At 41.2% G+C, this 115,343-nt stretch carries 119 protein-coding genes and 1 pseudogene (2 of these 120 running past the window's edge); 92 read left to right on the plus strand and 28 right to left on the minus strand.

What is annotated here, in order from left to right; translation table 11 throughout:
* The 3 genes from J1G47_RS04915 to J1G47_RS04925 all read right to left on the minus strand — a co-directional run.
* Positions 1–830, minus strand: partial view of a DUF3413 domain-containing protein gene (locus tag J1G47_RS04915; RefSeq protein ID WP_075592207.1) — the 5' end (the start) only. The gene continues 907 nt to the left of window position 1, outside the view; 830 of the gene's 1,737 nt are visible here — the first part of the coding sequence; it begins with the start codon at positions 828–830; the stop codon falls past the left edge of the window.
* A gap of 1 nt (position 831) precedes the next feature.
* Positions 832–1,056 (minus strand): YejL family protein, encoded by a 225-nt coding sequence (locus tag J1G47_RS04920; protein ID WP_075592206.1) that lies wholly within the window; start codon positions 1,054–1,056, stop codon positions 832–834.
* Positions 1,057–1,259: 203 nt separating this feature from the next.
* Complete coding sequence (locus J1G47_RS04925; RefSeq protein WP_021110592.1) at positions 1,260–1,961, minus strand: 3-deoxy-D-manno-octulosonic acid kinase; 702 nt, start codon at positions 1,959–1,961, stop codon at positions 1,260–1,262.
* A gap of 114 nt (positions 1,962–2,075) precedes the next feature.
* Here J1G47_RS04925 and folE point away from each other — a divergent pair, with 114 nt between their 5' ends.
* From folE to cydC, 13 genes are all read left to right on the plus strand, one after another.
* Positions 2,076–2,732 carry a GTP cyclohydrolase I FolE gene (folE, locus tag J1G47_RS04930; protein ID WP_010785766.1) on the plus strand — a complete coding sequence of 219 codons (657 nt, stop codon included), beginning with the start codon at positions 2,076–2,078 and terminating at the stop codon, positions 2,730–2,732.
* Between the two features lie 147 nt (positions 2,733–2,879).
* The gene (gene thiI / locus J1G47_RS04935; protein ID WP_016528056.1) at positions 2,880–4,331 is read left to right on the plus strand and encodes a tRNA uracil 4-sulfurtransferase ThiI; all 1,452 of its coding nucleotides are present in this window, start codon (positions 2,880–2,882) and stop codon (positions 4,329–4,331) included.
* Positions 4,332–4,353: 22 nt separating this feature from the next.
* Positions 4,354–5,715, plus strand: a complete 1,362-nt coding sequence (gene glmU, locus J1G47_RS04940; protein ID WP_075592204.1) for a bifunctional UDP-N-acetylglucosamine diphosphorylase/glucosamine-1-phosphate N-acetyltransferase GlmU — start codon at positions 4,354–4,356, stop codon at positions 5,713–5,715.
* A gap of 291 nt (positions 5,716–6,006) precedes the next feature.
* Positions 6,007–6,972, plus strand: a complete 966-nt coding sequence (locus J1G47_RS04945; protein WP_005710857.1) for a MucB/RseB C-terminal domain-containing protein — start codon at positions 6,007–6,009, stop codon at positions 6,970–6,972.
* Positions 6,969–7,397 carry a SoxR reducing system RseC family protein gene (locus tag J1G47_RS04950; protein WP_112062988.1) on the plus strand — a complete coding sequence of 143 codons (429 nt, stop codon included), beginning with the start codon at positions 6,969–6,971 and terminating at the stop codon, positions 7,395–7,397. Before J1G47_RS04945 ends, J1G47_RS04950 begins: the two co-directional genes overlap by 4 nt.
* Before the next feature lie 10 nt (positions 7,398–7,407).
* Positions 7,408–9,108: a long-chain-fatty-acid--CoA ligase FadD gene (gene fadD / locus J1G47_RS04955; protein WP_010785762.1), complete on the plus strand. Its 1,701-nt coding sequence runs from the start codon at positions 7,408–7,410 to the stop codon at positions 9,106–9,108.
* Between the two features lie 72 nt (positions 9,109–9,180).
* A complete protein-coding gene (gene envC / locus J1G47_RS04960; RefSeq protein ID WP_010785761.1) occupies positions 9,181–10,371 on the plus strand; it encodes a murein hydrolase activator EnvC in 1,191 nt (396 codons plus the stop codon).
* Between the two features lies 1 nt (position 10,372).
* On the plus strand, positions 10,373–11,218 hold the full coding sequence (locus J1G47_RS04965; protein ID WP_010785760.1) for a divergent polysaccharide deacetylase family protein: 846 nt from the start codon (positions 10,373–10,375) through the stop codon (positions 11,216–11,218).
* 29 nt (positions 11,219–11,247) lie between these two features.
* A complete protein-coding gene (tamA, locus tag J1G47_RS04970; protein WP_207326808.1) occupies positions 11,248–12,981 on the plus strand; it encodes an autotransporter assembly complex protein TamA in 1,734 nt (577 codons plus the stop codon).
* Between the two features lie 12 nt (positions 12,982–12,993).
* The gene (tamB, locus tag J1G47_RS04975) at positions 12,994–16,899 is read left to right on the plus strand and encodes an autotransporter assembly complex protein TamB (protein WP_207326809.1); all 3,906 of its coding nucleotides are present in this window, start codon (positions 12,994–12,996) and stop codon (positions 16,897–16,899) included.
* Positions 16,900–17,136: 237 nt separating this feature from the next.
* A complete protein-coding gene (locus tag J1G47_RS04980) occupies positions 17,137–17,673 on the plus strand; it encodes a type III toxin-antitoxin system ToxN/AbiQ family toxin (RefSeq protein WP_012621620.1) in 537 nt (178 codons plus the stop codon).
* A gap of 44 nt (positions 17,674–17,717) precedes the next feature.
* On the plus strand, positions 17,718–19,448 hold the full coding sequence (gene cydD, locus J1G47_RS04985) for a heme ABC transporter permease/ATP-binding protein CydD (RefSeq protein WP_207326810.1): 1,731 nt from the start codon (positions 17,718–17,720) through the stop codon (positions 19,446–19,448).
* 14 nt (positions 19,449–19,462) lie between these two features.
* Positions 19,463–21,127 carry a heme ABC transporter ATP-binding protein/permease CydC gene (gene cydC, locus J1G47_RS04990; RefSeq protein ID WP_207326811.1) on the plus strand — a complete coding sequence of 555 codons (1,665 nt, stop codon included), beginning with the start codon at positions 19,463–19,465 and terminating at the stop codon, positions 21,125–21,127.
* Between the two features lie 122 nt (positions 21,128–21,249).
* On the opposite strand, the gene mutT is transcribed toward cydC, so the two are convergent.
* The 3 genes from mutT to secM all read right to left on the minus strand — a co-directional run bounded on the left by mutT (position 21,250) and on the right by secM (position 24,827).
* Positions 21,250–21,666: an 8-oxo-dGTP diphosphatase MutT gene (gene mutT, locus J1G47_RS04995; RefSeq protein WP_005710841.1), complete on the minus strand. Its 417-nt coding sequence runs from the start codon at positions 21,664–21,666 to the stop codon at positions 21,250–21,252.
* 68 nt (positions 21,667–21,734) lie between these two features.
* Positions 21,735–24,419, minus strand: a complete 2,685-nt coding sequence (gene secA / locus J1G47_RS05000; protein ID WP_207326812.1) for a preprotein translocase subunit SecA — start codon at positions 24,417–24,419, stop codon at positions 21,735–21,737.
* Positions 24,420–24,506: 87 nt separating this feature from the next.
* Positions 24,507–24,827 (minus strand): secA translation cis-regulator SecM, encoded by a 321-nt coding sequence (gene secM, locus J1G47_RS05005; RefSeq protein WP_010785753.1) that lies wholly within the window; start codon positions 24,825–24,827, stop codon positions 24,507–24,509.
* Positions 24,828–24,932: 105 nt separating this feature from the next.
* Between secM and J1G47_RS05010 the strand changes: the two genes are divergently transcribed.
* Both J1G47_RS05010 and J1G47_RS05015 read left to right on the plus strand, forming a co-directional pair.
* Positions 24,933–25,241: a DciA family protein gene (locus tag J1G47_RS05010; RefSeq protein ID WP_005710833.1), complete on the plus strand. Its 309-nt coding sequence runs from the start codon at positions 24,933–24,935 to the stop codon at positions 25,239–25,241.
* A gap of 17 nt (positions 25,242–25,258) precedes the next feature.
* A complete protein-coding gene (locus tag J1G47_RS05015; protein WP_075592196.1) occupies positions 25,259–25,624 on the plus strand; it encodes a copper resistance protein NlpE in 366 nt (121 codons plus the stop codon).
* Positions 25,625–25,715: 91 nt separating this feature from the next.
* Here the strand turns inward: J1G47_RS05015 and folK are convergent, their stop codons facing one another.
* The 7 genes from folK to malE form a co-directional block, all read right to left on the minus strand.
* The gene (gene folK / locus J1G47_RS05020) at positions 25,716–26,192 is read right to left on the minus strand and encodes a 2-amino-4-hydroxy-6-hydroxymethyldihydropteridine diphosphokinase (protein ID WP_207326813.1); all 477 of its coding nucleotides are present in this window, start codon (positions 26,190–26,192) and stop codon (positions 25,716–25,718) included.
* Entirely contained in the window at positions 26,192–27,625 is a 1,434-nt protein-coding gene (pcnB, locus tag J1G47_RS05025; RefSeq protein ID WP_207326814.1) for a polynucleotide adenylyltransferase PcnB, read from the minus strand. Before pcnB ends, folK begins: the two co-directional genes overlap by 1 nt.
* Before the next feature lie 190 nt (positions 27,626–27,815).
* Entirely contained in the window at positions 27,816–28,262 is a 447-nt protein-coding gene (dksA, locus tag J1G47_RS05030; RefSeq protein WP_005710826.1) for an RNA polymerase-binding protein DksA, read from the minus strand.
* A gap of 219 nt (positions 28,263–28,481) precedes the next feature.
* Positions 28,482–30,503 (minus strand): 4-alpha-glucanotransferase, encoded by a 2,022-nt coding sequence (gene malQ / locus J1G47_RS05035; protein WP_160414866.1) that lies wholly within the window; start codon positions 30,501–30,503, stop codon positions 28,482–28,484.
* A 109-nt stretch (positions 30,504–30,612) separates the two neighbouring features.
* A complete protein-coding gene (gene malG, locus J1G47_RS05040) occupies positions 30,613–31,503 on the minus strand; it encodes a maltose ABC transporter permease MalG (protein WP_005710821.1) in 891 nt (296 codons plus the stop codon).
* A 10-nt stretch (positions 31,504–31,513) separates the two neighbouring features.
* A complete protein-coding gene (gene malF, locus J1G47_RS05045) occupies positions 31,514–33,070 on the minus strand; it encodes a maltose ABC transporter permease MalF (RefSeq protein WP_075592194.1) in 1,557 nt (518 codons plus the stop codon).
* Positions 33,071–33,318: 248 nt separating this feature from the next.
* Entirely contained in the window at positions 33,319–34,503 is a 1,185-nt protein-coding gene (gene malE, locus J1G47_RS05050; RefSeq protein WP_016528043.1) for a maltose/maltodextrin ABC transporter substrate-binding protein MalE, read from the minus strand.
* A gap of 330 nt (positions 34,504–34,833) precedes the next feature.
* Between malE and malK the strand changes: the two genes are divergently transcribed.
* Positions 34,834–35,973, plus strand: coding sequence for a maltose/maltodextrin ABC transporter ATP-binding protein MalK (gene malK, locus J1G47_RS05055; protein ID WP_207326815.1), 1,140 nt, complete (start codon positions 34,834–34,836; stop codon positions 35,971–35,973).
* Positions 35,974–36,167: 194 nt separating this feature from the next.
* Positions 36,168–37,328 (plus strand): radical SAM family heme chaperone HemW, encoded by a 1,161-nt coding sequence (gene hemW / locus J1G47_RS05060; protein WP_207326847.1) that lies wholly within the window; start codon positions 36,168–36,170, stop codon positions 37,326–37,328.
* 40 nt (positions 37,329–37,368) lie between these two features.
* Here the strand turns inward: hemW and J1G47_RS05065 are convergent, their stop codons facing one another.
* Positions 37,369–37,938, minus strand: a complete 570-nt coding sequence (locus J1G47_RS05065) for a DUF1439 domain-containing protein (RefSeq protein ID WP_010785743.1) — start codon at positions 37,936–37,938, stop codon at positions 37,369–37,371.
* A gap of 100 nt (positions 37,939–38,038) precedes the next feature.
* Between J1G47_RS05065 and J1G47_RS12030 the strand changes: the two genes are divergently transcribed.
* The 4 genes from J1G47_RS12030 to mtgA all read left to right on the plus strand — a co-directional run bounded on the left by J1G47_RS12030 (position 38,039) and on the right by mtgA (position 39,997).
* Positions 38,039–38,170: a hypothetical protein gene (locus J1G47_RS12030; RefSeq protein ID WP_005710808.1), complete on the plus strand. Its 132-nt coding sequence runs from the start codon at positions 38,039–38,041 to the stop codon at positions 38,168–38,170.
* A gap of 61 nt (positions 38,171–38,231) precedes the next feature.
* The gene (gene lolA / locus J1G47_RS05070) at positions 38,232–38,861 is read left to right on the plus strand and encodes an outer membrane lipoprotein chaperone LolA (protein WP_010785742.1); all 630 of its coding nucleotides are present in this window, start codon (positions 38,232–38,234) and stop codon (positions 38,859–38,861) included.
* A gap of 70 nt (positions 38,862–38,931) precedes the next feature.
* Complete coding sequence (gene trpR / locus J1G47_RS05075) at positions 38,932–39,243, plus strand: trp operon repressor (RefSeq protein ID WP_005710804.1); 312 nt, start codon at positions 38,932–38,934, stop codon at positions 39,241–39,243.
* Complete coding sequence (mtgA, locus tag J1G47_RS05080) at positions 39,227–39,997, plus strand: monofunctional biosynthetic peptidoglycan transglycosylase (RefSeq protein WP_010785741.1); 771 nt, start codon at positions 39,227–39,229, stop codon at positions 39,995–39,997. The genes trpR and mtgA overlap by 17 nt, the downstream gene beginning before the upstream one ends.
* A gap of 22 nt (positions 39,998–40,019) precedes the next feature.
* Here mtgA and J1G47_RS05085 read toward each other — a convergent pair whose 3' ends face one another.
* From J1G47_RS05085 to J1G47_RS05095, 3 genes are all read right to left on the minus strand, one after another.
* The gene (locus J1G47_RS05085; protein ID WP_207326816.1) at positions 40,020–40,757 is read right to left on the minus strand and encodes an ABC transporter permease; all 738 of its coding nucleotides are present in this window, start codon (positions 40,755–40,757) and stop codon (positions 40,020–40,022) included.
* 2 nt (positions 40,758–40,759) lie between these two features.
* Positions 40,760–41,185 carry a hypothetical protein gene (locus tag J1G47_RS05090; RefSeq protein ID WP_234924176.1) on the minus strand — a complete coding sequence of 142 codons (426 nt, stop codon included), beginning with the start codon at positions 41,183–41,185 and terminating at the stop codon, positions 40,760–40,762.
* Between the two features lie 257 nt (positions 41,186–41,442).
* Entirely contained in the window at positions 41,443–42,162 is a 720-nt protein-coding gene (locus J1G47_RS05095; RefSeq protein ID WP_159179841.1) for an XRE family transcriptional regulator, read from the minus strand.
* Between the two features lie 184 nt (positions 42,163–42,346).
* Between J1G47_RS05095 and J1G47_RS05100 the strand changes: the two genes are divergently transcribed.
* The 47 genes from J1G47_RS05100 to J1G47_RS05330 all read left to right on the plus strand — a co-directional run bounded on the left by J1G47_RS05100 (position 42,347) and on the right by J1G47_RS05330 (position 76,689).
* Entirely contained in the window at positions 42,347–42,616 is a 270-nt protein-coding gene (locus J1G47_RS05100) for a helix-turn-helix domain-containing protein (protein WP_005822937.1), read from the plus strand.
* Between the two features lie 9 nt (positions 42,617–42,625).
* Entirely contained in the window at positions 42,626–44,602 is a 1,977-nt protein-coding gene (locus J1G47_RS05105; RefSeq protein WP_207326817.1) for a Mu transposase C-terminal domain-containing protein, read from the plus strand.
* Positions 44,603–44,611: 9 nt separating this feature from the next.
* The gene (locus J1G47_RS05110; RefSeq protein WP_207326818.1) at positions 44,612–45,034 is read left to right on the plus strand and encodes a hypothetical protein; all 423 of its coding nucleotides are present in this window, start codon (positions 44,612–44,614) and stop codon (positions 45,032–45,034) included.
* 83 nt (positions 45,035–45,117) lie between these two features.
* Positions 45,118–45,999, plus strand: coding sequence for an AAA family ATPase (locus tag J1G47_RS05115; RefSeq protein WP_016057750.1), 882 nt, complete (start codon positions 45,118–45,120; stop codon positions 45,997–45,999).
* A 7-nt stretch (positions 46,000–46,006) separates the two neighbouring features.
* A complete protein-coding gene (locus tag J1G47_RS05120; protein WP_005711959.1) occupies positions 46,007–46,198 on the plus strand; it encodes a hypothetical protein in 192 nt (63 codons plus the stop codon).
* Between the two features lies 1 nt (position 46,199).
* The gene (locus J1G47_RS05125) at positions 46,200–46,493 is read left to right on the plus strand and encodes a hypothetical protein (RefSeq protein ID WP_160429187.1); all 294 of its coding nucleotides are present in this window, start codon (positions 46,200–46,202) and stop codon (positions 46,491–46,493) included.
* An 11-nt stretch (positions 46,494–46,504) separates the two neighbouring features.
* The gene (locus J1G47_RS05130; protein WP_160434766.1) at positions 46,505–47,026 is read left to right on the plus strand and encodes a host-nuclease inhibitor Gam family protein; all 522 of its coding nucleotides are present in this window, start codon (positions 46,505–46,507) and stop codon (positions 47,024–47,026) included.
* 103 nt (positions 47,027–47,129) lie between these two features.
* Positions 47,130–47,315, plus strand: a complete 186-nt coding sequence (locus tag J1G47_RS05135) for a hypothetical protein (RefSeq protein WP_207326678.1) — start codon at positions 47,130–47,132, stop codon at positions 47,313–47,315.
* Between the two features lies 1 nt (position 47,316).
* Positions 47,317–48,273: a hypothetical protein gene (locus J1G47_RS05140; protein WP_207326677.1), complete on the plus strand. Its 957-nt coding sequence runs from the start codon at positions 47,317–47,319 to the stop codon at positions 48,271–48,273.
* A gap of 14 nt (positions 48,274–48,287) precedes the next feature.
* Positions 48,288–48,584 (plus strand): hypothetical protein, encoded by a 297-nt coding sequence (locus tag J1G47_RS05145; RefSeq protein WP_207326676.1) that lies wholly within the window; start codon positions 48,288–48,290, stop codon positions 48,582–48,584.
* Entirely contained in the window at positions 48,581–48,958 is a 378-nt protein-coding gene (locus tag J1G47_RS05150) for a hypothetical protein (RefSeq protein ID WP_005711951.1), read from the plus strand. The genes J1G47_RS05145 and J1G47_RS05150 overlap by 4 nt, the downstream gene beginning before the upstream one ends.
* Before the next feature lie 167 nt (positions 48,959–49,125).
* Positions 49,126–49,689, plus strand: coding sequence for a hypothetical protein (locus J1G47_RS05155; protein WP_207326675.1), 564 nt, complete (start codon positions 49,126–49,128; stop codon positions 49,687–49,689).
* Complete coding sequence (locus J1G47_RS05160) at positions 49,670–50,092, plus strand: gp16 family protein (RefSeq protein ID WP_035520353.1); 423 nt, start codon at positions 49,670–49,672, stop codon at positions 50,090–50,092. The genes J1G47_RS05155 and J1G47_RS05160 overlap by 20 nt, the downstream gene beginning before the upstream one ends.
* Before the next feature lie 91 nt (positions 50,093–50,183).
* Entirely contained in the window at positions 50,184–50,723 is a 540-nt protein-coding gene (locus J1G47_RS05165; protein WP_234924177.1) for a hypothetical protein, read from the plus strand.
* 167 nt (positions 50,724–50,890) lie between these two features.
* Positions 50,891–51,316 (plus strand): Mor transcription activator family protein, encoded by a 426-nt coding sequence (locus J1G47_RS05170; RefSeq protein ID WP_016528486.1) that lies wholly within the window; start codon positions 50,891–50,893, stop codon positions 51,314–51,316.
* Positions 51,317–51,394: 78 nt separating this feature from the next.
* Positions 51,395–51,937, plus strand: a complete 543-nt coding sequence (locus tag J1G47_RS05175; protein WP_207326819.1) for an N-acetylmuramoyl-L-alanine amidase — start codon at positions 51,395–51,397, stop codon at positions 51,935–51,937.
* Positions 51,938–51,992: 55 nt separating this feature from the next.
* On the plus strand, positions 51,993–52,223 hold the full coding sequence (locus J1G47_RS05180) for a DUF2644 domain-containing protein (RefSeq protein WP_005711941.1): 231 nt from the start codon (positions 51,993–51,995) through the stop codon (positions 52,221–52,223).
* On the plus strand, positions 52,220–52,573 hold the full coding sequence (locus tag J1G47_RS12100) for a DUF2681 domain-containing protein (RefSeq protein WP_042905515.1): 354 nt from the start codon (positions 52,220–52,222) through the stop codon (positions 52,571–52,573). Before J1G47_RS05180 ends, J1G47_RS12100 begins: the two co-directional genes overlap by 4 nt.
* A gap of 11 nt (positions 52,574–52,584) precedes the next feature.
* Positions 52,585–52,743 (plus strand): hypothetical protein, encoded by a 159-nt coding sequence (locus tag J1G47_RS05190; protein ID WP_016528482.1) that lies wholly within the window; start codon positions 52,585–52,587, stop codon positions 52,741–52,743.
* Positions 52,736–52,996, plus strand: coding sequence for a hypothetical protein (locus J1G47_RS05195; RefSeq protein ID WP_005711935.1), 261 nt, complete (start codon positions 52,736–52,738; stop codon positions 52,994–52,996). Before J1G47_RS05190 ends, J1G47_RS05195 begins: the two co-directional genes overlap by 8 nt.
* Positions 52,993–53,247 (plus strand): hypothetical protein, encoded by a 255-nt coding sequence (locus J1G47_RS05200; protein ID WP_160420074.1) that lies wholly within the window; start codon positions 52,993–52,995, stop codon positions 53,245–53,247. The genes J1G47_RS05195 and J1G47_RS05200 overlap by 4 nt, the downstream gene beginning before the upstream one ends.
* On the plus strand, positions 53,248–53,757 hold the full coding sequence (locus J1G47_RS05205) for a DUF1804 family protein (protein WP_021115430.1): 510 nt from the start codon (positions 53,248–53,250) through the stop codon (positions 53,755–53,757). It abuts the gene before it with no gap.
* Positions 53,758–53,857: 100 nt separating this feature from the next.
* Positions 53,858–55,474, plus strand: a complete 1,617-nt coding sequence (gene terL, locus J1G47_RS05210; protein WP_207326840.1) for a phage terminase large subunit — start codon at positions 53,858–53,860, stop codon at positions 55,472–55,474.
* An 86-nt stretch (positions 55,475–55,560) separates the two neighbouring features.
* The gene (locus tag J1G47_RS05215; RefSeq protein ID WP_207326674.1) at positions 55,561–57,177 is read left to right on the plus strand and encodes a DUF935 domain-containing protein; all 1,617 of its coding nucleotides are present in this window, start codon (positions 55,561–55,563) and stop codon (positions 57,175–57,177) included.
* Positions 57,167–58,483 (plus strand): phage minor head protein, encoded by a 1,317-nt coding sequence (locus J1G47_RS05220; protein ID WP_207326673.1) that lies wholly within the window; start codon positions 57,167–57,169, stop codon positions 58,481–58,483. The genes J1G47_RS05215 and J1G47_RS05220 overlap by 11 nt, the downstream gene beginning before the upstream one ends.
* A 110-nt stretch (positions 58,484–58,593) precedes the next feature.
* Positions 58,594–59,058, plus strand: a complete 465-nt coding sequence (locus tag J1G47_RS05225) for a phage virion morphogenesis protein (protein ID WP_207326672.1) — start codon at positions 58,594–58,596, stop codon at positions 59,056–59,058.
* A gap of 239 nt (positions 59,059–59,297) precedes the next feature.
* Positions 59,298–60,374 (plus strand): phage protease, encoded by a 1,077-nt coding sequence (locus J1G47_RS05230; RefSeq protein WP_207326671.1) that lies wholly within the window; start codon positions 59,298–59,300, stop codon positions 60,372–60,374.
* Complete coding sequence (locus tag J1G47_RS05235) at positions 60,374–61,297, plus strand: Mu-like prophage major head subunit gpT family protein (protein WP_016057771.1); 924 nt, start codon at positions 60,374–60,376, stop codon at positions 61,295–61,297. Before J1G47_RS05230 ends, J1G47_RS05235 begins: the two co-directional genes overlap by 1 nt.
* 55 nt (positions 61,298–61,352) lie before the next feature.
* Positions 61,353–61,706 (plus strand): transcriptional regulator, encoded by a 354-nt coding sequence (locus J1G47_RS05240; RefSeq protein ID WP_207326670.1) that lies wholly within the window; start codon positions 61,353–61,355, stop codon positions 61,704–61,706.
* A 2-nt stretch (positions 61,707–61,708) separates the two neighbouring features.
* Positions 61,709–62,185, plus strand: a complete 477-nt coding sequence (locus J1G47_RS05245; protein WP_016057773.1) for a gp436 family protein — start codon at positions 61,709–61,711, stop codon at positions 62,183–62,185.
* On the plus strand, positions 62,182–62,829 hold the full coding sequence (locus J1G47_RS05250; protein ID WP_207326669.1) for a DUF1834 family protein: 648 nt from the start codon (positions 62,182–62,184) through the stop codon (positions 62,827–62,829). The genes J1G47_RS05245 and J1G47_RS05250 overlap by 4 nt, the downstream gene beginning before the upstream one ends.
* The gene (locus J1G47_RS05255; RefSeq protein ID WP_005711909.1) at positions 62,819–62,998 is read left to right on the plus strand and encodes a DUF2635 domain-containing protein; all 180 of its coding nucleotides are present in this window, start codon (positions 62,819–62,821) and stop codon (positions 62,996–62,998) included. Before J1G47_RS05250 ends, J1G47_RS05255 begins: the two co-directional genes overlap by 11 nt.
* 15 nt (positions 62,999–63,013) lie before the next feature.
* Positions 63,014–64,423 (plus strand): phage tail sheath subtilisin-like domain-containing protein, encoded by a 1,410-nt coding sequence (locus J1G47_RS05260; RefSeq protein ID WP_005711907.1) that lies wholly within the window; start codon positions 63,014–63,016, stop codon positions 64,421–64,423.
* Between the two features lie 9 nt (positions 64,424–64,432).
* Positions 64,433–64,807: a phage tail protein gene (locus J1G47_RS05265; protein ID WP_005711906.1), complete on the plus strand. Its 375-nt coding sequence runs from the start codon at positions 64,433–64,435 to the stop codon at positions 64,805–64,807.
* Positions 64,807–65,163: a hypothetical protein gene (locus J1G47_RS05270; protein ID WP_005711904.1), complete on the plus strand. Its 357-nt coding sequence runs from the start codon at positions 64,807–64,809 to the stop codon at positions 65,161–65,163. Before J1G47_RS05265 ends, J1G47_RS05270 begins: the two co-directional genes overlap by 1 nt.
* Positions 65,164–65,192: 29 nt before the next feature.
* Positions 65,193–65,387, plus strand: coding sequence for a hypothetical protein (locus J1G47_RS05275; RefSeq protein ID WP_020997281.1), 195 nt, complete (start codon positions 65,193–65,195; stop codon positions 65,385–65,387).
* A gap of 45 nt (positions 65,388–65,432) precedes the next feature.
* Positions 65,433–67,796 carry a phage tail tape measure protein gene (locus J1G47_RS05280; RefSeq protein ID WP_207326668.1) on the plus strand — a complete coding sequence of 788 codons (2,364 nt, stop codon included), beginning with the start codon at positions 65,433–65,435 and terminating at the stop codon, positions 67,794–67,796.
* Positions 67,797–69,152, plus strand: a complete 1,356-nt coding sequence (locus J1G47_RS05285; RefSeq protein WP_207326667.1) for a DNA circularization protein — start codon at positions 67,797–67,799, stop codon at positions 69,150–69,152. It begins immediately after the preceding gene.
* A 4-nt stretch (positions 69,153–69,156) separates the two neighbouring features.
* Positions 69,157–70,281: a phage baseplate assembly protein gene (locus tag J1G47_RS05290; RefSeq protein ID WP_207326666.1), complete on the plus strand. Its 1,125-nt coding sequence runs from the start codon at positions 69,157–69,159 to the stop codon at positions 70,279–70,281.
* Positions 70,278–70,928 carry a phage baseplate assembly protein V gene (locus J1G47_RS05295; protein WP_207326665.1) on the plus strand — a complete coding sequence of 217 codons (651 nt, stop codon included), beginning with the start codon at positions 70,278–70,280 and terminating at the stop codon, positions 70,926–70,928. Before J1G47_RS05290 ends, J1G47_RS05295 begins: the two co-directional genes overlap by 4 nt.
* Positions 70,929–71,032: 104 nt before the next feature.
* Positions 71,033–71,383: a phage GP46 family protein gene (locus J1G47_RS05300; RefSeq protein WP_021110304.1), complete on the plus strand. Its 351-nt coding sequence runs from the start codon at positions 71,033–71,035 to the stop codon at positions 71,381–71,383.
* Positions 71,384–71,394: 11 nt separating this feature from the next.
* Entirely contained in the window at positions 71,395–72,456 is a 1,062-nt protein-coding gene (locus tag J1G47_RS05305) for a baseplate J/gp47 family protein (protein ID WP_071610854.1), read from the plus strand.
* Positions 72,453–73,031, plus strand: a complete 579-nt coding sequence (locus J1G47_RS05310) for a YmfQ family protein (protein WP_021115449.1) — start codon at positions 72,453–72,455, stop codon at positions 73,029–73,031. The genes J1G47_RS05305 and J1G47_RS05310 overlap by 4 nt, the downstream gene beginning before the upstream one ends.
* A 12-nt stretch (positions 73,032–73,043) precedes the next feature.
* Positions 73,044–74,777, plus strand: a complete 1,734-nt coding sequence (locus J1G47_RS05315; RefSeq protein WP_207326664.1) for a tail fiber protein — start codon at positions 73,044–73,046, stop codon at positions 74,775–74,777.
* 9 nt (positions 74,778–74,786) lie between these two features.
* Positions 74,787–75,353: a DUF4376 domain-containing protein gene (locus J1G47_RS05320; RefSeq protein ID WP_159179831.1), complete on the plus strand. Its 567-nt coding sequence runs from the start codon at positions 74,787–74,789 to the stop codon at positions 75,351–75,353.
* Positions 75,346–75,825, plus strand: a complete 480-nt coding sequence (locus tag J1G47_RS05325; RefSeq protein ID WP_075621077.1) for an enoyl-CoA hydratase — start codon at positions 75,346–75,348, stop codon at positions 75,823–75,825. Before J1G47_RS05320 ends, J1G47_RS05325 begins: the two co-directional genes overlap by 8 nt.
* A gap of 36 nt (positions 75,826–75,861) precedes the next feature.
* Positions 75,862–76,689 carry a hypothetical protein gene (locus J1G47_RS05330; RefSeq protein ID WP_159179830.1) on the plus strand — a complete coding sequence of 276 codons (828 nt, stop codon included), beginning with the start codon at positions 75,862–75,864 and terminating at the stop codon, positions 76,687–76,689.
* Positions 76,690–76,729: 40 nt separating this feature from the next.
* On the opposite strand, the gene J1G47_RS05335 is transcribed toward J1G47_RS05330, so the two are convergent.
* The 3 genes from J1G47_RS05335 to J1G47_RS05345 form a co-directional block, all read right to left on the minus strand.
* Positions 76,730–76,990 carry a hypothetical protein gene (locus J1G47_RS05335; protein WP_075621066.1) on the minus strand — a complete coding sequence of 87 codons (261 nt, stop codon included), beginning with the start codon at positions 76,988–76,990 and terminating at the stop codon, positions 76,730–76,732.
* Between the two features lie 207 nt (positions 76,991–77,197).
* Positions 77,198–77,950, minus strand: coding sequence for an ABC transporter substrate-binding protein (locus tag J1G47_RS05340; protein ID WP_234924178.1), 753 nt, complete (start codon positions 77,948–77,950; stop codon positions 77,198–77,200).
* Between the two features lie 8 nt (positions 77,951–77,958).
* On the minus strand, positions 77,959–78,735 hold the full coding sequence (locus J1G47_RS05345) for an ABC transporter ATP-binding protein (protein ID WP_005710800.1): 777 nt from the start codon (positions 78,733–78,735) through the stop codon (positions 77,959–77,961).
* A gap of 199 nt (positions 78,736–78,934) precedes the next feature.
* Here J1G47_RS05345 and J1G47_RS05350 point away from each other — a divergent pair, with 199 nt between their 5' ends.
* The 8 genes from J1G47_RS05350 (at position 78,935) to mukB (ending at position 89,895) form a co-directional block, all read left to right on the plus strand.
* Entirely contained in the window at positions 78,935–80,002 is a 1,068-nt protein-coding gene (locus J1G47_RS05350) for an acyl-CoA dehydrogenase family protein (protein ID WP_207326820.1), read from the plus strand.
* Positions 80,003–80,048: 46 nt separating this feature from the next.
* Positions 80,049–80,591 (plus strand): carboxymuconolactone decarboxylase family protein, encoded by a 543-nt coding sequence (locus J1G47_RS05355; RefSeq protein ID WP_207326821.1) that lies wholly within the window; start codon positions 80,049–80,051, stop codon positions 80,589–80,591.
* Positions 80,591–81,496, plus strand: coding sequence for an ATP-grasp domain-containing protein (locus tag J1G47_RS05360; RefSeq protein WP_207326822.1), 906 nt, complete (start codon positions 80,591–80,593; stop codon positions 81,494–81,496). The genes J1G47_RS05355 and J1G47_RS05360 overlap by 1 nt, the downstream gene beginning before the upstream one ends.
* 125 nt (positions 81,497–81,621) lie before the next feature.
* Complete coding sequence (gene mukF, locus J1G47_RS05365; protein WP_005710787.1) at positions 81,622–82,953, plus strand: chromosome partition protein MukF; 1,332 nt, start codon at positions 81,622–81,624, stop codon at positions 82,951–82,953.
* A gap of 46 nt (positions 82,954–82,999) precedes the next feature.
* Entirely contained in the window at positions 83,000–83,710 is a 711-nt protein-coding gene (gene mukE / locus J1G47_RS05370; protein WP_207326823.1) for a chromosome partition protein MukE, read from the plus strand.
* A complete protein-coding gene (locus J1G47_RS05375) occupies positions 83,697–84,782 on the plus strand; it encodes a DNA cytosine methyltransferase (RefSeq protein WP_010785734.1) in 1,086 nt (361 codons plus the stop codon). The genes mukE and J1G47_RS05375 overlap by 14 nt, the downstream gene beginning before the upstream one ends.
* Before the next feature lie 7 nt (positions 84,783–84,789).
* Positions 84,790–85,389 carry a hypothetical protein gene (locus J1G47_RS05380; RefSeq protein WP_005710784.1) on the plus strand — a complete coding sequence of 200 codons (600 nt, stop codon included), beginning with the start codon at positions 84,790–84,792 and terminating at the stop codon, positions 85,387–85,389.
* 15 nt (positions 85,390–85,404) lie between these two features.
* Positions 85,405–89,895 carry a chromosome partition protein MukB gene (mukB, locus tag J1G47_RS05385; protein WP_207326824.1) on the plus strand — a complete coding sequence of 1,497 codons (4,491 nt, stop codon included), beginning with the start codon at positions 85,405–85,407 and terminating at the stop codon, positions 89,893–89,895.
* Between the two features lie 58 nt (positions 89,896–89,953).
* On the opposite strand, the gene J1G47_RS05390 is transcribed toward mukB, so the two are convergent.
* Both J1G47_RS05390 and J1G47_RS05395 read right to left on the minus strand, forming a co-directional pair.
* The gene (locus J1G47_RS05390; RefSeq protein WP_207326825.1) at positions 89,954–91,228 is read right to left on the minus strand and encodes a multifunctional CCA addition/repair protein; all 1,275 of its coding nucleotides are present in this window, start codon (positions 91,226–91,228) and stop codon (positions 89,954–89,956) included.
* 45 nt (positions 91,229–91,273) lie between these two features.
* On the minus strand, positions 91,274–91,942 hold the full coding sequence (locus tag J1G47_RS05395; protein WP_160404810.1) for an NAD(P)H-dependent oxidoreductase: 669 nt from the start codon (positions 91,940–91,942) through the stop codon (positions 91,274–91,276).
* 77 nt (positions 91,943–92,019) lie between these two features.
* Here J1G47_RS05395 and J1G47_RS05400 point away from each other — a divergent pair, with 77 nt between their 5' ends.
* Together J1G47_RS05400 and J1G47_RS12035 are read left to right on the plus strand one after the other, a co-directional pair.
* Complete coding sequence (locus J1G47_RS05400) at positions 92,020–92,313, plus strand: YfcZ/YiiS family protein (protein ID WP_160412978.1); 294 nt, start codon at positions 92,020–92,022, stop codon at positions 92,311–92,313.
* A 25-nt stretch (positions 92,314–92,338) separates the two neighbouring features.
* On the plus strand, positions 92,339–92,464 hold the full coding sequence (locus tag J1G47_RS12035) for a cupin domain-containing protein (RefSeq protein ID WP_021110628.1): 126 nt from the start codon (positions 92,339–92,341) through the stop codon (positions 92,462–92,464).
* 67 nt (positions 92,465–92,531) lie between these two features.
* Here J1G47_RS12035 and J1G47_RS05410 read toward each other — a convergent pair.
* The 5 genes and pseudogenes from J1G47_RS05410 to glnS all read right to left on the minus strand — a co-directional run.
* Positions 92,532–93,424: pseudogene (locus J1G47_RS05410) on the minus strand (aspartate kinase); the annotation flags it as partial.
* A 201-nt stretch (positions 93,425–93,625) separates the two neighbouring features.
* On the minus strand, positions 93,626–94,156 hold the full coding sequence (locus J1G47_RS05415) for an RICIN domain-containing protein (RefSeq protein ID WP_020996958.1): 531 nt from the start codon (positions 94,154–94,156) through the stop codon (positions 93,626–93,628).
* 10 nt (positions 94,157–94,166) lie between these two features.
* Positions 94,167–95,000, minus strand: coding sequence for a cytolethal distending toxin subunit B family protein (locus J1G47_RS05420; RefSeq protein WP_160415865.1), 834 nt, complete (start codon positions 94,998–95,000; stop codon positions 94,167–94,169).
* Positions 95,001–95,008: 8 nt separating this feature from the next.
* Entirely contained in the window at positions 95,009–95,689 is a 681-nt protein-coding gene (locus J1G47_RS05425) for a cytolethal distending toxin subunit A/C (protein ID WP_012621645.1), read from the minus strand.
* Positions 95,690–95,804: 115 nt separating this feature from the next.
* The gene (gene glnS, locus J1G47_RS05430; protein WP_207326826.1) at positions 95,805–97,493 is read right to left on the minus strand and encodes a glutamine--tRNA ligase; all 1,689 of its coding nucleotides are present in this window, start codon (positions 97,491–97,493) and stop codon (positions 95,805–95,807) included.
* A gap of 182 nt (positions 97,494–97,675) precedes the next feature.
* Here glnS and glpX point away from each other — a divergent pair, with 182 nt between their 5' ends.
* The 10 genes from glpX (at position 97,676) to tsf (ending at position 108,499) form a co-directional block, all read left to right on the plus strand.
* The gene (glpX, locus tag J1G47_RS05435) at positions 97,676–98,674 is read left to right on the plus strand and encodes a class II fructose-bisphosphatase (RefSeq protein WP_021109444.1); all 999 of its coding nucleotides are present in this window, start codon (positions 97,676–97,678) and stop codon (positions 98,672–98,674) included.
* Between the two features lie 49 nt (positions 98,675–98,723).
* The gene (gene recJ / locus J1G47_RS05440; protein WP_207326827.1) at positions 98,724–100,454 is read left to right on the plus strand and encodes a single-stranded-DNA-specific exonuclease RecJ; all 1,731 of its coding nucleotides are present in this window, start codon (positions 98,724–98,726) and stop codon (positions 100,452–100,454) included.
* 128 nt (positions 100,455–100,582) lie between these two features.
* A complete protein-coding gene (locus tag J1G47_RS05445) occupies positions 100,583–101,428 on the plus strand; it encodes an OmpA family protein (RefSeq protein WP_010786858.1) in 846 nt (281 codons plus the stop codon).
* An 89-nt stretch (positions 101,429–101,517) separates the two neighbouring features.
* A complete protein-coding gene (locus tag J1G47_RS05450) occupies positions 101,518–102,336 on the plus strand; it encodes a pyridoxal phosphatase (RefSeq protein WP_010786857.1) in 819 nt (272 codons plus the stop codon).
* Positions 102,337–102,348: 12 nt separating this feature from the next.
* Positions 102,349–102,867: a GNAT family N-acetyltransferase gene (locus J1G47_RS05455; protein WP_005712269.1), complete on the plus strand. Its 519-nt coding sequence runs from the start codon at positions 102,349–102,351 to the stop codon at positions 102,865–102,867.
* A gap of 111 nt (positions 102,868–102,978) precedes the next feature.
* Positions 102,979–103,866, plus strand: coding sequence for a 4-hydroxy-tetrahydrodipicolinate synthase (gene dapA, locus J1G47_RS05460; RefSeq protein ID WP_207326828.1), 888 nt, complete (start codon positions 102,979–102,981; stop codon positions 103,864–103,866).
* A 167-nt stretch (positions 103,867–104,033) separates the two neighbouring features.
* Positions 104,034–105,536 (plus strand): lysine--tRNA ligase, encoded by a 1,503-nt coding sequence (gene lysS, locus J1G47_RS05465; RefSeq protein WP_075605688.1) that lies wholly within the window; start codon positions 104,034–104,036, stop codon positions 105,534–105,536.
* Between the two features lie 207 nt (positions 105,537–105,743).
* Positions 105,744–106,517: a peroxide stress protein YaaA gene (yaaA, locus tag J1G47_RS05470; protein WP_075592582.1), complete on the plus strand. Its 774-nt coding sequence runs from the start codon at positions 105,744–105,746 to the stop codon at positions 106,515–106,517.
* Positions 106,518–106,828: 311 nt separating this feature from the next.
* Positions 106,829–107,554: a 30S ribosomal protein S2 gene (gene rpsB, locus J1G47_RS05475; protein WP_012621651.1), complete on the plus strand. Its 726-nt coding sequence runs from the start codon at positions 106,829–106,831 to the stop codon at positions 107,552–107,554.
* A 93-nt stretch (positions 107,555–107,647) separates the two neighbouring features.
* Complete coding sequence (gene tsf / locus J1G47_RS05480) at positions 107,648–108,499, plus strand: translation elongation factor Ts (RefSeq protein ID WP_012621652.1); 852 nt, start codon at positions 107,648–107,650, stop codon at positions 108,497–108,499.
* 56 nt (positions 108,500–108,555) lie between these two features.
* On the opposite strand, the gene fdhD is transcribed toward tsf, so the two are convergent.
* Positions 108,556–109,290, minus strand: coding sequence for a formate dehydrogenase accessory sulfurtransferase FdhD (fdhD, locus tag J1G47_RS05485; protein WP_404856622.1), 735 nt, complete (start codon positions 109,288–109,290; stop codon positions 108,556–108,558).
* 298 nt (positions 109,291–109,588) lie between these two features.
* Between fdhD and fdnG the strand changes: the two genes are divergently transcribed.
* The 4 genes from fdnG to J1G47_RS05510 form a co-directional block, all read left to right on the plus strand.
* Complete coding sequence (gene fdnG / locus J1G47_RS05495) at positions 109,589–112,657, plus strand: formate dehydrogenase-N subunit alpha (protein WP_157833050.1); 3,069 nt, start codon at positions 109,589–109,591, stop codon at positions 112,655–112,657.
* 1 nt (position 112,658) lies between these two features.
* Positions 112,659–113,585: a formate dehydrogenase subunit beta gene (gene fdxH / locus J1G47_RS05500; RefSeq protein WP_207326829.1), complete on the plus strand. Its 927-nt coding sequence runs from the start codon at positions 112,659–112,661 to the stop codon at positions 113,583–113,585.
* Positions 113,578–114,246, plus strand: coding sequence for a formate dehydrogenase subunit gamma (locus J1G47_RS05505; protein ID WP_021116784.1), 669 nt, complete (start codon positions 113,578–113,580; stop codon positions 114,244–114,246). Before fdxH ends, J1G47_RS05505 begins: the two co-directional genes overlap by 8 nt.
* Before the next feature lie 232 nt (positions 114,247–114,478).
* Positions 114,479–115,343, plus strand: partial view of an EfeM/EfeO family lipoprotein gene (locus J1G47_RS05510; protein ID WP_234924179.1) — the 5' portion only. It continues 74 nt past the right edge of the window; 865 of the gene's 939 nt are visible here — the first part of the coding sequence; the start codon lies at positions 114,479–114,481; the stop codon falls past the right edge of the window.

Here is a 115,343-nt window from a genome sequence, read left to right on the forward strand (position 1 = left end):
CCAGAGAGATTAATGAAAAGTACATTAGGCTTATGCTGTGGTTCAACAAATTGCAAGGCTTTGCGCGGGTAGTTGAGATAAAAGGTGTCTAACCGACCGCTTTCTTCGATCTGCTGTTCTAATACTGCACGGTCGATAAGTCCGTGTTTTTCAAGGAAACTGCGTGCAGTCATTGGGTAGGAAAGCGGATAGTTTGCTTTTTGGGCGGTAATCGGGCGATATAGGGTCATATCCGCCCACGCATAGAGTAAATGGGTAGCTGTGAAGCAAGCTAGAAACAGCATTGCAACATATTTTCCCCACTTCTGGCGGTTGAAACTACGGAGCTTATTCCAACACCAACGAGAGTAAAGCATTTCTGCTAATAAAATGAGTGGCATTGGCACAAAAAGCAATTGCCATTGGCGTGTCAGTTCGCCGTCGTCGTTAGGATTGACTAACAGATCCCAAACAAGCGGTGACAAATGGAGGTAAAAACGCTTAAAGACTTCGGTATCAACTAATAGGATCGTCATTCCGATAGTCGCAAATATCACTGAAATACTACGGAAAGCACGGTTATTTTTAATCAGAAAGCTCAGAGGAAAGAGCAACAGCAGATATAGTGCAAAGACGACAAAGCTAAAATGCCCAAATAAGCTAATAAAAAAATAGAGCTTGCCGAAAAGGGTGTTTGGCCAGTCGGCATTAAAGGCATAGCGAGAGGAAATTAGCAACGTCACAACGATATTAAATAACGCAAACCAGTGACCCCAACTAATGCGTTGTGAGATCTCTTCTCGATATTGCCGAGAATTTTCAGGAAGAAGGTAGCGAAGTTGATTTAACATATTATTTTGCCGATTTTAATGAGTTTTTTAAGGCAGAGCTAAATGCCTCAGCAAGCACTTCACGTTGCTGTGGGCTTTGCACGTTGGTGACTAAAATGTTCGTTACCATATTCCCCAAAACCATTAACGAGAGATCGACTGTGGCTTTGTGTTTTTCAAGGGTTACAATAAGATCGTTTAATAGTGCTTCAATTTGTTTATCTTGATATTTTGATTTGGTTGTCATTGGAGTTACATCTTAAAAAATAAAATTGGTGGGAATAGTAGCATAAAAGTGATTTACAAGCGGTGAGTTTTACGCAATTTTTCAATATTATTTTGGTTTTTAAGTATGGAAAACGTCTAGCGTTTGCAAGGGGAAGTCTTATTTGGGAGAACTATGTTGACGTCCCTGTCCTTTTGGGTATGGGGGACGTCAAAGTGAGCGTTTTAGTTGTTCATATAGCTCTGGTATAGGATTTCCCAGTCTTGTGGGTAAAAATGGATAGATAATCTTCCTTTCTCTTTATTAAAAGATCGCAATAGCCGATCCAAATTGCCTTGCTTCCATTCATTCCCTTGCTGGATTTGGCATTTATCAAAATCAATCAGCCAAAATATTCCTTGATTGTCGATCAAAATATTATGAATGTTGAGATCTGAGTGATGAACTTGATGATCGTGTAGCAGGCGAATCAGTTGCCCAATCTGCTGATATTGTGCTGGTGTTAAGCTCTTTGTTTGTAGATATTGGCTCAGATCTTGGGTATCTGCAATTTTTTCTAACAAAATATCCGCTTGATAGAAACAACATTGACGCTTCACTCTAATTGCAATCGGCCGAGGCACTGGAATTTGCCATTTAGAGAGCTGAGCGAGCAAACGAAATTCTTGCATTGCTCGTGTTTTTTCATGGCTTTGAAAAAGATAGCGATCTTTAACGAGCTTACCAAATAAGCCACCACGATAATAATGACGAAGCACACTATTTACACCGAGTTCTTTTTCGGTGTTGAGAAACCAAGTTGTACCACGCCCTTTTGATGAACCTAACAAGCGGTTGGATTGACTGAAATCTTTGCAATCTAGTAATTGCTGCACAAAAGATTGTTTTTCATCGGCGACAAGTTGAGTATTAAAATGGTAATACATATTTTATTATTCTCTTTTTGATGTAATTGCGATTCTACACGATTTTTGTGGATTGCGTTGTATTTTTAAGGCAATTTGGTAGAATCTTTCGTTTAAATTTTTAGAGGATCATCAATGAGCAACATCTCTCCAGAAGCCCAAAGTGTGCGTGATGCACTTCTTGCAAAAGGGATTGAAACCCCAACGGTTTGCCATCAGAAAGATAAAGATTCTCGTCGTAATGAAATCCAGCAACATATGCGTGCTGTCCTTGAATTATTAGGTTTGGATTTACGCGACGACAGTTTAGAAGAAACGCCGCATCGTTTAGCGAAAATGTATGTGGACGAAATCTTTAGCGGTTTAGATTATGAAACCTTTCCAAAAATCACCAAAATCAAAAACCAGATGAAAGTGAGCGAGATGGTTTTAGTGGATGATATTACCTTAACCAGCACCTGTGAACACCACTTTGTGACAATTGATGGTAAAGTGGCCGTGGCGTATTACCCAAAAGATTGGGTTATTGGATTATCAAAAATTAACCGTGTTGTGCAGTTTTTTGCACAACGTCCACAGGTTCAAGAACGTTTTACCGAACAGATTTTAACGGCATTTCAAACCATTTTAGAAACAAAAGATGTGGCGGTTTATGTGAAAGCAACCCATTTCTGTGTGAAATGTCGTGGAGTAAAAGATACACATAGCCAAACAATGACGTCTGCATTCGGCGGTGTGTTCTTGCAAGACAGAGATACTCGCAAAGAGTTCTTATCGTTAATTAACAAATAAGTGTTTGGTATAGTGCTTAATTATGTCTATGGAATATAACATTACTTTCCTCGATCATCTTATGTGATGTGTGATTAGGTAGAGGTAGTAATGCTGAAATAATTAATAGGCAAGTATTATTTAAAGTAGGTACAAATATTGTAAGTTATGAAATTTATTATCAAACTTTTCCCTGAAATTATGATTAAAAGCGATTCCGTGCGTAAACGCTTTATCAAAATTTTAACCTCCAATATCCGTAATGTGTTACTGCGTGAAACAGAAAATGTGGCAGTAATTCGCAACTGGGATTTTATTGAAGTGCGAGCAAAAGTCGCTGAAGAAGCTCCTCTCGTATTGGATTTACTCAAACGCACCCCGGGTATTCATCATATTCTTGAAGTAGAAGAAATGCCGTTTACCACAATGCATGACATTTTTGAGCATACCCTTGCGAAAGTAAAAGGGGAATTAGAGGGTAAAACCTTCTGCGTGCGTGTTCGCCGTAAAGGTAAGCACGATTTCCGCTCGCTTGATGTGGAACGTTATGTGGGCGGCGGCTTAAATCAGCATATCGAATCGGCAAGTGTGAAATTGACTAATCCTGATGTAACGGTGCGTATTGATATTGACCAGGATAAGATGTTGCTCATCAAGGCTCGTCACGAAGGTTTAGGCGGTTATCCGATTGGTACGCAGGAAGATGTGCTATCGCTGATTTCTGGCGGTTTTGACTCAGGCGTATCAAGTTATATGCTAATTCGCCGTGGTTCTCGTGTGCATTATTGCTTCTTCAATCTTGGCGGTGCGGCACACGAAATCGGTGTGAAACAGATGGCGTACCATATTTGGAGCCGTTACAGCTCGTCCCATAAAGTCCGTTTTGTGGCGATCAACTTTGAAAATGTGGTCGGTGAAATTTTAGAAAAAGTCGATAACGGACAGATGGGCGTGGTACTAAAACGTATGATGGTGCGTGCTGCCAGCAAAATTGCTGAACGTTTTGATATTCAAGCAATTGTCACGGGCGAAGCATTAGGGCAAGTATCAAGCCAAACCTTGACGAACTTACGCTTAATCGACAAGACTTCCGATACTTTAGTGTTACGTCCGTTGATTACCCACGATAAAGAGCAAATTATCGCAATGGCAAAAGAGATTGGCACAGATGATATTGCCAAATCTATGCCAGAATTTTGTGGCGTGATTTCAAAAAATCCAACAGTAAAAGCGATTGAAAGTAAAATTATCGAAGAAGAAGGGAATTTCAACTTTGACGTTCTCGAACAAGCGGTACAAAACGCCCATTATTTAGATATTCGTGAGATCGCTCAACAGACCGAAAAAGAAGTAGTGTCCGTTGAAACTACTTCTGAATTAGGCGAAAACGATGTGATCTTAGATATTCGTAGCCCTGAAGAAGTGGATGAAAAACCGTTCAGCCTTGAAGGGGTTGAAGTCAAAGAGCTACCGTTCTATAAACTCTCTAATCATTTCGGCAACTTAGATCAATCGAAAACCTATCTGCTCTATTGCCAGCGTGGTGTGATGAGCAAATTGCAAGCTCTTTATTTGAAAGAGAATGGTTTTAGTAATGTAAAAGTTTTCAGTATCCTCTAGTTATTTTAATTAAGGAGTTAATATGACTCAACTAAGCGTTGTGATTTTAGCAGCGGGTAAAGGCACTCGTATGTATTCAGATTTACCAAAAGTCTTGCACCCGATTGCAGGAAAACCGATGGTAAAACACGTGATTGATACAGCAAAACAGCTGTCGGCAAAACAAATTCACTTAATTTATGGTCACGGCGGTGATTTATTACAACAACGCTTATCTGCAGAGCCAGTAAATTGGGTTTTACAAGCGGAGCAATTAGGCACAGGACACGCAATGCAACAGGCTGCTCCATTTTTTGCCGATGATGAAAACATTTTAATGCTTTATGGCGATGCCCCTTTGATTACTGCGACAACTTTAGAGAAATTGATTGCAGCTAAACCTGAAAATGGGATTGCGTTATTAACAGTGGTATTGGATAACCCAACGGGCTACGGTCGTATTATCCGTGAAAATGGTTCCGTAGTTGCGATTGTGGAACAAAAAGATGCTAACCCTGAGCAATTAAAGATCCAAGAGATTAATACAGGGGTAATGGTTGCAAGTGGCGCTAGTTTCAAAAAATGGTTATCGCAATTAGATAATAACAATGCTCAAGGCGAGTATTACATTACTGATGTGATTGCAATGGCAAATCGTGATGGTTACAAAGTTGAAGCTGTTCAAGCAACAAATTTAATGGAAGTTGAAGGGGCAAATAACCGCTTGCAACTTGCTGCTCTGGAGCGTTATTACCAAAAAATACAAGCGGAAAAATTGTTATTGGCTGGTGTGACGATCATTGATCCTGCTCGTTTTGATTTGCGAGGTACGGTAACGCACGGTAAAGATGTGGTTATTGATGTGAATGTGATTTTAGAAGGTGCTATCCAGTTAGGCAATAACGTTAAAATTGGGGCTGGCAGTGTGCTGAAAAATGTTGTGCTAGGTGATAATGTTGAGATTAAGCCTTATTCTGTCTTAGAAGATAGTGTGATCGGCGAAAGCGCTGATGTTGGCCCATTCGCACGTTTGCGTCCAGGTACAGAGCTGGCAGCAAAAGCTCACGTTGGTAACTTTGTGGAAATCAAAAAATCTACCATTGGCGAAGGTTCAAAAGTGGGGCATTTAACCTATATTGGCGACAGTGAAATTGGTGCAAATGTGAATATTGGCGCTGGCACTATTACTTGTAACTATGATGGAGCTAATAAATTTAAAACTATCATTGGTGATAATGTGTTTGTCGGATCTGATACTCAGTTAGTTGCCCCTGTGACTGTCGCAAGCGGTGCAACCATTGGGGCTGGTTCAACCATTACTAAAGATGTGGCGGCTGATGAACTGGTTATTACCCGTGTGCCACAACGCCATATTCAAGGTTGGCAACGTCCGACGAAGAAATAATTCATTGTACTAGGAAAATCCTCTTTTAGTGTAAAAGAGGATTTTTTATCAGCTCTGTGCCGTAAAACTCTGCTTGCAAGATGCAGGGATATGATGTGTCAAGAATCTATGCCGTTTTAATCTTCATTGATATGGGCGTTGAGAATGTTGGGACATGGGGTTCATAGTAATAATCATACTATTACAATTTTAGTATTATATTTGGTAATATATTTCGTACTTTTCCGCAAATGTAATAATGCTAAAAAGCGGCAGAATATTACCGCTTGTGAAAAATGGTGTAGGTGTTTTATGAAAAAGTATATTACCTTATTTGTTAGTTTATTTTTATCCATAACAGGATTTGCTCAGCCATTATCCACACCATTAGCTTATTTGACTGCAATGAATAAAGCTCATCAAACCTTAAATTATGAACAGCTTTACATTTTTCAAAAAGGCGATGATGTAACCTCTTTACGCTATCGACACGCCTATGATAACGGACAAGAGTACGCTCAACTACTACATCTTGATGCCACAAGAGAAGAGATGATTTTAAGGGAAGATGTGGTTGGGTATTTTGGTGATTATCAGCCGTTCAGTTTAAAAACACCCCATATTTTAGATGATTTCCCAACCGTTGTTTATAGTAATTTTTCTCAGCTTGAGGGCTATGCGTTTTTAGATAATGGGAAAAGTCGTGTGGCAGATCGTATTGCAAGGGTAATTCGGATTGTGCCAAGGGATGATTTCCGTTATCAATATATGTTGTGGATCGATGAGGAAAATCATCTGTTGCTGCAAAGCCACTTGTTGGATCGAGATAATAATGTGTTAGAGCAATTTAGGACAATTCAATCTGTGGTAGATGAGCAGTTATTGTACATTGTAGAGCCAATTCGTACATTAATTCTACCAACGTTACTGCAAACTAAAGTACATTCGGAACTAAAACCTTTAGAATGGCAGCTAAAATGGGTGCCTAATGGATTTAAGCAGGTGGCTTCAGGACAACAAAATTTGTCTGAGGTGTTGGCTCAAGATGAGCAGATCGAAAGTCGATTATATAGTGATGGTCTGTTCTCTTTTACGGTATATCTTGTGCAAAATAAGGGGATTTCATTTCAAGATCAGTTTTGGCGTGAGGGAAAAACCAGTGTTTACAGCCAGACAATCGGGGATAAAGATGTGATTATTGTGGGCGAAATTCCGTTGGCATCGGCACGCCATATTGTGCAAGAGATTGAGTTTAGTTCACAAGGTGAAGAACAATGATGATTGAACAAGCCACTGTTATTCAGTATCAAAATGGAATTGCTAGAGTGCAATGCCAAGCAAAATCTAGTTGTGGCGGTTGTGTAGCTCAAAGCCATTGTGGTTCAAAAGCCCTTTCTGCATTGGCGGGGGAAAAATTTGCACCGCAATTTGATTTAGCGGTTGAGATGCCTTTGCAAGTCGGTGATAAAGTGAAAATTGGGTTAGCCGAGAGAAGTTTGTTAGAAGGTGTTTTTTGGTTATATGCGGTGCCATTATTTGTGATTGTGTTATCAACATTGGTTTTATCGCAATGGCTTTACAATGAATTATGGGTGGCTGCTGGGGTGTTGTGTACTACGGCAGTGACTTTTTTTATGATTAAAAGAGCTGTTGCTCAAAAATCTCAGGCTCAGTTTATTCCTGTATTTTTGGGTAAAGTTTAAAGGAGATGTAATGGAAAAAATTTGGTTTGATAATTATCCAGCAGAGGCTGAACGTACCTTAGATGTGGAGCCTTACGAGTCGTTGGTGGAGATGTTTGAAAAGGCGGTACAACGCCACCCTGATATTCCTGCTTATATTAATATGGGTCAGGTACTTACATTTCGTAAATTGGAAGAGCGTAGCCGTGCTTTTGCTGCATATTTGCAAAATGAATTACGCCTTGAGAAAGGTGAACGCATTGCGTTGATGATACCGAATTTGTTGCAATATCCGATTGCGTTGTTTGGTGCGTTGCGTGCAGGGTTAGTGGTGGTGAATGTCAATCCGCTTTATACACCGCGTGAATTAGAGTATCAATTGAATGATAGTGGAGCTAAAGCGATTGTCGTCGTGTCAAATTTTGCGGCAACCTTGGAAAAAGTGGTGTTCAATACGCAGGTGAAGCACGTTATTTTGACCCGTATGGGCGATCAGCTCTCTTTTGGTAAGCGTACGCTAGTCAACTTTGTTGTGAAGTATGTGAAAAAATTGGTGCCTAAATATAAATTGCCACATGCGGTCAGTTTCCGTGAGACATTAAGTATCGGGAAACAGCGTCAATATGTAAGACCAACGCTCTATAAAAATGATCTGGCGTTTCTTCAATATACAGGCGGGACAACAGGAGTGGCTAAAGGGGCAATGCTAAGTCATAGCAATGTGATTGCCAATATTCTTCAAGCGAAATGGGTAGCCTATCCTTTAATCCAACGAAGCCAAGAGCGAATTGGGGTAATTGCTCTGCCGCTCTATCACGTTTTTGCTTTGACAGTGAATTGTTTATTATTTATCGAACTAGGTGTAACGGGGTTGTTAATTACTAACCCTCGTGATATTCCAGCTTTTGTGAAAGAGTTGAAGAAGTATCCTGTGATGGCGATTACAGGGGTAAATACTTTGTTTAATGCGTTACTGAATAATCCTCAACTGAAAGAAGTTGATTTTTCTAACTTGAAGCTCTCTGTAGGCGGTGGTGCAGCAATTCAGCGTGCGGTGGCGGATCGTTGGCATAAGACAACGGGGTGCCATATTATTGAAGGTTATGGTATGACCGAATGTTCCCCATTGATTGCGGCAACACGTAACGATTCTACGGAGTATTCGGGATCTATTGGTGTGCCAGTACCAAATACCGACATTCGTATTGTTGATGATGCTGGTAATGATTTACCGATAGGTGAGCGTGGCGAGTTATGGGTAAAAGGCCCTCAAGTAATGCAAGGTTATTGGCAATGCCCTGAAGATACCGCAGAAGTGCTAAAAGATGGCTGGATGGCAACAGGTGATATTGTTGAGCTGGGACAAGACCTCAATTTACGCATTGTTGATCGTAAAAAAGATATGATTATTGTATCTGGTTTTAATGTGTATCCTAATGAGATCGAAGATGTCGTGGCATTACATCCGAAAGTGAATGAAGTGGTTGTGGTTGGTATTCCAAGTGAAGTATCGGGTGAAAGTATTAAGGTCTTTGTGACTAAAAAAGATGAAAGCCTAACTCGTGAGGAACTGCGTAATCACTGTCGCCAACATTTAACAGGCTATAAAATTCCTCGAGAGATTGAATTCCGTGATGAGCTACCGAAAAGCAATGTAGGTAAGATTTTACGCCGTGTGTTGCGAGATGAGGAAGTTGCTCGAGTGAAATCACAGATGGAAGGAAAATTGTAGTGAGAATAAGTGGTATATCTGCGGTTGAGATATACCACTAGTCATTATATTAATCTGAATTAAGGATCTCTTTTGAAATTAATTAAATATTTTGCTCTGATTGTTTTAGTGTATGCTGTTCCAACGCTGTTTACAGAAACGATGGCTGGTGATTTGTCTAAAATTCAGCAGAAAAGTCAGGCATTAAAAAACAAAATTGATGAGCAAAAGAAAAAACGTGATAGTTTGCAATCGACATTAAAAAATCAAGAAATTGAAATGGGGAAAGTCCTTAATAGTTTAAAACAAACAGAAATGACTTTGTCTGAAACAAGGGCATCGATTAAACGCACAGAACAAGAGATCAAGCGGTTAGAAAAGCAGGAAGCGGTACAAAAAGAGAGGCTTAAGGAGCAGTTGGATTCTGCCTATCGTTCGGGTATTCATCCTTCAGTCTTAGAGAGATTGTTATCCGAAGAAGCCAAAAATGCAGATCGAATGGGGGCTTATTATGAGCATATCAATCAAGTGAGGATTGATGCGATCTATGAGTTACGTCGCACACAAGCGGATCTTAAAGCTCGCCGAGATGAGTTAAAAGAGCAACAAAAAGGGCAACAGACGCAACTTAATAAACAGAAGAAGCAAGAGAAAGATTTGCAGAAAGTCAAAAATGAACGTGAAAGTACATTGCGTTCTATTGATAAAAGTTTAGCTCAAGATCAAGGTCATTTAGAAAATCTGAAAGCGAATGAAGAGGCGTTGCGAAATCAGTTGGTACAAGCAAGCAATGAGTCTGAACAGCAAGAAAAACAAGATATTGCGAAACTTGAACAGAAAAAGAATAAGGAAGAACGTCGTAGCGCAACGGAATCTGAAAAACAGCAAGTTCGGGCAGGTAATGGCTTATCTGGGAAATATCGTATGCCTGTTTCTGGGAAAATCATCAATCGCTTTGGCTCAACACAGATGGGTGAAATTAAATGGAACGGCGTGGTAATTCAAGCAAGTGCAGGCACACCAGTCAGAGCAATAGCTGGTGGACGAGTGATTTTAGCAACTTGGTTGCAAGGTTATGGGGAGGTAGTCGTGATTGAACACGGTAAAGGCGATATGTCGTTGTATGGCTATAATCAATCAGTCAATGTGCGTAAAGGTGAGCGAGTTCAAGCAGGGCAGGTGATTGCGAGTGTAGGAAACTCTGGCGGTCAAAGTCGTTCAGCTCTCTATTTTGAAATTCGCCGTAAAGGTGTGGCGGTCAATCCTTTGAAATGGGTACAGTAAAATGAACAAATGGATAAACAAGCGGTCTATTATTTTGTTGCTTTTGCAAATTTTCGGGCTTTTTGCACCGCTTGCTTATGCGAATAAATTGGTGATCGTTATTGATGATATTGGCTATCGAATAAAAGAAGATAATGCCATTTATACCTTACCCAAAGAGGTCAATGTTGCCATTATTCCTTCTGCACCTTATGCCACAGCCCGAGCAAATAAAGCGAAAGAACAAGGACGAGAGATCTTAATCCATTTACCTATGCAACCCAAAGTGAAACAGCCTATTGAAGCTGGGGCATTATTGGTGGGAATGGGGGAAAGCGAGGTGAGTGAGTTAATTCATCAGGCTCAACAGCAAGTACCTTACGCCATTGCCTTGAATAATCATATGGGTAGTAAAGCGACTGCGGATAAAACGACAATGCAACACTTGATGAAAGCCTTATCACAGCAAAGGTTGGGGTTTTTAGACAGTAAAACCGCAGGGGATAGTGTGGCTTATCAAACAGCAAAAGCTTATGGGTTAAATGCATTAGAACGCCACATTTTTTTAGATAATAGTGATGTGTTTGCTGATGTACAACGGCAATTTCAACACGCCGTTCAATATGCTCGCAAACACGGTATTGCGATTATGATTGGGCATCCTCGTAAGCACAGTATCGCCGTGCTTGAACAGGGGATTGCAAATTTACCTGCGGATATTCAGTTGGCGAGTTTGAGTAGTTTATGGAAAACGGAAAATGTCGAACCAGTTAAACCATTTATTATGTTGTTTGAGATTGAACCTGCTTTAACCTCTAAAGCACCTTATCGGGCAGTGCCGTTATTAAGAGGGATACCTCAGGAATAGGTTTATGTTAATTTAAGTAGAATAACACGATGAAAACAAGATTATCTTTTTGTTCGTTATTAGTTTTAATTGGTATAGCGAATGCAGAGCAAACAGTGTTACTTGAAGTTGATGGGATCAAAGATAAAGGTCTCTATCAAAATGTGCGTATTTACCTCTCGCAGTTAAGCAACGATGATGCGGACAGCTCAGAACGTTACCAACAGCTTGTACAAGAAACTGTCGATAAAGCCTTACGAGCAAAGGGATATTACAATACTCAATATCGCTTTGAACTAACCCCTCGTACTTCTTCTAACAAAGATCTCTTAACGCTATATGTACAATTGGATCAGCCAGTTAAATTAGATGAACGGGAAATCAAGATCACCGGACAAGCCGAGCAAGACGATGATTTTAAACGGTTATTAGCCAAAGAGGTTCCGCCAATGGGAACGGTGCTTAATCACGAAACCTACGATAATTTTAAAAGCAGTATAGAAAAACTCTCTCAAACAAACGGCTATTTTGATGGGCAGTGGTTGTATCACCGTTTAGAAGTCCATCCGAAGGAATATCTTGCCGATTGGCGATTGGGCTATGATAGTGGGAAACGTTACCGCTATGGCAAAATAGGGTTTAAAGGCAATCAAATTCGAGAGGAATATCTCACGAATATATTGCGTATTAAGTCTGGTGACTATTATTATTTGAACGATTTATCGATACTATCGAACGATTTTTCTTCAAGTAGCTGGTTTTCATCTGTTTTAGTTGAACCAAGTATAAAGCAGCCCTCAAAAGAGGTGGATTTAGACATATTATTAATACCTAAAAAGAAAAATGATATTGAAGTGGGGATTGGCTATGCCACAGATGTTGGTCCTCGTTTGCAATTTAACTGGAAAAAGCCTTGGATAAACGGGCGAGGGCATAGTTTAGAGCTAAATAGCTATTTATCTAAGCCTAAACAGAGAGTGGAGTTTGGTTACAAAATGCCTGTAAAAGCACAGCCACTTCATTACTACTATCAGGTGTCAGGTGGGCTTGATCGAGAAAATCAAAACGATACCCAATTTACAGGGGCATATTCTGCTTTTCAGCGTTTCTGGAACCACGAAACAGGCTGGGCGTTCTCCTTCGGGGTTAAAACCCGTTATGATGCTTTTAGGCAGGGTAGTGATAAATTTAAGACCTTCTTGCTCTACCCAACAGCCTCTCTAAATCGCACTCGTTCTGATGGCAGACGCTTTCCTTTATGGGGGGATAGCCAGAAAGTTACCATCAATTTTGGGGATAAAGCTTTCATATCAGATGTGAGTTTTTACAGTTTTAAGGCTTCAACGGCGTGGGTAAGAACCTATTTTGATAATCATCGTATCGTTGCAAGAGCAGAGGTCGGCTATTTAAAATCAGCGGAATTTGAACGTATTCCACCTTCCTTACGTTATTTTGCAGGGGGGGATATGAGCGTAAGAGGTTTTGGTTACAAAAAGATTTCCCCTAAAAATAACCAAGGTAAACTAACAGGGGGATCGCATTTAGCAACAGGTTCTGTTGAGTATCAGTACCAAGTGTACCCAGATTGGTGGGCAGCGACCTTTTACGATACGGGCTTATCCGATAAAAAATTCAGTAGCAAAGCCCTACATTCAGGGGCAGGAATTGGTGTACGTTGGGCTTCGCCTATCGGGGCAGTTAAATTTGACCTAGCAATGCCAGTACGCTCACCAGATAATAAAAAAGGGCTACAATTCTACATTGGCTTAGGCACAGAACTTTAGTGAGATAATGTTATGGAAAAAGAGCAATCTTTAGCACAATCACCCAATGATACAGCAGTAAAACCCCACAACACAAAATGGCGTTGGTTATGGCGTGGTTTATGTGTGCTACTGATTTTGCTTTTATTGCCTTTAGCTTTTCTTGCAACAGGAATGGGGCAAAGAACCGCTTTAACCCTTGCAGATAAATGGTTAGATCCGCTTTCGATTGGCAAAGTGGAGGGAAGCCTACAAAATGGCTTAACGCTTACGGATACTGCGTATCAGCTCAACGGGGTCAATGTTCAAGTTGGACAAGCGGAATTACATTTAGATTTGAGTTGCTTATTGGCATATTCCGCCTGCGTGGAAAAAATTGCAATCAAAGACACACAAGTGGCGGTTGATACCAGCAAACTTCCCCCGTCCACTCCAAATACACAAACAAGCGGTGAGTTTAATTTGCCAATTGGTGTATCGTTAAAACAGATAAGTATAGACAATCTAAAGGTTCAAGTTGATGAACTTGATATTGGCTTACAGCATTTCCAATCGGGCATTCAAGGAAAAGGGAAGAGCCTCTCATTATCCCCAACCCAATTACAAGGTTTAACTGTTTCCCTTGCACCACAGCAAACTACGGAAAAGCCTCAAAAAGTTGCTGAAACTCCCTCTCAGCCGATAGATTGGGAAGCCTTAAAACAACAGCTTGCACAGCCGATCTTAACCAAATTAGATCCTATTCAATTACCTGTTAATCTCTCTGTGCTGGAATTTCAAGCAAAACAATTGCAGTTGAGCCAGAAAGTTAAGACCGCTAAAGGTATAAGCGAAAAATCGCTATTAAAAATCAGTTTGCTTGAGTTGCAAGCGAAATCTGACGAACAATCAGTGGAATTGCAAAAACTCAACCTGCAAAGCGACAAAGGCACTATTTCAGGGATTGGCAAACTCACCTTGTCAGGTAATTATCCTTTAGATTGGAAACTCAATGCTCAAATTCCACATTTAAAAGAGCTTGCAATTCCTGCAAGTCAGGCAGATCTCATTTTATCTGGGGAACTCTTTGGCATTGCTGAGCTAGATCTCAAAACAAGCGGTGCTTTTGAAGCAAATATTCACAGTACTTTGCAATTTTCGGAACCTAAAACACCGCTTGATCTCAGTATTAAAAGTCCGAAATTCAGTTATCCTTTTATCGCAGGGAAAGGTAAAGATCCGCTTGTCTTTGAAAAAATCGACCTCGCTTTAAAAGGCGATCTACTCAATTACTACTTAAACGGTAGCTTATCCGCCAAAGGTATGAACATTCCCCCTGCAGATTTAAGCCTAAAAGGGCAGGGGGAATTAACCTATTTTGCAGTCAATGAAGCATTGCTCAACGCACTACAAGGGCAAACCAAATTCAGTGGCAAAGTCGATTGGACAAACGGCTTAGAATGGCAATCCAACCTTGCCTTACAGAATGTCAATACCAAATCCATTTTTCCTGAATGGGTTGCGTTACTATCGGGGGAATTTCGTTCTCAAGGTTTTGTTGGGCGAGGTGAAACAGGCAATGAATGGGCGGTTGTGCTAGACAATATGGATTTGCACGGCAACTTACAGCAAAAGCATTTACAGTTAAAAGGCACCTTGACAGCAGATCATAACACCTTACTCAATATCCCTGAAGCAAGTTTAATTTATGGCGAAAACCGCATTGTAATGCAAGGTGTTTTAGGCGAAAAATCTGATTTCAATGCCACCATTAAAGCCCCGAATTTACAAGGTTTAATCCCACACTTAAAAGCCAATATCAACGGACAAATTAAGCTACAGGGAAATATCAATGAACCTAGTTTAGATCTCGATCTTATCGCTAATCATGTAGCCTATGATCAATTTCAGCTACAACATCTCAATGCCAAAGGGAAAGTAAGCACCGCACAACAAGTGCAAGGTGATCTCGAAATAGGCTTGCGTCAATTAACTTACGGCGAAATAACTCTAGAGAACGCTAATCTTACAGCAAATGCTAGTGAAGCAAATCATAGCCTGAAACTGACCGCTAAAGGAAAGCCTGTGGGTATCCAGCTTCACTTAGCAGGGCAGTTTGATCGTAGCAAACAACAATGGCAAGGTGAACTAAGTAATCTCAATATCCATACCCCTGTTGGCGAATGGAAAAATGATAAAAATCTACAAGTTAGCTATCACAATCAAGAACTTAAAGCAGATGTTTCCGCACATTGTTGGCGAAATCCAAAAGCAACGCTCTGCTTGCCACAAACATTTAGTGCGGGTAAAGAGGGGAAAGTGTCGTTTGAAATCAAACAATTTAACCTTGAAATGCTACAAGAATACTTGCCGAAAGAGAGTATATTAACTGGTATCGTCAATGCTAAAGGTGATGTGGCTTGGTTTAGCCAAAAAGATCCCGAAGTTAATGTAGAGCTACTTTCAAATAGCCTTAAATTTACACAAAAACTGAACGGACGCAGTTTCCCTCTGTCCCTTTCATCATTGAAATTAAATGGCAAAATCGCAGAAAACAATTTGAGCTTGGATAGCGATATTCGCATAGAAAATAACGGGCGTTTAACCAGCAAGCTACTGATGAAAGAACTTACCAAACAGCGAGGATTGTCTGGCAACATCAATATAGATCAGCTAAATTTACGTTTAATCGAACCGCTACTTAGCACAGATGAAAAAGTTAATGGGGATATTAACGCTCGTTTAACACTGGGTGGAACAGCTCTATCTCCACAACTGCTAGGCAATTTAAACTTAACAGGGCTACAAGTGCATTCTAAATCAATGCCATTTGATGTAACAGGTGGAATGCTTGCCTTAAACTTTAAAGGTGCAAGTTCAACCTTAAAAGGCAATATTCAAACGAAAGAAAGCCAACTATTACTTGAAGGCGATGCAAATTGGCAAAAACTAGAGGCTTGGCATACACGAATAAAAGCACAAGTCAACCGCTTCCGTGTTGATATTCCTAATATCGCCAAAGTTGATCTCAGCCCACATATTGAAGTAAAAGCTACGCCAAAAGAGTTAATCCTTGGCGGAAATATTGATATTCCTTGGGCAAGAATTGCCGTAGAAGAACTACCTAAAAGTGCTGTCACCATCAGTAGCGACGAAGTGATTATGGACGGATCAGCAAAAAACAAGAACAAAGCTACCGCTTTACTGAATAAAAACTTGCCTCAAAATAACAACGGAATGGCAATCAAAGCTGATGTCGCTATTAACATTGGTAACGACGTAAAATTAGATGCCTATGGTCTTAAAACAGATCTAAACGGCATTATCAAAGTCCAACAAGGAAATCGAGGATTAGGTTTATATGGACAAGTTCATTTAAAAAACGGCACCTTTGCCTCTTTTGGACAAGATCTCGTAATTCGTAAAGGGCTTATATCCTTTACTGGATTGTCTTCCCAGCCAACCCTAGACATTGAAGCGATCCGCAACCCAGAAGCAATGGAAGATGCTAATGTAACTGCAGGGGTTAAAGTCACAGGAATTGCTGATGCCCCCGAAGTCAAAATCTTCTCAACCCCGTCAATGTCACAGGATCAGGCATTATCCTACATTTTAACTGGACGAGGATTAGATGGCGGTAGCGATGCAGATTCAAGCAATTCCGTTGCTGCCGCCTTAATTGGAATGAGTTTATCAAAAAGCAGTAAAACCGTTGGCACCGTGGGCAGTGCCTTTGGTATCAACGATCTCAATGTCACTACCGCAGGGATTGGAGACAACACAAAAGTCGTCGTCAGTGGTAGTTTAACACCGAAATTCAAAGTAAAATATGGCGTAGGACTTTTCGCCCCTCTTACCGAATTAACCTTACGCTACCGCCTTGCCCCAAGCCTCTATTTGCAATGGGTGTCAAGTATCAATCAAGCGGTAGATTTGATGTATCGGTATGAATTTGATTAGTTTTTAATGGAAATTAGCACGCCAAATAAAGATTGACTTTTATATAGAAAATTTATACCATCAAAGGCGATAGGATTAATATCCTGATTTGGTGAACGCTACCATTAAAGTGCGATGTATATGTGGTGAACGCTACCATTAAAGTGCGATGTATATGTGGTGAACGCTACCATTAAAGTGCGATATAAAACAAAAAGGCACGGTAGTGCCTTTTTGTGTTTATAAAGGAATATCAATATGAAACAAGAACTTCAACTCAAATTGTGCAGAATTAATCCTGAATATACAAAATTTTTACACTCTATTGATACTCGTATTTCTCCCGAAAAAGAATTGGATAAAAATAAAAGACGTATTTTTGTTGGCGTTGTATTAACAATTAACCATATTTCTTATTTTGCTCCATTATCATCAGCCCCCAATACTAAAAATAATAAGAAACCATTTGATAAGCGTTTTGTTATTAAAATCACAACGGGTTTCGATAATAAAAAAACTATTGCGGGTATTAAACTAAACAATATGTTTCCTGTTTTAGATACTGTTATTGAAGACATAGATCTTACTAAAGAATTTGAAGAAGAGCATAAATATGCTTCATTGTTGATGAAAGAAATGCTTTTTATCAATAACCCAATAAATCAAAGAAAAATAAAGGAGAAAGCAACTAAAGTTTATTCAAAAGCAATTAATAAAAAAGATAACTTTGAACAATATTGTTGTAATTTTAAATTGCTTGAAGAATATTATCAGGGTTTTGAAAAATCTCAGTAATTTAATTGAAATTTCATCATTTACGCACATATAAGTGGACACTCGTGGAAAAACAACGTCAAAAACAATTACAAAAATGGCTACGCCAACAGCAAAAAATTGTAAAAAAGTGGCTTTATTTAAATGTCTTATTCGGCTCATTCAGTGCAATGTTATTAATCGCACAAATGGGTTTACTCGCCACAATGTTACATCAGATGATTGTCGAGCATCGTTCGCCGACAGAATTTCTGTCACAACTTGGATTATTACTGACTTGCTTTGCAGGCAGAGCGATATTGCTTTGGTTAAGAGAGCGGACTGGTTTTAAAGCTGGGCAAATGTTGCGTATTCATTTGCGTGAGCAAGTAATGGCTAAGTTGTCTCACATCGGTCCAATGTCGATCCAACAACGCCCTGCAGGAAGCTGGGCAACGTTAATGTTAGAACAAGTAGAAAATATCCATAATTTCTACGCTCGCTACTTGCCACAGCAATATCTATCCTTAATCGTACCGCTTGCTATTTTGGCGGCTGTTTTTCCGTTGAACTGGGCGGCTGGCTTAATTCTATTTGCTACCTTGCCGCTGTTGCCGTTGTTTATGGCGTTAGCTGGTATTAAAGCTGCTGAAGCAAATCAAAGAAATATCGGTATTCTCTCTCGTTTGAGTGGGCAGTTTTTAGATAGCTTAAAAGGGCTAGAAACGATCCGCCTGTTTGGGCAAGCCGACAAACAGACAGAGCAAATTTACCAACGTACCGAAGAATTTCGCCAAAGTACAATGGACGTGCTGAAAATGGCATTTCTTTCTTCTGCGGTATTAGAGTTTTTTACCGCCATTTCTATTGCGGTAATGGCGGTCTATTTTGGTTTTACCTATTTAGGTGAACTCAATTTTGGTGCTTACAACACTTCTGTTACCCTCTTTATCGGCTTTTTTTGTTTGATGTTAGCCCCTGAATTTTATCAACCATTGCGTGAATTAGGGGTTTATTATCACGATAAAGCCGCCGCAATCGGGGCGGCGGATAGCCTAGAGCATTTTTTAAGTGAAACAGTTTTAGCTCAAACCACTGGGCAAAAAAAAGTGCCAAACCAACCGCTTGAAATTCACGCCCAAGATTGTGTGATCCTCTCGCCACAGGGCAAAGCATTAACAGAACCGCTAAATTTCCAACTACAGGCTAATCAACATATTGCCTTAGTGGGGCAAAGTGGGGCAGGAAAAAGCTCACTGATGAATATGTTGCTAGGTTTCTTATCTTATCAAGGTAGCGTGAAAATTAATGGCATTGAGTTAAGAGAACTCGATATGGCTCAATGGCGTGCGACTTTGGCGTGGGTAGGACAAAATCCACAGCTAATGCGAGGCTCACTACGAGAAAATATTCTATTAGGTAATGAACACGCCAACGAAACCGATTTAACAAATGCTCTTGCCTTGTCAAAGGCTGATGAATTTGTCTATCGTTTGGGATTAGATCGAGAAATCCAAGATAGCAACATCGGGCTTTCGGGCGGACAGGCTCAACGTATTGCCATTGCTCGAGCCTTATTACGCCGATCTCAACTGCTATTACTTGATGAACCTACCGCTAGCCTTGATATGCAATCGGAACAACAGGTGCTAAGTGCATTGCACAATCTCAGCCGAGAGCAAACCACATTGATGATTACCCATCGTATTGAAGATTTAAAAGAAGCTGATGAAATTTGGGTAATGAAACAAGGGCAAATTATCCAACGTGGAAACTTTACCGAGCTTGCCTTACAAGGCTTTTTGCAGAATTATTAGGAAATCAATAAGCTATGCGTTCACTTTTCCCTTTTCTTGCCCTGTATAAAACTCATTTTGGGCGTTTAATATTAGGTATCATTTTGGCTATCACCAGCTTGACGGCTAGTATCGGCTTGCTCAGTTTATCGGGGTGGTTTTTAGCGGCGTCTGCTTTAGTTGGTTCAAGCCTACTTTTTAATTTCTTTTATCCATCATCAGGGGTAAGAGGACTTGCTATCGGTCGCACTATTTCTCGTTATTTTGAACGCCTAGTCACGCACGATGCCACATTTCGTGTACTGGCTAATTTACGTATTGCGGTGTTTAGCAAACTTATTCCCCTTAGCCCAGCAGGGTTAAATCGTTATCGCCACAGTGAGTTGCTTAACCGCCTTGTTGCAGATGTTGATACCCTTGATACACTCTATTTAAACCTACTTTCCCCTTTTATCAGTGCCATTATGGTTATTCTGTTTATGGGGATAGGCTTGTCTTTTGTTTCGCCTCTATTAGCGTGGGTAATTTGTGGCACTTTAGTTGCATTATTACTGATTTTCCCGACACTTTTTTACCATTTAGGCAGAAAATTAGGCAAAATCGCGATACAATCCAGAGCTACCTACCGCTCACAGTTTATCGAGTGGATCCAACTTAACGGCGAATTTTTACTATTTGGTGTATTGTCAAAAGCCACAGATAGACTAAAACAGACCGAACAGCAATGGCTCAAGGCACAAAGCCACGAAAGCCAATTAGGCGGTTTATCAAATGCACTCCTAATGTTTATTAACGGCATTTTAGTCACTGCCGTGATTTACTTATCAGCGACCGCCATTAATGTACCACAGGCAGACAACCCCGAAGCCCTTATCGCCTTAGTTGTCTTTTGCGTACTGGCTTCCCTTGAAATCTTAATGCCGATCGGAATGGCCTTCTTACATCTAGGACAAGTGATTGAAGCGGCAGAACGGATCAGCGAAATCACCGCACAGCAACCGACAGTACAATTTAATGGCACAGCTCAATGGAAACAAACCGAGGCTAACCAACCGCTTATTACCTTTAATCAGGTAAGTTTTTCCTATTCACCAGAGCACGAGCAAGTACTCAACCACATTTCATTTGAGATAAAAAAAGGTGAACGCATTGCCATATTAGGTAAAACGGGTAGCGGAAAATCAACAATTTTCCAACTACTCACCCGCAATTACGATCCCACAAGCGGCGAGATCCTCTTAAATGGTTGCAATATTAAAGATTACCCTGAAAAAACATTACGCCAACAAATTGCCGTACTTAGCCAACGCGTCCACATTTTCAGCAATACCCTGCGTGAAAACCTACGCTTTGGCAACCCACAAGCCACAGACGAAGCTTTATCTGAAGTGCTGGCAAAAGTCAATTTAAGCTACCTTCTCGAAGAACAAGGCTTAGATTTATGGTTAGGCGAAGGCGGGCGCCCACTCTCTGGTGGCGAACAACGCCGATTAGGATTAGCACGCCTATTACTCAGCTCTGCCGATATTCTCTTACTTGATGAAGCAACGGAAGGATTAGATCGAGATACAGAGCAACAGATACTAAAACAGATTTTATCCCATACTCAAGGAAAAACCTTGCTGATGATTACCCATCGTCTAAACGGGTTGGAACAGTTTGATCGGGTTTATCGGATAGCTTCTGCGATTCTGAGGTAAGGATGTTAAAGTTATTTTGTCCTAGGTCGACATTTTGCATGGCATAGAACAATAAACTAGCGACAATGCTACTATTTCTTGTCGCTATTTTTAAGCATATGGAAAAATATCGTTAGTTTTTATTATTTTTCTAATGAGTAGCTGGCTTCAAATTTCAGCCTATTAATCAATGTATTATTTGCAGGCGGAAATTGTCCTTCTTCTAAATCTTGTTGAGCAATCCAAAATCCCTCTTGCCCTTCCCTACCAAAAGGTTCACCTACCCACTCTTCCACCAAATAGAAAAAAAACTCAATCACTTTAGTTGGATACTCGAAACTGAAATGTTCATACGGAAAAGCACTTAACACATAAATACCGATTTCTTCTTCCAATTCGCGACGTAGTGCTTCCTCAGGTGTTTCACCTTGCGACACCTTACCGCCAGGAAATTCTAGCGACTGAGCAAAATCTTGTCCTTCTAAACGTTGTGTTAAGTAAATTTGCCCAAATTCATTGCGGATAATTCCAGCTGAAACTTGAATAAGAGGTTTAGACATAATAATTCCTTGTATAAAACCAAGCGGTCAGAACTGTAAAATAATTTACTTGTCTGACCGCTTATCAATTATGAATATTTCGCTTTGCTACCGTGACAATGCTTATATTTCTTACCTGAACCACAAGGGCAAGGCTCGTTGCGTCCGATATGAAGATCGCTGAAATCCTGCTCTTCACCTTCTGCGTGGTAGTGAGATGACTCTTGTTCAGCGTGAGCTTGACGTTCACGTTCAGCTTGTTCTACTTCTTCTTGGCTACGCACTTGGATACGGCTTAATACGCTGATCACGTTTGATTTTAAGTGGTCGAGCATATCGGTAAACATTGCAAAGGACTCTTTTTTATACTCTTGCTTCGGATCTTTTTGGGCATAACCGCGTAAGTGAATCCCTTTGCGTAAGTAGTCCATTGCAGATAAATGCTCTTTCCAAAGTTCATCAAGGTTCTGTAGCATCACACCTTTTTCAAAACTACGCATTACTTCTGCACCCACCATTGCTTCCTTCGCTTGATACTGCTCTTTAGCAATGTTGATGATACGTTCACGCAAGGTTTCTTCGTGTAAATCATCTTCTGCTTCAAGCCATTTTACAATCGGCAGTTCCATACCAAACTCTTGTTTCAAGCGGTTTTCTAATGCTGGAACGTCCCACATTTCTTCGATCGATTGTGGTGGAATATACTGGTCAATGACCGCATTGAACACATCTTCACGCACAGTGTTGATCATCACTGAAATATCGTCCGTTTCAAGTAAGTAGTTACGTTGCTCGTAAATTGCTTTACGTTGTTCGTTTGCGACATCATCGTATTGTAGAAGCTGTTTACGTCCGTCAAAGTTGTATGCTTCTACTTTTGCTTGAGCTGAAGCAATCACTTTAGTCAGCAATTTCGATTCCATTGCTTCGCCTTCTTCGGTAAAGGCTTTACGCATCATATTAAGCTTACCTTCGTTGAGATAAATACGCATTAAGGCATCATCTAATGATAGGTAGAAACGTGATGAACCTGGGTCACCTTGACGGCCTGAACGACCACGCAACTGGTTGTCGATACGGCGAGATTCGTGACGTTCTGTACCAATAATGTGTAAACCACCCGCTTGCATTACAATGTCGTGACGCTCTTGCCATTTTGCTTTGATCTCGTCAATTTGCTCTTGGGTTGGGTTTTCTAATTTTGCAATTTCCGCTTTCCAGTTACCGCCAAGCACAATATCCGTACCACGACCAGCCATATTCGTGGCAATGGTAACTGCCCCTGGGTAACCTGCATCAGCAACGATTTCCGCTTCTTGTGCGTGGAATTTGGCATTCAATACTTTATGCGGAATACCTGCCTGTTTTAGTGCTTCTGATAGCGCTTCTGATTTTTCAATTGAAATTGTACCGACTAACACAGGCTGTTTGCGAGCGATACAATCTTGAATATCCTTAATTACCGCTTGGAATTTCTCTGGTTCGCTCTTAAACATTAAATCGGTTTTATCGTCACGGATCATCGGACGGTTGGTTGGGATCACCACAGTATCCAAGCCGTAGATTTGTTGGAACTCAAAGGCTTCGGTGTCCGCAGTTCCCGTCATACCAGCTAATTTTTCATACAGACGGAAGTAGTTTTGATAAGTGATAGAGGCAACAGTTTGGTTTTCGCCCTGAATATTTACCCCTTCTTTTGCTTCAATCGCTTGGTGTAAACCATCTGACCAACGACGACCAGCCATTGTACGACCAGTATGTTCGTCAATGATCACAATCTCGCCATCTTTCACGATATAATCAACATTCACTTCAAACAGTTTGTGGGCGCGTAATGCTGCATAAACGTGGTGTAATAAGCTAATGCGAGCTGGGTGATAAAGGCTTTCTCCTTCGTGCATTAAGCCCATTTTCGTCAAAATATTTTCGACTTTCACTTGACCACGCTCAGTCAAGTGGGCTTGTTTGCTTTTCAGATCAAGGGTGAAATCGCCGTCGCCTGTGTACTCTTCAGTATCTTCTTTATCTTGAGCAATTAAATGCGGAATAACTTTATCAATCGCTTGATAAATTTGTGTCGCATCTTCGGCAGGACCTGAAATAATCAACGGTGTACGGGCTTCATCAATTAAAATCGAGTCCACTTCGTCCACTAACGCATAGTGTAATGGACGTTGGAAGCGCTCTTCTTTCGAATGAGCCAAGTTATCACGCAGATAGTCAAAGCCAAGCTCACTGTTCGTTGCATAAGTAATGTCCGCTAAATAGGCTTGACGTTTAACATCGGACGGTAGCCCTGGGATATTCACCGCAACGGTCATTCCTAAAAATTCAAATAACGGACGGTTAGTTTCCGCATCACGACGAGCTAAGTAATCATTCACTGTCACAACGTGAACCCCTTTACCCGTTAAAGCATTTAAGTAACAAGGTAAGGTTGCAGTTAAAGTTTTACCTTCACCCGTACGCATCTCTGCAATGTTACGTTCGGTCAGCACCATACCGCCGATTAACTGTACATCAAAATGACGCATACCTAACACACGCTTACTCGCTTCACGCACAGTGGCAAAGGCTTCGTGCAATAAGCTATCTAAAGTTGCCCCTTCCGCTAAACGTTGTTTAAATTCAGCGGTTTTTGCTTGTAATTGCTCATCGGTTAATTTTTCAAATTCAGCTTCTAAACGGTTAATTTGTGCGACACGCTTGTTTAAACGGCGTAAAGTACGATCATTGCTACTACCAAAAATAGCAGTCATTAATTTTGTAAACATATCAATTTTTTCCAATAAAATATAAGGTAATAAGTATTAGTAACGAGTTTACGCTCCCCCTGCTTGCGGGGGAGGGAGATAGAAGAATTACGCTGTTGGTCCAGCCCTAATCGGCGGATTTGATACTTGATACAAGCGGTATGATTTTGCAAAAAACTCGCAAAAAACCACAGCTTGTTTAGTTGGAATAACGAGAGGTTGTTGTTCTAAATGTAGTAAATGTGCCGCCTCTAACTCAACTTTTTGAACTGAAGAAAAATCACTTAAGCGTAATACAAGTTGATTTGTAGGCAATGTTTCACTTTCATTCGCTAACGGCTGAGCCGTAGGTAACGCAAAAATCGCAACGATCCCTAATAGGAATTGCGAAATCAATGCTGGCTTATGAAAGTGACGTAAAAAATTCATTTAGCACTCAATAAAAAAATAATGTTGATTATACGACAATTTTTGTAGAATAGGCAGAATATAAGGGCAATCTCACCAAAAACAAGTTAAAGCACAGCAGGAAAGATGAAAAATTCAACAATAAAAAATATCAATGAGATTTTGCAGAACTCTAGCTTGACGAAAATTGTCCAACGAGCCAATGAACTCAATGAATTAAATCGAAAAATTCAGCAATTACTGCCCGAACAATACCGTGGACTTTACCGAATTTTGAATTTATCCGATAATTTACTTAGATTTGAAGTACAAAATGGCACTGTTCGTCAAGGGCTATTGTTGCAGCAAACCGTTCTATTACACTTAATTCAGGCAGATTTTCCTGAAGTAACCGCCTTAGACTTTAAGGTAAATCCTAATTTTAAATCTGCTTAACCTAAGAGGATATGACTATGAAAAAAATTGCATTTGCCAGTATTATCGCAATGTTAAATGCCTGTTCGCTATGGCCTCAAAAAACTGTTTCTGGCACTTATCAAGGCACACTACCTTGTGCAGATTGCGAAAAAATCGAAGCACAATTAATTTTAAATAGTGATAAAACCTATCAATACAACACGGTTTATTTTAAGAATAAAGAGCAATATCCTTTTACAGAAAAAGGGAGTTATGTTTGGGATCAGGATAAAGATGATGTGCTTCATTTAAGTAATGATTTTAAATTTAAAGTCCGTGAAAACTTTGTTGAGTTTTGTGATGAGAAGGGGAATGTGTTAAAAAGTTGGTATAACTATAAATTAAATAAAGTTTCTCACTAACATACAAAACTCAGAATATGTTTGTCTACTATGCCACTTATTATGCTACCTATTTATCAATTTTATTAATAGTTTTACATAATAATCGGCATTATAAAACTATTATATTCATCTGATGCTCTGCAAATTGCGGATAAAGTTGTGCTAAAGATTTCCCACTCGGCAAAACCAATTCAGGACTGATTTCATATAACGGTACAATCACAAACTCTCGGCTGTGCATATCGTAGTGAGGAACAGTTAGACGTTCGCTTTGAATTTGTTCATTGCCATAGAGCAAAATATCAAGATCGAGAGTGCGTTCTCCCCAACGACGTAAACGAACTCGCCCTTGTTCATTCTCAATACTTTGCAATTTATCAAGTAGCTCGATAGCGGTGAGATCCGTGTCGAATTTTACCACGGCATTCACATAGTCAGGTTGATCCTGTGGGCCGAGTGGTTTACTGCCGTAAAAAGAGCTAACTTTTAGATTTTTTGCAAAGGTTTGCAACGAAACAACCGCTTGCTTAAGTTGAGCAAGCGGATCTTCTAAGTTAGAGCCAAGAGCCACATACACGGTTGTCACTATTCTTCCCCTTTTACGATTTTCTTTTTACGGTTGAATTTACGGCGTGGGTGACGTTTTTTCTTTGATTCTTCGTCACGGAAAGTCGGTAGCTGTTTGACTATTTTTAACATTTCCGCACGCTGTGCTTCATTGCTAAATTGGTATTCGTGCCACCACGCACTTAATTCAACTAAATCACCACCTTCAATTTCAGCTCTCATCACGAGTAAATCAAAGCCTGCACGGAATTTAATATGTTCGAGAGTTTGCTGTGGACGTTTTCCCGTACGTTTTGGAAATTGGAACTGTAACGACCAAATATCACGAATAACGGTGGTATAACGACGATGTAATGCGACCGCTTTGACACTCTCTGCCAAAATTTCATTGGCAGCCAACATCATTGCATCGTGGCTGTTTAAACCACCTTGGTTTTTCAATTCGTCAATTTTCTCGCGTAGCGGATACCAAAGTAGTGCTGCAAATAAAAAGGCAGGATTAACCCGTAAATCATCACGAATACGTTCATCAGTAGAATTGAGTGCCTTGCTAATCATTCTTTCGCTGTTGCTGTCGCCATATTCGGTAAAAAATGGGCTTAATACAGGGAAAAGTTGTTCAAATAAACCATATTTGCGTAATAACTCGTAGGTTTTGTGACCGTAACCTGATTGCAGTAATTTCAACGACTCATCAAATAGGCGTGCGGCAGGAATATTTTTAAGTAATACTGCCATTTTGCGAATAGGTTCATCACTCGCTTTATCTAGGAACATATCCAGTTTTGCCATAAAGCGAATTGCACGCAGCATTCGAACAGGATCTTCTTGATAACGAGTAACAGGATCGCCGATCAAGGCGAGTTTTCCTGCTTTCAGATCGTCTATGCCGTTGAAAAAATCGTAGATCAAATTATGGCTAACATCATAGTAAAAGGCATTAACGCTAAAATCACGACGCTCTGCATCTTCCCGAAGTGTGCCATAAACATTATCTCGCAACAGCATTCCAGCTTCGCTGGTTTTCGACATTTTTTCCGTCGCATTGCTGTGATGATCGGCTCGGAATGTGGCAACTTCGTAAATCTCACGCCCAAAGACGATATGGGCTAAGCGGAAGCGTCGTCCGATTAAGCGACACTGGCGACCAAAGATTTTTTGAATTTCTTCTGGGCGAGCATTGGTCGCAATATCAAAATCTTTGGCTTTTTGCCCTAGTAATAAATCTCGAATACAACCGCCAACCATATAGGCTTCATAGCCATTTTTTTGCAGTTTATTGATAATGGCAATGGCGTTACTTGGAAAATCTTTTGGAGAAATACCGTAATGCCCTGCAGGTCGGGTAAATTTTTTATGCAGAATATGGGACGGTACGGCTTGTTGCTTATGGTTCGATTTCTTCTTAGATGTGTGTCGGTGCGGTTCAGTCAATTCTGGGGCTGAACGCATTGGGCGAGCAACTTTCTTCGCTTGATCTGTTTCAACAAGCGGTGAGTTTGTATCCTTTTTTTTACGACTAAAAAAAGATTTGATGTAATTTAAAATAGATCACCTCAATTATATAAAATTGTAGGGTGGGTCTTGACCCACCGTTTCAATTTATATGCGGAAGTGGTGGGTTAAAACCCACCCTACTTAATTAACCGCCCATCTGTTTTTCACGTAGTTCTGCAAGGGTTTTGCAATCTACGCAAAGTTCTGCCGTTGGGCGAGCTTCTAAACGTTTTAAGCCGATTTCAATACCACAAGTATCGCAGTAACCGTAGTCACCTTCATCTAACTTGATTAAGGTTTGCTCAATACGTTTAAGCAATTTACGTTCACGGTCACGGTTGCGTAATTCAAGGCTAAATTCTTCTTCTTGCGTTGCACGGTCAGCAGGATCAGCGAAGTTAGTCACTTCATCTTGCATTTGACTTTTGGTACGTTCCGCTTCCTCCATAATTTGTGCGTGCCACGCTTTTAAAATTTTGCGGAAATGCTCAATTTGAGCTTCATTCATATACTCTTCGTCTTTACCTAATTGGTAAGGCGACACGCCCGCAAGGACTAATAAACTTAAAGAAGTGGATTTTGCCACTGTCATATTTCACTCCTGTTTTTGGAATTTTTCTTCCCTAATTTTACCGCTCTATTTAGGGTGTTTTGAAAGCGCGTATAAATAACAGAACTCTCTGCATTTGGCAAATTAAATTTGCAAAATTGAGGGGGAAAACATTCAGATTGTACTAGTTTTCCTATATAGCTATTGTAATGGCAAGTATATAAGAAGGTTATGATTTTTCAAAAACAATAGAGTCTAAGTTTAATTTAATATTCCTCTCCGTTTCGCCTCAATCTTTTCTAACAACTGCACAATCGTCTGATTCGCAAAAATCTCTTGTGTGGTTTTACTCAATTTTCTGCGCCAGTTTGGATATTCGGTGCTTGTTCCAGGGATATTTACCGGCTCTAGCATATTTAGCCAGTCTTCCGGTTGTGAGCCGAATAGTACGCTGTTGGTATCTGCCACATAGCTTTGTAGCTGGTGGTTAAAGGTCTGAGTAACGCCTGCACTATCCGCTTCTAGCGGTTGTACCGCTTCAACGGCACGGCGGATCGCTTCTTTGTTTGTATGGCGAGTGTTTTTCAGAATGTTAAGCACTTTCTCATTCGGGTAAACGCCATATTTTTGCCCTAACTCGAAATCATAGCCTTTCCAGTAGCCTTGTACCGTCGGTAAATCGTGGGTACTTAGGGTGGTCATTGCTTGATATGGATAGTTAGCCAATGGTTTGCTTCCTTGATGGTCGTACTCAAAATAGAAAATGTTGTAGGCTAAAATACCTTTTTCCTCTAAGGCTTCTAACATTCCTTTCGGTACAGTTCCCAAGGCTTCGGCAATGATTAAACATTGGTGGCGTTGGCTTTCAAGGGCTAAGATTGAAAGTAAATCTTCCAACGGATATTTCACATAAGCGCCGTTTTTCGCCGAGTCGCCTTTCGACACCCACCATAAACGGGCAAAGCCGAGAATGTGGTCGATACGCAATGCCCCACAATCTTTCATATTGGCACGCAGTAGGTCGATAAACGGCTGATAACCACGCTCTTGCAACACTTCAGGGTGCATTGGCGATAAGCCCCAGTTTTGCCCTTGCGGTGCCATAATATCCGGTGGTGCACCCACAGATGCACCTAACACGAACAGATCTTTATCCGCCCACGTTTCCGCCCCGTTATCTGCCACGCCAACGGCTAAGTCACGGTAGAAACCGATCGGCATACCGAGCTGTTTTGCCAGTTCGTTACAGGCTTTGAGCTGTTGTTGTGCCACAAATTGCAACCACATATAGAAATGGACTAAATCACTCTGTTCGTGTTGGAATTGTTGTACCGCAGCGGTGTGATAATCTTGATATTTTGCGTCCCAGCAGTTCCAGCCCCATTGCTCGCTGAATTGAGAAGAGAGCCATTGATGTAAAGCATCAAACGTGCCTTGCACTTTCAAGGCTTCGCCGTTTTCAGTAATAAATTGCTCAAAAGCGGTTTGATCTTGCTGTTTAAATTGCTCATATGCCAAGCGTAAGCCTTGCAATTTCAGCCACATCACTTGTGAATAATCGACATAATCTTTTTGGCGAGCTTCGTTTAATTGACGTTGAATATCCGCTGAATTAAACCAAGTTTGAGCTTCACGGCTTTGTTGGAAAGCGTCAATCGCCCCAACGTTGATATAAGCAATGTTTTGCCATAAACGAGAAGATGGGCTGTAAGGGCTTGCCCCTTCAGGATTGGCTGGGAATAACGAATGAATTGGATTTAACCCAACAAAATCACCGCCTTTTTCTGCTAATTTTGTTAAAAATTCCGCTAAATCACCAAAGTCGCCGATCCCCCAGTTTTGTTCTGAACGTAGGGTGTAGAGCTGTAAAATCGCGCCCCATAGTTTTTTATGCTCTGCCAGTTCTTGCGGTTGGTAAGCACGTTCAGGGGTAACGATAATGCGACATTCTGCGGTTGTGCCGTTTAGACTTAATTGATGATAACCAAGGGGTAAATCACGAGGCAGGTCAATGCTATTGCGTTTGCATTTTCCCGTTAAAATCTCACCGCTTTCAAGGGTCAACGTCCAGTTTGCGTGAACGGTTTGGGTTTTATCCGCCACAAAAAGCGGAATAAAGACTTGCTCGCCTTGTTTGACGACTTTAACAAGCGGTAGGATTTTGCGACTTTTTTGCAAACCGAGCAATTTTGCCACTTTGCCATAAACGGACGGTTGGGCATAAACACGGCGACCGTGTTCATCCACGAAGTAACGATTTAAAAATGGGTGATTTTGTTTCATTGTTATTGTTTCCCGAATGGTAATTTATTTACGGACGCCAAGCGTGGCGTCCCTACTTAAATATCTACGAAGTGATTGTAGGGACACGACGCTTCGTGTCCCATTATGTTTACCCTTTCACCCCACCTGCCGTTAATCCGCCGACTAACCAACGCTGTGCGATGATAAAGACTAAGGTAATTGGAATGGCGGATAAAATCGCTGCCGCTGCGAAATCTCCCCATAGGTAGTTTTGTGGGTGTAGATATTGTTGCATTCCGACCGCAAGAGTGTAGTTTTCCACATCACGCAATAAGAGAGAGGCAACAGGCACTTCGATAATTGCAGAGATAAAGGCAAGAATGAAAACTACCGCTAAAATTGGCACAGATAATGGTAATAAAATCAAACGGAATGTCTGCCACGGGGTTGCACCGTCAAGTGCTGCAGCTTCTTCGAGCGATTTATCAATGGTTTCAAAATAGCCTTTGATCGTCCAAACATGCATTGCGATACCGCCAAGGTAAGCGAAGATTACACCACCGTGAGTATTTAAGCCCAAGAACGGCACATAAGTTCCTAAGCGGTCGAATAACGCATATAACGCCACAAGTGAAAGTACCGCTGGGAACATTTGGAAAATCAACATACTTTGTAACAGCATTGATTTACCTGTAAAGCGTAAGCGTGCAAAAGCGTAAGCTGCCGTAGTAGAAAGTGCTAGGGTAATAATTGCCGTGACACCTGCGACTTTAACCGAGTTCCATAACCAAAGTAGCACAGGGAATGGCGGTGGGGTAACAGTGCCGTCCGCATTGGTGACGCTAAAACCGAGTGCCAGTTTCCAGTGTTCAAGGGAAATTTGGCTTGGGATAATTTCCCCTAATGCCAAGTTACCTGGGCGAAGTGAGATCCCTAAAATCATCAGTAAAGGGAACATAATCAATGCACAGAACACAATAAGAAAGAAATGTGTTGCAAATAAGCGTGCTTTCATTGATTTAGGTTGAACGATAGCCATTTTATCCCCCTTAATCCTGTTGTAATTTGGTCAAACGAATTTGGAACAACGCTAATCCGCTGACGAGTAAGAAGATGATTACTGCGATTGCCGCCGCTAAACCGAAGTCTTGCGTACCGCTACCTTCAAAGGCGATACGGTAGGTATAGCTGACTAACAAGTCGGTATGTCCTGCCGGTGTGCTGGTTCCGATCATTGACGGGCGACCTTGGGTTAATAATTGGATTAACACGAAGTTATTGAAGTTGAAGGCAAAGGTCGCAATCATCAATGGCATTAACGGCTTAATTAACAACGGCATTGTGATTTTGGTGAAGTTTTGCCATACCGATGCACCATCAATAGATGAGGCTTCGTATAAATCGTGCGGAATTGCTTTAAGTAAGCCCATACAAACGATCATCATATATGGATAACCTAACCAAGTGTTCACAATTAAAATCATCACTTTAGCTAAGAACGGATCGTTAAACCATTCCGGACGAATGCCGAATAGGTTATTCAAAATGACGTTAATTTCACCGAAACTTTGGTTAAACAAGCCTTTAAATACAAGGATAGAGATAAAGCCTGGTACCGCATAAGGTAAAATTAACAATAAACGATAAACGGCTTTACCTTTTAACGCTTCCCATTGCACAAGAGATGCAAAAATCATACCGAGTAATGTGGTAAACACGACAGTTAAGAATGCAAAGGTAACTGTCCAAATAAAGATTTGAACAAAGGGTTTTTGTATACCTTCGTCCGTTAAGATTTTCACAAAGTTTTGCCAACCGATTGTTACCGTATAGCCCGGCTCAACACGTTTACCCGTAAAGTTACCTTGTTCATCAATTTGCTCAAAGAAACCAACATCATCATTGGGTTTATAACGTTCTTTAGTTTCATTGTTAGTTAAAATTTGACTCTCTGCATCAAAGTTAAAACGACTGCTTTGTTGAGAAAATTGACGAAGTGAACTCATCGTGAGCATTTCTTCGCTTGGTAAAATCGCATTCACCGTTTGAAGTTGTTGGCGATTTTGGGTAATGGTTTTAAGTGGTGCAACTTTGCTTTCTGGCAATGTTGCCACTTCTTCTAATTTGATTTCCCCTTTTAAATCGGCTAGTGCAAGCGGTGCAGAAAGGTAAGTTTTTTGCACATTTTTATTTTCAAGGGCAAGCTGATATTGATTATCCGCTGTTTCAAGTAATTTGAAATCGTAACGTTCGCCTGAAAAATAGCGTTGGCTTTGCAATTGATTAACTACACGTTCAAAGGCGAGCTGGTTTGAACCGCTGTAATTAGTAAAAGCGATAACGACAGTACAGACAAGTGGAAAGACCACGAAAATACCGATTGCGGATATGCCTGGGAACAGATAACGCCAGCGATAAGCCCGTTCTGAGCTAAACACAAAAATACCTGAAGCCACTACGACTAAGGTTAGTAATGCAAATAAAATTTCACCTTGCAGATAAATTGTAAAAACCAAGTAAAAAGCAAGTAGGTAAAGTAATCCGACAAAAGCCCTTTTGCCCCAAAGTTGAGCAGACGAAATCGAGGAATGAGTTGAAGTTAGCATTTTATTTTCCTTGTTTTAGTACTGCGAAGAGGAAATTGCAAAAAATAAGAAGAATGTGACCGCTTGTCATTTTATTCCCCTCTCCCGTTTACGGGAGAGGGTGGAGAAAATCCGTAGGATTTTCGGAGGGAGAGGGCTTGCAAAAGTTTTATTAAAACTTACCGCTTGTTTGCCCTCTCTCTGCTCAAAATAGCCTTAAGCTATTTTGAGCTGTCTCTCTCCCGCAAGCGGGAGAGAGTTACATCATATTACTCTTTTTCAATCTTCGCTTGTGCTTCATCTAATGCGGCTTTAACAGATTGGCGACCGTTGATTGCACTGTCAATCGCTGCTTTTTCTGAATACCAGAAACGGCTCATTTGTGGAATGTTTGGCATAATCTCACCATTTTCCGCATTCGCCATTGTTGCTGCGATACGTGGATCTGCCGCTAATTTCGCTTGGTAGCTCTTAAGTGCTACTGCACCTAACGGAGTATCTTTATTCACGGTTTCTAAACCAGCATCAGTTAATAAGTGGTTTTCTAAGAACTCTTTCGCTAAGTCTTGGTTCGGACTTGACGCATTTACTGCTGCACTTAATACGCCAACGAATGGTTTACCTGCTTTGCCGTTTAAGGTTGGTAATACCGCTACACCATAGTTAATACCGCTTTTCTCAATGTTTGCCCAAGACCACGGACCATTGATAGTCATTGCCGTTTCGCCTTTATTGAAAGAAGCTTCAGCCACAGAGTAGTCAGTGTCTGCGTTAATCACTTTTTTCTTCACTAAATCAACCACAAATTGTAAGCCTTTTTGTGCAGCTTCATTATTTACACCGATGTCTTTTGCATCATAGCCGTTTGCGGTCACTTTAAACGCATAAGCACCTTGAGAAGAGATGATTGGCCAAGTGAAATAGGGTTCTGCTAAGTTCCACATAATCGCATTTTTGCCTTTCGCTTTGAGATCTTTATCTAATTTCTCCACTTCTTCCCAAGTTTTTGGCGGATTTGGTACTAAATCTTTATTATAAATCAATGAGAGCGACTCAACGGCAATCGGGTAAGCGATCTGTTTACCATTATATTTTGTAGCTTCCCAACCGATATCAGATAATTTTGCTTTGAATTCTGCACTTGGGTGAACTTCTGCTAATAAGCCTGATTGAGCATAGCCACCAAAACGGTCGTGAGCAAAGATCACAATATCAGGGCCATCACCAGTTGCCGCAACCTGTGGGAATAATTCTTCTAATTTGCTTGGGTGTTCAACAACCACTTTTACGCCAGTTTCTGCTTCAAATTTTTTACCCACTTCTGCTAAGCCGTTATAACCTTTATCGGCATTGATCCAGATGTTGAGTTGTCCTTCAACTAATTTTGCATTTACACCTTGTGCGATACATAATCCTACTAATACCGCTAATGCTGCTTTGGTTAATTTTTTCATTGTTTTTCCCTCAGTTTAGTGAAATGAAATTTTGACGGTCGAATAGTGGATGATTTTGTCTCATACTTCATCATACCCCCTTATCCTCCCCCTTCATTCTTTTAGTGATCTGTATCACATTTTTGACGGTTTTTAAAATAAGTGTGAAATGGATCACAAAAAAAAGCGTGTGAATTTGTGATCTAAGTCACAAAAAATCTGCTTTTCTGCGAAAAAAATGTTTATAAGGTAGTGAAAAATTTTTTCACAAAGTATGATTTCAAGACAAGAGGAAATAAGTAATCTTAGCACCTATCAAAAAGTAGTAACCCTAAGGCAAAGGATAAGACAATGGCAGATGTAAAAATTATTGGTGTAAATAAATCATACGGCGATGTGCATATCTCACGCGATATTAACCTAGATATAAAAGAGGGCGAATTCGTGGTGTTTGTAGGCCCATCTGGCTGTGGTAAATCTACCCTATTGCGTATGATTGCTGGCTTAGAAGATATTACATCAGGCGATCTCTTTATTGGTGATACCCGAATGAATGATGTGCCACCTGCTCAACGTAATATCGGAATGGTTTTCCAGTCTTACGCACTTTATCCACATCTGAATGTGGCTGAAAATATGTCCTTCGGCTTAAAACTGGCAGGTAAAGCGAAAGCAGAAATTGAGCAACGAGTAAATCAAGTCGCAGAAATTCTCCAACTTGCTCACTTACTACAACGTAAACCGAAGGAACTCTCCGGCGGTCAGCGTCAGCGTGTTGCGATTGGTCGTACACTTGTTTCTCAACCTGAAGTGTTTTTATTAGACGAACCGCTCTCAAACCTTGATGCAGCCCTTCGTGTACAAATGCGTGTGGAAATTTCCAAACTGCATAAAAAATTAGGTAGAACAATGATTTATGTCACCCACGACCAAGTGGAAGCAATGACCTTGGCAGACAAAATCGTGGTGTTACAAGCGCTCGGAAACAATACACAAATTACCACTAACGTTGCTCAAGTTGGTAAACCATTAGAACTTTATCACTACCCAGCCAACCGCTTTGTTGCTGGCTTTATCGGTTCACCAAAAATGAACTTCTTGCCTGTAAAAGTGATTGATGTAAGAGAAGGTGGGGTAAAAATTGAATTACCTGACTCCACCCATCTCAACTTCTGGATCCCAGTAGATAACACAGGTGTGAATATCGGCGACAATATCTCTTTAGGTATTCGTCCAGAGCATTTACTACCTTGTGATCAGAGTGAAGTGTGCATTAAAGGAACAGTAAAAGTCGTGGAGCAACTTGGAAACGAAACCCAAATTTACCTTGAAATGCCACCAATCAAACAAAGCCTTGTTTATCGCCAAAACGACATCGTATTAGTTGAAGAAGGTGATGAAATGTCAATTGGTATCAACCCAAACCGTTGCCACTTATTTAAAGAAGATGGCACAGCTTGCAGACGGTTGTTTAAAGAGTTGGGTGTTTGAGATTATCTGGATAGTAAATCAAATTAATAGGTTATTTTAAAAATAGGTAGGCATAATTGTATATGTGAACAATCATCCTAATTTTTTAAGGAGACTGATTTTATATTGATAGGGAAAGCTTTGTGATATCTTAGGTGTTATACTAGTACTATATGTAAGAATTTTTATTTGGATTTTATGTACTGGAAGATATGGTGAATTTAATACAGCCCCCCTTAAGCCTATACATCCATATCCCTTGGTGTGTACAAAAATGCCCCTATTGTGATTTCAATTCCCACGCACAAAAGGGCATTATTCCTGAGCAAGAATATATTCAGCATTTGCTCAATGATCTTGAGCAAGATCTCATAAGCTATAAAACAGCAATCGCTGATCGCAAGATCCACTCAATTTTTATTGGTGGCGGTACGCCTAGTCTTTTTTCCGCTGAAGGTATTCATTATTTACTTGCAGAAATTCGCAAGCGGATAGATTTTTCTCACGAATGCGAAATTACCCTAGAGGCTAATCCGGGGACTGCTGAGGCAGAACGTTTTATCGGGTATGTACAAGGTGGCGTGAACCGTATTTCAATGGGTATTCAAAGTTTTGAACCAGAGAAATTATTGAAATTAGGGCGTATTCACGATAGCAATGAAGCAAAACAAGCGGTTAGATTTGCTCAAAATTCAGCAAGAGTAGGCCTGAGAAGTTTCAACATAGATTTAATGCACGGATTGCCAAATCAATCTGTTGCTCAGTCTCTTGATGATTTACGGCAAGGTATTGCGTTAAATCCACCACATCTTTCGTGGTATCAATTGACGATTGAGCCGAATACGATGTTTTACTATCGACAGCCCACATTACCTGACGATGATGAGCTTTGGGATATTTTTGAACAAGGGCATCAGCTTTTAACTGACGCAGGTTATGAACAGTATGAAACTTCTGCGTATGCGAAAAAGGGGTATCAATGTCAGCATAATTTGAATTATTGGCGATTTGGTGATTACTTAGCGATTGGTTGTGGGGCTCACGGGAAAATAAGTTATCCAACAGGGGAAATTTACCGCTTTAGCAAAACTAAACACCCCAAAGGCTATATGCGAGGGGAATATCGTTATCATCAAGAGATGATTGAAAATGATGATCGCCCTTTTGAATTTTTTATTAACCGTTTTCGCTTACTTGAAGCAACCCCAAAAACAGAATTTGAGGCATATACGGGACTAGATCGGACGCAGGTTCAAGCCACAATGGACTGGGCATTGAGCAGAAATTTCATTTCGGAAAGCAATGAATATTGGCAGATTACTCAGCACGGCAAATTATTTTTAAATGAATTGTTGGAAGGTTTTTTAAAGGAATAGAATGCAAAATTCCTCTTATTTAAAATAAGAGGGATCTTTATCAAAAAATATTTGTTTCTAAACGAATATGTCCTTTTTCAACAATAATATGTTTTCCAAATTTTTTTACAAGGGATTCTTTTGTTTTGCGTTCATCTAATGTATAAACAGGGTGGCTATTTAAGATATTTGTAAGACTATCAGCAATTATTGGTAAAAACACCTGAAGTTCATTTTGATATTTTTCAGGGGTAGCGTTCCAATTTTTTAAACGAACATTTTTTAGAAATAGTGCACCTTTTTCCATATCATAGAAAGGAAGAGTATCCATATTTATATTAAGTTTAACTTGATATTCTTTACCCTTTATCTGTAATAGACTGTCGATGATGCCTGAAATATCAACAACCTTTTCATCTGTTTGTCCCACCTTTGTATATAAATCAGATAATTTATAGTCTAGTTGAAATAGTCCTGGTACACCTAAACTATCTTGCAAAGGCACTTTTTCTGCTAAACGCGTAGCCAAATATTGATTGATTTCTTGCTCTGAAATACTCAACGGACTCGCTTGAGTAGTCATAGGAAAAATTATCAACAAGAGTAAGCTCAGTTTATGTAAAAGTTTCATAAAATCTCCTTTGGAATTGGTTTAAAGTGTTAAAACAGAGTAGAATGCGCATCTTTTGAAACTGAAAGTTTATAATAGTTTTTAATACAAAGGGATAAATATGAAAAAAATATTCGTGATTGCCTCTATTTTAATGCTCGCAGGTTGTACTTTTGGTGGAAGTGTAAATGCTGGTGGTGGTTCTAATGGGGTCGGTATTGGCTTAGGTATCGGTACGGGTATCCGTTTCTAAGAACTTTTTATGGCTTTGCTGTCAAATAGACACTTTTCTATAAATATTTAAAGGGAAATCAATGAAAAATTTGTTAAAAAAATCGTTGCTAGGTTTAGCATTTCTCTCATTAAATGGCTTTGCTTTTGCTGATGCTCAAGCTGTCGCAGAGTTACAACAACGTTTAGATAAAGCAATGCAATACAGTGCGGATTTTGAGCAGACTGTCCGTTCAAGCAAAGGAAAGGAAATTCAAAAAGGGCAAGGTAAGTTTCAAGTCAAACGCCCGAACTTATTTCGTATGGACACCCAAAGTCCTCAAGAAAATTTAATTGTATCTGATGGTAAAACTTTGTGGTTTTACGATCCTTTTGTATCTCAGGTAACGGCAAATTGGGTCAAAGATGCTGTGAGCAACACACCATTTGTACTTTTAACAAGCAATGATAAAAGCCACTGGGATCAATATGATGTCACACAAAATGTAGATAATTTTGTATTAAAACCAAAATCGAAAAAAAGTGCGATCAAACAATTTGATATTCGTATTGATGCAAGTGGCTTAGTCAAAGGTTTTAGCACTATTGAACGTGACGGACAAAGTAATCTCTATGTATTACGCAACATTTCAACGGCTCATTTATCTGAAAGTCTGTTTAGTTTTAGTATGCCAAAAGGGGCTGAATTAGACGATCAGCGTGGTAAAAAATAAGCATAACAAAGAGTAAAGCGGTAAGATTTGCAGATCTTACTGTACTATTATACTAACAGGATAAGTAAGTATGAGAACCCTTTATCAACAACGTGATCCAAAAGAGTGGCAACAATTTGTGGCACTGCTAAAACAAGCGGTGGCAGAAGATAAAACAGATGCATTATTGTCGATGTTATTGACAACAGACGAACGAACTTCGTTGGGATTGCGAGTGCAAATTGTACGCGCATTGCTTGAAAATCAAATTTCTCAGCGTGAAATCCAGCAACAATTGAATACTAGTGCGGCGACTATTACACGGGGTTCAAATATGTTAAAAACTGTTGAGCCAGATATTTTAAAGTGGATAGATACAAAACTGAATGGCACCAAAACCTAAGCAAAAATCCTTGCTACAATCTATTTTCCGCTTTTTTATTCCCAAACAGATGCTATCTTTAAAAAATTGGTTTTGGTTTGGCGTTAGTCGTATTGGTGTGGCAGTCACAACTTTCTATGTTTCTTTAACATTGATATTTTCAGTAATTCCCGTTCCTTTTTCAGCTTATATGCTACAGAAAAAAGTGGAACACCTAATACAAGGGGACTTATATAAAATTCAATATCAGTGGGTTAGTCTTGATCGTATTTCGTGGCAAATGCAAATGTCGGTTATTGCTGGGGAAGATCAAAAATTTCCAATTCATTTTGGGATTGATTTTGATGCGATTGAAGCAGCAATTAAGCGAAATAGTAAATCTCAAAAGAAACCTCGCGGTGCTTCCACTATTTCTCAGCAAACGGTAAAGAACCTTTACTTATGGCACGGAACAAGTTGGCTAAGAAAAGGGATCGAAGTGCCTTTGACCTTTTTAGTGGAATTGCTTTGGAATAAACAGCGAGTGTTAGAAGTTTATCTCAATATTGCTGAATTTGGTGATGGTATCTTTGGTGTAGAAGCGGCAGCTAAACATTATTTTAAGAAATCAGCAAGCCAGCTTAGTTTACAAGAGGCTTCCTTGTTGGCTGCCTCTTTGCCAAATCCGATGATTTATCGGGTTAAAATGCCAAGTCAAACAATGCGATCTCGGCAACAATGGATTATGCGACAGGTCAATAATCTCGGCGGAATAAATTATTTAGAAAAATTGTAGCTATTAGCCTTGACATTCAGGGCTATTTTGTTCTAATCCCAAGGCGTAATAGACTATCTAATCCCCAGCCAATCAAGCCAATAACGATCACCGCAGCCATCAATTCTGAATAGGCTAATCGATCTCGAGTATCCAGAATAAAATACCCTAAACCCTCATTAACCCCTAACATTTCACAAGGCACAAGCACTACCCACGCAATACCTAAAGAAACTCTTAACCCTGTTAAAATATGCCCTGTAATCGCTGGCACAATAATATGGCATAAGGTTTCACGCTTGGAAGCTGCTAGGGAACGGCTAAGTAAAAACCATTGCGGATCAATACTTTTTACCCCCGATGCAGTAGAAAGGATCAACGACCAAATTGCAGCAAATGCAATCAAAAAGTAAACTGGCAGATCCCCTACCCCTAGAAACATCACCACAATAGGCATCCAAGAAAGCGGTGAGATCATTCGTAAAAATTGAAAAGCTGGCGTACAACACATTTCTAAGGTTTTAGATAGCCCCAAAGCTAAACCTAGCGGAATACCGCAAAGCAAGGCTACCGTTAAACCCACAATAATACGTTGCACACTTGCCCAAATATGCGGAAAAATTTCCCCTGAAATACTCAGAGCATATAAACTGTTGAGCGTTTGCAAGGACGAAAGATCAGTCGCAATTTGAATGTGTTGAGCAAGCAACAGGGTGCCAGCCTGCCAAAAGAGAACAAGCGATATTAAGCCTGTAAATCCATATAGATAGTTTCTTTTCATTATTACACCGCAATTTCTTCTGTTCTTGTCCAGCCATTTTGCAATTTGAATTTGTCGCTCCAACCGCCATTTTCAATCGCTTTGCGTACAAACTGAGGGGCATTAAGCTCTCTTGCTACCTGTGTTGGATCAAGTGAGGCTAAGAAATCACTATTACCTGCGATATGGGTTTCTTTAAGTAGCTCTACTAATTTTTCCATATAACTATCGTAAGGATAGGGTTGAAAACCAATGCGTTCTTGATGCCAGTGTGGGTGGCGAATAGCCCCAGTTTGAATGTAGTGTTGCCATTGTGCCTCAGTTGGATCTAACACCGCTTCTAACACTTTTTGATCGTGAGGGGTATAACCCTTTCCTCTTGCCAAAATCTGTGCTGTCGCTTGACGATTATCCAAAATGAAAACTTGGGCTTCAGTAACCGCATTCACTATATTTTGTACCCATTCTTGTGGGGTACTGACTATTTTTGCATAGAAAGAAAGAAAAAAATTTGGGCTAAAAAATACGGTAGGGCTTTGTGTGATGGGGCTTACCGCATTTTTTGTTTGGGAGAGTTATGCAAAAAGTAAAATGGGCAAAAATGGTTGAAAATGGGCAGTTTTTGCAATATTTTTTGCATAGGTTTGAGCAGGTTTGATCGGTTTTTAAAATGGGTTTAAGAAATTTTAAAACCCATTTTAAATTTTTAAATTAGGCTATGCCCAATATGAACCACTTGCCCGATGATTTGTAGGTTTTGGGCTTCATCTGATGATATTCTGATTGGGCGGTATTCTTCTTTATTGTCGCTGATTAGTTCTACACCGTCCCATTCTATTTTTACACGTTTAACCCATACGCTGTCGCCATTTTGAACTAAATATACTTTGTCATTTTTAACATCTTTCTTGCTGAAATCAACTAACAATTGGTCGCCGTTATGGATTGTGGGTAGCATTGATGAGCCATTCGCCCAAAATACGCCACAATGCTTCGGTTTAACGCCTAAGTTGCGTAGAAGGTTGCTGTCGTAGGGTACTTGCCCGTCTGGTTCGGTTACGCCCACGTTAAAGCTTCCAAAACCCGCTGAAACTTCAATGCTCTCAAAACTTGCCAGCATTTCTACTTCATCCTGTTCTGTGCGTTCTTTTTCTAATGCTTCAAACGCTCGTGCCACAATGCCTTTTGCTTCTTGTGGTTGGCTTTGTTCACCTGTTAGCAGGTAGTTAGGTGTTACACCTAATAGCTGTGCCATTTTAATAATCATTGATGCCTGTGGTTCTCTCTCGTCAGTTTCCCAGCCTTGCAATGCTGATAACGATACACCAATCATTTTAGCAAGCTCAGGACGAGTGAATCTTAACTTTTCTCTTTCACTTCTAACCCTACCACCTAGTGAAGAAGTTTTTTTAAACTTTTCGTTCATAACTTTAAAAAATCTCGGTTAAATTTTTAATCTTTTTAAACTTATAAATAAACTTTGCAAATCAATAGCTTACAGATTTTAAAGCTCAACTGGTCAAAAATTAACTTTAAAAAATGATTTTTAAACTTTACACAGTTTAAAATTAAGTTTATTATCTCTCGTGTTAAACAAATGGAGTTATCTAATGAGTACATTAACAGAGCCAAAAAAAACAGCACAAGACTGGCATAGAGCCGACATTATTGCTGCGTTACATAAGGCTGGTTGGTCGTTACGCCAGCTTTCATTACAACACGGTTATAGCCAAGCTAGCACATTAAAAAATGCTTTAGACAGACCGTGGCGAAAAGGCGAACAAATCATTGCAGATGCAATCGGTGTACCGCCTGAAGAAATTTGGGCGGGGAGATTTGCTCAGCGTAGCCTTAAAAAATTCGCTGAGAGAACGCTCTAAGGAGCTTTTATGAGTGAAAACAACTTAAAAACACACTACTCAGCCAAAGAATTATTACTTTTAAGTTTAACCTGTTTACCGAATTCGGTGCAAGGAATTATTTATCAAGCTAAAAAACAACTTTGGGAAACTCGTAAAAGAGTTGGTCAAGGTGGCGGGAATGAATATGGGCTTAGTTCAATGCCCGAAGCCGTCCAAACCGAAATCCGCTCACGTTTTGCGGTGGCGGTGGTGGAAAGTAAGCCGAAAAAATTACCTGCGGTAAAAGCCGAAGTGGATTTGGCGAACTTGACAACCAAACAGCGTGAGATTGCTGATGCTCGCATAGGGCTGATCCAGTATGTGTTGGATTTGGAGCAATCAATGAGCCGAATTAAAGCGGTCACTTATGTTTGCGAACTTGCAAAAAGTGGCAGATTGCCTCCGCATCTTGCGGTGTTGGTTGAAACGGCTAACGCTAAAAAATCGAAAAAACGGACAGTAAGCGTTCGTACTTTAAATGGCTGGGTGGTGGATTACTGCAAGGTGACAAGCGTTGAGCAACGGTTAAAACTTTTTGCCCCACTCGTAAGGCAGGAAGTTAAGGCAGAAGAAATTTGGTGGCTTTCTTGGTTGTTGGGGATTTACCGTCAGAAGAATGCGTTAAGCGTGCAAGAAAGTTACCGCTACTTTGAAGCGGAGTGGGTTGAACGGTATGCCGACAATCCGATGATGTTAGAGGCAATGCCTAATATCAGCAAAGTAAGACGAGCAATGGCGAAGTTGCCGATCCATATCTTAGAGAAAGGTCGCTTAAGTGGCTCGAAATATAAGCAGTTATTGCCTTATGTGATGCGTGATTGGTCGCCATTTGTGGCAAATGATATCTGGATTGGTGATGGTCATTCATTGAAATTAAAAGTTGCCCACCCTGTACACGGCAGACCGTTTACCCCTGAGTTGACAATGATTGTTGATGGGGCAAGTCGAAAAATCGTGGGCTGGTCGCTGTCGTTGAGTGAAAACGCTTTTGCGGTGCTAGATGCGTTACGACACGGTATTGCGACACACGGTGTGCCAGCGATTTATTACTCCGATAACGGTGGTGGTGAGAAAAATAAAATACTTGATGCAGAGGTCACAGGGATTTTACCACGTTTCTCTATCCACCACGCAACAGGGATTGCAGGTAATCCGCAAGGGCGTGGGATTATTGAGCGGTTAAATAAGACGGTGGGTTTACGAATTGCCGAGCGATTTGAAACTTACTACGGCAAAAATGCCGATCCTGAAGCTACTCGTAAGATGTTGGCTAGACAGTTGGCGTATGCGAATGCAAAAAATGGCAAGGAACTGACCGCTTTACAGAAGAAAGCTCGCAGAGAGTTGCCAAGTTGGGAAGAGTTGAAGGCAGTTATTCAAGAAGTGATTGATTGGTACAACAATGAACACGTTCACAGTGAAATTCGCTGTACGCCAGCGGTGAAATACCAACGAGTGACCGACATTGAAAAAGTGGTGTGGTTGAGCGATGTGGAATTAAGGGATATTCAACGTCCTGAATTTATCCGCACAACGAATAGAGGCTTGATTGAGTGGAACAATCATAAGTATTTCAGCTTGAATTTGTTGGATTACCAAGGGGAGGAAGTTGTTATCGGGGTGGATATTCACGATCCGATGTGGGTGCAGGTGCGAACCAAAGACGGACGGTTTATCTGTAATGCCGAGTTTGAAGGGCATAAACGAGATGCGTTTCCGCAGTCCTTTGTTGAGCAGAAGCGTGAGGAGCGAGCTAAAGGCAGACTTAAACGGAAAGAGCAACAAGTGGCAGAAATTATGGCAGAGCGTAATCCTGTTATTACGATTGAACACCAGCAAAGCGAGTTAATAACCACAAGTTATCAACCAAAACGAGAAAAAGTGTCTGTTCGTCCTATTTTTACCAGTGTGGTAGAGAGGGAGGAGTGGGAGAAGAAACAAGCATTAATTGAAGCCGTAGGCTAAGGGGAAATAATGAAGAAAAGTGAATTATTAAAACAGTTTCAACGTGAAGAACAGTTAAACGTTGAGCGTAAAAAGGTGCGTGAGGCAAGACGTGCGGAGTTAAATGCACCTTTAAATAATAGGGCGACCTGTTTAGTTGAGTTTAATGGAGTGGCTTTTGAGCTTTTTCTTGAAGTTCGCAAACTTGCTCCATTAAAGGCAAATACAGATCGTCCGCTACTTGAGAAAGTGTTTCAAGCGTTTGCGAATCCACACCTTCCGCCTCAAGTAGATCCAGTTGTATATCAACAACATTTGAAAAATCACTTAGGGCTTGCTCTGCAATCTCTGGCGATAGGGTTGCTAATTGGCGAAACAGAGAATGAACAAGCTCAGACTGAATACCTTGTATCCCAGTTAGCAAAACGAGGAGTGAATGTAGCTCTGATTTAGTGAGTTTATTAAGGTCAGGTGGAGTTTTTAGCATAACGAAGCCTATTGATGAAAAAAGAGACTTTGATTATAGGAAATAAGCGATGAAAAACCAACTATTAAAAGATTATATGGAACGCACCAAAATTGGGCAAAAAGAGGTTGCAAATAAATTAGGCGTGTCGATTGCTACGGTGAGTTTGTATTTGAGGGGTGAGTATGATGGCAATGTTGAAGAGTTGAATATTAAGGTGGAGCAGTTTTTGGCTCGCCAAAAAGACAAGGTGCTTGAGTATAAGGTGAGTGCAGAGTTTGTGCCAACTTTTACTGCTCGTCAAATTATGGCAACTATTCAAGAGGCTCACATTGAAGGCGATATGTGTGCAGTGTATGGCGCATCAGGTTTGGGTAAAACGCAAGCGGTGTTGCAGTATGCGAAAGAGAATACAGGGGTAATTTTAATTGAGACCAATATGAGCTACACCGCAAAAGTGCTGTTGCAGAAAATCAGTGAAAAACTGAATTTAAACAACCGAGGTACGCTTGATCAGTTGTTTGATGGGATTGTGGCAAGGTTAAAGGGTAGTGAACGGGTCATTATCATTGATGAGGCGGAGAATTTACCTACTCGCTCGTTGGAGTTTATTCGCCGTATCCACGATGCAACTAAAGTGGGTGTTGCATTGGTTGGGACTGAGCGTTTGTTAATTAACTTAAAAGGCAGACATAACGATTTGGCTCAGGTGTATAACCGCATTTGGCGAACGAGTTCTCTCGGTAATGCGTTACCTGAAAAGGATTTGCATTTATTGACAGAAAGAGCATTGAACACAGGGGAATATAACGAGTTATTTTTTAAACATAGTCAAGGTAATGCGAGACGTTTGAACAAGTTGATTCGTGGTGTGGTGCGGTTAAGTCATATCAATGAATGTCAAATTGATGAACGGTTGATTAAAGAGTATACCAAGATGTTGATTGGTTAGGTGGCAAATGAGATACCGTCAGATCTATGCGGCGTATCGTGGCGAAGAGAATGTGGCTGACGGTACAGCCGAAGAGTTAGCAATCAAGTTAGGGGTGACAGCAAAAACGGTGCGGAAATGGTCAACGCCGAGCTATCACCGAAGAAATAAAGGGCAACGGGTGATCGTTGTGAAGCTGGGAAAAGAAAAGGTGGTGTGAGATGGCACGCACAATTAATAGAGCAAATCAGATGGCGGTGAAGTATTTACGCCAAACACAAAAGGCGATTGGGCATATCAATGCGTTAGGTTTTACGGTGTTGATGATTGATTTTACGAAGATTAAACCACGAATCAAGGTGGATATTGCAGGTAATGAGGGGGTGGCAAGAGCGTTAATTGAGTCAAGAAAAGCACACTGGTATGCCCAAGGGCATAGCGAAGATTTAGGTAGATGGAAAGGTTACTACACGATGATTGAAGGGATTAGAGTGTGGTGGGAAGCGAAAGTTTAGGAGTTAAGAAAATGGCAAAACAACCAACAAAAACCCGAGTAAAACAACCGGCAAAACTGCGTTTTACCACGGAAGAGCAAGTGCAAAGTGCAATTAAAGAGATCGGGGATTTAAGTCGTGAGCATACCCGTTTAACCACGGAGATGAACGATATTATCGCCGAAACCAGTGAGCGTTATGCCCCTGAGTTGAAACGTTTACAGGCAGAGATTGAGCCGTTACAGCAAGCGGTGCAGGAATACTGCGAAGCACACCGTGATGAATTGACGGAAAACGGCAAGAGTAAAACCGCTAACTTTGTGACAGGCGAAGTGCAATGGCGACAACGTCCGCCTTCTGTGGCAATTCGTGGGGCGGATGCGGTGCTTGATTTTATGCAACGTATGGGCTTTGACCGCTTTATTCGCACCAAAAACGAAATCAACAAAGAAGCCCTACTGCTTGAGCCTGAAGTGGCAAAAGGGATTGCTGGCGTGACGATTAAGCAAGGAGTGGAAGATTTTGTGATTAAGCCGTTTGAGCAAGTTGCTTAAAGCCCATTTAAACGCTCTTTAAATCTCCCCCTAACCCCCTCTTTGTCAAAGAGGGGGAACGGTGAAAGGGGCGTTAATAATGTGTTTTAACCATAAGGGGTAAATGATGACCGATAGCGAAAAATGGCAAATAAAAGACCGCTTGTATGACTTGATTGAGAAGATACAGGGGGCGACGGAATTAGTCGAAATGGACGATTTTGCACTGGCTGGCGTGGTTTTGATGGACGTGGCTGGGCAAATTCAGCGAGTGAAGCTTAAATTATCAACTAACCAAGAGGAAAACTAAAATGAAAAACAGTGATTTTATTCAGATGACACAATGCAACATTCACAGCATTAAGTTCCCTGTGGACAATGTGAAAGAAGTGTTAGAAGAGGCAACTTTTGAGCCAGTAGGTAGTTATACCACCGTTGAGTTAGTCAAAAATCCGATGACAAATACGAAAGTGTTAGAGCTGGATAATGGGTTGTTCTTTACTTTGCGGACAACCTTTAAAAAAGTTACTAAAGAGCTACTTTCAGCGAAAATTTATGAGCTGAAAAAATCAGAATCACTTCGAGATGAAAGAATGCCGAAGATTGTACCGAATACTGATAAAGAGTGGCGACAAGTTGCTGAAGCTCACTTACTGCAAGATGTGCCATTTTCGAGCGAGTTAGTCAATGTGTTTTACTGCCCTGAAAAAGAGCTACTTTTTACGAATAATCGCTCTAAACACAGCCGTTTGGCGTTGAACAACTTGATTAAATTGTTTGAACTTGCAGGTTTTAAAAGCATTGCTGTGTCGGAAGAAAAGCTGGGGTTAAACACTAAATTGACAAAATTTTTGGAAAAAGGCGAACCGCTTTTTAAATATCTGCATTTCCAGCACGAAGCGACTTTGCGTAAGTTGGCAAACGACAATGAAGAGTTTTTGACTTGTCGCCATTTAGATACGCTAGACGGTAAAGCAAAAGCGTTAGGGGCGTTACAAAATGGTTTTCGTGTGCAATCTATGGCGATGCGTTATGAAAGCGAAGAAGCGTTTATTGTAAATTTTAAGTTGGACGAACATTTAAAAATCCGCTCGATGCGTTTTGTTGAATATGCCGATGTTGCTCGTCAGTTAAATGGCACAAGAGAAGCACATAAGCACGCTATTTTAACGGAATACCTTGAAGGTCAGCTTAATGCCTTACTCAAAATTGCAAGTGCTACGGTGCTAGAGTTTACAGGGGAAACGAAGTTAGAGAGTTTTGTGTAAGTGATGGAGGAAATATGGGAAATACTTATTTTTATGACTACTGGTACGACAAAGACGACATTGATTATGACGATCTGAAACGTGAGGATTGCAAGCAATTTACAGCCGACATTGAAAAAGAAGATTTGTCGGCTATGGCGGAAGGGATTTCTGCAATTATTATCCGTGAGCTTCGGGACAATAATTGGGGCGAATTTGGCGAAGGTGACGAGCTGTATATCGCTTTTAAAGAACAAGGTGCTGACAGCGTTATGTTGTATAAGATTAAAGAAGTGATGGTGCCGTCCTATATCGCAGGGGAAATAAAATGAACAAAATGCAACAACAAATAATTGAATGGTTAGCTGATGGTGAGACAGGGTTAAGTAGTAAAACAATGGCGTTTGTAGTTGGCTTTGATGTGGTACCAAAACGAGTATGTTATCCACAAGATCCTGCGGATTTAAGGCGTTGTATGCAATTACTGACTGTCGCTCCAGCAATGCGAAATCATTTGAGTAAGTTAACGTCTATATGTCCTGTTTGGGCGGAAATTATCAAAAATTGGGCAGAGTTGGAAGCAACTTATAATCAAGAAATTACAAAGGCTCGAATGCCAAAGACTTATTCCTTATTGCAGAAATATGCAGAGCAAGACAAAAAACGTGTTGTTATAGGAAATGGTGTTTCAATTAGATTGAGCTAATTCAAAAACAAGGAGGACACTATGTAACCACTAAAAAACCACTCACACCGCCCCACTCAATCTTTATCGGCAGAGCCTAAATAAAATTGTAAATGCACTTGGGGCGGTGGTTGAGAGAATAGAGATAAGCGTCAGCGTTTATCTCTGTTTTCTTAGGGAGGTGCAAAATGAAATTGTGTCGTTGCCCGATTTGTCACTCAGATTTAACGCTGGAGGCGTTAGTTGAAGATGATGCTGGGCGAGAGTTACTTAAAACGATCACCGAAATGACCGCTGGTTGTGGTCGTCCTGCGGTGGCATATTTGGGGCTGTTTAAACCCCCGAAAAGCAGTTTAAGCAATAGTCGAGCGTTGCGGATTTTGCAAAGTTTGTTGGAGCTTTACCCTTGCTCTAATGTTTTGGCAAAAGCGTTGGCAGATACGGTTGAGCAGGTGCGACGCAATCGTCGTGAGAATGGGAAATTCGAGCCGTTGAGCAGTCATAATTACTTAAAAAGAGTGTATGAGAGCGTGGAGCCACAGTTTGCGGTGGTTAGAACGGAAGAAAATAATAAGGTGCTTTCGGGTGAAGAAGCACAGGAAAGGGCAAAAAGTGATAATCGAACAGCGAATATTCAATACATTGATCGCTTAGTTCGTTTAAGGGGTGAAGAGGAATGCGTAAAGTTACACGGCTTTGCGGATTGGAAACAGTGGCAACAGGAGAAAGAGAATGTACGCACAAACTCGTAAGCAGATGATACAGAAAATCCATATCGGCAAAACTGAGCTGAAGATGAGCGATGAAGCCTATAAGCTCTTTTTAATGGAGTTGGTAGATAAACCTAGCTGTTCGATGATGACTGACCCTGAGTTGATGATAGTGTTGCAAGGTATGCGTGCTAAAGGGTTTAAGGTTAAATCGAAAAAATATGGTAAACGCCCGACAGCCAGCAACGCAGATGAGGTGCGTCAAGGTTATATTAGAAAGATTGAAGCCTTTATCGCTAGTAGTGGTAAGTCTTGGCATTATGTTCACGCTATTTGTAAGCGGTCGTTTGGTATTGAGCGTTTGCAATGGTGTACGACAGAGCAGATTTTTAAAATTGTGCAGATGTTAGCAGTGAATGCCCATCGGAATGGGCGAAGAACCTGATATTTACAAAATTTTTTGCATAGCCCCGATCATTCGGGGCTTTTTTGTGGTAGATTTTGAGTGTTTTTTAACTTACCTTGGGGACTGTAAAATGAAAAAATCACTATTATGTTTGTTTATATTATCTAGTGTCGCAATGGCAGAAAGTGGTAAACAAGTGTTAGATAAAGAGCGGTTTGATAAGGATACCACTTACTATAATGCACATAAAAAAGATGCTCAAGCCATCGTTACTCTTTTATCTCAATTCAACCGTGACAATGATGGTGTGAGAGAAGCATTTGAAGGGTATGTTTCAGGTGATTTAGAAAAATGGCGTAAAACCGTAGATAAGTTAAATTCTGCTCGCAAGTACCAGAATAATTTAGAAGCATTCAGCTACTTCGCAGGGTGTCGTAGTGCATCTGCCTTTGCAGATTTAATGTGGTCTGCTGCTCCATCAAATTTTAATGATATTGATGAATGGAAAAATCCTAACTCATCGAAAGTGAAGCAATTTAAACAGGCAAAAAAATCTTTCCAAGCTGAGTATATGGCTTGTAAACAGTCTTTAACTGCCCCTCAAGAAAAAGATTATTACAGAGAAGATGTTGAAAGAGTTGGTTCTTGGGAACTTAACTCAGGAAAATAAGTTATTCACCCCGCACGCAAGCGTACGGGGTTACGCATAATTGAGCCACGCTGTGGCTCTTTTTGTTTTTACAAGCGGTCTTTTTTATAATTTTTTTGCAAAAATGTTCACTCTTTTGAAAAACGTGCCTGACAATACTCCATTAATCAGTCTGAAATGGAGGGGTTATGTGTGAGTTTGAAAATGTAGAAGAGTATTTGCCTGATAGTGTCAGAGAGATTGTGGCGGTGATTGGATTGCCTGCAACGGAGAAATTTGTTAAAGCCTTTGGGGGCTTTTCGTTTCAGTTCTCAAAGTCTGCTAAGTATTTTGATAAATTGCGTGAGGTGTTGGGGCAAGAAGATGCGGTCAAACTGCAAAGTTATATGCAAGTGGGTGAAGTTTATATTCCTCGCTGTGAAACGGCATTGCGGATTTTGCGAAATCAACAGCTTTATGCGGATTTTTGCCATTTGACCGAAACGGAAAAGTTAAGTGGGCGAATGGCGATAATGCGACTTTGTCAGAAATATCAAATTTGTGATCGCACTGCGTGGGAGGTTGTGCGGTATTATCAGCGTTATAAAGCCGTGTCTCAGTCAGCCTTGTTTTAGTGTGGAAAGCCTTCCCATACTCTCTTTACTCTCAATTCTTTAAAGTCTCTTTAAGTATCACTTAAAGAGGCTTTTTTTATGACCTTTCCTATTAGAAAAATCGTAATCCATTGTTCCGCTACTCGTAATGGTAAAAGTTTAAAGCAATCGGGCAAATCATCTGCTGAAGTGATTGACAGTTGGCATAAGCAACGAGGCTTTAAGCGACTGGCGGGGGCGGTGAAAACCTTTAATTCTCACCTTGAACACCTTGGTTATCACTTTGTGATTGATGTGGACGGAACTGTTGAAACGGGTCGTCAGGTCGGTGAAATGGGGGCGCACGTCAAGGGGCACAATCTCCACTCTATCGGGATTTGTGTGGTGGGCGGTATTACGGCTAATGGTAAAAATCACGCTGAATTTACTGAAGCACAATGGCACGCATTACACCGTTTACTGCGTGAGCTTGAAGCGAAATACCCGAATGCGAAGATTTATGGGCATCGGGATTTAAGTCCTGATCGTAATGGTGATGGCACTATTGCCCCGAATGAGTGGGTGAAAGATTGCCCTTGCTTTGATGTGTGGGAATGGTTGGATAGTGAAGAAATTGTGAATGTGGGGCATTTATTTAGATAAATCTCCCCCTAACCCCCTCTTTGTCAAAGAGGGGGAATGATATAGAGGAACAAAAATGAAATTTAAAGAATTAATTACCAACGATAACGGACGCTTATCAACGACGGCGTTTATTCAGTTTTTCGGGGCGTTGCTAATGGCTGGGATTTTGGCTTATTCGGTGTATTTAGACCGTGCCAATGTTGCGGAGTTGTTTACGGTTTTTGCTTTATTTTGCGGTGGTGGCGTGGCAACAAAAGGGTTTGCTAATGCAATAGGCGGTAAACGCCAAGGAGAAAGCGAATGATGACTGTAAAAATAGTTACTCTTGTTTTATTTCTTGCGTCCTGTGCCTTGTTTTGGCTTTGGTTAAAAGTTGAAAAGGCTGAAGAGCGTAATCGGAAGTTACAAGCAGAAAATCAACAACAAGCGAGCAAAATTCAGGCTCAAAAAACGGAGATCAAAAATGCACAAATTAAGCAGAAAAATCACGATGATGTTAAGCGTAGCAATGCTTCCGTTGTTGACCAGCAGTTGCACGCCCACGGTTACTTCCGTGACGACGACAGGTTGCACGGCGTTCGGGCTGATTTACCCAAGTCGTCAGGATACGACGGAGACGAAGCGTCAAGTGCTGGCACACAATCTGACCTATGAGGAGGTTTGTCATGGTAAGACTATTCAAAAAGCTCCGTAGCTGGTGGCGTGAGCGTGTTTTTAGAAAACAGAAGCCAGCTGTGGCAACTCGTCGTGATTTGTTAAAAATGGCAGTCAAACAAGGCAATCAATCCCCTGTCGGTCGAGCAAAACGGGGGCGTTATGATTGATGAGAAGCTGTTTCAGATGTTGGTCTCTTTTGTGGTTGCTCCCCTTGTTGCTTTTAGTGCCAAGGTGATTTTTGACCGCATTAACCGCAATGAGCAAAGCGTTAAAGAGTTGAAGCAAGAAATTGAGCAGAAATATCAATCAAAGGAGCTGGCTCAAGAAGTCAATAAGGGCTTAAAAGAGAAGCTAGATGATATTTTGGAAGGACTAAAAGAAGTTAATCAAAAATTAGATAAAAAGGCGGACAAGCAATGAGTCGCAGAAAGCAAAAACAGACAGATTCGGAAAAATTAGACCTGATTTTAGAGGCGGTTACGTCAGCAAATGAAAAGATTGATTCGCAAAATGAGCGAATTGAAGCCTTGCAGAAAGAAGTCCACGCCACAAAAAAATTAGTTGATGATATGGCTCGAAAAAATCGCCGTGATGCAGTGATTGCTGGCGGTGTGGGTGGTGGCTTGGCAGCTATTGGTTTTGAGCTGATCCGTTTAAAACTAGGGGGCTAAATGGCTCACGATCCGAAAGTGAAGACTTATGTTCGCCGTTATTATGTTTTTGAGCGTTTTACCCTTGAACAATCGGCACAAAAAGCGGGCGTGTCCTTTAATACGGCTCGCCGTTGGAAGACCGAAGCGGAAAAGGCAGGCGATGACTGGGATAAGGTTCGAGATGCTCAGGTTATGGCTGGCGGTGAGATGGATGAACTCTCTCAAAGTTTGCTGACGGGGTTTATTTTGCAATACCGTGCCACGATGGAAGAGTTAAAAGACAATCCTGAATTATCATCAAAAGAGAAAGTCGCTTTGCTTTCTGTGTTGGCAGACAGTTTTACCAAAATGACCGCTGCGAGTAAGCGAATTTTACCTGATGTGTCAGAGCTTGCGGTTGCAATGAAAACGGTAGAGCTTTTGGGCGAGTTTATTAAAGAAAAACACCCAAACTTATTCGGCGATTTTCTAGATGTGCTGGGTGATTTTGGCGAAGTGGTCGATAAAGCATTTAGGAAAGGGAAATAATGTCTGCATTATGTTTAATTTGTGCCTGTGTTATTGCTTACCACGGGCAAAATGGCTGGGGATGGTTTTTGTTTGCCGCTCTACTTTTTGGGGGTAAATGATGAGAAGTAAAGAGTTTTTGCAACAGCTTTCTGCGTATGCGGAAAGTATGCGAGCGAAAATCGAAGCCGCTTTTGATGGGTGGGACGATTCTCCGCAGGCGGTGGCGGAACGGCGTAAACAGGTGTCCGACCCTGTAAATGGCTTGGCATTTTTCATTAATCATTATTTTCCGCACTATGTTCGCTCCCCGTCTAAATCTCAACTGCACCGTTATCTTTTTGAGCGACTGCCGAAAGTGTTTGCAAGTGAAAAATCTTGTCTTGAGGCGATTGCTGCTCCCCGTGGTGAAGCAAAATCCACGATAGTTACTCAGCTCTCTACGCTTTGGTGTTTGGTTACGCAGAAAAAACGCTACGCCCTATTAGTGATGGACTCTATCGACCAAGCCTATCCTATGCTAGAAGCGATTAAATCAGAGCTTGAGTTTAATCAACGTTTACGCATTGATTTCCCTGAAATTTCAGGAGTGGGGCGTGTTTGGCAGTCGGGGACAATCATTACTCGGGCGAATCAGAAGGTCCAAGTGGCAGGCTCAGGCAAAAAATTGCGTGGTTTACGCCACGGGGCTTATCGTCCTGATTTGGTGATTTTGGACGATATTGAGAATGACGAACAGGTTCGCAACCCTGAACAGCGTGACAAATTGCATAATTGGCTTAAGAAAACCGTACTGCCGTTAGGCTCTGCGGACGGCAAGTTAGATGTAATTTATATCGGTACAATTTTGCATTACGACAGCGTACTTAATCGCACCCTTGCTAGTAAAGCGTGGAACACCGCCCATTTTAAAGCCGTTTTAAAAATGCCTGACAATATGGTGCTTTGGGATAAATGGGAAAACTTTTACCTAACCGAAGGGGAAGCGGTCGCAGATGCGTTTTATTTTGCAAATCAAGCGGAAATGGATAAAGGGGCGGTGGTGTCGTGGGAAGCTCGCCCTATTCTTGCGTTAATGAAAATTCGGGCAAGGGACGGACACGCTACTTTTGATTCGGAATATCAAAACGACCCTGTAAGCGGTGATGATGCGATTTTTGCCAACAGCTTGCAATACTGGACGGAGTTGCCTGATGACTTGATTTATTTTGGGGCGTTAGACCCGTCTATGGGGAAAGCAGGGGCAAGCCGTGACCCGTCGGCGATTTTGGTTGGGGGGTATCACCGTGCAAGCGGTAAGTTATACGTGGTCGAAGCCCAAATTAAAAAGCGTTTGCCTGATTTGATTATCGAAGATGTGATTAGGCTACATACGCAATACCAGTGCCATAAATGGTTTGTAGAAACGGTGCAGTTTCAGGAATTTTTGGCAACGGAGTTGGTTAAACGCTCGGCACAACGTGGCAAGCCTGTGCCAGCTATGGCGGTTAAGCCTAACACCGACAAAATGTTGCGGATTGAGAGCTTGCAACCGCATATCGCTAACGGTTTGATTTTAATCCACCGCTCGCACTCTACCCTTGAGAGCCAGCTTAGACATTTTCCGAAAGCGGATCACGATGATGGCCCTGATGCTTTAGAGATGTTGTGGCGTAATGCGGTAACGGCTTCAGCTCCGATTGAGTGGGAGTCGATAGAAGATGAAGATTGGGAATATCGGAGTAAGTGGCGACATTAATGACGGGTAGGGACACACTGCGTGTGTCCGTGAAAGATTAAGACAGGCGGACACACGCAGTGTGTCCCTATATCGTAGGATAATTTATGAGCAAGAAAAAGAAAAAACAGTATATAAAACCCGATTTAAATGGCGTTAAAAACCCAAATTTACAAACCGATTTAGCCGAAATCACAGCGACGGGACGGGTGTTATCAGACCACCCAAGCAATTTCATTACCCCTGCGAAGATGAAGCAGATTTTTGATGATGCGGAAAATGGGGATATTACCGCCCAGCACGAGTTATTTATGGATATTGAAGAGCGTGACTCAGCGATTTTTGCGAATATTCAGACTCGTAAGCGTGCGGCATTGGGAGTGGATTGGATGATACAAGCCCCACGCAATGCGACACCTGCGGAAGAAAAACTGCGTGATGAAGTCGATGAGTTGTTTTATCAAATCGGCAACCTCGAAGATTTGATTATTGACTGTATGGATGCTGTTGGTCACGGTTTTTCTGCCCTTGAAATTGAATGGGCATTTAATGGCAAGGTGTGGTATCCGAATGCATTTATACACCGTCCGCAGTCGTGGTTTAAATGGGATAAGTTAGACAATTTACTGCTTAAAACCCCACAAAATCAAACTGGCGAACCATTACGCCCTTATGGGTGGATGGTTCATACACACAAATCTCGCTCGACACAGGCAGCACGCAATAACTTGTTCCGTACGCTTGCGTGGCTGTATATGTTTAAGCACTACTCTATCCACGACTTTGCGGAGTTTTTGGAGTTGTATGGAATGCCTATCCGTATTGGTAAATATGGTGCAGGGGCAACCAAAGACGAGAAACAAACACTCAAGCGTGCATTAGCGGAGATCGGGCATAATGCGGCAGGAATTATGCCTGAATCAATGAGTATTGAGTTGCATAATGCGGCAAATGCTGGGGGAGCATCGGGCAATAATCCGTTTTTACAAATGGTGGATTGGTGTGAAAAATCTATCGCTCGTTTGATTTTGGGGCAAACGCTGACCAGTGGTGCAGACGGTAAAAGCTCAACGAATGCCCTTGGTAATGTACACAATGAAGTGCGACGAGATTTGTTAGTTTCAGATGTGAAGCAATTAGGGCAGACATTTACTCAGCAAATTATTTTGCCGTATTTGTTGATTAATTTCCCGAATGTCGATCCTACTCGTATTCCGACGTTTGAATTTGACACCAAAGAACCTGCAGATTTGGCGTTGTTTGCCGAGAGTTTACCGAAATTGGTGGATATTGGGCTACAAATCCCTGCAAATTGGGCAAGGGATAAGTTAGGCATTCCCGAAGTTCAAGAAGGTGAAGCGGTGTTGGGGCGTGTAGCACAGCCGACACAAGCGGTCGGATTGTCGGATAGGGTTGTGAAATCCCCTCATTGTCCTTGTGGGTGTGGGGGGAAAGTTCACGCATTTTCGACACAATCAGGCTTTGATGAGCAGGATTTTTTGGATAGTTCGCTTGATGAAGCGTTGGAGAATGTGGATTTTAATGCTCAACTTGATCCGATGATTAAACAAGTGGTCGCAATGTTACATCGTTGTGGGAGTTTTGAAGAAGCAAGTGAGAAACTGGCGGAACTCTACCCTAAATTACATTCTAAACAGCATTTTGATTATTTGAATAAGGCGATGTTTCTCTCTGAATTGCTTGGGGTGAGCCGTGCCAGCTAAGTTTGCCCTTGATTTAACGCCTGACAAAGCGATTGAATTTTTAGAAAGTAAAAAGGCATTTTCGAAACATTTAGATGAACCTGCTTTGCGTGACTCTGCAAGAGCGAGAGCTTCACGCATTGCAAATTTATCTAGTCTTGAGATGACTGCAAATATTTATGAATCAATGGCAGAAGCCAAGCGAAATAAGCAACCTTATAATGCTTGGGTGAAAGATGTGATGGCAATGTTTGAGCGTAAGGGCTGGATTACAGGTTACGACAAACAGCGTAAAGAGTATGTTATTGCAGATCCGAAAACGGGGGAATATTTTGGTTCGCCCCGTCGCCTTGAAACGATTTATCGCACGAATATGCAAGCTGCCTTTTCTGCTCAAACGTATCAACAACTAATGGATAATGTCGATAATCGCCCTTATTGGCAATATAGTGCTATCTTAGATAATCGTACTCGCCCACGTCACGCATCTATGCACGGATTAATTTTTCGTTATGACGATCCATTTTGGACGACATTTTACCCACCAAATGGCTTTAATTGTCGTTGTACTGTTAATGCACTAAAAGAGCGTGATTTAGAGCGAAAAGAGCTAGTGGTTTCAGATGGTTCTAAGCTATTAGATGAAGTCGAAATTGAGCCGAAGAAAGGCGTAAAGCAAAAGACCATAGGCTTAAAAATGGCTGATGGAACGGTGCTGACGGCAGATAGTGGTTTTGATTATAACTTAGGGCGACGAGCTTATAAGCCTAACCTTGATCTTTATCCTGAAAAGTTGGCTCATCAATTTGCTAAAGCTGAAATGAGTGGGTTTGAGTTTAAACACGCTTTTGAACGATTAGAAAAGGCAACAAGTGAAGTTAAAAAGCTGCAAGGATTAGATGGAAAAGCCAGTAATGAATTGATGTATGCCATTCGAGATCATTTGCGACTTGAATATAAATTTGCAAGCGGTGTCATTAAAGAAAGCAACGCCATTTTATTGGGTGTTACAGCGAGAACTGTTTGGCTTTCCGATGATACATTAATCAAACAATTTAATAGCCGTGAAGGGCAAAATTTTGGCTTAGATGAATATACTAAAATGCCTGATGTGATTTTTGGTGCTGATCGGGTTTTAAAATCTATTCAAAATAAAAAAATGAATAAACTTTATTTTTATAAAGAGATTGATAGTCGTTGGTATATGGTCGTAGTAAAAAATCTTATTTCTAGTGGAGAATTGTTTGCAGAGTCATTTAGGCTATCTAGCTTGAAGCAGATAGAAAAAGAAATGAAAAAATATGAAGTTATTCGAATAAGCCGTTAGGCAGGGCTCGAAATCACCTGCACACAGTCCAAGGTACTTTTTCAACCTATCGCTTGCGATCGTCGAGATTCATCGCTTTTCTAACGGCTTTTAATATAAGGACTATAACAATGCTTGAGTTAAAAATCAACAATGCCGATAAAATTCTTGCCATTTTAAACGAGATGGCAGAGGTTACTCGTCACCGTGAGCCATTAATGCGTGATATTGCAGGCACAATGCGAAAAGCGGTGCTTGACAATTTTGAAGCTGGTGGTCGTCCATCTTGGGCGGGAATACACCACCGTAGTGGCATACCTTTAAACGATTCGGGTAATTTAAAAGGGAGTATCCAACAGGTCTCTGATAATGATAAAGCGATTGTGGGAACAAATGAAGCCTATGCCGCTATTCATCAGTTCGGCGGCGTAATTACCCCTAAAAAAGGTAAATACCTTGTCTTTAAAATTGGTGATCGCTGGGTGATGACTGATAAAGTCGAAATTCCTGCCCGTCCGTTTTTAATGCTGACACCACAGGACGAGGAAGATATTTTGCAAGATGTTCAGGACTATTGGCAGTCGATTTTAAAATAATGTCTAAAATCCCCCTAAATCGCCCATAGTGGCGATTTTGTTTTTGTTGGTATGATTTATCGTCCGAAATTTTTTAAAACAATTTAAAACGGTTTTAAAACGTTTTAAAATGGGTTGTGTCTCTTTCGCTATACAAGCGGTCACTTTTTTTCAAAAATTTGCAAATTCCCTTTAGTGTGGAAGTTGTTCCTCGTTTTTCCTTTTCTCTTATCTCTTATTCTCTAGCCTCAATTTTTTGTATGAGGTGCGTTGTGGAACGTAAATTCAAACTTAATCCGATAGCTTGCAGTTTTGAGCTTGCCAAAGAGGTCAATGGGCGTATTCAGCTTTTTCCGTTTGGTTGGTTTCATCCGCAAGATGGACGTGAGGGGGCGTTTTATGTAGGAGATTCTAACGGCTATCAATTAGCAGATGAGATCAATCAGTTAGGCATTGAGCTGATGATTGATTATGAGCATCAAACTCTCTTTATTGCAGAAAATGGTAAAGGCAATCCTGCGGCAGGCTGGATTGTGAGAGCGGAATATATTTCAGGCGAAGGCTTGTTTGCTGATGTGCGTTGGACATCTAAGGCGGCTACTGAAATTAAAGATGGGGTTTATCGCTATATTTCACCGCTGTTCTTGGCAGATGCGTCGGGTACGGTGATTAAGGTGTTAAATGCGGCTTTAACCAACCGCCCTGCATTACACAATTTGGCGGAAGCGGTCGCAATGTCTGCTCAGTTTTCTCACTTTTTAGAACCTAACGAGGATAACTCCAAAATGAAAGAACTTTTGATTAAGTTGTTTGGCTTGTCAGCTCAAGCAACGGACGACGAAATTACAACTAAGCTGACGGCATTGTCGGCAGCGAAAGGCGACAGCCAAGTGGCATTAAGCGATGTATATGCAGAGCTTGCCAAAGAACAGGAGCAGGTGGTGGCTTTAACGGCGAAGGTAAACAATCCTGATCCTGCAGAATTTGTGGCGTTAAGCGATTTGCAAGCGGTGCAAACCGAACTTAACCAGTTAAAACAGCAAATTAACGATAAAGAACGTGATGCGTTAATTCAAACTGCATTATCTGATGGGCGTTTGTTGCCGGCTCAGAAAGCGTGGGCAGAAAAATTAGGTAAAGACAATCTGGTGGCATTATCAGATTATTTGGCAACGGTGTCGCCTAACCCTGCTCTTGCGGGGACGCAGTCGGGTGGCAAAGACCCGAACGAGCAGACGCAACAAGTAGCGTTGTCGGCTGCGGAAATGGCTGGGGCAAAAGCGTTAGGTTTAACCCCTGAAGAGTACGTTGAAAAATATAAAAAGGCAGGTGCGTAATGGATAAATTTAAAAAGTCAGAATTGTTAAATGCGTTAGATACGGCATTTAAAACAGAGTTTAAAGCAGGTTTAAGTCTAATTAAACCGCAGTGGGAAATGCTTGCAATGCGTATTGCATCATCAACTGCGACTAATACTTATGGTTGGTTAGGTGCATTCCCGAAAATGCGTGAATGGGTGGGTGAGCGTCAAATCCAGAAGATGCAAGCTCAAGGGATGACCATTGAGAACAAATTATTTGAATCGACGGTTGGTATTAAACGCACTGAAATCGAAGATGACCAAGTGGGATTATTTACGCCAGTGGTACAACAAGCAGGACAAAGTGCGGCGGAGTTACCTGATGATTTGGTGTTTGGGTTGCTTAAAAAAGGTAAATCTACCCTTTGTTATGACGGGCAGAACTTTTTTGACACTGACCACCCTGTTTATCCGAATGTGGACGGTACTGGCGTGGCGAAACAGCAAAGTAATGTCACCACTGGCTCAGCATCAGGCAAACCTGCATTTTATATTTTAGATGATACTAATGCGATTAAGCCGTTGATTTGGCAAGAACGCACTAAGCCTGAAATTGAAGCGAAGTTTGATCCGTCTAAATCCGACAAAGTCTTTATGGAAGATGTGTATTTGTGGGGTGTGCGTGCTCGTGGTAATGCTGGCTTTGGTTTCTGGCAACTGATTCACCGTGTGGAATCGTCTGACTTAACCGCTGATGTGGTGATGGATGTGTTGGCGAAGATGCGTATGTTAAAAGGCGATGGTGACAAGCTCTTGAATATCCGTCCAAGTGTGATCCTTGTTCCGCCGTCACTTGAGTACAAAGCCCGTCAGCTGTTTGAAGCCGATGTGATTAACGGCACCAGCAACCCGTTAAAAGGCGTGTTAAAAGTGGCTGTGAGCGCTCAAATTGTTGAGTAGTTATTGTGGGGTGGGGAACTTCCCACCCTTTATAAATCTTAAATCTGAGGTAAATATGGCTAAAAAAGCACAATCAAAAAAAGAAAAACTAACCGCTAAGTTAGAAAAAGGTGGTGCAGATGAAACCAAAGATACAACGGGGAACTCGTTACAGTCAGATTCTGCGGATTCAGCTAATGCAACAGATGAAAAAGTGGCAGATGCAAAAGCAGATGGTGCGGTAATTCAGCCGATTGCCTTTGAAATCACCTTAAAGGCGATTCACCCACAAGCAAGCTATGGGCGTTGCGGTTATCGCTTTACCAAAGATAAAGCAGTGGAAATTCCGTTTGATGCCTTAACGGGTGAGCAGATTATTGCACTTTCGCAAGATCCTTATCTTGAGCTTGTGCCAATTTGTGAGAAGTAGCGATGTATGCCGACATTAAAAGTGTGGTTTCTGCACTTGATGATAAAACATCACTCTATGCCGATGTTGAAGATTTTGTTGTCCGTATTGGTGAACGGGAATCAATAGAGCTAACTGATCGTGATGGGCTTGGCGTTGTTGATGAAGCCTTATTGGTTGTTGCTCTAAAAGATTCATCTAGTCAAATTGACGGTTATTTGAGTGGGCGTTATCGCTTGCCTTTGAGGGCTGTACCACAAAATCTGACACGCATTTGTTGTGATTTGGCTCGTTATCATCTGACCAGTAAATCATCGGTAACAATGACCGAAGAAGTCGAAAATCGCTATAAATTTTGCTTAAAAGAGCTTGAGAATATCTCAAAAGGGATTGTGTCACTTGGGCTTGAGGAATCCTCCGTTGAGGATATGGCAAATGGCGACAACAGCGTGCAGTTTTTTAATGGCGGTAATCGTATTTGGGGGAGAGACCAACGATGATTACTAAAATTGAGCAAGCATTGATTGAGCGGTTGCGACTTGGGCTTGGCAAGATGGTTTATTCCGTCGGGAGTTACTCTGGCGAAATTGACGATAGTCAGCTTGATGTACGCCGTTTGCCTGCTTGTTTGGTTTCTTACGCTGGCTCTGATTTTGATGCTCGTTCAGTCAATGCTAGGGGTAAGCGTTATCAAGCAACGGATACCTTTGTTGTGTTGGTAATGGCTCGCTCTATGCGTTCCGCCGTTGCGGGGCGTGTGGGTGGCGTAACATCTCAAGAAGTCGGCGTAAATCTGTTGCTTGGTGCGGTGAAGTATTTGCTGATTAATCAAACTTTAGGGGGATTGGTGTCACCTATCCAACCTAAGCGAATCCGTACCATTTGGAATAATGCGGAAGTGAAAAAAGAGAAAATCTCTGCTTTTGCGATTGAGTTTGAAATGAGCTACACCGAAAACGGCTTTTTAGAGGATGGGAGATTTCCAGAGGGAATAAGTGAGCTTGAACAGTTATTTAAGCAGTATCAGGGCAAACTTGATAAGCCATACCAAGAGCTAAATGGGTTGCATAATTGTATTTTTGAGTCAAATAACAACGCCACTACCTCAGTGACGGTAGTGAGGGAGGAAAAAGATGAAAATTAAAGTAAAAGCAATTAATGGGGTACGAGTGCCATTTGAGAACCACCCCCATAGCTATATCGAACACGAGCCGGTGGAAGTTGATAACTCAATATACTATCAGCGTCGTATCGCTGATGGTGATTTAATCTTAGTCACTGGTGTAGATAAACCTAAAAAAGAGAGTAAATAGGAGGGGGGAATTATTATGGTTGATTTTGACAAAATCCCGAACAGTATTCGTAAACCAGGAGTATATACCGAATACAATAATAAAGACGCTGTGACCACCTTGCCTACGAATGAGCAAGAAGTGTTGATCGTTGCTCCGATGACGGCTCAAGCAACAGGAAATTATAGCTTGCCTGTCAAAGTGTTTAGTGATACCGATGCTGAACAGGCATTTGGGGCTGGCTCTGTAGCTCATTTAATGGTGCGTCAGGCTATTAAGAATAATTCACTGATTCGCTTAACGGTTATTGGATTAAAAGACCATTCTGCAGGTGTTGCTGCGACAGGGCGTGTGACTTTTACAGGGTCTGCAAGCATTGCTGGTGTGGTGCGTGTTGTTATCGGTGGGGAGGCTTATGAAATTGCGGTGGCAAAAAATGAAGCGAATACTGCCATTGTCACTCGTTTGGTGGCTGTGATTAATGCCTCTCGTTATAGTCAAGTTGTTGCAAGTGCAGAAAGTGATGGCGTATTGCTATTGACTACCAAATGTAAAGGTGAAATTGGCAACGAATTGATGTTATCGGCTAAACACACCGCTGGGACTTTAAGTCTTGCTGTCACTGCATTTGGTGGAGGTCAGCGTAATGCCCAGATTGCACCAGCGTTAGCAAGTGTTGCAGGCAAGCATTACAACGTGATTATTTCGCCATTTTCAGATGAAGAAAATGCAACGGCACTACGCCAGCATTTGGAATTGATGAGCGATCCGATTGAGGATAAAGCAGGAATTGGTGTAATGGGTTGGCGTGGTACTTTTGCGACAGGAACAACGTTATCTTCTCGTTTAAATTCTGAACGTATCTCTATTGCGTGGTACAAGGGTTGTACGGAAACAAATGCGATGATTGCAGCAGGTTATGGGGCTGTGATTGCAGGTGAGGAAGATCCTGCGAAGCCTCTTAATACGCTTGAGGTCAAGGGGTTAAGTTTGGTAGACGATTCGCAGAAGCCGTTATTTAGTGAGGTAAACCAAGCCTTATTTAATGGGCTAAGTCCGCTTGAAGTTGTGGTGAATCGTGTTCAGATTAGCCGTGCTATTACGACTTATACAAAATCAGTGACGAATACCGACGATCCAAGTTATTTGGATTTAACCACTATTCGTACTTTAGATTATGTGCGTAAGGCAATCCAAACTCGTCAGCGTTTACGTTTCCCACGAGCTAAAAATACACAGCGTGTTATTCGCAAAGTGCGGTCGGAAATCCTTGATGTGCTTTATCGTATGGAGCAACTCGAAATCATCGAAAACGTCGACGAATGGAAATCTCGCTTGGTGATTGAGCGTAATGCCCAAGACCCAACGTATTTGGACTTGGATATTCCTGCAGATGTTGTAAATGGCTTGCACGTTATCCGCAATAAAATCACATTGTTATTATAGGAGTAGATTATGGCTGAAGTCTTTGAAGGTTCTTGTGTCCTTGAAGTTGATGGGGTTGAAATTGATATTACGAAGTTAGATGTCAAAATTCAAACAGGGCGTAAGGTCGTTAAAACAATGAATAGCGCTGGGCGAGCTAAGGGGTATGCTCAAGGTATTGAAGAGATCACGTTATCTATTACTGCGGTAGAACCTAAAGATGGTACGGTGATTGATTGGAAAAATATCAAAGATGCCAAACTTACCAAATACCCGTTAAATAATGCGGAAAAACGGACATCTTATTTGGGGTGCTTTACCATTGAAGTGGGTGCTTCCTATACGGTAGACAATGAATCGCAAATTGATATTCAACTAGGTGCGTTGCGTGAGGTTGTTGAGTAATGAAAGTTGAGCTTTTAGGGTTTGAGTATCAAGGGAAGGTTTTTAAACAGGCAAATGTGCGTTTACTTACAATGGGTGGGCAATGCACTGCCCTTGAGATGATTGATGCAATGGGCATTGACGAAGAAAATGCCAGCCATAAAGAGGCAATCTTAGTGGATATGGCTTATCTTTCTCAGCAGGTCAGTTTTGACGGTATTCCTGCAGAAATCGTTGATGCACAATTTTTATTTGAGCATTTAGCTACGGATGATTATTGGCAACTGCTTGAGGCAACATTGATGCTTAAAAAAAAGCCTATCGGAAATGGGGCGAGCCTAGACAACCTAAGCAACCGTCAGGACGGTTTGGCGTAGCGGAAGCCTTTAAACAATATCGCCAAGCGGTGATTTTGTTTGCGAAATTTGCAATTCCTGCTGATAAGGTGTGGCAAATGTCGCTGATTGAGTTGTCGGCTTGGATTGAGAGTTATTTGGAGTTTGAAGGCATAAAACAGCCTAAGCAAGCGACAGATAGCCCTAGCAATAATGTTAAACACGAAAGTTTTGTGTTTACTCGACGTGGAAAAATTGGGGCGTAAAGCCCCTTTTTTATAGGTTTAAATCCAATTTAAAAAGAGTTTACCATGGCTAAAGATATGAAAGTGCAACTTGAGCTAAGTGCAAAAGATAATGCAAGCCAAGTAATTAGTAAGGTCGGAAAAGAAGCAGAAAAAGCCTTTAAGGATGCAGAGCAAGCAGCGGTTCGTAGCAGTCAGACTCAAGTGAATGCAACAGAGAAAGTCGCTACGGCAACGCAATCATCAAATAAACGTATTGAGCAGGCTTACCGAGAAGCAAGAAAAAGTGCTGCAGATCTTGCAAGAGCGAGAGAAACGTTAGGTATTCGTTCAGAAAATGCGATACAGCAGGAAATTAGGCAAACCCGTGCAGCTTATGAGCAGTTGAAGCGGTCGGGCGTGGCCTCTCAAAATGAGTTACGTCGTGCCTCTGAGCAAACGAAACAACGTATCAAAGAGTTAAATGCGGAGCTTGGTAAGTCTAGTTTTGGAGATAAGGCTGCAAATGTTGGGCGTGGTTTGATGAGCGTTGGGGCTGGTGTTGCAGCTGGGGCGATGGTTATGCGAGAGCCTGCTCGTAATCAAATGAATTTTGATAAACGATTAGCAATGGTAGCAAATACAGCATATTCAGATCGTGATGTTCAAGGAAGAATTGCAGGAAAAGAAGAGCTATTTAGGGCGGTAGAAAAAGCTGTCACCGTAGGCGGTGGAACAAAAGAAGATGCTCTTAATTCCTTAGATACATTGTTGGCATCAGGGGCGATGTCCGCAGATACGGCAATGAACTTATTACCGACTTTGCAAAAAGCCGCCGTTGCAACAGGAGCAACGCCTGACGATATTGCAAAGATTGCTATTTCATCTATGCAACAAATGGGAATTGGTGAGCAAGATATTGGCAAAGTTTTAGATATGGCAGTTGCAGCAGGGCAGGCAGGACAATTCGAGCTTGCTGATATGGCTGCGTGGTTGCCACAACAAATGGCTGCAGGTAAACAGGCTGGTTTAAATGGTTTAGAGGGGTTTAAGCGTTTGCTGATTGCTAACCAACAAGCACGAGTGACTGCAGGCTCTAGTGATGAGGCTGGCAATAATTTAGTCAATTTGTTGGGCAAAATTACCGCTAAGGAAACCAATGATCGCTTTAAAAATTTGAAATATAAAGATCCAAAAACAGGCAAGGAAAAAGGGATTAATTTTGCAAAATCAATGGAACATTACAAAGGCAAAGGGCAAGACTCTCTACAAGCCTTTATGTCTATTATGGACGATGTTGTGGGAGGTGATAAGCAATATCAAGAGTTGCAGAATAAACTCAAAACAGCTAAAGGTGCAGAGCAAGCTAAATTATTTAAGGAATTAACCGATCTTGTCGAGGGGACTGCCATTGGTGAAATTATCTCAGACCGTCAGGCGTTGATGGCACTACTTGGGATTAAGAATAATGTTCAGCTAGGTCAAAAGGTCGATACAGAAGTTGAGAATAGTCAAGATGCTATAGAAAAATCTCACGCTGTAGTAAGAGATACAAATGCTCACAAGGTGGAAGCCTTAAAAAACAGTAATGAATTTGCCGAAATGAAAAATTTTGAGCAGGTAAATAATGTTTTGGGAGCATTGAGTGAACAGCTGGCTAAATATGCGAATGAGTACCCTAATTTAACTCAGTTTTTAGTGGGGGCAAAAGATGCGGTTTTTGTCTTTGGTGCTGCGTTAGCTGCATCTAGCTTATTAAATATGTTAAAAGGCAACCCGAAAGGATTTGGCAATTTGGCTAAGGAGATTTTTAAAACATCGACTAAAACTGTAGCTACAACAGCTACTACAGGGGCTGTTACAACGGGAGCGACAACGGCAGGCAAAATGGCAACAAGGGCGTTAGGTTTTGGTTCTTTAACTGGCGTAGGACTGGGCTTATACGCTGCGTCAGAAGGTTATGTGCCTTATATGGCAAGGCAAGAAGCCGAGAAAGAAAAGCGAGCGGAAGCAGAGAAAAAATTTAGAGCGCAACATAGTAGTAAGCCGTCAGTATTTACTTATGGGAATGCTGCAATGGGAGGTGTTAAGCCACAGCATAATTATCACGGTGCTTATGTGGTTGCAGAGCGTTTAAATGATAACAAGATTGCTCAGGAAAGGGGAAGGCAAGGGACTTTGTCTGAAGCGGAGATGAAATCTCGTTTGGAACGCAATCAAGCTATCATTGACGGTGAAATTCGCCCAAGCGTCGAAGCAACTACAGGGGCTTTATCAAATTACCAAGCAGACTTTCAGGCTTTTGGGCGGTCTATTTCTATGGCAATTGAGGCTGGGCTTACATCGCAGTCGCATACCTTGGCGAATAATATCACCCTCGAAGTCGATGGGCGTGTGTTGGCTGAATATGTGTCTAATGAGCAATTTAATTTTAATAAACGGGTGGCGTAGATGAGTGGTTGGACAATGCCTGTTCAACAGGCAAGTTTTAAAGGGGTGCAATTTGATGTTATTGCGGTTGATGAAATTTTTGACAAAGCCATTGCAGAACACGCTTATCCCTTTGTGAATGGGGCAGATTTAGAAGATATGGGGCTTAATCCCCAAACAATTAAGTTGCAAGCGGTCTGTTTTGGTGAGGGCTATTACACCGATTATAAAAAATTACTTAATGTGGTTCAGCAACGTGGGGCAGATGTGTTGGTTCACCCTATTCGTGGGCGGATCCCGAATATGATTTTGGTATCAGCAAATTTACGTCACGATGCCGAAAATGTGAATTATGTGGCGTTAGATTTGACGTTTAGGGAAGCAACTCCATTAAAACCGATTTTTGTATTTGAGCATAGTTTATTGGCGAAGATAGATCGTTATCTTAATCTTGTAGATAAGTTTATCGGCGATATGTTGGCGTGGTGGGTGAAAGGAATGGAGGTTGTAGCGTTTGCCCACAATGCTAAAAGTCGATTATTGTCGCAATGGAGTGCGATTTTTGGTTGTTTTGAGCAACTCAATGCCTTATTTGAATTAAACCAAAATGTAAATACTTTACCTGTCGGGGTTAGTAAGTCAGATTTTCAAAAGCAGGGGGTGCAGGCATTGCAACTTTTTTATGATGTGATTTTAGCTCAATCGAAAACACATCAATTTAATACTACGCTAGGGGTAAAAGCGGAATTTAATGAGCTAATGCGTGATATTGATAAGGTGTTAAATATCCCGCGTCTGTTAGTTACAGGACAACATCAACGAATTACCTCTGCATCTCAGTTTTTTGCAATGCAAAAAAATGGTCGGTCAGCGATAAAATCTCGTTTATCGGTAGATGATGTGAAAAATCTAAACTGTGCATTGCATTTAATTAGTTGTAACGTTTTGGCTAAGACGACTGCTAATATTATTGAAACCTACGCCGAAAATTTAACACCAACCGAAATTGAGTATGTCACTCAACAGACAAGACTTTTGATGTTGAAGACGCTTAATTTTGTGCGTGAATTACAACATCTTAAACGGACTGCAGAAAACGCTGCTGAACCTAATAATGGGCTTTATACCGCTTCTTATGTGTTGGCAGAAGGTTTACGAAATATGGCGAGTGAATTAATGCAGATAGCTGTCACGACGATTAATCAGAAACCGCCATTAATTGTGAAAGAAGTCGCTTTTAATGGGACTTTACAACAGGTTGCTCACGATTTTTATCGGGATTATCGTCGTAGTAGTGAGTTATTACGGCTTAATCCGCAAATCCGTCAGCCAAATTGGATCGAAGCAGGAACCCTATTAAATTGTTATTCGGAGTAAGACGATGATTGAAAATGAGGTTGTGGTTGAGATAGATGGCAAGCAACATAAAAATTGGAAAAGCTACAATATTGATAGTGATTTTTTAATTCCTGCGGATAGCTTTTCATTTGATTTAGGCAAATCCAGTGAAATGCAGGTATTGCCGAATTTTGCAGGTAAAACCGCCGTAGTCAAAATTAATGGTGAGACAGTCTTAACAGGTATTGTTGATAATACGCAACATCGGATCAGTAAGAGTGGGCGTTATTATGCCATTAATGGGCGAGATCGGGCTTCAATTTTATTGGATTGCTCCGCTCCTATTACGAATGTGAAAGGCTTAACAGTATTTGATGCGATTAAGAAAATTGTAGAGCCGTTGGGGATTAAACAGGTTGGGTTACGAGCAGAAAATAATCCTACTCTGGATAAAATTGATATTGATATTAGCGAAACAGCGTGGGAAGCAATTATGCGTTGTGCTAATTCTGCTGGGTTGCATTGTTGGTTTGAGTCTAATGGGACGTTAATTGTAGGTGGTGCAGATTATTCTACCCCACCAGTAGCAACCCTCTATGTTAGAGCCAATGATAGCAGTCGCAATAATTTTAATGAGGCAAGTTTGACCTTTGATGTGTCGCAAAGCTATTCGGAAGTGACGTTTTTAGGACAGAAGCACGGCCGTGATAGCGATAGTGCAAAACACGATTTTAAGTGGGTTTATAAAAATCCTGAGTTGCAGATTTATAAACCTAAAACAGTGGTGTTAAGTGATGTAGAAAATCTGGAAGCCCTTAAAAAACAAGCTAAAAAACAGATTAGTGATTGGCAGTTGGAAACCTTTGATTTAACTGTAACTGTCCCCGACCATAAAACTGCAAGCGGTCAGTTATGGCAAGCTGGGCAACGGGTTCACGTTATTTGTGAAGAGTATGAGATAGATGCGATTTTCTTTTTAATGGGACGGCGTTTTATGCTTTCTAGGGCAGGTGGCACGCAGACAGAGCTTCGATTTAAACAAGATGGCATTTGGACTCCTGATGCTTATAAGGCAAAAGCTGAACAAGCTCGTAAGCGTAAGGGGAGAAAAGGGAAAGGACGGAAAGCGGAAAAAGAGCTGGTCGGCTCGTGGGAGTTAGAAAAATGAGAAAATTAGCACAACAGGCAAGGCAACGTATTAACAATGCTCAAAATTCGGTACGTTCTGCTTTTAGGGGGGTGTTAAATTTAGTGAAAAGTACTCCGCAAATTCAACTTTCACAGGTGTCTGGCTTGGCAGATGAAACATTGCAAGATGTTGAGCTGATGCAACATTTTGGATTGACATCTGTTCCACCAGCAGGCACTCAAGCGGTTGTTATTCCGCTTGGGGGTAAAACCACACACGGCATTATTGTTGCGACTGAAAATGGCTCTTTTCGGGTAAAAGGCTTAAAAAATGGTGAAACGGCAATTTATGATGCCAGTGGCTCAACGATTATTTTAAAAAACGGCAGATTAATTGAAGTGGATTGTGATGTTTTTAAGGTTAAATGTAAAAGCTACGAGGTGGACGCAACAAGTGGGGCGAGTTTTAAAACACCTAAATTAGAAACAAATCAGGTCTTTACCGCTCAAGGACAAATTAATGGCAATGGTGGTATGGCTGTACAGGGCGGTGATGGTGCAAGTTTTAGCGGTGATGTTGTACAGTCAGGCGGTAGTTTTAGTACTGACGGCGATGTAACTGCGGGTAATACCTCCCTTAAAACCCACACCCATCAAAACGACGGCAGAGGGCAACCTGTGGCGTAATTCGTACAAGCGGTCTTATTTTGCAAAAAATGTACAAAAAACAGACCGCTTGTGTGGAAGTGCTTCCTCGTCATTTCTCTTCTCGCTCTCTGTATCCTGCCAATATGGACAGAGAGATCAGCCCGCTTACTCGGGACTATACAAGTAAGAACATAAATACACTACAAAATGCGGTGTATATCAGATTAACCACTCCTTTAGGCTCGTGGTGGGTAGATGGGCGTGTAGGCTCTCTGCTCCATCTTATTAAACGTGAGAAAGATTTAAGTCGTGTTGGTTTATTGGCTCAACAGTACGCTGAAGAGGCATTACAACCCTTATTAGACGACAAGCGAGCAAAATCAATCACGGTAACGCATCATCAAGTACGAGATGGTTCAATTTTGTTAGAAATTGAGGTTATTGATAATCGTGGTGATACTTTTAAGTTTGAGCATAACGTAAAACTAATTTAAACGGGGTTTAAATGTTTATTACACCAACTTTAGATGAAATCCGCCAAGCGATTTTAAGAGATGTGGTATCTCTTAACCCACACGCTGATGTTTCGGTTGATTCTGACAACTATGCCCGTGCAAGTAGTTTGGCAGCTACCGCAGAGGGGCTTTATGCTCATCAAAAATGGGTAATTAAGCAGTTCTTTCCTGATACTGCTGATACAGAATTTTTAGAGAAACACGCTGCTTTGCGTGGTATTTATCGCCGACAAGCAACTTATGCCAGCGGATTTGGCGCTGAAGTTTTTGGTAATACTGGAGCTGTAATTGAGGTTGGTAAACAGATAATGGCTTCGGACGGGCGGTTTTATGAGGTGGTTGAACCTGCTCAGATTACTCAATCCTCTGTAATGGTCAAAGTCAAAGCACTTTCGACGGGGGCAGGTCAAAATATCATTCAACCTGTTACTGCGAACTTTATGGCAGCACCAGTTGGGGTACAGACCGCTTGTATATTGCGTGAAATTGTGGGTGGTACAGATGAAGAAAGTGATAGCTCACTGTTAGAACGTTTGCTTAATCGCATCAGACGACCGCCTGCTGGTGGGAATAAATACGACTATAAGGAATGGGCGTTAAATGTTGATGGGGTTGAAGCTGCATTTGTCTATCCTTTGCGACGAGGATTAGGAACCGTTGATATTGCAATCATCAGTAATAATGATTTGCCAAGTGATGAAACCGTTGCTCGTACCCAAGCCTATATTGATGAAGTTCGCCCTGTTACGGCTAGAGAGTCAAAAGTTATTAAACCAACAGCTAGACGAACGGACTTTAATATCAAAGTGAAATTGAGTGGTGTGGATTTAGTCACCATTAAAGCAGAAATTGAGTCCGCATTAGGTAATTATTTTAATCAATTAAGCCCTGCAGATAGCTTGATTGTATCGCAGTGTGAAGCGATTGTGAGTGACTTGATTGGGGTTGTTGATCGTCGAATTATTTCGCCAAGCTCTAATTTACAAGCGAATACTGTGCCAAATGTTGAATGGTTTAGGTTAGGGCGAGTTACAGTGGAGTTAATGCAATGAGCTTACACGCAAATGTTCTAAAAACGCTTTATCCTCCAGTTTCCTATGATATTAATGGTGAGCAGTTTGTTGCTCAATGTGAGGTTGATGGACGATGTTTTGACCTGTTACAACAAAGTGCAGAAAGAATGCTCAATGCAGTTACCCCAGATACATCTCGTGAGATGTTGGCAGATTGGGAAAGGGTTTGTGGGATAAGTACTGATCTTTCTAAATCGTATTCGAGTAGAGTCAATAAAGTCATTCTGACATTAAATGCGGTTGGGGGGCTTTCTATGCCTTATTTTATACAGTTAGCGAAGTCTATTGGCTATACCATTGAAATTAAAGAGTTTTCTCATTTGCAAAACGATTTACCCGATGCAGGCGATATTCCGATTCAAAATTCCCCGAGAGAACATTTGGGGTATATGTGGCGGGTTACAGTAACAAATGGCGATAACAATATTACTCGTTTTCGGGCTGGGCAATCTGTGGCAGGAGAACGATTAACGGATTTTGGCGACCGAATTTTAGAAGAATTTTTTACAGATTTAAAACCTGCTCACACCTATTGCTATTTCGCATACATTTAAAGGTATTAAGAAATGAAAACAAAGCTTCCAAATATTGAATCTAATACAGGCAAATTTATTGATGGTAACCCTGCAACAGGAACATTGGGGACTATTGTAACAGCTAAATGGCTAAATGAGGTTCAAGAGCGTATTCAAGATCACTTTGAAGAATTTAAGAACGTATTACTTTTGGCAAATATGCAACCTATTGCAGGAAGAAGTAATCAAGTTGCAGACGCTATTAAGTTTTATATTGGAAGTCTCAATGCCAGCCCAACCAAAAAGGGCTTGGTGCAACTCGCCAATAACTTAACCACCAATGATGCTACAAAAGCGTTGACGGCAGCACAGGGAAAAATCTTAAAAGATGAGATTGATAGGATTGAGATTGGGGGGCGGAATTTAATTAAAAATTCTCGTCTATTAAACAACACTACCCACTGGAATGTAATTGGTGGAAGGGATGTTAGAAATGGAATCGCAGTTTTAAAAAGTTTAGATACATCGAGCCAATGGTGCTGGAGACAAACTTTTGATTTGCCTGAGAAGCAATATACATTTAGTGCTGAGGTCAAACCCGAAAGAACTGCGTTTTATCTCCATCTGTACAATGGGAAGAGCTGGGTTAATTTTCATGCAAGAAATTTGACTCCAGGCATATGGCAAAAAATATCGATTACCTTCGTCAGTGCGATAACAAACATTTCATTCATTAATCCAGGTGAAGGGCTTATAGAATTACAAAATCCTATGCTTGTCGAAGGCAATAGAGCTATGACTTGGGCTCCAGCGCCCGAAGATTTAACCGAAGAAGCGCTTAATAGTGCCCGTCAAAACTATGTTGCCAAAGCTGGGGACACAATGACTGGTCCATTGAATATTAACCACGCGAGTTCGTATCTCAAAGGAAAGAACAACGGCGTTGATGACTGGTTTGTTGGACGAGTCAGAAATAATGATAACGATGTTGCACTGGTATCCTACCAGTATAGCACAGGTATACACCTCAAGTCCGATAGAGTTGAATCGAACAAATCTATCTATCGAGGCAATCACCTCGTGTTTGACGAAGGAAATTTGCTTCCCGTTCGACAGATTGATTTGCGTTCTATTGCTAATGGGCAAATATCTTTCCAAGATGCTACGCCTGCGCAGTTACCGCTTGGAGCTTTCGTGGGGCTATCTAAAAAATCTCACTTGAATGGTGCGGGCGATGGCTGGATGATGATTAACAAAGGCTGGCCAGATAACTCAGGAGTATTTGCTTGCAATCGTATTGGTATTTCGGGCGATAGAATACGCTTCCAAACTGCAAATAATCTTAATGCTTGGGGGAATACCATTGAGCTGGTCAATCTCAGTGATTTTGTCTATCAAAAAATTGGCAACTTCGAAATTCGTAAATACCCTGATGGGACGATGATTCAAACGTGTTTACATCGAAATGGAGGGCGTGAATATAATAGAAATATAAATGAAGGTTCTGATGTTGTTACATTAGTTTACCCTCTCTCATTTATTGAGATACCTGTAGTATCAGTGACACCGCAACTCTCTCATCCATATTTTGATGATGCAAAGGGAATGATTGCAACGAATGATAAAAGTAAACGACAAGGTAGTCCAATAGGGGAAGCTAATGATGGAATGCTTGGCTTAAGTGTGGACAATAACAAATCACAATGTCAATTTGTTTATGGTAATGGGAATGTTTATATTTCAGAAATGACATTTCACATTATGGCAATCGGTCGCTGGAAATAGGAGAACATAATGACAATTTATTACAAAAACGGCTTTTATGACGACAGCCACGGCGGCTTTGTACCAGAGGGCGCTTGTGAAATTTCGGCAGAAACCTACCGCTTGTTACTTGAAGGGCAAGCTCAAGGCAAGCTAATTATTGCCGATGATGAAGGGAATCCGATTTTAAGTGAGCCACCGCCGATACCTATTGAAGAACAACGCCAGAAAATTCGTGACGCCATCAACGCCCTGCGAGATAAGAAAATCAACGGCGGTGTTTATGTGCCAGCGATTGACAAGTGGATTGATACCGATGCCACCGCCGAACGCAATATCTTGTCAGTCAAAGCGACGTTTGACCTATTCGGCGACCAAGAAATTCCGTGGACTTTTGCGGATAATTCGGTGGCAATGATTAACAAAGAGAAGCTACTGGTTATTTGGCAGGTGTTAATGGAAGCCAAGACTGGCAATCACGCTAATGCCTTGAAGCATAAGGCGATGGTGGAACAAGTAGAAAATCCGCTTGAATATGATTATTCGGATGGGTGGACGCAGACTTATGAGGAATTTGCAGGAGCTGCGAATGAATAAAATCTACCTTGCTTTATATAAAGGCAATGCCAAAAACTGGCGTGAACGGCTTGAAGATTGGTTGATTAGAAAGGCAACCAAAGGACAATACTCGCATTGTGAAATTGCGATGCATAGAAGTCGAATTTACGACCATTATCACCAAGAAGAGTGGTTTGAGTGTTATAGCTCAAGCCCTCGTGATGGTGGTGTGCGTTGTAAAACTATCAACGTATCTGACCGCTCTAAGTGGGATTTGGTTGAGCTACCAAATGTGACAGAGGCTCAAATTAGATTTTACTTTGAAATAACCAAAGGTAAAAAGTATGACCTTTGGGGAGCATTGGGTGTAGTGCTTGGATTTAAGCAACGTGGAGAACGGTTCTTTTGCTCAGAGTGGTGTTTTAATGCAATTTTTAACAGCGAACAGGGCTGGCGATTTAGTCCGAATCAGTTGGCTGTGATTTTAAATAAAAAGGAGATGTTGCGATAATGGAAAAAGAGCAAAATGAGTGTAAAGGGGCGGGCTATGTTTAAACAAGCCCCATTGCCTTTTATCGGGCAAAAAAGAATGTTCTTAAAGCATTTTAGTCAAATTTTAAATGATAATATCAGTGGAGACGGCGAAGGTTGGACGATTGTAGATGTGTTTGGTGGTAGCGGTTTATTATCTCATACTGCCAAACAACTCAAGCTACAGGCAAGGGTGATTTACAACGATTTTGACCACTATGCCGAACGCTTACAACATATCCCCGACATTAATCAATTACGCCAACAATTAGCCGTTGTCCTTGCTGATTGCCCCAAAGGTAAGCGGTTAGATAAAGCGAAAAAATTACAACTGATTGAGATTATTGAAGCGTTTAAGGGATATAAAGACCCACATATTCTATGTTCTTGGCTATTGTTTAGTGGTCAGCAAGTGAAGAACCTTGAAGAGTTATATACTCAAGACTTCTGGCATTGCTTACGTCAGAGCGATTATCCAAGTGCGGAGGGCTATCTTGATGGCGTGGAGATTGTTTGTGAGTCGTTTCATCAATTAGTGCCACGCTTCTCAGGTAAGGAAAAGGTATTGCTTATCCTTGATCCACTCTATCTTTGCACCAAGCAGGAAAGCTATAAACAGGCAACCTATTTTGATTTAATTGACTTTCTAAGGCTCATCAATCTAACTAAACCGCCTTATATCTTCTTCAGTTCAACGAAATCTGAGTTTATTCGGTTTATTGAGTATATGCAGGAAGATAAAGTGGATAATTGGCAGGCGTTCGATGGAGCAAAGCGGATTGTGGTGAATACGTCTATAAGTGATAGCGGCAAGTATGAAGATAATTTAGTGTATAAGTTCTAAAAATAACGCCCTTTAAAGTTGGTTTAAAGGGCGTTTAAATTTAATCTAATTCAGATAATAAACAATAAAACGGCGGTGCTGATAGGGTAAGGGTTGAGGTAAATTGTACAACGCTATCTTTGCGACCATCTTCAATAAAACGAATATCTAAGAATGCAAGGTTATACACAAAGGTTTGTCCCCGTCCATTTGGTAAGGTATATTGCGATCCGTCAATGGTAAAACGTTGTTCTTCTCTTACCGCAACTAAGGCTAACTCTAACATCATTTCTTGCTCAGTTCTCATTTTGAAGGTTGTCATTTTAGGCTCTCCTGTTTTGCTTAAGTGACGACAGGATTACTCTGTTAGCCCTGCATAGCAAGTTTAGTTTGCGTAAAAACAACTGAGTGCGGTGTATTTAGGCTGAGGAGGTGTGGACGGCTGGGGTGGAGGCAATGTTATAAAGATATTTGCACTTTATTTTGCATAGCAATATGATTTTTATGCTATGCAAAATGTTTTGTGAAGTTATGCAGAAAATTTTGCGAGTTTATATTCTGGACGTTCGTTCACATCTTGTTCGTGCATTAGATTTAAACAACAGGCGTGATCTCGCCAAACATCACCGCTAAAACGAAGAATTTTTCCGACACCTTTTGCTTCCGCTATCGCATTAAACGGCTCGGCAACGATAAAACCAGCAATCGCGTTACTTGCCAACGCAGCGACCATATCAGAAGGTGGAAGCACCGTCAGTTTGACCTCATTTGCTTTAGGCTCTTGTTCTGTTACCGTCAATTGATGTGCTTTGAGTAGCTGTTGCAACACAATATTATGAATAGAGTACCAAAATGGAATAGCGATAGTTTTACCTGCTAAATCTGCAATACTTTGAATATCAGGGCGAACAGTTAAAGCGGAACCAGCGAGATGGTTCCACATCACGACTTTCACTGGTGCTTTTGAGCCATATTTTGTCCATAAACTCATTGGCGAAAGAACGTGAATTAAATTTACATTGCCACTTAAAAAGGCTTCAATAAGTTGAGCCCAACTACGAAACATAATCGGTTTTTTGACTTCAACATTATATTTTTCAAAGAGCCCTTGAGCGTGAGCAACCAGCAATGGTGTCGCATCTGTTATAGGCAAATAGCCAATTTTAAGCGGTGCGTTATGATTAATTTTTCGCTGTTGCTCTTGAGCCTGCAAAAAGGGGCTACTTCCTGCAAGGGTAAATAAACTTAATAGTTTCAGAAAATCTCGACGTTCATTGTTCATACAACCTCCTAAATAAGATATTCGATATTGTTTTGTGGTGTAGCTTGCATTTGTTGCAAAATATCCACACGATAATGGTTTAAAGCCAGCAAATCCGTTCTCGGAAAGGCGTAAGGTAAATGCCATTTTCCCTTAATTGTGGCTGGTTTACCGCTCAATAATAAAATATGGTCAGATACAGTCAGAGCCTCATCAATATCGTGAGTAATCATCACCGCCGTAGCTTGTCGCTGTTTAACGATATGATGTAGTATTTGTTGCATTTGGCTACGAGTAATAGGATCAAGTGCGGAAAAAGGCTCATCTAACAAAATCAACTTGGGGTTTCGAGCTAAAGCACGAGCCAAATTAACCCGTTGAGCCATTCCACCTGATAATGCATTTGGACGAACATTGGCAACATCACTCAACGCTACATCGGCTAGAGCCTCTGCTACTCGCCGTTTAATTTCATTCTTTGCCAACTGTCCCTGACAGACAAAATCCAGCCCGAAAGCCACATTTTCTGCGACGGTCAGCCAAGGTAGTAATGTTGGCGATTGAAACACATAACCGATCTCGGCAAGTGGTTGTTTAACGGGTTGTCCAAAAAGCGTTACATTCCCCTCAATGGACTTATCTAACCCAGCCAACACGCGTAATAACGACGACTTTCCCACACCACTCGCACCTAAAATTGAGGTGAGTTGCCCCTGTTCCACATTAAATGAAGTATTCTGCAAAATTGGGGTTATCCCCGTTGAAGAAGGATAGCCTATTGCGACATTGTTTACGTTTAACACCATTTTTTACACATTGAAATAAGACGTGGAATACAACATAGAGGAAAAGCAAACGGGAAGGAAAGAATATCCAGTTATAAGAAAGATAAATTTATTCTAGTCTTAAATATAACTAAAAAGCATAAAACATCTTAAAAATGTATTTTTTTGTCATATTATTTTTACCTAAGATGTGAAAAATTTCATTTTACAGGAGTACGCTATGTCATATCTTTCCGCTGAATTTATTCAATGGCTGTCACAGCACGCAGATGATCTTGATCAGTCTAATCAATATGCAGACGAATTACTTACTCGTCTTGCCAATGAAGGGATTTTCAAAATCGGAGTGCCTTCACAACTAGGTGGAAGCGGTGGCACCATTCAAGATGCCATTCACGCTATCGAATCGGTTTCGCAAATCTCTTTAACTGCAGGTTTTATCTCTTGGGGACACCGCACCTTAATTGAAAATTTACTTGCAAGTTCAAATAGTTATCCGAAGGAACAATGGTTAGCCGATTTACTTGGTGGCAAACGTGCAGGGGGAACAGGGTTATCGAATGCCGTCAAGTTTCTGTCGGGCATTGAAGAATTACAAGTGACCATTACTCACGAAAACGGCAAATATTACCTCAACGGACGCTTGCCTTGGGTTACTAACTTACGCCAATCGGGTTTTATTACTATCTTTGTCGCATCGTATGCCGACAATAGCAAAGCCCCGATTATCATTGCATTACCTTCCATAGCAACGGGGCTAACCAGAACAAAAGAGTTATCTCTGATTGGTTTGCAAGGAAGCAACACCGTTGCCCTTCATTTTGAAAATGTCGAATTAGACCCAAATTGGATTATTGCAGAAGATGCCTCTTCTTACTTAGTTAATGTTCGCCCTGCGTTCTTAGGGTTACAATGTGCAATGGCATTTGGTTTGGCTCAACGTTCTCTTAACGAAGTCAAACAGACACTCAATTCCAATCGTTCCATTTTACAAACAGACTGGGAAAATTTAACGCAACAACTGACCGCTTTACAGCAACGACTAGCCGAGGGCTTAGCTGATCCGAGCTATTTTGTGCAACACCCTAAAGTACTCTTCCAAATTCGGATTGAAATTGTCGATATTGTTGTACAAAGTTTAACACTTGAATTACAGGCTTCTGGTGGGAGAGGCTATCTTACCAATGGCGGCACTAGCTTTATTCGCCGTTGGCGAGAAGGGGCATTCTTGCCAGTCGTTACCCCAAGTGTGTTACAATTAAAAACCATTTTACAAGCGGTGAATTAATCGCAGATTTTTGACAGATTTTATTTTTTTATTATAGAGGTTCACTATGTCTAAATTTCAAATTCATACTATCGACACTGCACCTGAAGCAGCAAAAGAAACGTTACAAGCGGTTAAAAACAATAACGGCTTTATTCCTAACTTAATCGGCGTATTAGCCAATGCACCTACCGCCTTAGAAACCTATCGCACCGTCGGGGCAATTAACCAACGTAACAGCTTAACGCCAACAGAGAGAGAAGTCGTACAAATTACCGTAGCGGTCGCAAATGGTTGTGGTTTCTGCGTAGCAGGGCATACCGCAATTTCCATTAAACAGATCAAAATGCCTGACGAATTGCTGCAAGCATTACGCAAAGCTACGCCAATTCAAGATAACAAATTAGATACCCTTGCACGCTTTACACTCGCTGTTATCAACACTAAAGGCAAAGTCGGTGAAATCCTACTCAATGAATTTTTTGCCGTAGGTTACACCCAACAAAATGCTCTAGATGTGGTACTTGGTGTCAGCCTAGCCAGCTTATGTAACTATGCAAACAACCTCGCAGATACACCAATTAACCCTGAGTTACAGCCTTACGCATAATGAATGCTAAAAAATTATTAATGCTCTGCCGTGAGCCTCGTTTATATGGTTGTCAAAGACTTAAACAAGCGGCAGAACATAAAGGCTACCAACTGGATATTCTCGATCCAAACCGCTTCTTGCTACAACTGCAGCAAGGGCGGTTTGAGCTTTATTATCAAACAGGGGAAAGCTACGATAAAACTCGAGCAAAACCCGAAAAAATCGGGGAATATGCAGGTATCTTGCCTCGATTTGGTACAACTAGCACAGAAATAGGCTGTAATGTATTACGGCATTTTGAACAAAAACATGTACCTGTTTTAAATGCGTCTTCTGCCTTTGCTCTTGCCCGTGACAAATGGCAAAGCCTACAGCGACTTGCCGCCTGTGGCATTCCAGTACCTGATACGCTATTAATGGGAGAGCTTTACAGCGTTGCTGAAGGTTTAAGTCAATCAGGCTTGCCAGCGGTTATTAAAACGCTGTCAGGCTCTCAAGGTGTAGGGGTAATGTTGGCAGAAAGCTATAGCAGTGCCTTGAGTTTACTTGAAACATTAAAAAATGCCAAAGTACCAAGCCTCTTACAAACCTTTATTGCAGAGGCTAAAGGGCAAGATATTCGAGCTTTTGTGATTGGTGATCAAGTTGTTGCAACAATGGAACGCACTGGTGCAAGCGGTGAGTTTAGAGCCAATATTCACAGAGGTGGCACCGCCCAAGCCATTCAACTGTCTGATGCAGAACAAAAAATCACAGTTCAAGCAGCAAAAGCCATCGGCTTAGATGTGGCAGGTGTCGATCTTATTCGTTCTCAACAAGGCATTATGGTGTTAGAAGTCAATGCAAGCCCTGGGCTTGAAATGATTGAACAGGTGACTAAAGTAGATGTTGCAGGTTTAATGATCCAATATTTATTGAGATAATTTAGTTAATAGCCTATAAGCGGCGAGAACTGTAATAAATTGTACAAATCTCACCGCTTGTCTTTTCCATTCTGCTCTGATTAAGGTACAATAACGCCTATTTTTATGTTTAAATAATATCGCCTATGCAACACGAATTAGCACAAACGATCCCAGAACTGATTTTATGGACAAAAGAGCGAGAATTTTCGCTTTCCCTTTCTTCCGACCGCTTGGCATTTTTATTGGCGATAGCCCTGTATAATAACGAACGCACTGACGGTGAATTGCTTGAAAGCGATTTACAAGATATTTTCCGTCATGTTTCAAATGCCTTTGAGCAGTCTGAAGCAACACAAACACAGCGCGCGAATAATGCGATCAACGATCTTGTCAAACAACGTTTTTTAAACCGTTTTTCGAGCGAATTTACCGAAGGTTTGGCAATTTATCGCTTAACACCACTTGGTGTTGGCGTATCAGAGTATTACATTCGCCAACGTGAATTTTCGACTTTACGTCTATCGATCCAACTTTCTATTGTTGCCGATGAAATTCAGCGCGCCTCTAATGCAGCAGAAGAAGGTGGTGATGAACGTTTCTGGCGTAATCAAGTGTTTGCCCCATTAAAATTCTCTGTAGCAGAAATTTTTGACAGTATCGATCTTTCCCAGCGTATGATGGACGAAAATCAGCAGCAGATCCGTGAGCGTATTGCTGCACTGTTAAGCCAAAATTGGCACGAAGCCATTGCGACTTGTCAGCAGTTGTTAGACGAAACTTCGGGGAATTTGCGTGAGCTACAAGATGTATTAAATGCGTCAGGGGATAAGTTGCAATCCCAATTATTGCGTATTCAAAGTTGCTTGATTGGGCGTGATGATTTGGATTTTGTCGATCAGCTGATTGTGAACTTGCAGAATAAACTTGACCGCATTATCAGTTGGGGACAACAGGCGATCGATCTCTGGATCGGCTATGACCGCCACGTCCATAAATTTATCCGTACCGCCATTGATATGGATAAAAATCGTGTCTTTGGGCAACGTTTACGCCAGTCTATTCAAGATTATTTTGAAAGCCCGTGGCAACTTTATATTGCCAAAGCAGAGCCTTTGATGGATCTGCGTGATGATGAAACCGAATTAAATGAAGCGGAAGCCGTAGGCGAGCTACCGACTGAGCTAGAATATGAGTCCCTCACCCAAGTGCAGGAGCAGATTATTGCAGCAATGCAAGAATATCTTGTCCCATTCCGTGAACAAGGCAAACCGATTGATCTCGGTGCGATTTTGCGTGAACAGTTGGCAATGTATCCGCTTTCTCGCCATTTTGATGTAGCAAGAATTATCGTCGATCAAGCCGTTAAACTCGGTATGGCAAGCCAAGACAGCCAAGCGATTTACCCAGAATGGCAGTCGATTAATGATAAAGGCGCAGAAGTACAGGCGAATGTGATTGACCAATACAATAAATAACAAGCGGTCAGTTTTAATTAAAGTTTTACAAAAATAGAGAACGACAATGACAAACACCCAAGAACTTATCTCAACCAAATTGGCTGAAGCGATTGCTAACCCGATTTTTCCGCAACTTGACAGTCAATTAAGAGCAGGGCGACACATTAGCTTAGAAGCCCTTGATGAACACGCTTTTTTGATGGACTACCAAAGCGAGCTTGAACAGTTTTACCGCCGTTATCACGTCGAACTTATTCGTGCACCAGAAGGCTTTTTCTATCTTCGACCTAAAGCAACAACTTTGATTGCTCGTTCGGCGATGTCTGAAATGGAAATGTTGGTAGGAAAAGTGTTGTGTTATCTCTATCTCAGTCCAGAACGCCTTGCACAGCAAGGGATTTTCCACTATGACGAAGTGTACGATGAGTTGCTTAATTTGGCGGACGAAATCAAGTTGCTTAAAGCAATCAATCCACGTTCAACAGGATCAGATTTAGACAAAGCGAAGCTGGCTGAGAAAGTAGGTGGGGCATTACGCCGTTTAGGTCGTTTAGGAGTGATTAGTCGTGTTGGCGATCAAAACAGCAAAAAATTTGTGATTTCAGAGTCAGTGTTCCGTTTTGGGGCTGATGTGAGAACAGGGGACGATCCTCGTGAAGCTCAACGTCGTTTAATCCGTGATGGTGAGGCAACAAAGCCTACGATTGCGAAAGAGCAAGCGGTCAGTTTTGACGAAGAATTTGCAAATGAAGAAATAGATGATGGTGAAGAATAGTGAGGATATATTAATTGTAATGGAACATAAGAAAGTAGAAGAACCCTCAATACAATACAACTTATTTAAAGAAGCATTTCCTTCATATTCTGAATTTACATTTATTGACTTGTTTGCAGGAATTGGTGGGTTTAGGCTTGCTATGGAGAAGCTAGGTGGTTATTGTGTTTTTTCTAGTGAAATTGATGAAAATGCACAAAAAACATACGCAACTAATTTTGGTGAAAAACCATACGGCGATATTACTTTAGAAGAAACGAAACGCCTTATACCAACAACCTTTGACATTCTATGTGCAGGATTTCCTTGCCAAGCTTTTTCTATTGCGGGAAAAAGAGGGGGGTTTGAAGATACAAGAGGAACATTATTTTTTGAAGTAGCTGAAATTATTCGCAGACATCAGCCTAAAGCATTTTTTCTTGAAAATGTAAAGGGATTGAGTAGCCACGATAAAGGAAGAACACTAAGCACAATTTTAAATGTGTTACGAGAAGATCTAAATTATTTTGTACCAGATCCTAAAATACTTAATGCAAAAGATTTTGGTGTACCACAGAATCGAGAAAGAATTTTTATTGTTGGGTTTAGACAAGACCTTGCGATAAACTCTTTTTATTATCCTGCACCATTAAATAGGAAAGTTTGTTTTAATGATGTGAAAGAAAAAAATGTTGTACCAACGAAATATTATTTATCAACACAATATATTGAAACTTTAAGAAAGCACAAAGCTCGCCACCAAGATAAAGGAAATGGTTTTGGGTATGAGATTATTCCTGATGATGGTATTGCAAATGCGATCGTTGTTGGTGGTATGGGGCGTGAGAGAAATTTGGTAATAGATCATCGAATCACTGACTTTACACCAACTACGAAGATAAAAGGTAATGTGAATAGGGAAGGTATTAGAAAAATGACACCTAGAGAATGGGCTAGATTACAAGGGTTTCCTGATAGTTATATTATCCCTGTCACAGATACACAAGCATACAAGCAATTTGGAAATTCAGTTGCAATACCTGCAGTGCAAGCAACGGCAGAGAAAATTTTGGAGCATTTAAGACTAGGATAAAGATAATATGGCGAAAGGAACAAAAGTAACCGATATAGTAAAATTAATGGTTCATAAATATCCGATAAATCAAAAATGGAAGCCAAATGAATTGATTTCTTTTTATTGGAATGTGTACACATCGGAATTTGAATCTAACAATTCAGTTAATGGTGGTGTATTTGAACAGTTACTTGTGCTAGCTCTGTTAAGAGAGAAAATATCACCTGTATATGTTCAAGCAGAATTAGCATTTGTTCCGAATGTTATTTTGGATATTGTGTTATATAACCGTAAGACCCCTATTACTATTAGTGCAAAAACAACTCTTAGAGAGCGTTGGAAGCAAGCAGATTTAGAAGCTATGGCGACTAAATATGTGCATCGAGAAGCATTGTGTTATGTTGTTACCTTATCTGAAAATGAGGTGCTTGCTCGACGTAAAGAAGAAAATAGTTACATGGGGATAAATGATTTTGTTCTAGCTCATACAGATGAATTTAACCAGTTAGTTGAAAAATTGAAACAAATTCAAATTACAGAAAGTGAAAGCATAAAAATCATTCAAAGTGATCATAAATTCTATGATAAAGACAGTGTTGAGAAGCTGTATCAAATTGAAATTTAGTATTTAGGCAAATATATGACAGAAAAAAACGACTTATTTGAACAAAACGTCACTTCTCAAAATATCATGGTTGCGACACATGTACAATCGTCTATACCTAGTGTGAGCCGTAGCAAATTCCGTTCCCTAACCTTAATTAACTGGAACGGTTTTTTTGCTCGAACCTTTGACTTGGACGAACTAGTAACGACCCTTTCGGGCGGTAACGGGGCGGGTAAATCGACCACGATGGCTGGGTTTGTGACGGCGTTAATTCCTGATCTTACCTTGCTTAACTTCCGTAATACCACCGAAGCAGGTTCGACTTCTAGTTCTCGTGATAAAGGGTTGTACGGTAAATTGAAAGCAGGCGTTTGTTATGCGGTGTTGGAAAGCGAAAATTCCCGTGGGCAACGTGTGATTAGTGGTGTGCGTTTACAGCAGATCGCAGGGCGTGATAAGAAAGTCGATATTCGTTCGTTTTCATTACAAAATATCAATGAAAATCAATCGGTTATCTCTGTTTTAACTGAGCAGGTTGGTGAGAAAAATGCACGAGTGCTGGCGTTAAATGATCTAAAAGAGAAATTTGATGGCAGTGAGGTGCAATTTAAACAGTACCATTCGATTACCGATTATCATAGTTTTCTCTTTGATCTTGGCGTTATTCCAAAACGTTTACGCACATCGGGCGACCGTAGCAAGTTCTATAAGTTGATCGAGGCTTCCCTTTACGGCGGTATTTCTAGCGTTATTACTAAATCTTTGCGTGATTATCTCTTACCTGAAAATACAGGGGTTCGCCAAGCCTTTCAGGATATGGAGTCGGCACTGCGTGAAAACCGTATGACCCTTGAAGCAATCAAGGTTACGCAATCAGATCGGGATATGTTCAAAAAACTGATTACCGAGTCCACTAATTATGTGTCGGCAGACTATATGCGACACGCCAACGAACGTCGTGGCAATGTACAACAGGCAATTGAAAAGCGTCAAGAGTGGTATCAGTCTAAATCTAAATTAACCCTTGAACAGCAACGTTTGGTTGAGTTTAGCCGTGAAATGCAGGATTTGGAAGAGGGCGAAAGTAGCCTTGAAGCTGAGTACAATAGTGCTTCCGATCATCTCAATTTAGTGATGAATGCAGTTCGCCATCAAGAAAAAGTGGAACGTTATCAAGATGATGTTGCAGAGCTAAACGAACGCCTAGAAGAACAACAAATGGCGTTGGAAGAAGTGGCGGAACGTCAAGAGATGGCTCAAGCTCGTGCGACGGAAGCCGAAGATCAGGTTGAAGAGTTGCGTTCTCAAATGGCGGATTATCAACAGGCGTTGGACGCACAGCAAACCCGTGCATTGCAATATCAGCAAGCGGTGAATGCGTTAGAAAAAGCCAAACAGATCAGCGGACTGGCTAATTTAGATTTACACAATGTCGAAGATTATCACGCTGAATTTGTGGCTCAAGCTGACGAAATCACCGACAAGGTGTTTGAGCTTGAACAGCGTTTATCAGTGTCCGATATGGCGAAAAGCCAGTTTGATAAAGCCTATGAACTTGTTTGCAAAATTGCAGGGGAAACTGACCGCTTACAAGCAGACAGCGTTGCCCGTGAATTGCTGAGTGCGTATCCAAGCCAAAAAGCCCACGCACAACAAGCGGTGGCTTTGCGTCAAAAATTGACAGAATTAGAACAGCGTTTACATCAACAACATAATGCAGAACGTTTGCTTGCTGAGTTTAATCAAAAAGCACAAGCAGAGTTGGAAGATGCAGAAGATCTTGAAAGCTATTATGAAGAGCAACAAGCTCGTCTTGAAGATTTGGAAGCGGAGCTGGCTGAATTTGTTGAAGTACGTTCAACACAACGTCAGCAACGTGAGCAATTAAATCAACAATATCAACAACTTGCACAAGCTGCACCTGCGTGGCATACGGCACAATCGGCATTAGCCCGCTTGCAAGAGCAGTGTGGCGAAACCTTTGACAGTAGCCAAGCGGTTATGCAGTTTATGCAAAATACCTTAAGCCGTGAGCGTGAAGCAACCCTTGAACGTGATGAGCTTGCTCGCCGTGAACAGCTATTAGATGAGCAAATTTCACGCCTAAGCCAGCCTGACGGCGCGGAAGATATTCGCTTAAATCAGCTGGCGGAAAAATTTGGCGGTGTGCTGATTTCAGAGTTATACGAAGATGTGTCGATTGAAGATGCACCTTATTTCTCCGCACTCTATGGCGATGCTCGCCACGCCATTGTGGTGCGTGATTTGGAAGCAGTCAAAGCACAGTTACAGCAACTTGATGATTGTCCTGAAAATCTCTATTTGATCGAAGGTGATCCGAATGCCTTTGACGATAATGTCTTTAAATCGGAAGAACTGGGCGATGGCGTGGTGGTGCAACTGTCTGACCGTCAATGGCGTTACTCTAAGTTCTCTGAATTTGCGGTCTTTGGCCGTGCTTCTCGTGAGAAACAGCTTGAGAAAGTAAAAGCAGAACGTGATGAAACGACAGAAAAACACGCAGAACGTGCCTTTGATGTGCAGAAATGCCAACGTTTACACCAACATTTAAGCCAGTTTGTCGGCACACATTTAGCTTTAGCTTTCCAGCCTGATCCTGAAGCGGCAATGCAAGAGATTGCACAAAAACGAGCTGAAATTGAGCGTGAACTCAATCAAGCAAGCGGTACGGAACAGCAATTACGTCACCAGCTGGAAAACAGCAAAGCACAGTTGCAACTGTTGAATAAAGTGTTGCCACAACTCAACATTCTTGCCGATGAAACTTTGCAAGATCGCGTGGAAGAGTGCCGTGAACAGCTGTTAGAAGCCCAAGAAGATGAACAATTTATCCGTCAATTCGGTAATGCGTTAGCACAACTTGAGCCGATTGCAGTGGCGTTAAAGAGCGATCCGACCCAGTTTGAACAGCTACAAGCGGATTACAAGCGGTCTGTTGAGCAACAAAAATTGCAACAACAGAAAGTCTTTGCCCTTGCTGATGTGATGAACCGACGTTTGCATTTCAGCTATCAAGAAACAGTAGGGGCGGAAGGTTCTGCTCTTAACGAACAGCTTCGCCAACGTTTAGACAATGCACAACGTGAGCGTGAGCAGGCTCGTGAACAGCTTCGCCAAGCGACAGCACAATTTAGCGAATATAACCAAGTTTTAACGTCGTTACGCAGTGCCTTTGATGCGAAAAATCAGATGCTTCAAGAGTTGTTGCAAGAGATGGACGAATACGGTATCCGCAATGATGATGGGGCAGAAGAGCGTGCGAGAATACGCCGTGATGAATTGCAACAACGTTTAAGCCAACACCGTATGCGTAAATCTTATATTGATAAGCAAGTGGCGGTTATTCAAGCGGAAATGGATAATCTCAATAAAGCGGTGCGTAAAGCAGAGCGTGATTACCATACTCAGCGTGAAATTGTGGTGCAGGCGAAAGTGAGTTGGTGTTTGGTGTTGAAACTCTCTCGCAATAGCGATGTAGAAAAACGCTTAAATCGCCGTGAGCTGGCTTATCAATCGGCGGAAGAGTTGCGTTCGATTTCCGATAAAGCTCTTGGTGCGTTGCGAACCGCAGTGGCGGATAACGAATACTTGCGTGATAGCTTGCGTGCGTCAGAAGATAGCCGTAAGCCTGAAAATAAAGTGGCGTTCTTTATTTCGGTTTATCAGCATTTGCGTGAGCGTATTCGCCAAGACATCATCAAAACGGACGATCCGATTGATGCGATTGAACAGATGGAAATCGAGCTATCTCGCTTAACTAATGAACTGACTAGCCGTGAGAAAAAATTGGCGATCAGCTCAGAAAGTGTGGCAAATATCTTGCGTAAAACCATTCAACGTGAACAAAACCGTATTTTGCAACTGAACCAAGGCTTGCAAAATATTGCGTTCGGTCAGGTGAAAGGGGTGCGTTTGGTGGTAAACATTCGTGATACCCACGCAATTTTACTCAACGCCTTATCAAACGACCGTGAGCAACATAGCGATCTGTTTGAGAACCAAAAACTCAGTTTCTCAGAAGCGTTGGCAATGCTCTACAAACGTGTTAATCCACATATTGAACTAGGGCAACGTACACCGCAGACCATTGGCGAAGAGCTATTGGACTACCGTAATTATCTCGATCTGGAAGTCGAAACCTTCCGTGGTGCAGACGGTTGGATGCGTGCGGAGAGTAGTGCGTTATCGACAGGGGAAGCGATTGGTACGGGTATGTCGATCTTGTTAATGGTGGTGCAAAGTTGGGAAGAAGAATCTCGCCGTATGCGTGCTAAGGATATTCTGCCTGCTCGCTTGCTTTTCCTTGACGAAGCAGCTCGTTTAGACGCAACTTCTATCAATACCTTGTTTGAACTCTGCGAGCGTTTGGATATGCAATTGCTGATCGCTGCCCCAGAAAACATCAGCCCAGAACGTGGTACAACCTACAAGTTAGTGCGTAAGATCACCAATAACCAAGAGTATGTACACGTTGTTGGATTGAAGGGGTTTGGGAAGGTTTAGTAGACAAAAGTAGCTTTAAGTCTTGGAGAGTAGGGGATTAAAGCTACTTTATTTTTAGCTATGTTTTTGGCTTCTTACAGTTCAGTTTTTCCTCTTTCCTAGCTAGGATAACTAGCTGTCTTCTGTGATCAATTTCTCTTTTAATCCCCGCTTTCTCGAAGCCATCGTTAATCACCGCTTGAATATCCACTTCACAAGCGACTTGATAGAGCTGTTTTGCATAATCCGCTTGTGGATATTCCCGATTTTCAAAGCCCAAACGCCCTTTACTATCCGCTTCGCAAACCAATAAAAAATCAAAAAAACGTTCGGGTTTACGCCATACATCAAGTTTATTAAACAATTTCACCACGGTTTCAGGGCGTAGCTCTGTGATTTTATGGTTATGGGTGTGAAATTCCGTGACCAGTTTAGCGAATGCTTTAGTGTGAGCTTGCACTTTCAAGCGATTTGCCAGTTGCTCCGTTGGGGCAACGCCTTTCTGTTCGTGTCCATAATGATGGGGCAGAATATCCTTTGGGGTTAGAGCTTTGCCAAGATCGTGACAGAGTGCGGCAAATAACACACTTTCAGGATCATTTGCTTGAACCGCTAATTTTTTCGCCTGCTCCAAAACCATCAAGGTATGAATACCACTATCAATTTCAGGGTGATGTTTTTCAGGTTGTGGAACGCCAAAGAGTGCTTCCACTTCAGGAAATAGCACTTTCAATGCCCCGACTTCTCGTAGCACTTGGAAATAGATGTGTGGCGTGTCGGTGGCGAAGGCTTTTTGGGTTTCCAGCCAAACACGCTCCGCTGTTAAATGAGCTAACTCACCGCAAGCGGTCATTTCTTGCATTAATTTTACCGTTTCAGGAGCAATCCGAAATCCGAGAGAATAGAAGCGTGCGGCAAAGCGAGCCACACGCAACACCCGTAGCGGATCTTCGGCAAAGGCAGGGGAAACGTGGCGAAGCAGGCGATGTTTAAGATCGGCAATCCCCCCGTAAAAATCGTGGTAGTTGCCGTCAAGATCTTGAGCAATCGCATTAATCGTGAGATCTCGGCGGATTAAATCTTGCTCAAGGGTAACCTCAGGGGTAAAGTCGCAGATAAAATCGTTATAGCCGTTGCCGTTTTTGCGTTCGGTACGGGCAAGGGCGTATTCTTCTTTGGTTTTAGGGTGTAAAAATACAGGGAAATCGTTACCGACTTGTTGATAGCCTTGAGCTAAAAGCTGTTCGGGCGTTGCCCCAACAATCAACCAATCACGATCTTTGACTGCTAAGCCGAGCAGTTGATCCCGTACCGCACCACCGACAAGGTAGATATTTGTAGTGGATATTATCATAGGTATATTAATTCGGATATATTAGGATTGGTGTATTAAGAAGCATTATTCTATGTATTCCACCACATCAGAGATTGTTTGACGGGTCTTCGCTTTAGGTTCTACCGCACGATAACCAAAGGCGACCATCACACTAAGTTTATAGACTTTCGGATCATACAACCCTTTTTCGACAAAAAGCTGATCCATTTTTTCCAATGGAAAACCTTCAATCGCGGTGCTATCAATGCCAATCATTGCTGAAGCTGTTAGCATATTGGCTAATGCAATATAGCTTTGGCGACAAGCCCAGTGATAAAACGCCACAGGATCTTGGGTCAAGCCAAAATCCTTTTCACTGAAGTTACGATAAAAACCTTGACGCATTTTTAACGCTTCTTCAGGAATATGGTGAACATCTCGCATAATATGTTGTACATATTCACCGTCAGCAAGCAGAGTTTCAGGCTGACGAACAAGGATCACAACAAAATGACTACAATCCATCACCTTATCCTTTGCCCCCCACGCATTATCACGAATAAGCTCACGGATAGCGTGGTTTTCAATCACTAAAAATCGCCTCGGCTCAAAGCCAAAAGAACTTGGCGATAAACGCCCTGTTTCCAAAATAAATTGGAAATCTTCATCACTGATTTTTTTCGTTGGATCGTATTGCTTGCAAGCGTGGCGATAATGAAAGGCATCAAGAATAGCTTGTTTAGAAATAGACATAATTTGTTTCCCCTCAATGAATTGATTACCATATTATGATACGCTTTACTTAAATTTCAAAATATCAAGGAGTAAATATGTCAAAAACCTTTAGTGACCAAGCCGATTGTTGTGGTGGCATTTGCAAACCAAGTAGTACTTCTATGTTTGACAATGCCGACAGCACCATTGAATTAGCCCTTGTCTATCCAACTCAAGCAGACGCAGAACAAGGACTTGCTACATTAACAGCAAAAGCAAGAGAAGTTGAAAGCGAACCGTGCAATATCAGTAGCCAAATCAGCCAAACCGAAGATGGCTTTTTGTTACAAGCGAAATTCTTATTTAGTTGCCAAGCGGAAGCGGTGATTTTTCAGATGAAGTTGAGATAGCTCATGCTTATTGTATTAATGAAAAATGATGGACTATCTTGACCGCCTTATTGAACTTACCCAAATTCAAGGGGAAATTAATGTGCTGTGCCGTTTTAATGGTAATTGGCAAATTCCGCTGCCAAGGCGTGAAGTTGTTTTTCGTTCATAATAAAATACCTGTGTCTGAATGTATTATCTCAGAAACAGGTATTTACACAAATTGTGAGAGAGGCTCTTGGGCGAGGTTGTGGATCTCGAGTTACCCAAGTACCACCTTGTTCTGGGGCTTTACTTGAGCCAACATATACTGGAATATTGCTACGCACCGCAGGCAACAAGGTCGCTGGGTGTAAAACTTTCGCACCGAAGGTTGCCATTTCCGCGGCTTCGTTAAAGCTCATTGTATCAATACGTTTTGCAGCGGGTACAACACGAGGATCGGTGGTGTAAATGCCTGGCACATCAGTCCAAATTAACACATCATTTGCATTTAACACTTCGGCTAACAATGCTGCTGAATAGTCACTACCGCCACGTCCTAATGTGGTTGTTTTGCCTTCATCATCACGACCGATAAAGCCTTGAGTAATAGCTACTTTGCCTTCTGCAATTAATGGTTTAAGGATAGCATCTGATTGAGCTTGGGTTTTCTCATCATTTGGTGCGGCTTTGCCGTAATGGTTATTGGTGGCAACAATCTCTCTCACATCAACCCATACAGCAGGATAATTACGCTCTTTTAATAGCTGAGTGAAGATTTTAGTGGACATCATTTCGCCGTGGCAAATTAATTCATCAGTGAGGGCTGCCGAAGTCGCAAGGCTTGCAGAGAGGCTAGGGCTGAAACGTGTTCTAACAATGCGTCAATTTCTGCAGAAACTGCCGCAGGGTTTTGTAATTTTTCGATAATGTTATATTGAATGGTACGAACTGCCGCTAAAATTTCTTCACGACGCTCTGCTTCACAACCATTCGCCAGTTCAACTAAATAGTTTGTTACACCTGCGGAAGCAGATAACACAACAACCCGAGTATTTGCGTCTGCAGTAACGATATTTGCACAGGCAGACATTGCTTCAAAATTGGCAACGCTGGTTCCACCAAATTTAGCAACAGAAAGATGAGACATAAAAATTTCCTATAAATAAAATTGTGTTTGCAATGAAGTAAAAAAGATAGGAAATGGGATGTTTGGATGCAGGTTATGGCATACAAACCTTGCGTGTCAGTATCTGGTTGGCAGAGGAAAACGATAGATTTTTTTATGGCATTGAGGAAGGCACTGATTTGGAATTGGGGCTAATCAATTTAGCCCCTAAAAATTGTAATGTTATAATAACCTACTAGGCCCAAAAGGCGGAGCAATGATCCAAAGATGTTTTAGCGGAATATTGCTAGGTTCTGCTGAAGAAGTTCGCAAGCAGTTTTGAAAACCATAACTGCCATAATTCTCGCTGGTTAAACATTTTCCCGTATTGGGATCTGTCAGAATAAATGCCCCCGTATCGGTTGGGACTAACCTAAATAAAGTGTCTGTTTGTCCACAGGGTAAAGTACCACCATCTCCAACTAAACACCGATTTTCTTTACCAAATACTTGAAATTGAACGAACCGACGATTTTTAACAATAACATCAACAAGTCGCCACTGCACCTCTCTTGGATCATTGCGATCATAGCTACGATTAGATACAGGCTCCCCCGTATTTAAACTGCGTAAAGAGATAACAGGGGGCTTTATTTCAACAACATCAGGATAAGTTGATGGTGTTGGCGTAGGTGCAGGTGGCATCGGTGGTGTTTCTGCAAGGGAAAACTGGCATACTCCTAATGTCATCAATAAAGTAAAACGCTTTAGCATAACTTCCCCCTTAACGTTTTTTTACAAAGCTGACTGGGAAATGATCGGAGGTAATCTGCGATCTCATCTGATTAAACATAATACTGGCACTGACCGTCGTGTTTTGTGTGGTTTGATTCGCATTGTGTAACACTGCATAATCCAATACTCCACCAGAACGATGGGTAGGTTCCGTTGGTGCAACAATCAGTGTAGCATTACGCAGTCCAGGTTCAGAATCTAGAGCCTCTTGCATACGACCAGGAGCGCGATTGAAATCCCCTACCGCCATCCAATTAATATGTCGTCTTCCCTCAGTATTAAAGAACGTATGAATATTTTGAATCAAACTTAGTGAATCTGCTCCTCCAGATGAAAGAGCATGAATACTAAAGAAAGCATCGTCATCAATACGAATACCTATGGCTGGACGAGAAGTTAATACACTGGAACTGGAATTAATCACGAACACTTCGCTTGCCATACGACGAGCAATAATCGCAAGATTAACTCGATTTGCCCCGACATCTAAGCGAGAGTAATAGATATAAACATTATTTGGACGACTTCTTGTCCCTAAGTTCCATACATATTCATCAATCGGAAAGCCAACCCCCTCAGGCTGAACCATTCGGCGTGTATGAACGGCGGTAGATGGCAAAGAGCCTGCTTCTTGAACCATTAAAATACCTGCCGCTTGAGGCCCCGTCAAAAGCTGACGAACATTGATATTCCATTTACTTTCATTAATCGCAGAAGAACCTTGCAAGTTCCACGTTGCAACCGTATAGTTTTCCAAATTTGCCAAGGCAATTTGAGGAAGCAAATAACATACTAATGCTATAGCTCGATTAAATAACGTCATTTTTCCTCCTATAATGGATTAGCACTAAGTAATGGTGGTGTGAGATAGAACGTTTGATCGTGTAACGGTGTAATACGTTTATCATCACAACGATCCAAAGTCAGCGTAAAATAGCCAGTGGTACTCACCGCATTGTAAGTTAAGCAACGCTGCTGGGAAACACTTTTAATGAACACCGCTCCTGTCGAGGTTGGCAGTAACTCAAAATCTTGATCTAAATTATTTGGATCACAGCTATCTTGAATCACACCATTTCCATAAGCCTGCATACAAGATCCCATCTGCTGATTAGTAAAGCGGAAATGTTCTTGACGGAAGCTCCGCTCAATTCGCCAATTACGCAATTTGCCAAAATCTTGAGAATTAAGTGGCGGATACATCCAAAGCCAGCTACGACGATCAACAGACCACATCGTAATCACCGCCCCATTTTGTCCCATAATGCTGATAAAGTCGTTAAATTCGGCAGTATTTGATGGACTGGTTGCTAACAAATTGAGCGTTGGTGGGCCAGGCAGTTTTAACAGACTTGTTGGTAAAGGGGGCGTAGGGTTTAGCGTTTCCTCAAACAACGCCTGATCATCTTTTTTCTCTTCCTGTGGTTTTTGCGTTTTTTCACAACTACAACTGCAACCAAGTAAAGCACTTGTAAAAATAGCAAGTGAAGTTAGATATGTGAGCTTTCTCATTTATATCTCCTTGTGATAATTTGAGAAAATCTATAGTCAATGTTTACTTTGATCAAGAAAATTTACAAAATAAGCGAGCTATCCGCCCGCTTATTTGCTTATCTTATTTATAGCCTTAAAACGCTACGCTCTCTTTTAAACTTACCGTTAAGTTAAAGACAAGATTATCTGCACTGCCGTCTTTACTGTCTAAACAGTAATAGCCTTCACGTTCAAATTGATAACCTTGTTCTGCTTTTGCATTCGCTAAACTTGGCTCAACAAAACCTTGTTTAACCACTAACGATGTTGGATTTACCACAGAACAAATATCTTCTTCCGCACCTGGATTTGCAACGGTAAACAAGCGGTCGTAAATACGGAATTCCGCAGGTTTATTATGTACCGCAGACACCCAATGAATTACGCCTTTCACTTTTCGTCCGTCTGCAGGGTTTTTACCTAAGGTTTCAGGATCGTAGGTGCAATAAATTGTAGTGATCTTACCGCTTGCATCTTTTTCTACATGTTCCGCTTTAATCACATAAGCATTACGCAAACGCACTTCTTTGCCTAATACAAGACGTTTGTACTGTTTGTTTGCTTCTTCACGGAAGTCTGCTTCATCAATGTAAAGTTCACGGGTAAACGGCAATTCTCGGCTGCCAAGTTCTTCACGATTTGGGTGATTTGGTGCGGTTAGCCATTCTTCGCCTTCAAAGTTTTCAATCACAACTTTAACTGGGTTAATCACAGCCATTGCACGCGGTGCGTTGGTATTTAAGTCATTACGAATACAAGACTCTAATGCACTGTATTCCACCACGTTATCTTGTTTTGTTACACCAATACGGCGGCAGAATTCACGGATAGACCCAGGGGTATAGCCACGACGACGTAAGCCCGAAATTGTCGGCATACGAGGGTCGTTCCAACCATCAACAATACCGTCATTTACCAATTTCAACAGCTTACGTTTAGAGGTTAATGTGCCTTCTAAATTTAAACGTGAAAATTCATACTGATGCGGTAATGGACGTTCAATCGAAATGTTTTCTAATACCCAGTCATACAAACGGCGGTTATCTTGGAACTCCAATGTACAAATTGAGTGAGTAATACGCTCAATCGCGTCCGAAATACAGTGGGTAAAATCGTACATCGGGTAAATGCACCATTTATCGCCTGTTTGGTGGTGGCTCGCAAATTTGATACGATACAATACAGGGTCACGCATTACGATAAATGGTGAAGCCATATCAATTTTCGCACGCAAGCTCATTTTTCCTTCTTCGATTTCGCCGTTTTTCATTTTCTCGAATAACGCTAAGTTTTCTTCAATCGGGCGATCACGATATGGGCTGTTTTTACCTGGCTCAGTTAATGTACCACGATATTCACGCATTTCATCAGGCGATAGTTCATCAACATAGGCTAAACCTTTGTTAATTAATTCAATCGCATAGCCGTAAAGTTGATCGAAATAATCAGACGCATAACGTGGCTCACCTTCCCATTCAAAGCCTAACCATTTCACATCTTCTTTGATTGAATCAACGTATTCTACGTCTTCTTTAACAGGGTTAGTATCGTCAAAACGTAGGTTACATAAGCCTTTGTAATCTTCTGCAATCCCGAAGTTTAAGCAAATAGATTTTGCGTGACCGATATGCAAATAACCATTTGGTTCCGGTGGGAAACGAGTATAAACGTTATCATGTTTTCCTGAGGCTAAATCTTCATCAATAATATGGGTAATAAAGTTGGCTCGAACATCGTGATGTTCGTTGTTTAAGATTTCTTCGTTGCTCATATTTACTCTCATTTAATAAAAATATCATTGCATTCTACACTTGATTACGCTTAACGCAAAATGGTTCAAGTAATTACGATAAAAATTGACTAAAAAATCTCTAACGCCTACAATTTCATTCCGCACATAACTTCCTACAAGCGGTAGGATTCCTCAAAAATTTTGCAAACACATCTCTATTTAAGGAACCTAAAATGAAAAGATCCCTTTCTATCGAATTTTCCCGTGTAACAGAAGCGGCAGCACTGGCTGCATTTGCTTGGCTTGGTCGTGGTAATAAGAATGCTGCCGACGATGCTGCAGTAAAAGCCATGCGTTTTTTGTTGAATCAAATGGAAATTCGTGGTGAAGTGGTTATTGGCGAGGGGGAAATTGATCAGGCTCCAATGCTTTATATCGGTGAAAAAATCGGTTTATGCCGTCCTGAAGATGAAGAAGTCAGCATTGCGGTTGATCCGATTGATGGTACTCGTATGACAGCGATGGGGCAAGCGAATGCATTATCGGTATTAGCTGCGGGGGGAAAAGAAACTTTCTTACAAGCCCCTGATATGTATATGGAAAAATTGGTAGTTGGCAGTGAAGCTAAAGGTATGATCGATTTAAGCCTTCCTATTGAGCAAAATCTACGTCGTGTTGCCTCTAAAAAAGGAAAATTACTTTCTCAACTAACCGTTGCGGTGCTAGATAAACCACGCCATAAAGACGTTATTGCTGAAATGCAAAAATTAGGTATTCGTGTGATGGCGATTCCTGATGGTGATGTGGCTGCAGCAGTTCAGTGCTGTTTACCTGAAGCAGATTTAGATATGTTATATGGCATTGGTGGTGCTCCAGAGGGTGTCGTGGCTGCGGCAGCAGTTCGTGCTTTAGGCGGTGATATGCAAGCGAGATTAATTCCACGGAACCAAGTTAAAGGTAATTCCTTAGAGAATTTTGCTTATGCGGAAAAAGAGATAAATCGTTGCGAAGCATTGAATGTACCGATTAATGAAATATTGAAGCTTGAAGATCTAGTTAGAGATGATAATTTAGTTTTTTCTGCGACTGGGATTACTTCAGGAGATTTGCTTAAGGGTATTCTACGTCAAGGAAATTTAGCAGTGACAGAGACCTTACTTATTCGAGGACGTTCTCGTACTATTCGTAAAATTCAGTCTTATCATTATCTAGATCGTAAGCAAACGGAATGATATCTACTTTAAAGCATGGATAAATATTATTACAACTAAGTTTGGTTTTATGCAGAAATTAGTCCAACGTCGTCCCCAATTAACAGAACAACGATTATCAGAAAATCCTCTATTAAACCGTATCTATCAAAGTCGAGGGGTAAAAAGCCCTGCAGAGTTGGATTTATCTCTCAAAGGTTTACATCACCCTAAAGGGCTTGCCAATATGGAACAAGCCGTGGATTTACTGTTAGACAGTTTAACTCGACAAGATCGGATTGTGATTGTGGGGGATTTTGACGCAGATGGTGCAACCAGTACCGCTTTGGCGATTTTGGCGCTACGGCAGTTCGGTTTTCAGCAGGTTGATTATTTAATCCCTGATCGCTTTTCACAAGGCTATGGCTTAAGCCTTAGTGTTGCGGAAATGGTCATGGCAAAAGGGGCAGATTTTGTTTTAACGGTAGATAATGGCATTTCTTCTTTTGAAGGGATTGCTTTACTTAAAGCTCAAGGGATTCGGGTTCTTGTAACCGATCACCATTTACCTGCAGACAGCCTGCCAAATGCAGATGCAATGGTAAACCCAAATCTGGCCGCTTGTACTTTTCCCTCAAAGTCTTTGGCAGGTGTCGGGGTGATTTTCTATGTGATGATGGCTCTGCGAGCTAAAATGCGTGAGCTTGGGCATTTCAAAGAGAAAGAGCCTAACATTGCAGAATTACTAGATCTTGTTGCTTTAGGAACAGTAGCGGATGTTGTTCCGCTTGATCACAATAATCGCATTTTGGTTAATCAGGGTTTAAATCGTATTCGTTCAGGGCATTGCCGAGTGGGGATCCAAGCATTGGCAGAAGTGGCTAAACGAGATCTCTATGCTTTGCAAGCCAGTGATCTAGGGTTTGCCATTGCCCCAAGATTAAATGCGGCTGGGCGATTAGAGAATATGTCTTTAGGTGTAGAGCTATTGATTTCCGATAATCTCGCTTTAGCTCGTCAATTTGCCTTAGAGCTGGACTCATTAAATCAGACTCGTAAAGAATTTGAGCAAGAGATGAAAGCGGAAGCCTTAGCCCTTTGTGCTAAGTTGCCAACGCTCTCTCAGCAAAATCAAGCACAAGGTATCGTGTTATACCAACCTGATTGGCATCAGGGAGTGATTGGCATCTTGGCTTCTCGCATTAAAGATCAGTTTCACCGTCCTGTTATTGCATTTGCTCAGGAAAGTGATGATAGTGAATATTTAAAAGGATCTGCTCGTTCTATTGCTGGGCTGCATATGCGAGATTTATTAGAACGTATCGATGCTAAATATGATAATTTGATTGTCAAGTTTGGCGGACACGCAATGGCGGCCGGTTTGACCATTCATCAAGATCATTTAGCTCAATTTCAAACTGTATTTGACGAAACCGTGAACGAAGTTGCAGAACCTGAATGGTTACAAGGTGTGATTTATACAGACGGCGAGTTGTTAGCCGATGAATTTAATCTAGCAACGGCAGAACTACTCAAACAAGCGGGGCCTTGGGGGCAACATTTTCCAGAACCGACTTTTGAGGGACGGTTTCGTATCTTGCAACAGAAACTTCTGGCTGGAAAACATCTGAAAATGATGGTGGAAAATGAATATGGTACGCTATTCGATGCAATCTGGTTTAATGTTGATGTAAAATGCTATCCTGATTTATCTATTAAACAGGCAACATTTGTTTATAAATTGGATATTAATGAATTTAGGGGAGGAAAAAACCTCCAACTACTTATTGAATATTTATTAGAAGATGATCAATTCAAATAAAAAAAGATAGAATAAGACGATTTTGTGTAGTAGAATCATGCTAGGTTTTTATTATAGAAAGAAGTATAGATATTTCTGATAATATTCTATACTAAGAGATAGTTAATTTGACATTTAAGGGATAAAGAATGAAAAAAACAATTTTTTTTCGTGGAGTATTATCGGCTATAGCGATTACAATTACTGCTTGTGGTAGTTTGAGTAAGGTGTCCGATGAGGGTACAACAGAAAAACCGGTATTTCCAAAAATTCCGGAATCAAAATTTAATCATGATGGCTCTCAATTTGGATCATGGCCGAATTGGGAAAATGTTCGTCAAATTGAAAAAGGGATGAACAAAGATCAGCTTTATAATTTGATTGGTCCCCCTCATTTTTCTGAAGGACTTTATGAAGTACATGAGTGGGACTATGCTTTTAACTATAGAGAAAAGGGCGTGCACAAAATTTGTCAATTCAAAATTTTGTTTGATAAAAATATGAATGCGCAAAGTTTCTTTTGGTATCCAAATGGTTGTAATGGTAATTCTTCATTTAATTTAGTTGGTGATTTCCTCTTTGATTTTGATAAAGATATATTAACTACAAAGGGCAGAGAGGTTGTTGATGATGTTGCAGAACAATTAAAATCTTCAGGTGCAGAGAAGGTTAAACTTGTGGGTTACGCTGATCGCCTAGGTTCTGAGGAATATAACTTAGATTTGTCACAACGTCGTGCTAATATGGTTAAAGCTCGTTTAGTAGAGCAAGGTATTAAAGTGCCGATTGAGGCTGTTGGTTATGGTAAAGCAAACCAAGTTAAAGCTTGTGATGGTGAATCAGGTCAAGCATTACGTGACTGTTTACGTCCAAACCGTCGTGTGGAAATTACAGCTAATGGTGGTGTATTAAAACAGAACGAAAGTGGTAATGTTGCAGGTCCTCAAGGCCCAGCTCCGCTTTATCAAACTCCTTCATATAATCCAGCTAAATAATTTGCTGCTTTGATGTTTATGACGTAGTAAAATAAAAGGGTCAATTCGTAAGGGAGTGACCCTTTTTTTGTTTTATAAGGAGCGAAGTAATGTCTTATCAAGCGATTGCATTCGACCTTGACGGCACACTGCTGTCAAGTCAAGGCACCATTTTAGAATCAAGTAAAAAAGCAATTAAGCAAGCACAAGAGAAAGGACTAAAGGTTTATATTGTAACGGGTCGTCATCATACGGCGGTACTTCCTTATTATGCAGAACTTGGGTTAGATACCCCTGTTGTCTGTTGTAACGGGACTTATTTGTATGATTTTCAGAATGATAAAGTGTTATCGGCTAACCCGTTAGGTAATGCATTGGCAGAAAAGTTAATTCATTCAGCAAAAGCAGAAGGGATTCATGTTGCTGTTTATACTCGTGATGCGATGACCTACGAAGTGTTAAATGCACATTTCACCAAATTCTTAAAATGGGTGGCAAGTTGTCCAGAAAATGTTCGTCCTAATGTGTATCAAGCCGAAAATTTCCAAACCTTTATTGATAATGGCACAACCATTTGGAAAGTGTTAATTAGCGATCCTAACCTAGAGAAAATGCAAAAATTTGTCGAAACATTACCGCTTGAGGTGAGTGCTGAATGGTCTTGGGTAGATCGTGTCGATATTACTAAAGCAGGAAATAGTAAAGGGGCTTGTTTGGCAGAGTTATTAAAACGAGAACAAATTGATCCAGAGAATGTGATTGCCTTTGGTGATAATTTTAACGACATTAGTATGTTAAAACTGGTTGGTATGGGGATTGCAATGGGCGAATCAGAGCTGGAAGTCCAGCAAAGTGCGAAAAAAGTGATCGGCTCAAATAACGAAGACAGTATTGCTCAAACGCTAAATGAATTATTACAGCTAAATTAAAAGGATCTATGAATGCATATTCGCAAATCAGTTGAAACGGATTTTGATGCTATTTTAGCCATTTATAATCAAGCGATTCCGACTCACCAAATGACTGCAGATCTTTATTTTGCAACAAGAGAAACACGCAAAGCGTGGTTTGAATTTCATCTATCTAGTGAGAAATATCCCTTATGGACAGTGGAAGATGAAAATGGTGTAATCGGCTGGTTTAGCTTTTCCCCATATTATGAACGCCCTGCGTTTGTGCATACTTCAGAAATCAGCCTTTACCTTGATGAAAAAGCAAAGGGTAAAGGTTATGGCTCAAAAATTATCCAGTATATGCAAGATAAGATGCTAGAGCATGGGATTCATACTTTGATGGCGTATGTTTTTGAATTAAATCAAGTAAGTATGAATTTAATGAAAAAACACGGCTTTGAGTGTTGGGGGCGTTTTCCAAATATTGCGAATATGGGGAAAGACAGCGATGGTAATGAAAAATGGCGAACACTTGTAATGATGTCTTATCAAAAGGGCATTGAATAGCGGTAGGATTTTAGAAAAAATTTGCAATTTTGGTGGAAAACATTTGCATATTGAAGCCGAATTTTGCAAGCTATCGTATTATTTAACAAAAAAGATATACAGGAGAAAATTATGTCAAAACCTCTTTTTTCAGGCAGTATTGTGGCTTTGATTACCCCAATGAAACACGGAGAAATTGACTTTGATGGATTAAAAGAGTTAGTCGAGTTTCATATTAAAGCGGAGACACACGCTATCGTTTCTGCTGGTACAACGGGTGAATGTAGCACATTAAGTATTGACGAAAATGTGAAAGTGATTAAGAAAACCGTTGAATTTGCAGCAGGACGCATTCCTGTTATTGCAGGTACAGGTTCAAACGCAACAAGTGAAGCAATTACAATGACAAAATTGCTTGCAGACAGTGGTGTTGCTGGCTGTTTGAGTGTTGTACCTTACTACAATAAACCAACCCAAGAAGGTTTATATCAACATTATAAAGCGATTGCAGAATGCACATCGTTACCTCAAATTTTATATAACGTGCCAGGTCGTACGGGAACAGATTTAAAACCTGAAACAATCGCACGCTTAGCCAAAATTCCAAATATCGTTGCGGTGAAAGAGGCAACTGGTGATCTAAGCCGTGTTGCACAAATCAAAGCACTTGCTGGCGAAGATTTTATCTTCTTAAGTGGCGATGATGCGACTGGTTTAGAATCAATGAAATTAGGTGGGCAAGGTGTGATTTCTGTAACTAATAACCTAGCTGCGGCAGATATGGCAAAAATGTGCGAACTTGCTCTTGAAGGTAAATTTGATGAAGCAGAAGAGATCAACCAACGCTTAATGGATTTACATACAAATCTGTTTGTTGAGGGCAACCCGATTCCAGTGAAATGGGCAGCTCATAAAATGGGATTAATTAGTGATCCGTGCTTACGTTTACCGCTTACAGTATTATCTGAACAGTATCATCCAGTAATTACTGCAGCATTACAAAAAGCACAATTAATCTAAAATGTTCTAAGTCAAGGTTGGTTTTCCAGCCTTGATTTTTTTGTAAAAACTTAGCGGATCTTACCGCTTGTTTTCTACCAAAATCTTCCAAAATCGCTTATAATCTCGCCCTTTCAAACTTAAATGAATTAAACCGAATTTATTTTTAAAAATCTTAAGGTAATACAATGTCAGAAGTCGAAAACCAAGAATTAGATCTCAATGGCGAAATGATTGCTCGCCGTGAAAAATTAGCTCAGTTGCGTGAGCGTGGTAATCCGTTCCCGAACACATTCCGTCGTGAAGATAAAGCTGAAGATCTTCACGCAAAATATGATGAAGTTGATGGCGAAGCACTTAAAGCTAAAGAAATTCCTACGGTAGTTGCAGGGCGTATTATGTTACGTCGTGTGATGGGTAAAGCGACATTTGTTACTATCCAAGATGTAAGTGGTCAGATCCAGCTTTATGTTGCACGTGATAATTTGCCTGAAGGTGAATATGAAAACACGGTGGGTTTATTAGATTTAGGCGATATTATCGGCGTAAAAGGCACACTATTTAAAACCAAAACAGGTGAATTAACCGTTCGTGCAGCTGAATTACAACTGCTAACCAAAGCACTTCGTCCGTTACCAAATAAACATAAAGGCTTAACAGACCAAGAAACTCGCTATCGTCAGCGTTATTTAGATCTTATTGCGAACGAAGAATCTCGCCGTGCCTTTGTTATCCGCTCAAAAGTGGTATCAGGTATCCGTCAATTCTTCTTAGAGAAAGATTTTATCGAAGTGGAAACGCCGATGTTGCAGGTGATCCCAGGTGGCGCAGCGGCAAAACCCTTTATTACTCACCATAACGCATTAGATGTGGATATGTATCTGCGTATCGCTCCAGAGCTTTACTTAAAACGCCTTGTGGTTGGCGGTTTTGAGCGTGTATTCGAGTTAAACCGTAACTTCCGTAACGAAGGGGTGTCTGTTCGTCACAATCCTGAATTTACGATGATTGAATACTACCAAGCCTATGCAGATTACCACGATTTAATGGATAACACCGAAGAATTATTACGCAAATTAGCCTTAGATATTTTAGGTACAACGACCGTGCCTTACGGCGAATATGTGTTTGATTTCGGTAAACCGTTTGAACGTATCACAATGCACGAAGCGATTGTGAAATATGGCAACGGTATTTCAATGGACGACCTACACGATTTCGACAAAGCAGTGGCAATTGCAAAAGGCTTAAATATCGAAATCCAAAAATCGTGGGGTTTAGGTTCTATCGTCAATGCGATTTTTGAAGAAGTAGCAGAGCATCAATTAATTCAGCCGACCTTCTTAATGGCTCACCCAGCGGAAATTTCACCGCTTGCACGCCGTAATGATGAAAATCCAGAAGTGACAGACCGTTTTGAATTATTTATCGGCGGACGTGAAATCGGTAACGGCTTCTCAGAATTAAATGATGCTGAAGATCAAGCGGAACGTTTCCAAGCACAAGTTGCAGCAAAAGAGGCGGGTGATGATGAAGCGATGTTCTACGATGACGATTTCGTTGTCGCCCTTGAACACGGTTTACCACCAACAGCAGGCGAAGGCTTAGGTATCGACCGCTTAGCGATGATTTTCGCTAACGCACCGTCAATCCGTGATGTGATCCTATTCCCAGCAATGCGTCAGAAATAGGTTTAAACAAGTGGGGACACACTGCGTGTGTCCGTAATAAAAATATTCAAAGTGATTGTAGGGACGCCACGCTTGGCGTCCATTACAAAGACGAAGTGTGACTTATATAAATAGACGCCAAGCGTGGCGTCCCTACTTTTATAATAATCCGTTGGGACACACGCAGTGTGTCCCAACTGTGTTACCTGCCACATATTTGAGGTCAAAATGCTTGCCATTATTTCCCCAGCTAAAACCCTTGATTTTGAAACTAAAATTGACGGATTTGTATTTTCTCAGCCTGAACTAACCGCTTACAGCCAGCAATTAATTGATATTTGCAAACAATTTTCCCCTGCAGAAGTGGCATCATTGATGTCAATTAGCGACAAACTGGCAAGCCTAAATGTTGCTCGCTTTGCCGAATGGACAATGGAACACAATGAGCAAAACGCCAAAGCGGCATTATTTGCTTTTAAAGGTGATGTTTATACGGGCTTAGAAGCAGAAACACTAACCAATGCTGAAATCGACTATGCTCAACGCCATTTGCGTATGTTATCGGGGCTATATGGCTTATTAAAACCTTTAGATTTAATGCAGCCGTACCGTTTAGAAATGGGAACGAAATTGGCTAACCCAAAAGGCAAAGATTTATATCACTTTTGGGATAACATCATTACTCAACATCTCCAGCAAGCTATTGATGCACAAGAAGATAACATCTTAGTCAATCTTGCGTCCGATGAATACTTCGGGGCGGTGCAAGCGGAGAGATTAACCGCAAAAATTGTCAAACCCGTTTTCTTAGACGAAAAGAATGGCAAATACAAAGTGATTAGCTTTTATGCGAAAAAAGCTCGTGGAATGATGGTGCGGTTTATGTTGCAAACCCAGCCAACCAGCATTGAACAGCTTAAAGACTTTAATTACGGCGGTTATTGGTTTGAGGAAACGGCTTCAACAGAAACCGAACTGGTATTTAAACGTGAGGAACAATAGCATAATGTTACGAAACTAGTTGTTATTCTATTGGAATAATTTCTTAATATATAAATTTTCAAAATCTTGTACATGTTTTATTGAAAAGTGCTGGTTTTTTGCTTCAGATTCAAGTAGAATCCGCCCGTTTTTTGTCCTTACAGATTAATGTAGGCAAAAACATTTTATTTTTTATTCACTAAATCACACACATATCACAAACTAAACATCGGGGTGCTGTTTTTCTATTAAGAGAAACGGTCGATGACTTAGGATATGTGGAGGCAAAACCCTTCTGCAGTAGCAGAAACAACAAAAAGGAAACAATTCTTATGGCACAAGTATCTATGCGCGATATGCTTAACGCAGGCGTTCACTTCGGTCACCAAACTCGTTACTGGAACCCACAAATGAAACCTTACATTTTCGGTGCTCGTAACGGTGTTCATATCATCAACTTAGAGAAAACATTACCATTATTCAACGATGCATTAGCAGAGTTAACCCGCATTGCAAGCAACAACGGTAAAATTCTTTTCGTTGGTACCAAACGTGCGGCGTCTGACGCAGTAAAAGCAGCAGCAGTAGAAAGCCAACAATTCTATGTCAACCACCGTTGGTTAGGTGGTATGTTGACTAACTGGAAAACTGTTCGTCAATCAATCAAACGCTTAAAAGATTTAGAAGCGCAATCACAAGACGGTACTTTCGACAAATTAACGAAGAAAGAAGCATTAGACCGTACTCGTGATATGGCTAAACTTGAATTAAGCTTAGGCGGTATCAAAGATATGGCTGGTCTTCCTGATGCAATTTTCGTTATCGGTGCAGACTACGAGCATATCGCAATCAAAGAAGCAAATAACTTAGGTATTCCTGTATTTGCTATCGTTGATACTAACGCAAGCCCAGCTGGCGTAAACCACGTTATCCCAGGTAACGATGACGCAGCGCGTGCGATCCAACTTTACTTAGATGCAGCAGTAGCAGCAATCAAAGAAGGTCGTGGTCAAGAAACCGTTGCTGCTGAATTTGTTGCAGAAGAAGCGGCTGAGTAATCGTCTTTAAGGCAAGCCCTTAAAACACATTCAACATTGTGAAGCAGGGGCAACATACCCCTGCTTTTTTATCTATTAAGAGAGGAATAAAAAATGGCTGAAATTACAGCAGCATTAGTAAAAGAACTTCGTGAGCGTACTGGCGCTGGTATGATGGAATGTAAAAAAGCGTTAGTAGAAGCAAACGGTGATATCGAATTAGCTATCGACAATATGCGTAAATCAGGTCAAGCGAAAGCAGCGAAAAAAGCAGGTCGTGTGGCAGCTGAAGGTGTTATCCTTGCTCGTATCGGTGCAGGTTTCGGTGTGTTAGTTGAAATGAACTGCGAAACTGACTTCGTAGCAAAAGATGCCGGTTTCGTTGGTTTAGCAAACGAAGTTGCAGATTATGCTCTTGCAAACAAAGGTACATCAATCGAAGCATTACAAGCACAATTTGAAGAAAAACGTGCGGCATTGGTAGCTAAAATTGGTGAGAACATGAACATCCGTCGTGTTCAATACTTAGAAGGTCAAGTGATTGCACAATACTTACACGGTGCGAAAATCGGTGTATTAGTAGCTGGTCAAGGTGCTGAAGAAGAACTTAAGAAAGTTGCAATGCACGTTGCTGCGTCTAAACCTGATTTCGTAAACCCAGAAGATGTTTCTGCGGAAGTCGTTGCTAAAGAGCGTGAAATCCAAATTGAAATCGCAATGAACTCTGGTAAACCAAAAGAAATCGCAGAGAAAATGGTTGAAGGTCGTATGGCGAAATTCACTGGCGAAGTTTCATTAACAGGTCAGCCATTCGTTATGGATCCGTCACAAACTGTAGGTGCTTACTTAAAATCAGTAAATGCTTCAGTAACTAACTTCGTTCGTTTAGAAGTAGGTGAAGGCATTGAGAAAGTTGAAGAAGATTTCGCAGCAGAAGTTGCTAAAATCACTGGCGGTAACGCTTAATTTCTCTTTGAGATAAAATAACATCCGCATGTTTTGTATGCGGATGTTATTATGGGTTATTTAATAAAATACAAACGATTACCCCCCGAATAGACTGTTGCCTTTCCTTTTCGAGTAAAAGCGAGTAGTGTAAAGTCGTTTTCCCTTGCGATATTGACTGCCATTTCAGTGGTAGCCGAAATCGCACAAAGCATTTCAATACCACAAGCTAAACATTTTTGTACCATTTCAAAACTGGCTCTGCTTGTGACAAACACAAAGCCAAGTGGGGCATTTTCTTTTGCATACCAGCCTAACAGTTTATCTAAGGCAACGTGTCGCCCTACATCTTCTCTGATAGCTAAGAGTGTGCCGTCAGGGCTAAAAAAAGCGGCTGCGTGGCTTGCTCCTGTTTCTTTAGCAAGAGTTTGAGCCTGTTCTAATTGAGCCAAACAATCATCTAAAATCAAAGGGGAAATGTTTGACAAGCGGTGCGATTGTGGAAAAGTTTGGTAACTCTGTTTGACTTGTTCAAGTTGTTCAACCCCACAGATGCCACAGCCTGTTCTGCCTGCCATTGAACGACGTTTCTCTTTCAATTGAGTGAATTGACGAGTGGAAATTTCCATTTGGATTTCGATGCCGTTACAACTTTCAACAATGTCTAAGCCGTAGAGGTCGCTTTTCTGTTTTAAAATCCCTTCGGCAAGGGAAAAACCTAAGGCAAAATCGGCTAAATTGTCGGGGGTACACATCATAACTGTATGTGAAATTCCATTATAAACGAGAGCCACAGGCACTTCTCTGATGATATTATCTTGTTGAAATTGCTGTTGTAGAGAACCATTCTCAACAAAAAGTCGATCTACATCAAATTTAGTGATCTTCTTCACATTATTCCTCGAAAAAATTTGTTTATTAAGTAGTTTATTTTGTTAAAAAATTGTATCATTTACAGAATTTTAGCTTATATCAAATAGATGGTAATTAATCCGTAATAGTGCTGCTTTTTAAGTTGGTTTAGTAGGATAATATCATTAATTATTTTGTTAGATAGACAAAATTTTATTATTTATTAATAAACACCGCAAATGCGGTTTGGAGTGATTTATGCAGGTCAGTAGAAGAAAATTCTTCAAGATCTGTGCAGGTGGTATGGCAGGTACGTCTGCTGCTATGTTGGGATTTGCCCCAGCAACAGCATTAGCCGCACCTCGTGAATACAAACTATTACGAGCAAAAGAAACTCGTAACACCTGTACTTATTGTGCTGTAGGCTGTGGTATGTTGCTATACAGTCTTGGCGATGGAGCAATGAATAGTCGTGGGAAACTTATTCATATTGAAGGGGACCCAGACCACCCAGTGAGCCGTGGGGCGTTATGTCCGAAAGGTGCTGGTGCGTTAGATTATGTAAATAGTGATCGCCGTGTACGTTATCCAGAAGTGCGTGAAGCAGGCTCAAAAGAGTGGAAACGTATTTCTTGGCACGAAGCAATTGAGCGTGTTGCTCGCCATATGAAAGATGACCGTGATGCTAACTTTATTGAGAAAAATGAAGCGGGTGAAACGGTAAACCGTTGGATGACAGCAGGTTTCTTAGCAGGCTCTGCGTGTAGTAATGAAACGGGTATTCTTACTCAAAAATTTGTACGTTCTCTCGGTATCGTTTTTACTGACAACCAAGCGAGTATCTGACACGGACCAACGGTAGCAAGTCTTGCTCCATCATTTGGTCGCGGTGCGATGACTAACCACTGGGTTGACATTAAAAACGCTGATCTCGTTATTGTAATGGGCGGTAACGCCGCAGAAGCCCACCCTGTTGGCTTCCGTTGGGCGATTGAGGCGAAAAAACAGAACGGTGCGAAGTTAATGGTGGTTGATCCACGCTTTAACCGTACTGCTGCTGTGGCTGACATTTATATGCCACTTCGTCCAGGTACTGACATTGCATTCTTATCGGGTGTTATTCGTTATCTCTTAGAAAACGATAAGATCCAACACGAATACGTTAAACACTATACCAATGCGACATTCTTAGTGAATGAAAACTTTAAGTTTGAAGACGGTTTATTCTCAGGTTATGACCCTGAAACGCGTAAATACGACCGTTCAACTTGGGGTTATCAATTTGATGAAGAAGGGCAACCAAAACGTGATATGACAATGCAAGATCCACGTTGTGTGATCAATATGCTAAAAGGACACGTTTCACGTTATACGCCTGAAATGGTTGAACGTATTACGGGTACACCACAAAAAGATTTCCACATTTTCTGTGAAGAAATTGCGAAAACTGCTGCACCAGAAAAAGCGGCAACGTTCCTTTATGCGTTAGGTTGGACACAGCATACAGTCGGTTCACAAAATATCCGTACAATGGCAATTATCCAGTTGTTATTAGGTAACATTGGGGTTGCAGGTGGCGGTGTGAACGCATTGCGTGGGCACTCAAACGTACAAGGTATCACCGACTTAGGTTTATTCCCAAATCGTTTACCAGCTTATCTTCCATTACCAACGGAAGCGGATACTTCTTTAGAGAAATTCTTAGGACGTATTACGCCGAAACAGATGATGAAAGATCAGGTGAACTATTGGGCAAATACACCGAAATTTATGGTGAGTATGCTGAAATCCTTCTATGGTGATAAAGCGACGAAAGATAATGAATTTGGCTACCATTACTTGCCTAAATTACCAAAAGGCGGAATGGATCATATGCGTTACATTGAAGAAATGTATCAAGGCAAGGTGACCGGTTATTTCTGTCAGGGTATGAACCCGATTGCCTCTTATCCAAATTCGCAAAAAATTGTGAAAGCATTAAGCAAATTGAAATATTTGGTTATTTTCGACCCGCTTATTACTGATACCTCTGAATTCTGGAAAAATTACGGCGAATTTAACGACGTGAAAACCGAAGAAATTCAAACAGAAGTATTCCGCTTGCCAACCACTTGTTTCGTTGAAGAAGATGGCTCAATTGCTAACTCTGGACGTTGGTTACAATGGCACTGGAAAGGGGCAGAACCACCAGGTGAGGCGAAAACAGACGGCGAAATTCTCTCTGAATTGCGTGCGGAATTAATTCACCTTTATCATAAAGAAGGCGGAAAAGCACCGCTTGAGCCGTTAGAGGCAATGAGCTGGGATTATGCAAATCCACTTGAGCCAAAAGCAGAAGAAGTGGCAAAAGAGAATAACGGCTATGCCTTGGAAGATTTATATGACGCCAACGGCAACTTAATCTTGAAAAAAGGTCAGCTACTTTCAAGCTTTGCACAAATGCGTGATGACGGTACGACTTCAGGTGCGTGCTGGATCTACACGGGTCAATGGACGGAAAAAGGTAACCAAATGGCAAACCGCGATAACTCAGACCCATCTAACTTAGGTAATACCCTAGGTTGGGGCTTTGCGTGGCCAATGAACCGCCGTATTATTTATAACCGTGCCTCTGCGGATTTATCAGGTAAACCGTGGAACCCGAAACGTCAGCTTGTTAAATGGAATGGCAAAAACTGGAACTATGTGGATGTTGCCGACTTTGGTGCTGCACCGCCAGATAGCCCGACATTGCCATACATTATGCAACCTGAAGGGGTAAGTTGTTTATTCGTGCGTGAGCGTATGGTTGATGGTCCGTTCCCAGAACACTATGAGCCAATGGAAACGCCAATCGGCACAAACCCATTACACCCTAATGTGGTTTCAAGCCCAGTTGCCCGTATTTTACCAACGGATAAAGAAGAACTCGGTACTTCAGCAGAGTTCCCTTATGTTGCGACCACTTATCGTTTAACGGAGCATTTCCACTACTGGACGAAAAATGCCCTCTTAAACGTGATTGCTCAACCGGAACAATTCGTGGAAATCGGAGAGGCGTTGGCGAAAGAGAAAGGCATTAATAACGGCGATATGGTGAAAGTCAGCTCTAAACGTGGCTACATTAAAGCGGTAGCAGTGGTGACTAAACGTATCCGTGCATTAGTGTCAGATGGAAAACCAATTCACACTATCGGTGTGCCGATCCACTGGGGCTTTGCGGCAACAACAGGTGCTAAAAAAGGCTTCTTTGCCAATAACTTAACGGTTCGTGCAGGTGATGCGAATACACAAACGCCTGAATCGAAATGTATGTTAGTCAATATTGAGAATATTGTGGGGGCATAATATGAGTACAGTTCAATCTCAAGATATTATTAAATCCTCTGCAATTTCATTCTTGACACCACCGCCACAGGCGCGTAGCCATCAAGTGGAAGTGGCGAAATTGATTGATGTCACCACTTGTATCGGCTGTAAAGCCTGCCAAGTGGGCTGTTCAGAGTGGAACGACATTCGTTCAACCCTGGACGCAGCTTGTACCGGGGTCTATGACAACCCTGCGGATCTCAATCCGAAAGCGTGGACGGTAATGCGATTTAACGAAGTGGAAGAAAACGACCGCTTGGAATGGCTGATCCGTAAAGATGGCTGTATGCACTGTTCTGAGCCAGGCTGTTTGAAGGCTTGCCCATCACCAGGTGCAATCATTCAATACGCAAACGGTATTGTGGACTTCCAGTCAGACAAATGTATCGGCTGTGGTTACTGTATCGCAGGCTGTCCGTTTAATATTCCACGAATGAACCCTGAAGATCACCGTGTGTACAAATGTACACTCTGTGTGGATCGTGTCACTGTGGGACAAGAGCCAGCTTGTGTGAAAACCTGCCCGACGGGTGCAATCCGCTTTGGTAGCAAAGAAGAGATGAAAGAATATGCGTCTAAACGCATTGCCGATCTCAAATCTCGTGGCTACGAAAATGCAGGCTTATACGACCCAGAAGGCGTGGGCGGCACACACGTTATGTATGTGTTACATCACGCAGACAAGCCAGAGCTATACTCAGGTTTACCGAAAGATCCGCAGATTGATTTAAGTGTCACCCTTTGGAAAGACGTACTCAAACCAGTTGCTGCAGTGGCAATGGGCGGCTTGGTTCTTTCTGAAATTGCACACTATATCGCAATCGGTCCAAATACAGAGGATCTTGACGAACACGAAGAACACCACGGTGAACAGGGTGAAGAACATAAAGGAGGCAAAGATGAGTAAGATTCAAATCCCTAACGATTACCGAATCGTTCGCCATAAATTGCCTGCTCGTTGGAGCCACTGGTTACTGGTGATCTGCTTCTTCACAACTGGCTTATCAGGGTTAGCATTCTTCTTCCCTGATTTTGCGTGGTTAGTGGATATTTTAGGTACACCACAATTAGCCCGAATGATCCACCCATTCACAGGGATTATTATGTTCCTTGCTTTCGTAAATATGGTTCGTATTTACTGGCATCATAATATTCCAGAGAAAAATGACTGGGTATGGTTGATCAACATTGTGGAAGTATTAAAAGGTAACGAACACGCAGTTTCCGACAACGGCAAATATAACCTTGGTCAAAAAATGTTGTTCTGGACTTTGATCCTTGCAATGTTCACCTTGCTGATTACAGGAATTATTATGTGGCGTCAATATTTCGCACATAATTTCTCAATTCCAGTAATTCGTATTGCGATCTTATTCCACTCAGCTTGTGCCTTTATGTTGTTCACTGGCATCATGGTGCATATGTATATGGCATTCTGGGTGAAAGGTTCAATTCGAGGAATGGTTGAAGGTTGGGTTACAGTCCGCTGGGCGAAGAAACACCACCCTCGTTGGTATCGTGAAGAAGTGTTACCTGAACTTGAAAAAGAGTTTGCGAAGAAACGGTAACGTCAAATTAAATGTAATTATTGTATGCCGATCATCTAAATAGTTGATCGGCTTTTTTCTTTTTAAAGAATCTGTTTTTATTTTGACTGTTTTGTAGCTTAAAAATTAAGCTAAATTAAAATTTTATTAATTTTGTAGTAAATTCAATTGTAAAACGTAAATGAAAGTTTTATTCTTATTGATAATAAGTTTTATTTATTTCTCTTAATGAGACAAACCAAAGGAGCTTTCTATGCGTTTAAAATCTCTCATCCTTGCGATTTTAAGTTTATTTGTTGCCAGTTCAGTCTTTGCAACGGATTTATCGAAAGAAACCCAAACTTATAAGGAATTTGTCGTTGGGCAAATCGATCAATTAGTGACAGATACCGAGAAATTTGTGGGGTATTTGAAAGCTGGTGATGTGCAAAAAGCGAAGCAAATCTATCCGCTTGCACGTATGTACTTTGAGCGTTCAGAGCCGATTGCAGAGAGTTTTGGCGATTTAGACCCTCGTATTGATACTCGTCTTGCGGATTTAAGCGAAGAAGGAAAAACCGAGAAAGATTGGTCTGGTTTCCATAAAATTGAAAAAGTACTTTGGGAGCAAAATACCACAAAAGGCACAGAAGCGACCGCTGATCAGTTGATCAAAGATGTGAAAGAATTGCGTGCGAAAATTCCAACGGCGGAAGTAACCCCTGATTTAATGATTACCGGTGCGGTGGATTTGTTAAATGAAGTATCCACCACAAAAGTAATGGGCGAAGAAGAGATTTTCTCAAAAACTGACCTTTACGATTTCAAAGCCAACATTGAAGGGGCGGAAAAAATTTATGAGATCTTTAAGGCAAAATTAGAGAAAAAAGATGCGAAATTGGCAAAAGAGATTGCTGATCGCTTCCAAGATGTGAATGTGTTATTGGCGAAAAAGACAGGGTTACAGATGTTAAGACGTTCTTTCTCTTATGCCAGCGGTGTTGATCCGAAAACGGGGCAGTTTGATGCAGGCTTGTTGTTTATCTCGTTCCAAAAAGATCCGCAACAGTTTATCACCATTCAAAACAGCCTTGGCAACATCGACAAGATGAACGAATACATTACCCATATCGGTAGCG

The sequence above is a fragment of the Glaesserella parasuis genome, assembly GCF_017352235.1.
GTDB classification, from domain to species: domain Bacteria; phylum Pseudomonadota; class Gammaproteobacteria; order Enterobacterales; family Pasteurellaceae; genus Glaesserella; species Glaesserella parasuis.

What these genes read in the sequence shown, in the direction of transcription:
- J1G47_RS04950 (WP_112062988.1), top strand. Translation starts at nt 6,969, where the DNA reads ATGATGATTGAACAAGCCACTGTTATTCAGTATCAAAATGGAATTGCT.
- J1G47_RS05420 (WP_160415865.1), bottom strand. Translation starts at nt 95,000, where the DNA reads ATGACGTTATTTAATCGAGCTATAGCATTAGTATGTTATTTGCTTCCT.
- glnS (WP_207326826.1), bottom strand. Translation starts at nt 97,493, where the DNA reads ATGAGAGTAAATATGAGCAACGAAGAAATCTTAAACAACGAACATCAC.
- J1G47_RS05135 (WP_207326678.1), top strand. Translation starts at nt 47,130, where the DNA reads ATGATGACCGATAGCGAAAAATGGCAAATAAAAGACCGCTTGTATGAC.
- J1G47_RS05305 (WP_071610854.1), top strand. Translation starts at nt 71,395, where the DNA reads ATGTTTATTACACCAACTTTAGATGAAATCCGCCAAGCGATTTTAAGA.
- J1G47_RS05300 (WP_021110304.1), top strand. Translation starts at nt 71,033, where the DNA reads ATGGACAGAGAGATCAGCCCGCTTACTCGGGACTATACAAGTAAGAAC.
- J1G47_RS05295 (WP_207326665.1), top strand. Translation starts at nt 70,278, where the DNA reads ATGAGAAAATTAGCACAACAGGCAAGGCAACGTATTAACAATGCTCAA.
- J1G47_RS05195 (WP_005711935.1), top strand. Translation starts at nt 52,736, where the DNA reads ATGATTGATGAGAAGCTGTTTCAGATGTTGGTCTCTTTTGTGGTTGCT.
- J1G47_RS12030 (WP_005710808.1), top strand. Translation starts at nt 38,039, where the DNA reads ATGAAAAAAATATTCGTGATTGCCTCTATTTTAATGCTCGCAGGTTGT.
- mtgA (WP_010785741.1), top strand. Translation starts at nt 39,227, where the DNA reads ATGGCACCAAAACCTAAGCAAAAATCCTTGCTACAATCTATTTTCCGC.
- J1G47_RS05155 (WP_207326675.1), top strand. Translation starts at nt 49,126, where the DNA reads ATGAAATTGTGTCGTTGCCCGATTTGTCACTCAGATTTAACGCTGGAG.
- J1G47_RS05065 (WP_010785743.1), bottom strand. Translation starts at nt 37,938, where the DNA reads ATGAAACTTTTACATAAACTGAGCTTACTCTTGTTGATAATTTTTCCT.
- lolA (WP_010785742.1), top strand. Translation starts at nt 38,232, where the DNA reads ATGAAAAATTTGTTAAAAAAATCGTTGCTAGGTTTAGCATTTCTCTCA.
- fdxH (WP_207326829.1), top strand. Translation starts at nt 112,659, where the DNA reads ATGAGTACAGTTCAATCTCAAGATATTATTAAATCCTCTGCAATTTCA.
- J1G47_RS05175 (WP_207326819.1), top strand. Translation starts at nt 51,395, where the DNA reads ATGACCTTTCCTATTAGAAAAATCGTAATCCATTGTTCCGCTACTCGT.
- J1G47_RS05015 (WP_075592196.1), top strand. Translation starts at nt 25,259, where the DNA reads ATGAAAAAAATTGCATTTGCCAGTATTATCGCAATGTTAAATGCCTGT.
- J1G47_RS12035 (WP_021110628.1), top strand. Translation starts at nt 92,339, where the DNA reads ATGATGGACTATCTTGACCGCCTTATTGAACTTACCCAAATTCAAGGG.
- J1G47_RS05380 (WP_005710784.1), top strand. Translation starts at nt 84,790, where the DNA reads ATGGCGAAAGGAACAAAAGTAACCGATATAGTAAAATTAATGGTTCAT.
- J1G47_RS05205 (WP_021115430.1), top strand. Translation starts at nt 53,248, where the DNA reads ATGGCTCACGATCCGAAAGTGAAGACTTATGTTCGCCGTTATTATGTT.
- J1G47_RS05350 (WP_207326820.1), top strand. Translation starts at nt 78,935, where the DNA reads ATGTCATATCTTTCCGCTGAATTTATTCAATGGCTGTCACAGCACGCA.
- J1G47_RS05145 (WP_207326676.1), top strand. Translation starts at nt 48,288, where the DNA reads ATGGGAAATACTTATTTTTATGACTACTGGTACGACAAAGACGACATT.
- J1G47_RS05415 (WP_020996958.1), bottom strand. Translation starts at nt 94,156, where the DNA reads ATGCTAAAGCGTTTTACTTTATTGATGACATTAGGAGTATGCCAGTTT.
- J1G47_RS05260 (WP_005711907.1), top strand. Translation starts at nt 63,014, where the DNA reads ATGGTTGATTTTGACAAAATCCCGAACAGTATTCGTAAACCAGGAGTA.
- J1G47_RS05280 (WP_207326668.1), top strand. Translation starts at nt 65,433, where the DNA reads ATGGCTAAAGATATGAAAGTGCAACTTGAGCTAAGTGCAAAAGATAAT.
- thiI (WP_016528056.1), top strand. Translation starts at nt 2,880, where the DNA reads ATGAAATTTATTATCAAACTTTTCCCTGAAATTATGATTAAAAGCGAT.
- J1G47_RS05270 (WP_005711904.1), top strand. Translation starts at nt 64,807, where the DNA reads ATGAAAGTTGAGCTTTTAGGGTTTGAGTATCAAGGGAAGGTTTTTAAA.
- recJ (WP_207326827.1), top strand. Translation starts at nt 98,724, where the DNA reads ATGCAGAAATTAGTCCAACGTCGTCCCCAATTAACAGAACAACGATTA.
- J1G47_RS05165 (WP_234924177.1), top strand. Translation starts at nt 50,184, where the DNA reads ATGAAAAAATCACTATTATGTTTGTTTATATTATCTAGTGTCGCAATG.
- pcnB (WP_207326814.1), bottom strand. Translation starts at nt 27,625, where the DNA reads ATGCGTTCAGCCCCAGAATTGACTGAACCGCACCGACACACATCTAAG.
- J1G47_RS05120 (WP_005711959.1), top strand. Translation starts at nt 46,007, where the DNA reads ATGAGATACCGTCAGATCTATGCGGCGTATCGTGGCGAAGAGAATGTG.
- J1G47_RS05250 (WP_207326669.1), top strand. Translation starts at nt 62,182, where the DNA reads ATGATTACTAAAATTGAGCAAGCATTGATTGAGCGGTTGCGACTTGGG.
- J1G47_RS05395 (WP_160404810.1), bottom strand. Translation starts at nt 91,942, where the DNA reads ATGTCTATTTCTAAACAAGCTATTCTTGATGCCTTTCATTATCGCCAC.
- malF (WP_075592194.1), bottom strand. Translation starts at nt 33,070, where the DNA reads ATGCTAACTTCAACTCATTCCTCGATTTCGTCTGCTCAACTTTGGGGC.
- J1G47_RS05125 (WP_160429187.1), top strand. Translation starts at nt 46,200, where the DNA reads ATGGCACGCACAATTAATAGAGCAAATCAGATGGCGGTGAAGTATTTA.
- malK (WP_207326815.1), top strand. Translation starts at nt 34,834, where the DNA reads ATGGCAGATGTAAAAATTATTGGTGTAAATAAATCATACGGCGATGTG.
- J1G47_RS05325 (WP_075621077.1), top strand. Translation starts at nt 75,346, where the DNA reads ATGAATAAAATCTACCTTGCTTTATATAAAGGCAATGCCAAAAACTGG.
- J1G47_RS05450 (WP_010786857.1), top strand. Translation starts at nt 101,518, where the DNA reads ATGTCTTATCAAGCGATTGCATTCGACCTTGACGGCACACTGCTGTCA.
- dapA (WP_207326828.1), top strand. Translation starts at nt 102,979, where the DNA reads ATGTCAAAACCTCTTTTTTCAGGCAGTATTGTGGCTTTGATTACCCCA.
- rpsB (WP_012621651.1), top strand. Translation starts at nt 106,829, where the DNA reads ATGGCACAAGTATCTATGCGCGATATGCTTAACGCAGGCGTTCACTTC.
- J1G47_RS05180 (WP_005711941.1), top strand. Translation starts at nt 51,993, where the DNA reads ATGAAATTTAAAGAATTAATTACCAACGATAACGGACGCTTATCAACG.
- J1G47_RS05455 (WP_005712269.1), top strand. Translation starts at nt 102,349, where the DNA reads ATGCATATTCGCAAATCAGTTGAAACGGATTTTGATGCTATTTTAGCC.
- J1G47_RS05390 (WP_207326825.1), bottom strand. Translation starts at nt 91,228, where the DNA reads ATGATAATATCCACTACAAATATCTACCTTGTCGGTGGTGCGGTACGG.
- J1G47_RS05115 (WP_016057750.1), top strand. Translation starts at nt 45,118, where the DNA reads ATGAAAAACCAACTATTAAAAGATTATATGGAACGCACCAAAATTGGG.
- J1G47_RS05355 (WP_207326821.1), top strand. Translation starts at nt 80,049, where the DNA reads ATGTCTAAATTTCAAATTCATACTATCGACACTGCACCTGAAGCAGCA.
- J1G47_RS05130 (WP_160434766.1), top strand. Translation starts at nt 46,505, where the DNA reads ATGGCAAAACAACCAACAAAAACCCGAGTAAAACAACCGGCAAAACTG.
- J1G47_RS05150 (WP_005711951.1), top strand. Translation starts at nt 48,581, where the DNA reads ATGAACAAAATGCAACAACAAATAATTGAATGGTTAGCTGATGGTGAG.
- J1G47_RS04945 (WP_005710857.1), top strand. Translation starts at nt 6,007, where the DNA reads ATGAAAAAGTATATTACCTTATTTGTTAGTTTATTTTTATCCATAACA.
- J1G47_RS04925 (WP_021110592.1), bottom strand. Translation starts at nt 1,961, where the DNA reads ATGTATTACCATTTTAATACTCAACTTGTCGCCGATGAAAAACAATCT.
- dksA (WP_005710826.1), bottom strand. Translation starts at nt 28,262, where the DNA reads ATGACAGTGGCAAAATCCACTTCTTTAAGTTTATTAGTCCTTGCGGGC.
- malQ (WP_160414866.1), bottom strand. Translation starts at nt 30,503, where the DNA reads ATGAAACAAAATCACCCATTTTTAAATCGTTACTTCGTGGATGAACAC.
- J1G47_RS05225 (WP_207326672.1), top strand. Translation starts at nt 58,594, where the DNA reads ATGCTTGAGTTAAAAATCAACAATGCCGATAAAATTCTTGCCATTTTA.
- J1G47_RS05335 (WP_075621066.1), bottom strand. Translation starts at nt 76,990, where the DNA reads ATGACAACCTTCAAAATGAGAACTGAGCAAGAAATGATGTTAGAGTTA.
- J1G47_RS05245 (WP_016057773.1), top strand. Translation starts at nt 61,709, where the DNA reads ATGTATGCCGACATTAAAAGTGTGGTTTCTGCACTTGATGATAAAACA.
- lysS (WP_075605688.1), top strand. Translation starts at nt 104,034, where the DNA reads ATGTCAGAAGTCGAAAACCAAGAATTAGATCTCAATGGCGAAATGATT.
- tamA (WP_207326808.1), top strand. Translation starts at nt 11,248, where the DNA reads ATGAAAACAAGATTATCTTTTTGTTCGTTATTAGTTTTAATTGGTATA.
- J1G47_RS05360 (WP_207326822.1), top strand. Translation starts at nt 80,591, where the DNA reads ATGAATGCTAAAAAATTATTAATGCTCTGCCGTGAGCCTCGTTTATAT.
- yaaA (WP_075592582.1), top strand. Translation starts at nt 105,744, where the DNA reads ATGCTTGCCATTATTTCCCCAGCTAAAACCCTTGATTTTGAAACTAAA.
- folE (WP_010785766.1), top strand. Translation starts at nt 2,076, where the DNA reads ATGAGCAACATCTCTCCAGAAGCCCAAAGTGTGCGTGATGCACTTCTT.
- J1G47_RS12100 (WP_042905515.1), top strand. Translation starts at nt 52,220, where the DNA reads ATGATGACTGTAAAAATAGTTACTCTTGTTTTATTTCTTGCGTCCTGT.
- J1G47_RS05235 (WP_016057771.1), top strand. Translation starts at nt 60,374, where the DNA reads ATGGATAAATTTAAAAAGTCAGAATTGTTAAATGCGTTAGATACGGCA.
- J1G47_RS05105 (WP_207326817.1), top strand. Translation starts at nt 42,626, where the DNA reads ATGAGTGAAAACAACTTAAAAACACACTACTCAGCCAAAGAATTATTA.
- J1G47_RS05095 (WP_159179841.1), bottom strand. Translation starts at nt 42,162, where the DNA reads ATGAACGAAAAGTTTAAAAAAACTTCTTCACTAGGTGGTAGGGTTAGA.
- J1G47_RS04920 (WP_075592206.1), bottom strand. Translation starts at nt 1,056, where the DNA reads ATGACAACCAAATCAAAATATCAAGATAAACAAATTGAAGCACTATTA.
- J1G47_RS05010 (WP_005710833.1), top strand. Translation starts at nt 24,933, where the DNA reads ATGAAAAATTCAACAATAAAAAATATCAATGAGATTTTGCAGAACTCT.
- J1G47_RS05240 (WP_207326670.1), top strand. Translation starts at nt 61,353, where the DNA reads ATGGCTAAAAAAGCACAATCAAAAAAAGAAAAACTAACCGCTAAGTTA.
- secA (WP_207326812.1), bottom strand. Translation starts at nt 24,419, where the DNA reads ATGTTTACAAAATTAATGACTGCTATTTTTGGTAGTAGCAATGATCGT.
- J1G47_RS05330 (WP_159179830.1), top strand. Translation starts at nt 75,862, where the DNA reads ATGTTTAAACAAGCCCCATTGCCTTTTATCGGGCAAAAAAGAATGTTC.
- malG (WP_005710821.1), bottom strand. Translation starts at nt 31,503, where the DNA reads ATGGCTATCGTTCAACCTAAATCAATGAAAGCACGCTTATTTGCAACA.
- J1G47_RS05400 (WP_160412978.1), top strand. Translation starts at nt 92,020, where the DNA reads ATGTCAAAAACCTTTAGTGACCAAGCCGATTGTTGTGGTGGCATTTGC.
- J1G47_RS05160 (WP_035520353.1), top strand. Translation starts at nt 49,670, where the DNA reads ATGTACGCACAAACTCGTAAGCAGATGATACAGAAAATCCATATCGGC.
- J1G47_RS05285 (WP_207326667.1), top strand. Translation starts at nt 67,797, where the DNA reads ATGAGTGGTTGGACAATGCCTGTTCAACAGGCAAGTTTTAAAGGGGTG.
- J1G47_RS04980 (WP_012621620.1), top strand. Translation starts at nt 17,137, where the DNA reads ATGAAACAAGAACTTCAACTCAAATTGTGCAGAATTAATCCTGAATAT.
- J1G47_RS05170 (WP_016528486.1), top strand. Translation starts at nt 50,891, where the DNA reads ATGTGTGAGTTTGAAAATGTAGAAGAGTATTTGCCTGATAGTGTCAGA.
- J1G47_RS05315 (WP_207326664.1), top strand. Translation starts at nt 73,044, where the DNA reads ATGAAAACAAAGCTTCCAAATATTGAATCTAATACAGGCAAATTTATT.
- glmU (WP_075592204.1), top strand. Translation starts at nt 4,354, where the DNA reads ATGACTCAACTAAGCGTTGTGATTTTAGCAGCGGGTAAAGGCACTCGT.
- J1G47_RS05340 (WP_234924178.1), bottom strand. Translation starts at nt 77,950, where the DNA reads ATGAACAATGAACGTCGAGATTTTCTGAAACTATTAAGTTTATTTACC.
- J1G47_RS05230 (WP_207326671.1), top strand. Translation starts at nt 59,298, where the DNA reads ATGAGGTGCGTTGTGGAACGTAAATTCAAACTTAATCCGATAGCTTGC.
- J1G47_RS05255 (WP_005711909.1), top strand. Translation starts at nt 62,819, where the DNA reads ATGAAAATTAAAGTAAAAGCAATTAATGGGGTACGAGTGCCATTTGAG.
- J1G47_RS05445 (WP_010786858.1), top strand. Translation starts at nt 100,583, where the DNA reads ATGAAAAAAACAATTTTTTTTCGTGGAGTATTATCGGCTATAGCGATT.
- trpR (WP_005710804.1), top strand. Translation starts at nt 38,932, where the DNA reads ATGAGAACCCTTTATCAACAACGTGATCCAAAAGAGTGGCAACAATTT.
- mutT (WP_005710841.1), bottom strand. Translation starts at nt 21,666, where the DNA reads ATGTCTAAACCTCTTATTCAAGTTTCAGCTGGAATTATCCGCAATGAA.
- cydC (WP_207326811.1), top strand. Translation starts at nt 19,463, where the DNA reads ATGCGTTCACTTTTCCCTTTTCTTGCCCTGTATAAAACTCATTTTGGG.
- J1G47_RS05140 (WP_207326677.1), top strand. Translation starts at nt 47,317, where the DNA reads ATGAAAAACAGTGATTTTATTCAGATGACACAATGCAACATTCACAGC.
- J1G47_RS05505 (WP_021116784.1), top strand. Translation starts at nt 113,578, where the DNA reads ATGAGTAAGATTCAAATCCCTAACGATTACCGAATCGTTCGCCATAAA.
- J1G47_RS05215 (WP_207326674.1), top strand. Translation starts at nt 55,561, where the DNA reads ATGAGCAAGAAAAAGAAAAAACAGTATATAAAACCCGATTTAAATGGC.
- J1G47_RS04965 (WP_010785760.1), top strand. Translation starts at nt 10,373, where the DNA reads ATGAACAAATGGATAAACAAGCGGTCTATTATTTTGTTGCTTTTGCAA.
- J1G47_RS05290 (WP_207326666.1), top strand. Translation starts at nt 69,157, where the DNA reads ATGATTGAAAATGAGGTTGTGGTTGAGATAGATGGCAAGCAACATAAA.
- fadD (WP_010785762.1), top strand. Translation starts at nt 7,408, where the DNA reads ATGGAAAAAATTTGGTTTGATAATTATCCAGCAGAGGCTGAACGTACC.
- secM (WP_010785753.1), bottom strand. Translation starts at nt 24,827, where the DNA reads ATGAATTTTTTACGTCACTTTCATAAGCCAGCATTGATTTCGCAATTC.
- mukB (WP_207326824.1), top strand. Translation starts at nt 85,405, where the DNA reads ATGACAGAAAAAAACGACTTATTTGAACAAAACGTCACTTCTCAAAAT.
- mukE (WP_207326823.1), top strand. Translation starts at nt 83,000, where the DNA reads ATGACAAACACCCAAGAACTTATCTCAACCAAATTGGCTGAAGCGATT.
- J1G47_RS05100 (WP_005822937.1), top strand. Translation starts at nt 42,347, where the DNA reads ATGAGTACATTAACAGAGCCAAAAAAAACAGCACAAGACTGGCATAGA.
- J1G47_RS05375 (WP_010785734.1), top strand. Translation starts at nt 83,697, where the DNA reads ATGGTGAAGAATAGTGAGGATATATTAATTGTAATGGAACATAAGAAA.
- J1G47_RS05345 (WP_005710800.1), bottom strand. Translation starts at nt 78,735, where the DNA reads ATGGTGTTAAACGTAAACAATGTCGCAATAGGCTATCCTTCTTCAACG.
- J1G47_RS05320 (WP_159179831.1), top strand. Translation starts at nt 74,787, where the DNA reads ATGACAATTTATTACAAAAACGGCTTTTATGACGACAGCCACGGCGGC.
- J1G47_RS05200 (WP_160420074.1), top strand. Translation starts at nt 52,993, where the DNA reads ATGAGTCGCAGAAAGCAAAAACAGACAGATTCGGAAAAATTAGACCTG.
- J1G47_RS05110 (WP_207326818.1), top strand. Translation starts at nt 44,612, where the DNA reads ATGAAGAAAAGTGAATTATTAAAACAGTTTCAACGTGAAGAACAGTTA.
- J1G47_RS05085 (WP_207326816.1), bottom strand. Translation starts at nt 40,757, where the DNA reads ATGAAAAGAAACTATCTATATGGATTTACAGGCTTAATATCGCTTGTT.
- glpX (WP_021109444.1), top strand. Translation starts at nt 97,676, where the DNA reads ATGAAAAGATCCCTTTCTATCGAATTTTCCCGTGTAACAGAAGCGGCA.
- tsf (WP_012621652.1), top strand. Translation starts at nt 107,648, where the DNA reads ATGGCTGAAATTACAGCAGCATTAGTAAAAGAACTTCGTGAGCGTACT.
- J1G47_RS05190 (WP_016528482.1), top strand. Translation starts at nt 52,585, where the DNA reads ATGGTAAGACTATTCAAAAAGCTCCGTAGCTGGTGGCGTGAGCGTGTT.
- mukF (WP_005710787.1), top strand. Translation starts at nt 81,622, where the DNA reads ATGCAACACGAATTAGCACAAACGATCCCAGAACTGATTTTATGGACA.
- malE (WP_016528043.1), bottom strand. Translation starts at nt 34,503, where the DNA reads ATGAAAAAATTAACCAAAGCAGCATTAGCGGTATTAGTAGGATTATGT.
- terL (WP_207326840.1), top strand. Translation starts at nt 53,858, where the DNA reads ATGAGAAGTAAAGAGTTTTTGCAACAGCTTTCTGCGTATGCGGAAAGT.
- J1G47_RS05310 (WP_021115449.1), top strand. Translation starts at nt 72,453, where the DNA reads ATGAGCTTACACGCAAATGTTCTAAAAACGCTTTATCCTCCAGTTTCC.
- J1G47_RS05425 (WP_012621645.1), bottom strand. Translation starts at nt 95,689, where the DNA reads ATGAGAAAGCTCACATATCTAACTTCACTTGCTATTTTTACAAGTGCT.
- tamB (WP_207326809.1), top strand. Translation starts at nt 12,994, where the DNA reads ATGGAAAAAGAGCAATCTTTAGCACAATCACCCAATGATACAGCAGTA.
- J1G47_RS05265 (WP_005711906.1), top strand. Translation starts at nt 64,433, where the DNA reads ATGGCTGAAGTCTTTGAAGGTTCTTGTGTCCTTGAAGTTGATGGGGTT.